This window comes from Flavobacterium sp. CS20 (assembly GCF_018080005.1).
Classification (GTDB): Bacteria; Bacteroidota; Bacteroidia; order Flavobacteriales; family Flavobacteriaceae; genus Psychroflexus.
The window spans coordinates 1,787,817-1,903,159 of record NZ_CP073015.1; the positions used below are offsets into that span (position 1 = coordinate 1,787,817).

The 115,343-nt window shown below is 32.8% G+C and carries 99 protein-coding genes, 1 tRNA gene and 12 pseudogenes (2 of these 112 cut by a window edge); 61 read left to right on the forward strand and 51 right to left on the reverse strand.

Features of this window, described 5'->3' with window-relative positions; genetic code table 11:
- The 3 genes and pseudogenes from IGB25_RS08475 to dgt all read right to left on the reverse strand — a co-directional run.
- Positions 1-623, reverse strand: partial view of an ATP-binding protein gene (locus tag IGB25_RS08475; protein ID WP_211064637.1) — the 5' portion only. Its footprint begins 502 nt before the window's first position; only the first 623 of its 1,125 coding nucleotides appear in the window; the start codon lies at positions 621-623; the stop codon falls past the left edge of the window.
- A gap of 106 nt (positions 624-729) precedes the next feature.
- Positions 730-1,434, reverse strand: coding sequence for a geranylgeranylglyceryl/heptaprenylglyceryl phosphate synthase (locus IGB25_RS08480; RefSeq protein WP_211064638.1), 705 nt, complete (start codon positions 1,432-1,434; stop codon positions 730-732).
- Positions 1,431-2,769 (reverse strand): annotated as a pseudogene (gene dgt / locus IGB25_RS08485) (dGTP triphosphohydrolase). The gene IGB25_RS08480 and the pseudogene dgt overlap by 4 nt, the downstream one beginning before the upstream one ends.
- 484 nt (positions 2,770-3,253) lie before the next feature.
- Here dgt and IGB25_RS08490 point away from each other — a divergent pair.
- A complete protein-coding gene (locus IGB25_RS08490) occupies positions 3,254-3,652 on the forward strand; it encodes a nuclear transport factor 2 family protein (protein ID WP_371815881.1) in 399 nt (132 codons plus the stop codon).
- Here IGB25_RS08490 and IGB25_RS08495 read toward each other — a convergent pair whose 3' ends face one another.
- The 7 genes and pseudogenes from IGB25_RS08495 to IGB25_RS08525 form a co-directional block, all read right to left on the reverse strand.
- Entirely contained in the window at positions 3,653-4,348 is a 696-nt protein-coding gene (locus IGB25_RS08495; RefSeq protein ID WP_211064639.1) for an ABC transporter ATP-binding protein, read from the reverse strand.
- Between the two features lie 6 nt (positions 4,349-4,354).
- Complete coding sequence (locus tag IGB25_RS08500; RefSeq protein WP_211064640.1) at positions 4,355-5,827, reverse strand: DUF5687 family protein; 1,473 nt, start codon at positions 5,825-5,827, stop codon at positions 4,355-4,357.
- A gap of 109 nt (positions 5,828-5,936) precedes the next feature.
- A complete protein-coding gene (locus tag IGB25_RS08505; RefSeq protein WP_211064641.1) occupies positions 5,937-6,212 on the reverse strand; it encodes a F0F1 ATP synthase subunit epsilon in 276 nt (91 codons plus the stop codon).
- Between the two features lie 69 nt (positions 6,213-6,281).
- Positions 6,282-7,793: a F0F1 ATP synthase subunit beta gene (atpD, locus tag IGB25_RS08510; protein ID WP_211064642.1), complete on the reverse strand. Its 1,512-nt coding sequence runs from the start codon at positions 7,791-7,793 to the stop codon at positions 6,282-6,284.
- Between the two features lie 109 nt (positions 7,794-7,902).
- A pseudogene (glmS, locus tag IGB25_RS08515) lies at positions 7,903-9,750 on the reverse strand (glutamine--fructose-6-phosphate transaminase (isomerizing)).
- Between the two features lie 25 nt (positions 9,751-9,775).
- Positions 9,776-11,362 (reverse strand): DUF4270 domain-containing protein, encoded by a 1,587-nt coding sequence (locus IGB25_RS08520; protein WP_211064643.1) that lies wholly within the window; start codon positions 11,360-11,362, stop codon positions 9,776-9,778.
- The gene (locus tag IGB25_RS08525) at positions 11,346-12,167 is read right to left on the reverse strand and encodes a glycogen/starch synthase (protein WP_211064644.1); all 822 of its coding nucleotides are present in this window, start codon (positions 12,165-12,167) and stop codon (positions 11,346-11,348) included. The genes IGB25_RS08520 and IGB25_RS08525 overlap by 17 nt, the downstream gene beginning before the upstream one ends.
- Positions 12,168-12,274: 107 nt before the next feature.
- Between IGB25_RS08525 and panC the strand changes: the two genes are divergently transcribed.
- The 10 genes and pseudogenes from panC (at position 12,275) to IGB25_RS08575 (ending at position 18,471) form a co-directional block, all read left to right on the forward strand.
- Positions 12,275-13,114: a pantoate--beta-alanine ligase gene (gene panC, locus IGB25_RS08530; protein ID WP_211064645.1), complete on the forward strand. Its 840-nt coding sequence runs from the start codon at positions 12,275-12,277 to the stop codon at positions 13,112-13,114.
- 5 nt (positions 13,115-13,119) lie between these two features.
- Positions 13,120-13,465 (forward strand): annotated as a pseudogene (panD, locus tag IGB25_RS08535) (aspartate 1-decarboxylase).
- A 3-nt stretch (positions 13,466-13,468) separates the two neighbouring features.
- A complete protein-coding gene (locus IGB25_RS08540; protein WP_211064646.1) occupies positions 13,469-14,233 on the forward strand; it encodes a lysylphosphatidylglycerol synthase transmembrane domain-containing protein in 765 nt (254 codons plus the stop codon).
- Positions 14,218-14,436 (forward strand): hypothetical protein, encoded by a 219-nt coding sequence (locus IGB25_RS08545; protein ID WP_211064647.1) that lies wholly within the window; start codon positions 14,218-14,220, stop codon positions 14,434-14,436. Before IGB25_RS08540 ends, IGB25_RS08545 begins: the two co-directional genes overlap by 16 nt.
- A gap of 22 nt (positions 14,437-14,458) precedes the next feature.
- The gene (locus tag IGB25_RS08550; protein ID WP_211064648.1) at positions 14,459-14,845 is read left to right on the forward strand and encodes an alpha/beta hydrolase-fold protein; all 387 of its coding nucleotides are present in this window, start codon (positions 14,459-14,461) and stop codon (positions 14,843-14,845) included.
- A gap of 15 nt (positions 14,846-14,860) precedes the next feature.
- Positions 14,861-15,562, forward strand: coding sequence for a hypothetical protein (locus IGB25_RS08555; RefSeq protein ID WP_211064649.1), 702 nt, complete (start codon positions 14,861-14,863; stop codon positions 15,560-15,562).
- 6 nt (positions 15,563-15,568) lie between these two features.
- Complete coding sequence (radA, locus tag IGB25_RS08560) at positions 15,569-16,933, forward strand: DNA repair protein RadA (RefSeq protein ID WP_211064650.1); 1,365 nt, start codon at positions 15,569-15,571, stop codon at positions 16,931-16,933.
- Between the two features lie 300 nt (positions 16,934-17,233).
- A pseudogene (locus tag IGB25_RS08565) lies at positions 17,234-17,962 on the forward strand (VIT family protein).
- Between the two features lie 15 nt (positions 17,963-17,977).
- Positions 17,978-18,169 carry a hypothetical protein gene (locus IGB25_RS08570; RefSeq protein WP_211064651.1) on the forward strand — a complete coding sequence of 64 codons (192 nt, stop codon included), beginning with the start codon at positions 17,978-17,980 and terminating at the stop codon, positions 18,167-18,169.
- 146 nt (positions 18,170-18,315) lie between these two features.
- On the forward strand, positions 18,316-18,471 hold the full coding sequence (locus IGB25_RS08575) for a hypothetical protein (RefSeq protein ID WP_211064652.1): 156 nt from the start codon (positions 18,316-18,318) through the stop codon (positions 18,469-18,471).
- A 59-nt stretch (positions 18,472-18,530) separates the two neighbouring features.
- Here IGB25_RS08575 and ruvC read toward each other — a convergent pair.
- A pseudogene (gene ruvC / locus IGB25_RS08580) lies at positions 18,531-19,081 on the reverse strand (crossover junction endodeoxyribonuclease RuvC).
- An 86-nt stretch (positions 19,082-19,167) separates the two neighbouring features.
- On the opposite strand from ruvC, the gene IGB25_RS08585 reads away from it, so the two are divergent.
- Positions 19,168-20,112, forward strand: coding sequence for a hypothetical protein (locus tag IGB25_RS08585; RefSeq protein WP_211064653.1), 945 nt, complete (start codon positions 19,168-19,170; stop codon positions 20,110-20,112).
- Positions 20,109-21,233: a glycosyltransferase gene (locus tag IGB25_RS08590; RefSeq protein WP_211064654.1), complete on the forward strand. Its 1,125-nt coding sequence runs from the start codon at positions 20,109-20,111 to the stop codon at positions 21,231-21,233. Before IGB25_RS08585 ends, IGB25_RS08590 begins: the two co-directional genes overlap by 4 nt.
- Here the strand turns inward: IGB25_RS08590 and IGB25_RS08595 are convergent.
- The 11 genes and pseudogenes from IGB25_RS08595 to IGB25_RS08650 form a co-directional block, all read right to left on the reverse strand.
- The gene (locus tag IGB25_RS08595; protein WP_211064655.1) at positions 21,230-21,679 is read right to left on the reverse strand and encodes a hypothetical protein; all 450 of its coding nucleotides are present in this window, start codon (positions 21,677-21,679) and stop codon (positions 21,230-21,232) included. The two genes, IGB25_RS08590 and IGB25_RS08595, sit on opposite strands and share 4 nt — an antisense overlap.
- Positions 21,680-21,763: 84 nt before the next feature.
- Positions 21,764-22,457: pseudogene (locus IGB25_RS15595) on the reverse strand (F0F1 ATP synthase subunit gamma).
- A gap of 15 nt (positions 22,458-22,472) precedes the next feature.
- Positions 22,473-24,054 (reverse strand): annotated as a pseudogene (gene atpA, locus IGB25_RS08610) (F0F1 ATP synthase subunit alpha).
- A 25-nt stretch (positions 24,055-24,079) separates the two neighbouring features.
- Positions 24,080-24,613, reverse strand: coding sequence for an ATP synthase F1 subunit delta (gene atpH / locus IGB25_RS08615; protein WP_211064658.1), 534 nt, complete (start codon positions 24,611-24,613; stop codon positions 24,080-24,082).
- Between the two features lie 13 nt (positions 24,614-24,626).
- Positions 24,627-25,127 carry a F0F1 ATP synthase subunit B gene (locus IGB25_RS08620; protein ID WP_211066886.1) on the reverse strand — a complete coding sequence of 167 codons (501 nt, stop codon included), beginning with the start codon at positions 25,125-25,127 and terminating at the stop codon, positions 24,627-24,629.
- A 72-nt stretch (positions 25,128-25,199) separates the two neighbouring features.
- Positions 25,200-25,391, reverse strand: coding sequence for an ATP synthase F0 subunit C (gene atpE, locus IGB25_RS08625; protein WP_211064659.1), 192 nt, complete (start codon positions 25,389-25,391; stop codon positions 25,200-25,202).
- Positions 25,392-25,435: 44 nt separating this feature from the next.
- Positions 25,436-26,539 carry a F0F1 ATP synthase subunit A gene (gene atpB, locus IGB25_RS08630; RefSeq protein ID WP_247653457.1) on the reverse strand — a complete coding sequence of 368 codons (1,104 nt, stop codon included), beginning with the start codon at positions 26,537-26,539 and terminating at the stop codon, positions 25,436-25,438.
- A 93-nt stretch (positions 26,540-26,632) separates the two neighbouring features.
- Positions 26,633-27,007, reverse strand: coding sequence for a hypothetical protein (locus IGB25_RS08635; protein WP_211064660.1), 375 nt, complete (start codon positions 27,005-27,007; stop codon positions 26,633-26,635).
- A gap of 4 nt (positions 27,008-27,011) precedes the next feature.
- Positions 27,012-27,248 (reverse strand): AtpZ/AtpI family protein, encoded by a 237-nt coding sequence (locus tag IGB25_RS08640; protein ID WP_211064661.1) that lies wholly within the window; start codon positions 27,246-27,248, stop codon positions 27,012-27,014.
- The gene (locus tag IGB25_RS08645; RefSeq protein WP_211064662.1) at positions 27,199-27,618 is read right to left on the reverse strand and encodes a polymer-forming cytoskeletal protein; all 420 of its coding nucleotides are present in this window, start codon (positions 27,616-27,618) and stop codon (positions 27,199-27,201) included. Before IGB25_RS08645 ends, IGB25_RS08640 begins: the two co-directional genes overlap by 50 nt.
- A gap of 4 nt (positions 27,619-27,622) precedes the next feature.
- Positions 27,623-30,223, reverse strand: coding sequence for a tetratricopeptide repeat protein (locus tag IGB25_RS08650; RefSeq protein WP_247653458.1), 2,601 nt, complete (start codon positions 30,221-30,223; stop codon positions 27,623-27,625).
- A 171-nt stretch (positions 30,224-30,394) separates the two neighbouring features.
- Between IGB25_RS08650 and IGB25_RS08655 the strand changes: the two genes are divergently transcribed.
- Positions 30,395-31,330, forward strand: a complete 936-nt coding sequence (locus tag IGB25_RS08655; protein ID WP_247653459.1) for a glycoside hydrolase 100 family protein — start codon at positions 30,395-30,397, stop codon at positions 31,328-31,330.
- 218 nt (positions 31,331-31,548) lie between these two features.
- Positions 31,549-32,484, forward strand: coding sequence for a carbohydrate kinase family protein (locus IGB25_RS08660; protein WP_211064663.1), 936 nt, complete (start codon positions 31,549-31,551; stop codon positions 32,482-32,484).
- Between the two features lie 337 nt (positions 32,485-32,821).
- On the opposite strand, the gene IGB25_RS08665 is transcribed toward IGB25_RS08660, so the two are convergent.
- Positions 32,822-32,903, reverse strand: a tRNA-Leu gene (locus IGB25_RS08665).
- Between the two features lie 60 nt (positions 32,904-32,963).
- Positions 32,964-33,401 (reverse strand): hypothetical protein, encoded by a 438-nt coding sequence (locus IGB25_RS08670; protein ID WP_247653461.1) that lies wholly within the window; start codon positions 33,399-33,401, stop codon positions 32,964-32,966.
- A 102-nt stretch (positions 33,402-33,503) separates the two neighbouring features.
- Between IGB25_RS08670 and greA the strand changes: the two are divergent.
- The 6 genes and pseudogenes from greA (at position 33,504) to IGB25_RS14910 (ending at position 39,829) form a co-directional block, all read left to right on the forward strand.
- Positions 33,504-33,979 (forward strand): annotated as a pseudogene (gene greA / locus IGB25_RS08675) (transcription elongation factor GreA).
- A 319-nt stretch (positions 33,980-34,298) separates the two neighbouring features.
- Positions 34,299-35,273, forward strand: coding sequence for a hypothetical protein (locus IGB25_RS08680; protein WP_211064664.1), 975 nt, complete (start codon positions 34,299-34,301; stop codon positions 35,271-35,273).
- A gap of 63 nt (positions 35,274-35,336) precedes the next feature.
- The gene (locus IGB25_RS08685; protein ID WP_211064665.1) at positions 35,337-36,230 is read left to right on the forward strand and encodes an LD-carboxypeptidase; all 894 of its coding nucleotides are present in this window, start codon (positions 35,337-35,339) and stop codon (positions 36,228-36,230) included.
- A 3-nt stretch (positions 36,231-36,233) separates the two neighbouring features.
- The gene (locus IGB25_RS08690; protein WP_211064666.1) at positions 36,234-36,593 is read left to right on the forward strand and encodes a YraN family protein; all 360 of its coding nucleotides are present in this window, start codon (positions 36,234-36,236) and stop codon (positions 36,591-36,593) included.
- Between the two features lie 505 nt (positions 36,594-37,098).
- The gene (locus tag IGB25_RS08695; protein WP_247653463.1) at positions 37,099-39,474 is read left to right on the forward strand and encodes a TonB-dependent receptor; all 2,376 of its coding nucleotides are present in this window, start codon (positions 37,099-37,101) and stop codon (positions 39,472-39,474) included.
- Complete coding sequence (locus IGB25_RS14910) at positions 39,461-39,829, forward strand: TonB-dependent receptor (protein ID WP_247653464.1); 369 nt, start codon at positions 39,461-39,463, stop codon at positions 39,827-39,829. Before IGB25_RS08695 ends, IGB25_RS14910 begins: the two co-directional genes overlap by 14 nt.
- Before the next feature lie 44 nt (positions 39,830-39,873).
- Here the strand turns inward: IGB25_RS14910 and IGB25_RS08700 are convergent, their stop codons facing one another.
- Positions 39,874-40,596, reverse strand: coding sequence for a lysophospholipid acyltransferase family protein (locus tag IGB25_RS08700; RefSeq protein ID WP_371815882.1), 723 nt, complete (start codon positions 40,594-40,596; stop codon positions 39,874-39,876).
- A gap of 98 nt (positions 40,597-40,694) precedes the next feature.
- Between IGB25_RS08700 and trpS the strand changes: the two genes are divergently transcribed.
- Positions 40,695-41,669, forward strand: coding sequence for a tryptophan--tRNA ligase (gene trpS, locus IGB25_RS08705; protein WP_211064668.1), 975 nt, complete (start codon positions 40,695-40,697; stop codon positions 41,667-41,669).
- Between the two features lie 64 nt (positions 41,670-41,733).
- Here the strand turns inward: trpS and IGB25_RS08710 are convergent, their stop codons facing one another.
- The 8 genes from IGB25_RS08710 to pyrH all read right to left on the reverse strand — a co-directional run bounded on the left by IGB25_RS08710 (position 41,734) and on the right by pyrH (position 51,725).
- On the reverse strand, positions 41,734-42,876 hold the full coding sequence (locus IGB25_RS08710) for a geranylgeranyl reductase family protein (protein WP_211064669.1): 1,143 nt from the start codon (positions 42,874-42,876) through the stop codon (positions 41,734-41,736).
- 35 nt (positions 42,877-42,911) lie between these two features.
- Positions 42,912-43,736: a thymidylate synthase gene (locus IGB25_RS08715; protein ID WP_211064670.1), complete on the reverse strand. Its 825-nt coding sequence runs from the start codon at positions 43,734-43,736 to the stop codon at positions 42,912-42,914.
- Positions 43,737-43,743: 7 nt separating this feature from the next.
- Entirely contained in the window at positions 43,744-44,373 is a 630-nt protein-coding gene (locus IGB25_RS08720) for a hypothetical protein (RefSeq protein ID WP_211064671.1), read from the reverse strand.
- A 2-nt stretch (positions 44,374-44,375) separates the two neighbouring features.
- On the reverse strand, positions 44,376-45,608 hold the full coding sequence (locus IGB25_RS08725; protein ID WP_211064672.1) for a DNA methyltransferase: 1,233 nt from the start codon (positions 45,606-45,608) through the stop codon (positions 44,376-44,378).
- A 31-nt stretch (positions 45,609-45,639) separates the two neighbouring features.
- Positions 45,640-48,018, reverse strand: a complete 2,379-nt coding sequence (locus tag IGB25_RS08730; RefSeq protein WP_211064673.1) for an RND family transporter — start codon at positions 48,016-48,018, stop codon at positions 45,640-45,642.
- A gap of 64 nt (positions 48,019-48,082) precedes the next feature.
- A complete protein-coding gene (locus IGB25_RS08735) occupies positions 48,083-50,374 on the reverse strand; it encodes a DUF5686 family protein (protein ID WP_211064674.1) in 2,292 nt (763 codons plus the stop codon).
- 69 nt (positions 50,375-50,443) lie between these two features.
- On the reverse strand, positions 50,444-50,998 hold the full coding sequence (frr, locus tag IGB25_RS08740) for a ribosome recycling factor (protein ID WP_211064675.1): 555 nt from the start codon (positions 50,996-50,998) through the stop codon (positions 50,444-50,446).
- Between the two features lie 19 nt (positions 50,999-51,017).
- Positions 51,018-51,725 (reverse strand): UMP kinase, encoded by a 708-nt coding sequence (pyrH, locus tag IGB25_RS08745; RefSeq protein ID WP_211064676.1) that lies wholly within the window; start codon positions 51,723-51,725, stop codon positions 51,018-51,020.
- Between the two features lie 273 nt (positions 51,726-51,998).
- Between pyrH and IGB25_RS08750 the strand changes: the two genes are divergently transcribed.
- The 4 genes from IGB25_RS08750 (at position 51,999) to IGB25_RS08765 (ending at position 54,592) form a co-directional block, all read left to right on the forward strand.
- Positions 51,999-52,232, forward strand: coding sequence for a helix-turn-helix domain-containing protein (locus IGB25_RS08750; RefSeq protein ID WP_211064677.1), 234 nt, complete (start codon positions 51,999-52,001; stop codon positions 52,230-52,232).
- The gene (locus tag IGB25_RS08755; RefSeq protein WP_211064678.1) at positions 52,207-52,530 is read left to right on the forward strand and encodes a HipA N-terminal domain-containing protein; all 324 of its coding nucleotides are present in this window, start codon (positions 52,207-52,209) and stop codon (positions 52,528-52,530) included. Before IGB25_RS08750 ends, IGB25_RS08755 begins: the two co-directional genes overlap by 26 nt.
- Positions 52,531-52,534: 4 nt before the next feature.
- Positions 52,535-53,521 (forward strand): type II toxin-antitoxin system HipA family toxin, encoded by a 987-nt coding sequence (locus tag IGB25_RS08760; protein WP_211064679.1) that lies wholly within the window; start codon positions 52,535-52,537, stop codon positions 53,519-53,521.
- 78 nt (positions 53,522-53,599) lie between these two features.
- Positions 53,600-54,592 carry a DUF1028 domain-containing protein gene (locus IGB25_RS08765; RefSeq protein WP_211064680.1) on the forward strand — a complete coding sequence of 331 codons (993 nt, stop codon included), beginning with the start codon at positions 53,600-53,602 and terminating at the stop codon, positions 54,590-54,592.
- Between the two features lie 273 nt (positions 54,593-54,865).
- Here the strand turns inward: IGB25_RS08765 and IGB25_RS15600 are convergent, their stop codons facing one another.
- Together IGB25_RS15600 and IGB25_RS08775 are read right to left on the reverse strand one after the other, a co-directional pair.
- On the reverse strand, positions 54,866-55,021 hold the full coding sequence (locus tag IGB25_RS15600; protein ID WP_211066890.1) for a type II toxin-antitoxin system HigB family toxin: 156 nt from the start codon (positions 55,019-55,021) through the stop codon (positions 54,866-54,868).
- A gap of 364 nt (positions 55,022-55,385) precedes the next feature.
- Positions 55,386-55,979, reverse strand: coding sequence for a TlpA disulfide reductase family protein (locus tag IGB25_RS08775; RefSeq protein WP_211064681.1), 594 nt, complete (start codon positions 55,977-55,979; stop codon positions 55,386-55,388).
- A gap of 196 nt (positions 55,980-56,175) precedes the next feature.
- Here IGB25_RS08775 and IGB25_RS08780 point away from each other — a divergent pair, with 196 nt between their 5' ends.
- The 6 genes from IGB25_RS08780 (at position 56,176) to IGB25_RS08800 (ending at position 63,338) form a co-directional block, all read left to right on the forward strand.
- Positions 56,176-58,872: a tetratricopeptide repeat protein gene (locus tag IGB25_RS08780; RefSeq protein WP_371815883.1), complete on the forward strand. Its 2,697-nt coding sequence runs from the start codon at positions 56,176-56,178 to the stop codon at positions 58,870-58,872.
- Positions 58,873-58,875: 3 nt separating this feature from the next.
- Positions 58,876-59,223 (forward strand): hypothetical protein, encoded by a 348-nt coding sequence (locus IGB25_RS15605; RefSeq protein ID WP_371815884.1) that lies wholly within the window; start codon positions 58,876-58,878, stop codon positions 59,221-59,223.
- A gap of 383 nt (positions 59,224-59,606) precedes the next feature.
- Positions 59,607-60,359: a hypothetical protein gene (locus tag IGB25_RS08785; RefSeq protein WP_211064682.1), complete on the forward strand. Its 753-nt coding sequence runs from the start codon at positions 59,607-59,609 to the stop codon at positions 60,357-60,359.
- Positions 60,360-60,865: 506 nt separating this feature from the next.
- Positions 60,866-61,612, forward strand: coding sequence for a permease (locus IGB25_RS08790; RefSeq protein WP_211064683.1), 747 nt, complete (start codon positions 60,866-60,868; stop codon positions 61,610-61,612).
- Positions 61,612-62,124 (forward strand): heavy metal-associated domain-containing protein, encoded by a 513-nt coding sequence (locus IGB25_RS08795; protein WP_211064684.1) that lies wholly within the window; start codon positions 61,612-61,614, stop codon positions 62,122-62,124. The genes IGB25_RS08790 and IGB25_RS08795 overlap by 1 nt, the downstream gene beginning before the upstream one ends.
- 173 nt (positions 62,125-62,297) lie before the next feature.
- Complete coding sequence (locus tag IGB25_RS08800) at positions 62,298-63,338, forward strand: Fic family protein (RefSeq protein WP_211064685.1); 1,041 nt, start codon at positions 62,298-62,300, stop codon at positions 63,336-63,338.
- 252 nt (positions 63,339-63,590) lie between these two features.
- Here the strand turns inward: IGB25_RS08800 and IGB25_RS08805 are convergent, their stop codons facing one another.
- From IGB25_RS08805 to IGB25_RS14920, 5 genes are all read right to left on the reverse strand, one after another.
- Positions 63,591-64,976, reverse strand: coding sequence for a dipeptidase (locus tag IGB25_RS08805; protein WP_211064686.1), 1,386 nt, complete (start codon positions 64,974-64,976; stop codon positions 63,591-63,593).
- A 113-nt stretch (positions 64,977-65,089) separates the two neighbouring features.
- On the reverse strand, positions 65,090-66,472 hold the full coding sequence (gene mptB / locus IGB25_RS08810; protein ID WP_211064687.1) for a polyprenol phosphomannose-dependent alpha 1,6 mannosyltransferase MptB: 1,383 nt from the start codon (positions 66,470-66,472) through the stop codon (positions 65,090-65,092).
- Positions 66,473-66,493: 21 nt separating this feature from the next.
- Positions 66,494-67,957 (reverse strand): cellulose synthase family protein, encoded by a 1,464-nt coding sequence (locus IGB25_RS08815; protein WP_211064688.1) that lies wholly within the window; start codon positions 67,955-67,957, stop codon positions 66,494-66,496.
- A gap of 128 nt (positions 67,958-68,085) precedes the next feature.
- On the reverse strand, positions 68,086-69,072 hold the full coding sequence (locus tag IGB25_RS14915) for a UDP-N-acetylglucosamine 4,6-dehydratase family protein (protein WP_247653465.1): 987 nt from the start codon (positions 69,070-69,072) through the stop codon (positions 68,086-68,088).
- 4 nt (positions 69,073-69,076) lie between these two features.
- The gene (locus IGB25_RS14920; protein ID WP_247653466.1) at positions 69,077-69,589 is read right to left on the reverse strand and encodes a nucleoside-diphosphate sugar epimerase/dehydratase; all 513 of its coding nucleotides are present in this window, start codon (positions 69,587-69,589) and stop codon (positions 69,077-69,079) included.
- Between the two features lie 503 nt (positions 69,590-70,092).
- Here IGB25_RS14920 and IGB25_RS08825 point away from each other — a divergent pair.
- From IGB25_RS08825 to IGB25_RS08835, 3 genes are all read left to right on the forward strand, one after another.
- Positions 70,093-70,860: a polysaccharide biosynthesis/export family protein gene (locus IGB25_RS08825; RefSeq protein WP_211064689.1), complete on the forward strand. Its 768-nt coding sequence runs from the start codon at positions 70,093-70,095 to the stop codon at positions 70,858-70,860.
- 22 nt (positions 70,861-70,882) lie between these two features.
- Positions 70,883-72,394 carry a Wzz/FepE/Etk N-terminal domain-containing protein gene (locus tag IGB25_RS08830; protein WP_211064690.1) on the forward strand — a complete coding sequence of 504 codons (1,512 nt, stop codon included), beginning with the start codon at positions 70,883-70,885 and terminating at the stop codon, positions 72,392-72,394.
- Between the two features lie 170 nt (positions 72,395-72,564).
- Positions 72,565-73,254 (forward strand): CpsD/CapB family tyrosine-protein kinase, encoded by a 690-nt coding sequence (locus IGB25_RS08835; RefSeq protein WP_211064691.1) that lies wholly within the window; start codon positions 72,565-72,567, stop codon positions 73,252-73,254.
- 1 nt (position 73,255) lies between these two features.
- Here the strand turns inward: IGB25_RS08835 and IGB25_RS08840 are convergent, their stop codons facing one another.
- Positions 73,256-74,218 carry a DUF4837 family protein gene (locus tag IGB25_RS08840; RefSeq protein WP_211064692.1) on the reverse strand — a complete coding sequence of 321 codons (963 nt, stop codon included), beginning with the start codon at positions 74,216-74,218 and terminating at the stop codon, positions 73,256-73,258.
- A 149-nt stretch (positions 74,219-74,367) separates the two neighbouring features.
- Between IGB25_RS08840 and IGB25_RS08845 the strand changes: the two genes are divergently transcribed.
- The 13 genes and pseudogenes from IGB25_RS08845 (at position 74,368) to pheS (ending at position 84,179) form a co-directional block, all read left to right on the forward strand.
- On the forward strand, positions 74,368-76,311 hold the full coding sequence (locus IGB25_RS08845; protein ID WP_371815885.1) for a proton-conducting transporter membrane subunit: 1,944 nt from the start codon (positions 74,368-74,370) through the stop codon (positions 76,309-76,311).
- Positions 76,245-76,673 (forward strand): hydrogen gas-evolving membrane-bound hydrogenase subunit E, encoded by a 429-nt coding sequence (mbhE, locus tag IGB25_RS15610; protein WP_371815886.1) that lies wholly within the window; start codon positions 76,245-76,247, stop codon positions 76,671-76,673. The genes IGB25_RS08845 and mbhE overlap by 67 nt, the downstream gene beginning before the upstream one ends.
- A gap of 6 nt (positions 76,674-76,679) precedes the next feature.
- On the forward strand, positions 76,680-77,093 hold the full coding sequence (locus IGB25_RS08850) for a Na+/H+ antiporter subunit B (protein ID WP_211064693.1): 414 nt from the start codon (positions 76,680-76,682) through the stop codon (positions 77,091-77,093).
- A gap of 3 nt (positions 77,094-77,096) precedes the next feature.
- Complete coding sequence (locus IGB25_RS08855; protein ID WP_211064694.1) at positions 77,097-77,450, forward strand: Na+/H+ antiporter subunit C; 354 nt, start codon at positions 77,097-77,099, stop codon at positions 77,448-77,450.
- A complete protein-coding gene (locus IGB25_RS08860; RefSeq protein ID WP_211064695.1) occupies positions 77,447-78,955 on the forward strand; it encodes a proton-conducting transporter membrane subunit in 1,509 nt (502 codons plus the stop codon). The genes IGB25_RS08855 and IGB25_RS08860 overlap by 4 nt, the downstream gene beginning before the upstream one ends.
- A 3-nt stretch (positions 78,956-78,958) precedes the next feature.
- The gene (locus IGB25_RS08865) at positions 78,959-79,435 is read left to right on the forward strand and encodes a Na+/H+ antiporter subunit E (protein WP_211064696.1); all 477 of its coding nucleotides are present in this window, start codon (positions 78,959-78,961) and stop codon (positions 79,433-79,435) included.
- Positions 79,432-79,707 carry a cation:proton antiporter gene (locus IGB25_RS08870; RefSeq protein ID WP_211064697.1) on the forward strand — a complete coding sequence of 92 codons (276 nt, stop codon included), beginning with the start codon at positions 79,432-79,434 and terminating at the stop codon, positions 79,705-79,707. Before IGB25_RS08865 ends, IGB25_RS08870 begins: the two co-directional genes overlap by 4 nt.
- Complete coding sequence (locus IGB25_RS15615; protein ID WP_371815887.1) at positions 79,700-79,870, forward strand: cation:proton antiporter; 171 nt, start codon at positions 79,700-79,702, stop codon at positions 79,868-79,870. The genes IGB25_RS08870 and IGB25_RS15615 overlap by 8 nt, the downstream gene beginning before the upstream one ends.
- Positions 79,848-79,907 (forward strand): annotated as a pseudogene (locus IGB25_RS15620) (hypothetical protein); the annotation flags it as partial. The gene IGB25_RS15615 and the pseudogene IGB25_RS15620, both read left to right, overlap by 23 nt.
- Positions 79,908-79,919: 12 nt before the next feature.
- Positions 79,920-80,093 (forward strand): hypothetical protein, encoded by a 174-nt coding sequence (locus IGB25_RS15625; RefSeq protein WP_371815992.1) that lies wholly within the window; start codon positions 79,920-79,922, stop codon positions 80,091-80,093.
- 6 nt (positions 80,094-80,099) lie between these two features.
- Complete coding sequence (locus tag IGB25_RS08880; RefSeq protein WP_211064698.1) at positions 80,100-82,541, forward strand: DUF5686 and carboxypeptidase-like regulatory domain-containing protein; 2,442 nt, start codon at positions 80,100-80,102, stop codon at positions 82,539-82,541.
- A gap of 208 nt (positions 82,542-82,749) precedes the next feature.
- Positions 82,750-83,106, forward strand: a pseudogene (locus tag IGB25_RS08885) (hypothetical protein).
- Between the two features lie 50 nt (positions 83,107-83,156).
- Positions 83,157-84,179 carry a phenylalanine--tRNA ligase subunit alpha gene (gene pheS / locus IGB25_RS08890; protein ID WP_211064699.1) on the forward strand — a complete coding sequence of 341 codons (1,023 nt, stop codon included), beginning with the start codon at positions 83,157-83,159 and terminating at the stop codon, positions 84,177-84,179.
- On the opposite strand, the gene IGB25_RS08895 is transcribed toward pheS, so the two are convergent.
- Complete coding sequence (locus IGB25_RS08895; RefSeq protein ID WP_211064700.1) at positions 84,176-84,727, reverse strand: DUF4136 domain-containing protein; 552 nt, start codon at positions 84,725-84,727, stop codon at positions 84,176-84,178. The two genes, pheS and IGB25_RS08895, sit on opposite strands and share 4 nt — an antisense overlap.
- A 285-nt stretch (positions 84,728-85,012) precedes the next feature.
- Positions 85,013-85,471 carry a hypothetical protein gene (locus tag IGB25_RS08900; RefSeq protein ID WP_211064701.1) on the reverse strand — a complete coding sequence of 153 codons (459 nt, stop codon included), beginning with the start codon at positions 85,469-85,471 and terminating at the stop codon, positions 85,013-85,015.
- Between the two features lie 169 nt (positions 85,472-85,640).
- On the opposite strand from IGB25_RS08900, the gene IGB25_RS08905 reads away from it, so the two are divergent.
- The 9 genes from IGB25_RS08905 (at position 85,641) to dcm (ending at position 100,222) form a co-directional block, all read left to right on the forward strand.
- Positions 85,641-88,727: an exodeoxyribonuclease V subunit beta gene (locus IGB25_RS08905; RefSeq protein WP_211064702.1), complete on the forward strand. Its 3,087-nt coding sequence runs from the start codon at positions 85,641-85,643 to the stop codon at positions 88,725-88,727.
- Positions 88,728-88,738: 11 nt separating this feature from the next.
- On the forward strand, positions 88,739-89,935 hold the full coding sequence (gene kbl / locus IGB25_RS08910) for a glycine C-acetyltransferase (protein WP_211064703.1): 1,197 nt from the start codon (positions 88,739-88,741) through the stop codon (positions 89,933-89,935).
- 90 nt (positions 89,936-90,025) lie between these two features.
- Positions 90,026-91,408, forward strand: a complete 1,383-nt coding sequence (locus IGB25_RS08915; protein WP_211064704.1) for an OmpA family protein — start codon at positions 90,026-90,028, stop codon at positions 91,406-91,408.
- Positions 91,409-91,471: 63 nt separating this feature from the next.
- Positions 91,472-94,168: a PD-(D/E)XK nuclease family protein gene (locus IGB25_RS08920; RefSeq protein WP_211064705.1), complete on the forward strand. Its 2,697-nt coding sequence runs from the start codon at positions 91,472-91,474 to the stop codon at positions 94,166-94,168.
- Complete coding sequence (recJ, locus tag IGB25_RS08925; RefSeq protein WP_211064706.1) at positions 94,165-95,874, forward strand: single-stranded-DNA-specific exonuclease RecJ; 1,710 nt, start codon at positions 94,165-94,167, stop codon at positions 95,872-95,874. Before IGB25_RS08920 ends, recJ begins: the two co-directional genes overlap by 4 nt.
- A gap of 39 nt (positions 95,875-95,913) precedes the next feature.
- Entirely contained in the window at positions 95,914-96,609 is a 696-nt protein-coding gene (locus IGB25_RS08930; RefSeq protein WP_211064707.1) for a LysE family translocator, read from the forward strand.
- A gap of 149 nt (positions 96,610-96,758) precedes the next feature.
- On the forward strand, positions 96,759-97,919 hold the full coding sequence (gene egtB / locus IGB25_RS08935; protein ID WP_211064708.1) for an ergothioneine biosynthesis protein EgtB: 1,161 nt from the start codon (positions 96,759-96,761) through the stop codon (positions 97,917-97,919).
- A gap of 21 nt (positions 97,920-97,940) precedes the next feature.
- Positions 97,941-98,897 carry an L-histidine N(alpha)-methyltransferase gene (locus tag IGB25_RS08940; protein WP_211064709.1) on the forward strand — a complete coding sequence of 319 codons (957 nt, stop codon included), beginning with the start codon at positions 97,941-97,943 and terminating at the stop codon, positions 98,895-98,897.
- 80 nt (positions 98,898-98,977) lie between these two features.
- Positions 98,978-100,222 (forward strand): DNA (cytosine-5-)-methyltransferase, encoded by a 1,245-nt coding sequence (gene dcm, locus IGB25_RS08945; RefSeq protein WP_211064710.1) that lies wholly within the window; start codon positions 98,978-98,980, stop codon positions 100,220-100,222.
- On the opposite strand, the gene IGB25_RS08950 is transcribed toward dcm, so the two are convergent.
- From IGB25_RS08950 to IGB25_RS08960, 3 genes are read right to left on the reverse strand one after another with little or no spacing between them, the layout of a single operon-like run.
- Entirely contained in the window at positions 100,198-100,959 is a 762-nt protein-coding gene (locus tag IGB25_RS08950) for an Eco47II family restriction endonuclease (RefSeq protein ID WP_211064711.1), read from the reverse strand. The genes dcm and IGB25_RS08950 overlap by 25 nt on opposite strands.
- Positions 100,960-100,997: 38 nt before the next feature.
- Complete coding sequence (locus IGB25_RS08955; protein ID WP_211064712.1) at positions 100,998-101,624, reverse strand: polysaccharide deacetylase family protein; 627 nt, start codon at positions 101,622-101,624, stop codon at positions 100,998-101,000.
- Entirely contained in the window at positions 101,621-104,911 is a 3,291-nt protein-coding gene (locus tag IGB25_RS08960) for a DUF2723 domain-containing protein (RefSeq protein WP_211064713.1), read from the reverse strand. Before IGB25_RS08960 ends, IGB25_RS08955 begins: the two co-directional genes overlap by 4 nt.
- A 453-nt stretch (positions 104,912-105,364) precedes the next feature.
- Between IGB25_RS08960 and IGB25_RS08965 the strand changes: the two are divergent.
- Both IGB25_RS08965 and IGB25_RS08970 read left to right on the forward strand, forming a co-directional pair.
- Positions 105,365-106,656 (forward strand): annotated as a pseudogene (locus IGB25_RS08965) (M16 family metallopeptidase).
- A 12-nt stretch (positions 106,657-106,668) separates the two neighbouring features.
- Positions 106,669-108,732, forward strand: a complete 2,064-nt coding sequence (locus tag IGB25_RS08970) for a pitrilysin family protein (RefSeq protein ID WP_211064714.1) — start codon at positions 106,669-106,671, stop codon at positions 108,730-108,732.
- 482 nt (positions 108,733-109,214) lie between these two features.
- Here the strand turns inward: IGB25_RS08970 and IGB25_RS08975 are convergent, their stop codons facing one another.
- The 3 genes from IGB25_RS08975 to IGB25_RS08985 form a co-directional block, all read right to left on the reverse strand.
- Entirely contained in the window at positions 109,215-110,324 is a 1,110-nt protein-coding gene (locus tag IGB25_RS08975; RefSeq protein ID WP_211064715.1) for a thioredoxin-like domain-containing protein, read from the reverse strand.
- 608 nt (positions 110,325-110,932) lie between these two features.
- A complete protein-coding gene (locus tag IGB25_RS08980) occupies positions 110,933-111,127 on the reverse strand; it encodes a hypothetical protein (protein ID WP_211064716.1) in 195 nt (64 codons plus the stop codon).
- Complete coding sequence (locus IGB25_RS08985) at positions 111,096-111,476, reverse strand: hypothetical protein (protein ID WP_211064717.1); 381 nt, start codon at positions 111,474-111,476, stop codon at positions 111,096-111,098. Before IGB25_RS08985 ends, IGB25_RS08980 begins: the two co-directional genes overlap by 32 nt.
- Before the next feature lie 143 nt (positions 111,477-111,619).
- On the opposite strand from IGB25_RS08985, the pseudogene metG reads away from it, so the two are divergent.
- Positions 111,620-113,682, forward strand: a pseudogene (metG, locus tag IGB25_RS08990) (methionine--tRNA ligase).
- Here metG and IGB25_RS08995 read toward each other — a convergent pair.
- Together IGB25_RS08995 and IGB25_RS09000 are read right to left on the reverse strand one after the other, a co-directional pair.
- On the reverse strand, positions 113,679-114,413 hold the full coding sequence (locus IGB25_RS08995; protein WP_211064718.1) for a 1-acyl-sn-glycerol-3-phosphate acyltransferase: 735 nt from the start codon (positions 114,411-114,413) through the stop codon (positions 113,679-113,681). The pseudogene metG and the gene IGB25_RS08995 overlap by 4 nt on opposite strands.
- A gap of 127 nt (positions 114,414-114,540) precedes the next feature.
- A complete protein-coding gene (locus IGB25_RS09000) occupies positions 114,541-114,951 on the reverse strand; it encodes a BrxA/BrxB family bacilliredoxin (protein WP_211064719.1) in 411 nt (136 codons plus the stop codon).
- Between the two features lie 198 nt (positions 114,952-115,149).
- Here IGB25_RS09000 and IGB25_RS09005 point away from each other — a divergent pair, with 198 nt between their 5' ends.
- A protein-coding gene (locus tag IGB25_RS09005) for an acetyl-CoA hydrolase/transferase family protein (protein ID WP_211064720.1) crosses the window boundary here: on the forward strand, positions 115,150-115,343 show its 5' portion. 1,084 nt of this gene lie beyond the right edge of the window; the window shows 194 of its 1,278 coding nt (coding positions 1-194); it begins with the start codon at positions 115,150-115,152; the stop codon falls past the right edge of the window.

The window sequence follows — 115,343 nt, forward strand, 5'->3', positions numbered from 1 at the left end:
ACCTGAAGTGCCAGAGCATTGACCAGTTTGTCTAAGACTTCAGGTTTTTTAACACCTCCATAAGCCAGAATATCTTTATATAAATAACTATTTACTAAATCCTTAAGAATTTGAATTTCTTCTCCTTGGTTATTTAAAACATCAGGATACATACCATAAACAAGCCTGTCTTCAAGTTGTTTTTCTGCGGATAAATAGCCGACTTGATCTTCAAATTCTTCCCAACTTATAGGCAGTAATTTGTATTCCCATTTTCTACCTGTAAGCGACTCATTAAATTCATCATAAATATAAAATGAAGAGGAGCCACTTATCCAAAGTTGAACATCTTGAAATTGATCTATAATAATTTTCGCAGTAAGTCCTATATTGTTTATTCTTTGAGCTTCATCTATAAATACAATCTTTTTATTTTTAAGCAAACTTCTTATTTGATCGGTATTTGGCGTATCTAACAGCGTTCTCGTAGCAGGGTCGTCACCATCAAAAAACAAAAAATCCTCATGACTAATCAATTCTTTTATCAGTGTCGTTTTACCTACTTGCCTTGGTCCAACTATAATGATTGCCTTGCCTCGGTTTAATTTAGTCTTGATGTTTTCTGCTATGGTGCGTTTTATCATTTTTAATTAAAAATAAAGATGTATTCAAAAGTAACAAAAATCACATAAAAACATAATATTATATGAATTAAATCACATAATATTATAATATTTTATGAAATTATGTTTAAATATCTTCAAAAACGGTTCCCATAACAACAACATCAGCTCCAGCTTTGTAAGCCATTTCTCGTTGTTTTTCAGTTTTGATGCCACCACCAACGATTATAGGAAGTTCGACTTTTGTCTTTACAGCTCTTATAATTTCTGGCTTGACTGGAAAGTTAGCACCACTACCAGCTTCAAGATAAATCAATCGTTTGCCCGTATATTGTGCGACAAGACAAGTATCTACGATTAAATCAATATCAGCTTGAGAAATAGCTTTGGTATTAGTGATACGTTCGGTTGTGCAGGTTTTTCCGCCATCTATCAAAATATATCCCGTCGGTATAATTTCAAGATTTGTATGCCTTAAATGTTTTACCGATTTGACTTGTTGATGTATCAAATATTCAGGATTGCTACCAGACATTAAACTCAAAAACAACAAAGCATCGGCATATCTTGTGATTTGATTGATATTTCCTGGAAAAAGAACAACAGGTAAAGGACTCAATTTTTTGATTTCTTTTACAACTTCTTCTGTTTTTCCACTTTCAACTTGACTGCCTCCAACAAAGATATAATCAGTGCATTCAGGAATAGTTTGAAGTAATTTTAAAATAGTATTGACTTCAGTTTTATCGGGATCGATTAAAATAGCAAATGATTTAAGATTAGCTATTTGCTTAGATTTTAAGTCTTTTAGTATGTCAACTGCTGAAATCATAGATTTTGTCCAGACAATTTTTTATATATTTCTAAAGCTTTGCTATCGCTCAAAGAAGCAATTTGGCTACACAATTCTATCAACCATTCTTCGGTTTGTAAATTTTCAAATTCAAAATCTTTTAAAAATGCTTTGATAATAACTTTGTCAAAATGATTAGCTCTGTGGGTTTTACTGTTTTCAACTGCTTGGCTAAAATGTTCTAAAATTTCAGTAATTACACGGTAGCCAACAGTTTCTTTTTCAAGTACTTCCTGACTTTGATAGATGTTGTTAACACTGATTTGAATAATATCTTCAATTTGTGCTTTGTAGGGCAAAAGTTCAATTAAAGGTTTGTCTAATTGACCAGCTCTAATGCGTTCTTCGTTTTGGATAAAAGCTTTAACTGCATCTTCAATCAATCGACCAATAGCTAAAGATCTTTAAATAGCTCACACGATTTTTAGTTGTTGACAATTTGTAATATTTGTCTTTATCGATACGTGTATTGATTAATTTTGAAAGATATTCTAAAGCAAATTCTTCAGGAATTAAACCGAGATTGATACCGTCTTCAAAATCGATAATCGTGTAACAAATATCATCAGCTGCTTCTACTAAATAAGCCAAAGGATGTCTGATAAAGTTAGCGTTTTTAGCATCTTTCAAGCCTAATTCATCAGCAACTTCATCAAACAATTTCTTTTCAGCTTTAAAAACGCCATATTTTTTACGCGAGACGTGTTTTGAAGTCTCCAAAGGAAATGAGGCTCTTGGGTATTTAGTAAACGTTCCTAAAGTAGCATAAGACAAACGTAAGCCACCAAAGCTACCGTGTTTGCTATCGGTCAAAAGCTTAAATCCGTTGGCATTACCTTCAAATTTTATCAAATCTTGGTAAGCCCAATCAGAGATTTCAGATTTAAAGCGTTGACCTTTGCCACGATCAAAAAAAGCACCGATGGCTTTTTCGCCTGAATGCCCAAAAGGTGGATTACCAATATCGTGTGCTAAAGCGACTACAGCAACAATAGCTCCAAAATCGTTAAAATGATGACCTAAAGTTGTTTGTAAATGCGGGTATTTTTTAATAATGGCTTTACCTGCTTGACGCCCCAGCGAGCGACCAACCACAGAAACTTCTAAACTATGTGTCAATCGCGTGTGAACAAAGTCGGTTTTAGATAATGGAATGACCTGTGTTTTGTCTTGCAAACTGCGGAAAGCCGAAGAAAAAATCACACGGTCATAATCTACTTCAAAGCCTAAACGGGTATCGTCTTGTTCTTTGCGTAAGCGTTTTGTGGTATCGCCTTGACGTTTGAGCGATAAAAGCTGTTCCCAATCTAACATTTTAATTATTTAGATTGCTAAAATACAGTTTTTGATGGATGTTTTGGGTATTGAAATTTGGAAAATAGATTTTAATAATAATCAAGAACTGCAAGTCCGAGCAATAGGGATAGATTATTAAATAGGTTTGTTTCGTGCCACGAAAGTTGATGATTTCAATAAGATTTTTACGAGCTTTTATTCGGTAGATGATACAATTGTTTGCAGGTTTTTCAAAGATTCTGTATGTACGAGAGACATTTAAAATAACTTTCACAGTTGACTTAAAAACTTGTATTATTAACTCTTTTTTTATCAACCTTTCTGCAAAGGATTAAAAACTTAGAAAATAAACTTTCCAATTATTAGAAATTGATTATTTTGAAAAAAATACTTATATGAAATCTTTAAAATCTTTTGCCATTGTTGTTGTGCTGTTTTTTTCACAGACACTATTTGCTCAAAATGAAGAAATTAAGCTAAAAGTTGACTATAAAATTAGTAAATGGCATCAAAAGCTGCCGCAGAAGCCGATTTAAAAACCTATCAAAATCTAATGACCGAAGATGCTGTTTTTATTGGCACCGACGCCACTGAATATTGGCAAGGTCAAGCATTTATTGATTTTGCTAAACCCTATTTTGACCGAGGTAAAGCTTGGACGTTTCACAAATTAGAACGCCATATTTATATTGGTAAATCAAAACAAACAGCTTGGTTTGACGAACTGCTCGATACACAAATGGGTATTTGCAGAGGTTCAGGGGTTTTGGTTCAGGTAGATGGAGAATGGAAAATTAAGCATTATGTTTTGTCTATCACTATTCCTAATGACAATGTTGATGAGGTCAAAGCTTTGAAAGATGAGTTTGACGAAAAGTTGATTGATATTTTAAAAAAATAACTACTGACTAAAATACTGCTCGAGCTCTTTTAAAGTAGCTTCATCAGTTTTGATGTCTTTTACCACTTCTCCTTTTTCTAAAACCACTATGCGTTTGCAAACATCGGTCACGTGCATTAAGTCGTGACTTGAAATGAGCACTGTGGTTTGTTGTTGTTGGGTCAATTCACTGAGTATTTTCTTTAAGCGGATTTGTGTTGTCGGGTCAAGGTTGGCAAAAGGTTCATCTAAAATAATCACTTCAGGATTGCCAATTAAAGCCGCAACAATGCCGACTTTCTTCTGGTTACCTTTAGATAAATCTCTTAAATATTTTTTTTGATTCAATATTTCATCGTGAAAGAAATCTTCAAAACCAGCGAGCAAATCATCAACTTCAGATTTTTCTACGCCTCTTAAATCGCCGATGAAATAGAAGTATTCTTCTGGTGTGAGATAGCCAATCAAAAAACTTTCATCTATAAAAGCTGAAGTATAAGGTTTCCAATCTTCACTTTGGCTCACTACAATATCGCCATTGGTAATTTGACCAGTTGTAGGTTTGATTAAATCAAGCAATAAACTAAACATTGTGGTTTTGCCCGCACCGTTATTGCCAACCAGCCCAAAGTTTTGTCCTTTGGGAATATTCAATTCCTCAACTTTTAAAACTTCTACGCCGTTGTAAGATTTACTGATATTTGAAATGTTAATCATAGTGTTTTATTTTTTTTCATCAAAAGCTGCTATGGTTTTATATTTCTGTTTTTGATAAAGCTTTTCGATAAGGTCTAAAAATTGATTTTGAAAAATTAATCCCAGTAAACCACTTAAAACCAAGGCGATAATACCCGCATCAAAACTGATAAATTTATATGGGATATAAAAAATGATGATTGGGGCTAAAATTTTAGGTAAGCTAATTAAGAGTTGCGTAACATTAAAACCATTAGTGTTTTGAAAAGCTTTGGCCTTGACGTTGAGTTCAACAGGCACGCGATTTAAAGCACCGCCATATAAGGTGATAAATGAATTTAACCCAATATTAAAGGAGGCGCCAGCTAAAATTAATTTGTATATATCCCAACCAAAATAAAGATATGGTAAACTTAATATGGTAGATACCACAACGGCAAATATCATCAAAACCAATTTTGATTTCAAATATTCTCGATACGGAATATTCTGACTCATCATTAACTTGTAGTATTCGCTATCCCAAGACGGCACTAACTGCCCGAATGTTAATAAAAAACCACCTGTTATAAACATTGACGCAAAGGCCAACATAGCCGGCAGATCTTTGTAAACATCCATGGTGAAAAAGAATAAGCCATAAAATAAAAAGAAAAAAGACGTCAGTAAAACTTGCTTAGGTCTGGCATTTCTGAGAATGAGTTTGATATCGTTTTTTAAGAAAGGAGCAATCTTGCCAAATTTATCTACAAATTTCAAGTCTAAAGCTTTGACTTTTTCGGCTTTTTTAGAAATAGCACCGTCAATGTAAAAGTGATTTAAATAGTATTGATAATTAGCATAAAACGCTAAAGCCATTAATAGAATAGGTAATAAAATCCAAATCGGTTGACTATACATGCCATAAAAAAAGATTTGTGCATAAGCTGTAATATCAAATATTTCGTAGCGTTGAAGTCCTATAAATGCTAAGACTAAACCGACGATTATAAAGAAATAGATGTTGGTTTTATTGATGAGATAAACGGTAAAATTATTGAGAAATATCAATGCTAAAACCCCAAAAAACCAAGCGGTAACGTATAATGGATGGTAACCTTTGACTATCAGAGTTATACTAAAAGGGATAAAAAATAATAAAGGCAAAATATTAAAAAAAGAAAGGATTGTTTTGCCCAGTAAAAACTGAACCACTTTTTTACGTTTGATAGGTATAATCAATAAAGGTTTGATATTGATGACGGGCATTTGTTGGATAAAATACCTAATCCCAAGATCAAATAAGAACCAGTAAATTAAATATTGATTTAAAGTTAAAAGCGGATCAACTTCTGGAATGACCTTTTGAAGTATAAAATAGCCTCCAACTCCAGCTAATATAGCCATACCAGCAAAGTATAAAATCCCCAGAATCATTAAAATCTTTATGGCAATGGCGACTTCAAAATAAGAAGACCTTCTAAATTGCTTCCATTGAAGAGACACAAATCGTTTAAACATATAAATGATTTATTGGTTAGTATTAAGCTTATAAAAATTGTTACAAGTTTAAACAAAAAATCCGATTCTAAACAGAACCAGATTTTTAAAAAAGTTATAAAGAATAAAGCTAATCTACCAAAACAATGACTTTATTGTCTTTGCATTCCACAACGCCACCTTTGATTTCAAAAGTTAATTTATCGTTAGTTTCTTCAAAAAATGATTTGACTTTGTCATTAATGTCAACTGTTTTGTCTAATTTAATTAAACCTTTGTCTAAAGTCGAGATGATTGGAGCGTGTTGATTTAAAATTTGAAATTCACCTGTTTTTCCTGGTAAAGTAACCGAATCAACATCTTGACTGATTAAAATTTGTTCTGGTGTAACGATTTCTAAATGCATAGTTTTTCAGTTTTCAGTTTTTAGTTTCCAGTGATTTAATGATCGCTCACTGTAAACTGCAGACTAATTTTAGTCTTCTTCAGCCAACATTTTTTCAGCAGCTTCAATCGCATCTTCAATGGTTCCTTTAAGGTTGAAAGCTGATTCAGGATATTTATCTAATTCGCCATCCATAATCATATTAAAACCTTTGATAGTATCTTTTATGTCAACTAAAACACCTGGCATACCAGTAAATTGTTCAGCCACGTGAAAAGGTTGAGATAAGAAACGCTGTATACGTCTTGCACGAGATACGGCAAGTTTATCTTCTTCAGATAATTCTTCCATACCGAGAATGGCAATAATGTCTTGCAATTCTTTGTAACGTTGAAGCAACTCTTTAACACGCTGAGCACATTTGTAGTGTTCTTCACCTAATATTTCAGCGGTTAAAATTCTGGAGGTAGAATCTAAAGGATCAACTGCAGGATAAATACCGAGTTCAGCAATTTTTCTAGAAAGAACAGTTGTAGCATCTAAGTGAGAGAAGGTCGTAGCTGGAGCAGGGTCAGTCAAGTCATCCGCTGGCACATAAACCGCTTGAACCGATGTGATAGAACCATTTTTTGTCGAAGTGATTCGTTCTTGCATCGCACCCATTTCAGTTGCTAAAGTAGGTTGATAACCCACTGCAGATGGCATACGACCTAACAAAGCCGATACCTCAGAACCCGCTTGTGTAAAACGGAAAATATTGTCAACAAAAAACAAGACGTCTTTACCTTGTCCATCACCAGCACCGTCTCTAAAATATTCTGCAATGGTCAAACCTGATAAGGCTACTCGAGCACGAGCTCCTGGTGGTTCGTTCATTTGTCCAAATACAAAAGTAGCTTTTGAATCTTTCAAAGCTTCTTTGTCAACTTTGGATAAATCCCAACCGCCGTTTTCCATAGATTCATTAAAATCATCACCATATTTAATAATACCAGACTCAAGCATCTCTCTGAGCAAGTCATTTCCTTCACGTGTTCTTTCTCCCACACCTGCAAATACAGATAAACCACCGTGACCTTTGGCAATATTGTTGATTAATTCTTGAATCAAAACTGTTTTACCAACACCAGCACCACCAAACAATCCTACTTTACCACCTTTGGCATAAGGTTCAATTAAGTCAATAACTTTAATTCCTGTAAACAAGACTTCAGTTGACACAGATAAGTCTTCAAAATCAGGAGCATCGCGGTGAATTGGTAAGCCGTTTTTGCCGTCTTTAGGTAGATTGTCCATGCCATCGATAGCATCGCCAGTAACGTTGAACAGTCTTCCAAAAATATCTTTACTGACAGGCATTTGAATTGGGTTGCCTGTAGCGATAACTTCTGTTCCTCTTGAAAGACCATCTGCGGTATCCATAGCGATAGATCTAACGATATTATCACCAATATGAGATTGAACTTCTAGCACAAGTGTGGAACCATCTTTACGTTTAATTTCTAAAGAATCGTAAATTTGTGGTAAATCTTTGCTGTTTTCGAAAGCCACATCAATCACAGGACCTATGATTTGTGCAATCTTACCTTTTGTTTGAGACATTAGCTATGGTTTTATTTTAAATTTTTGGTTTGCAAATATAGGGGTTTTATGTCAAAATAAATCGAAAAATTTTTAAATAAATTTAGACTTCAAATCCATAAAAATTCAACTATTCAACGGTAACCGATTTGGCTAAATTTCTAGGTTGGTCAACATTTTTTCCTAACATCACGGCGATGTGATATGAAAGTAATTGCAAAGGAATTGTAGTCAATAAAGGTGTAAAAGCTTCAAAAGTTTCTGGCACTTCAATGACGTGGTCTGCCATATTTTTAACAATGCTGTCTCCTTCGGTAACGATAGCAATAATTTTCCCTTTTCTTGATTTAATTTCTTGAATATTGCTGACCACTTTATCGTAGTGACCTTTTCGAGTTGCTATAACAACAACGGGCATTTCTTCGTCTATCAAAGCAATTGGCCCGTGTTTCATTTCGGCGACAGGATAACCTTCGGCGTGTATATATGAGATTTCTTTTAATTTTAAAGCACCTTCAAGAGCCACGGGAAAATTATAACCTCGACCGAGATAGAGGCAATTTTTAGCAAGTTTGTAATTGTCAGCTACTTTTATGATGTGATCGTTTTGTTTAAGTGCTATTTCTATTTTACCAGGGATAGATTCCATTTCATTTAGATATGAATGAAAATCAGAGTTAGAAATAGTTCCTTTGGCTTTGCCTAATTTAAGGGCTATTAAACTTAAAACTGTGATTTGTGTTGTAAAGGCTTTGGTTGATGCTACACCAATTTCTGAAGCAGCATGTGTGTATGCACCAGCGTGAGTTTCTCTTGAAATAGAAGACCCAACAACGTTGCATACCCCAAAAACAAATGCACCATTTTCTTTAGCCAATTTGATGGCGACCATAGTATCAGCAGTTTCTCCACTTTGAGAAATCGCTATCAAAATGTCGTTTTTATCGATAACAGGATTTCGGTATCTAAATTCTGATGCGTATTCAACTTCTACAGGAATTCTTGCAATATCTTCAAAAATATATTCAGCGACTAAACCTGCATGCCAAGATGTACCACAAGCTGCAATTATAATTCGGTTAGCGTTCAAAAATTTTTCTAAATAATCATCAACACCAGACATTTTTACAAAACCTTTTTTTGCCTGCATTCGACCTCTAAAGGTGTCTTTTATAGCTGTGGGCTGTTCGTATATTTCTTTGAGCATAAAATGGTCGTAACCACTTTTTTCGATTTGGTCTAAACTCATTTTGAGTTCAGTAATATATGGGTCAACTAATTTGTCATCTTTTATTTTTCTTATTTTGGGTTCTCTGCCTAGTCTTATCACGCCCATTTACCCGTCTTCAAGATAAATGGCTGATTTTGTGTATTCTATAAAAGGCGAAGCATCAGAGGCAATAAAGTATTCATCATCGCCTACACCAATAGCTAAAGGACTTCCTAATCTAGCAACCACAATTTCGTTTGGTTTTTCTTTATCAAAAACGGCTATTGCATAAGCACCAACAGTCTGATTTAAAGCAATTTGAACAGCTTTGCCTAACTTGACATCTTCTTTAGTCATCACTTCTTCAATAAGATTGACTAAAACTTCTGTGTCGGTTTCTGATTTGAAATTGTATCCTCTATTCTCTAATACTTTTTTTATAGCATCATAATTTTCTATTATTCCATTATGAATGATAGCTAATCGACCTGAGTTTGAAAGATGAGGATGAGAGTTAAGGTCGTTTGGTTTTCCATGAGTTGCCCACCTTGTGTGACCAATACCGACTTTACCTTTACTGAAGTGTTCTTTTTTGCATTTGAGATTTAGTTCGGCAACTTTTCCTTTGGTTTTGCAAATGTTTAAATTTTGACCGTCATAAAGAGCTATTCCAGCAGAATCATAGCCTCTATATTCAAGTCGTTGAAGACCTTTTAGTATAATCTCATAAGCATCTTGGTGTCCAATATATCCAACAATTCCACACATAATAATAGTTTAGGTTAGTTATTAATTAATTAGGTTCAGTATAATATATTTGAAGTTTTAATCTTTTCTCTTCATCTGCAGATAGATTGCCGTGAAATACGGTTCCTCTTGGCGTAGATATTGAGCTTTCAATATAGGTTTCAACTTGGTCGAGTTGACTGTCGCGTATGTCTAATATTCTAGCTTGATTTACATTTTGCGTAACAACAACTCCTATTTTGGTACTAGTAGAATCGTTGTTGATAATATTATTGATATGATTTGTAAGTCTTATTTTATAAAAAGCATTGCCATTTTCATCTTCTTGCAATGGACCTAAATGATTTAACCGCGAAATAAGAGGATTGTTACTTGCACTAGGGTCTAAACTATAGTCAACCAAAACTCTGTTATGGTCAGCATCAAAAACAAGTATCCTTTGGGGTTTATTAACTTGAGTATTTGCTAAATTTTCATTCACATAAAAAATTAAATTAGCTTCGTTAATCAACCAATTGTTTTGTCTTAACTGATCAATTTCATCTGCAACACCATTGCCGTCGTTATCAGGACCATTAAAAGGATCTACAATTGTTACTATACCTTGACCGCCTTTTACAAATAGATTTTCTTCACCGTTGATAGTGTCTTGTAAAGCTAAATCTATGGTGTTATCATTTTCGTAAAAGTTAATAATATTACCAGAAAAATTTAGATTAAATTTATTAAAGGTTTCTATTAATTCGTTGTTATTTTCAACTTCCAAACTTGGTGCTGGTCTTAAAGATTTGTAATACAATGTGATTTTTGCATCTTGATTGTTTAAATTGAGATTGATCATTGCACCGCCATTGGTATGTTGCTCAGTTTTGATGTAAAGTCCTCTCAAAAAGTTTTTAAAACTACTTTGGCTAACCAAATTAACCGTATTTTGATTGTTTAATATTTTTTCTTGAAAAAATTCATTTGGGAGTTTGATTCTTATTCTAGGCGAAACTCTAAGGGTATCAACATTTGTGGTGTCAATTTGGTCAAAGAGAATTTGAGTCTCAGTTAATTCTGAGGGTGTTATTTGTTCAGAAACTATTAATGGATTACTCTCTATATTGTTTTCAAACTCTGAAAATTGGTCTGAATAATAACGCTGAGGAGTTTCAAACTCTCCATTTTCACTAGGGTCAATATCATTCAAAAATTGATTAGATTCAAAAATAGAAATTTTGAAACTGCCATCTCCAAAAACAGAATCAAGCTGATAAGTATTTGTTTCTATCAGTGAACTGTATAGAGGTAATGTAAACACTACACTATCTAAAACTGGATCTTGACCAAAATCAGGGTTAGTGTTTTGAAGTTCTAATTGTGTTAAAATGCTAACTTCTGAGCTTCCAAAAACTGGATCTTGATAGTTTCCTAGAAGATAGTTATTTAAAGTATTAGACTGTACTGATAATATATTGTCACTATAAGTTGCTAAATTTTGTACGACATAGGGCTCTGGTAAATTCAAGCTATTAATAAAACCACTCCCTAAGGTGGTAAAATCATCTTCACAGGAGGTGAAAACGAATAAGACAAAAACAAGACCAATAGTAATTTTAATTTTCGTTTTCAGTTTAATCAATCTCTTCATTTAAAATATCTTTTAAGTAATAATCTTGATAGGCTTGAGTAAATTCTTCAATTGAGCGATAATTTAATACGGGTTTATCTTGACTTTTGATAAAATTTTGTATTTCATTAGATAATTCTTCAGCGCCAATTATAATACCATCTGAATAACTAATCGCTAATTTTATCAAATTATTATAATTTGGTGTTTTTAAAAATTCTACTTTATCAGCATCAATACCATCAAACATCACTTTTTTGATCATATTTTGGCTTAGTTGATTCTCAAAACTGTTATTATAAACTGAAGTAACAATTTTTGAAGTATTAAAAAGCGGTTCATTGCCATAATAATTTCTAAGATAAAGCGGAAGTAGTGATGCCATCCAACCATTAACATGAATGATATCTGGAGCCCAGTTCAGTTTTTTGACGGTTTCTATAACTCCTTTTGCAAAAAAAATAGCCCGTTCATCATTGTCTTCAAAAAGCTCAACTTCCTCATCGCTATACATCGCTTTGCGTTTAAAATAGTCTTCATTATCAATAAAATACACTTGCATTCGTTCCTTAGGTATAGAAGCAACTTTTATGATAAGTGGCATATCTAAATCATTAACCACCATATTAAGCCCTGACAATCTGATAACCTCGTGAAGTTGATGTCTTCTTTCGTTGATGTTGCCAAAACGTGGCATAAAAATTCGAGTTTGTCCTCCTACAGAATTTATCATTTTTGGAACTTCAAAAGACATGGTGGACATATCATTTTCTGGGAGATAAGGAACAACTTCTGATGAAACAAAAAGAACGCGTTTATCTTTCATAGAAACTTATTTAAATTCTTTTGGAGATTTTGAAAATGCAAATTTACAAAAATTTATGTGGATTAAGCTTAAAATGTTAGTTTTGCACTAAAATTAAATAGAGGTCTGTGCTTTTAAAGTCAAGTTTAGATATTCAAAAATCCATTGGTAAAGGGCAACCAAAAATGCTTGGTTTAGTTCCTACAATGGGAGCATTGCATGATGGTCATTTATCACTCATAAGCAAAGCAAAATCAGAGTGTGATATAACGGTAGTTTCTATATTTGTAAACCCCACACAATTCAACAATCCTAAAGATTTATCAAATTACCCTAGAAATCTTGAACAAGACGTGGAAGCTATAAAGCAACTTGGGCGTGATATTTTGATATATGCACCTGATGTTGATGATATTTACCCTAATGGCCCACAAACAGAAAATTTTGATTTTGGGATAATATCAAAATATATGGAAGGTCAATATAGACAAGGACACTTTCAAGGCGTAGGCACTGTTTTAAAAAAACTCTTTGAGTTGGTAAAACCTCATCGAGCTTATTTTGGAGAAAAAGATTACCAACAACTTGCTATAGTCAAAAAGTTAGTTCAAATCACTAACCAACCCGTTGATATTATCGGTTGTGAAACTTACCGCGAGCCTAATGGACTAGCTAAAAGCTCAAGAAATAAATTGTTGAGTAATGATGAAAAATCAGAAGCAAGTATCATTTTTAAATGCTTAAATCTAGCTAAAACTCATTTCAAAGAAAATTCGATTTCAGAAATCAAAAAAAAGGTTAAAAGTATTTTTAATCACAAAGAAAATTTTAAATTAGAATATTTTGAAATTGCTGATGAAGAGGATTTGATTCCAACTCAAGATTTCATTGAAACTAAAAAATATCGTGCATTCATTGCCGCATATTGTAATGAAGTTAGACTAATTGATAACATGCCCTTGAACTAAAAAAAATGCAAATTACAGTCGTAAAATCAAAAATACATCGTGTAAAAGTAACTGGTGCAGATTTAAATTATATCGGCAGTATAACCATTGACCAAGACTTAATGGATCTTGCAAATATTATTGATGGCGAAAAAATACAAGTTGTTAACAACTCAAATGGCGAAAGATTAGAAACTTATGCTATTCCGGGACTAAGAGGAAGTGGAGAAATAACGCTAAACGGTGCGGTAAAGAAAAGTATCAGCTGGCGATATTCTTATTTTGATGACTTATGCAAGCATGAGCGTTGATGAAGCAAAGAATTTTAGCCCGTCAATCATTTTCCCAGACGAAGACAATCTTTTAAAATAAATCATGGCAAAATCTCGTTTGGCAAAATGGCTTAAAATCATTATACCGTTAAGCCTAGGTGTGTTTTTTGTCTGGTATTCAATAGCAGACACTACTCCACTTGAAAGAAAGCTAATTTGGCAAAATATTAAAAATGCTAATTTATTCTGGGTTTTGATGTCTATCCTATTGGGTCTAATCTCGCACATAGTTAGAGCAAACCGATGGAAACTTTTACTTAAACCATTAAGAGATACACCTAAACTTTCAGTCTGTTTTTACACTGTTATGTTTGGTTATTTGGCCAACTTAGGCATTCCGCGTTCTGGCGAAGTTTTACGAGGTGCCAGTTATGCCAGTCTTAGCCCATTAAGCTTTGAACAAAGTTTTGGAACCATAATTACAGAAAGATTAATTGATTTTATAGTTCTGCTCATCATCATCGGGATTGCCTTGATATTTCAAACAGACCAACTGCTGAACTATTTAAACATCAGTGAAGTTAATCCATTAAATACTTTGATTTATTTAAGTATCTTGATAGCTACTATTGTTGTTTTTTATAGGCTTATCAAAACAACAAAAAACCGCATTATACTAAAACTAAAAGATTTTATCTATGGCTTTTTACAAGGGATAAAAACCGTTTTTAAGTTAAAACAAAAGTGGTCATTTATCGCACAAACTTTAATTATTTGGTTACTCTATATCGCGATGTTTTGGGTAATAAAATATGCCATAGTTGGCTCTGAAAATATTTCCATCGGTCTGCTTTGGTTGGCTTTATAGCTGGCACTTTTGCCATGTCGCTCACCAGCGGTGGCATAGGTTTGTATCCGCTTGCAATAGCATCAGTTTACAAATTATATGATGTTCCAGTAGATGTTGGTCAAGCCTTTGGTTGGGTGCTTTGGACTGCTCAAACACTGCTTGTGATTTTAGCTGGGTCTATTTCTGCATTACTTTTGACATTTGTCAGCAAAAAATCATAAATTAGTGGACAAATTTTTAGCTATGAAAAAAATAGTCCTTAGCCTAATTATAATCTTTCTGCAATCACAGTTTTGTAAAGCACAAATAGAATATATTGAAGTCAATTCAAAAATTTTAAAGAGCACAAGGCGACTCAAATTACAAATCCCGCGTAATTATGATTCTGATAACAAAAAAACATACCCTTTGATTTTTGTTTTTGATGGAGACTATCTTTTTGAACCCGTTGCTGGAATTGTAGATTATTTAAGCTATTGGGAAGAAATACCCGAAGCTTTTGTTGTAGGTATTAATCAAGTTGGTAGTCGAATGGATGATGGTAGATTTGACAAAAAAGAATTTCTTCCCATAGGCACTGGAGCACAATTTTTTGATTTTATACAGTTAGAAATTCTAAAGAAATATTAAAATATATGAGAGTTTATGAATTTCTTTTTGTTTTCAAACAAAATACAGTTTCAAGGTTTTATAAATTTAAGCCCAGATATACCTGATGCCTTAATTCCTTTTATCAAAGAACAATTAAAAAATTCTAAAGAAAAAATATGGTATAGCTTAACTACTGGTAGCAATGATTTGCCATTCCTAAAAGCTAAAACCGAGCAACTTAACGAAACCTTCAGCACTATAGAAAATGATTTGGTCTCAATAAGTTATAAATCTTTTGAAAATACTAACCACTACTCTCTTGTGCCTTATGGATTACCGTATAGTTTAAACAAAATTTTTGAACCTTACACCCCGATTGATGATGTTGAATTTAAAAAAAAATTATCTAAAGCTGAAAATCCCGTTACTTATCTTGAAGACAAATACGAATTGATAAACACCCTCTATGATGTAGAAAAACCAGTTAGAATAGCTGATATTATGAAAGTTTCTAAACTTATTGAAAAAAATGAAAATTGGGAATTATATCAAGACCTCAGTAAAATAGCAAAACGCAACCATCCAAATACTCTACTTTTTGATTATTTTTCTGGACGATATTTTCAAGAAATAGGAAAACCTAAAAAAGCCATTAAAGCCTATCAATCTGGTTATTCTTATCAAGAAGCTGGTGGCATTACCAAAGATATGTTACTTGACAAAGCTGATAAACTTAAAGAAATCTTTGGATATTAATTCATTATGGCTAAACCAAAAACAGTCTATTTCTGTCAAAATTGTGGTGCTCAACATCCCAAATGGCAAGGTCAATGCAATTCTTGCAAAGAATGGAATACATTAGTTGAAGAAGTTATCAGTAAGTCTCAAGATAAAACTTGGGAAGCATCAGGCACTTCAAGTCAAAACACAAAACAACCTAAAGCGTTTAAACTAAGCGAAATTAGTTTTGAAACAGAAGACAGAATTATTACCAAAGACGATGAGCTGAATAGAGTTCTTGGCGGTGGCATTGTAAAAGGCTCTTTAATATTACTCGGCGGTGAACCTGGTATTGGAAAAAGCACATTATTGCTTCAATTGTGTCTTCACCTATCAATAAAAAGCCTTTATGTTTCTGGAGAAGAAAGTAGCAAGCAAATCAAAATGCGTGCAGACCGTATTCAAAAAACAAATGATAATTGTTTTATACTGGCAGATACTTCCACACAACGCATTTTCAATCAAATTAAAAAAATTGAACCTGAGCTTGTCATCATCGACTCTATTCAAACCTTGCATACCGAAATGATTGAAAGCTCGCCAGGTAGTATTTCTCAGATTAGAGCTTGCACAGCAGAATTGATTAAATATGCTAAAGAAACCAATACACCTGTTTTGCTGATAGGTCATATCAACAAAGAAGGTCATCTTGCTGGACTAAAAATTCTTGAGCATATGGTAGATACGGTTTTGCAATTTGAAGGCGATCAAAATTTTATATACCGCATTATCAGAGTTCAAAAAAACAGATTTGGAGCCACGCACGAACTCGGTATTTATGAAATGCAAAGTGGCGGATTAAAGCAAATTTTAAACCCATCTAAAATTTTAATTTCCAACCAAGAACACGACTTAAGCGGTACTTCTGTTGTCGCAACCTTAGAAGGCATGCGACCATTAATGGTTGAGATTCAGGCTTTAGTTAGTTCGGCAGTTTACGGCACGCCACAGCGTTCATCTACGGGATATAATGCCAAACGACTGAATATGATTTTAGCCGTTTTAGAAAAACGTGCAGGCTTCAAGCTGGGTGCTAAAGATGTGTTTTTGAATATCACAGGCGGTATCAATATTGATGATCCCGCTATAGATTTGGCTGTCGTTGTAGCGATTTTGTCTTCAAGTCACGATATAGTGCTTAACCACCGTTTTTGTTTTGCAAGAGAAATCGGCTTAGCTGGCGAAGTCAGACCCGTGCCAAGATTAGAACAACGTATTGCTGAAGCAGATAAATTAGGCTTTGAAAAAATATTTATTTCTAACAGCACTAAAGTTTCAAATAAGAATTATCAACTTGAAATTGTCAAGCTAAAAAGTGTGGTTGATGTTGTAGAATATTTGTTTTGAAAATCTTTCTGAATTTCATAAGATTAGTTTTGTTTACTAATTTCTTTGTGTTTGTGAAATGTGCTAAAATTTCAAAACTCGGTTAGGGATTGAGGCATTTGTTGGAGCTCATGCCACGCCATAAGCGTGGTATAGCGACTGCCGAAAGCCCGGCTTGTGTGACCTTAGTCACGCAAGCAACCGCCAAAATATAGTTAAAGAAATTGAAATATTATTGATTGTAATTTCTTATCTTTGAGTTCTTGATAGAATTTAAGATTCTTTTTGAGTTAGGTATTAAGTTTTTAATATTAAATAATTTTGCAAAAACAAGGTAATAGAGCGGATTCGCTTAACGTTGATAACTATTTAGACAATCATTATATCAACCGTAGTAATTGGTTGAGGGTCGCTGTGCTTGGAGCTAATGATGGTATTATATCTGTTTCAAGTCTTGCTATTGGCGTAGCTTCAGACAAGTGTTGAGCAAGAGCCTATTATTATAGCTACTGTTGCTGGGCTTGTTGCTGGAGCTTTGTCGATGGCGGCTGGTGAATATGTTTCGGTTAGCTCACAAAAAGACACCGAAAAGGCAGACATTGAAAGAGAAGCTGTTGAACTGAATGAAATGCCCAAAGAAGAGCTCAATATGTTGGCTAAGATTTATGAAAATCGCGGATTAAAAAAAGAGACGGCTATGAAAGTCGCTATTGAGTTGACTGAAAAAGACGCGTTAGGCGCACATGTAAGAGATGAGTTAGGGATTAACGAAATCTCTGAAGCTAACCCTATTCAAGCGGCACTTGCTTCTGGTGCAGCATTTACATTTGGTGGGGTTTTGCCACTTTTAGTGGTTCTATTTGCTCCTTTAAAAGGTTTAGAATATTGGCTGTATGGTTTTACGATTATATTTTTAGCCATTCTTGGAGCAACTCTGCTAAAACAGGAGGTTCAAGTGTATCAAAATCTATATTGCGAATTACGATTTGGGGTACAATAGCTATGATTCTTTCTGCCTTAGTAGGCTATATATTTGGAGTTAATGTTTAATTAAAATAAATCATCATGAACGACGCACATTGGCATTTAGTAGTAAATCATTTACCAATTATTTTTCCTGTTGTGGGAATAATTGTATTGATCATGAGTTTGATTTCAAAATCAGAAGCTGTAAAACGAACATCTTATCTCATTTTTATTATAGCTGCACTTTCGAGTATTGTTGCAATGAATACAGGTGAAGTGCGGAAGATATAGTAGAGAAAATAAGTGGCGTTTCAGAAAATTACATTGAAACTCATGAAGAGAGTGCAGAAACTTTAGCCATTTTATCTTATGTCTTAGGTGGGTTTTCCCTTTTGGGTTTATGGGCAAGTTTTAAGAAAAAATCTGTTAATTCAATTTTGAGTATCATAACGCTGATATTTGCCTTTGTAGTCGTGTATTTTGGTAGTGAAACGGGAACTATCGGTGGTGAAATACAACATACCGAAATACGAAGTGATAGCTCCACATCTTCACCTGAAAACGGGACTTACTTAGAAGAAGATGACGATTAAAAGTAACCGCTAAACTCAGTTTGAGCTATGTTATAAGTTGTTGTCATAATTTACTGAAATCATGAAATTCGCTTTTCGTTATTCTTGACAAATGCAGACCAACCCGAATAGGATTTTGAGCCTTGAATTTTACCTTGATTATAAAAATGACAGACTGCAGTTGCAAGTCCATCGGTGGAGTCTAAATTTTTAGGCAAAGTTTTGATTTTGAGTAAGTTTTGTAGCATTCCAGCAACTTGCTCTTTACTGGCGTTACCATTGCCGGTAATGGCCATTTTTATTTTTTAGGCGAATATTCGGTGATGGGAATTTGGCGAGATAATCCAGCGACCATCGCTGTGCCTTGAGCGCGTCCGAGCTTGAGCATAGATTGCACGTTTTTACCAAAAAAAGGTGCTTCTATGGCAATATGATCAGGATGAAAAGTCTCTATCAACTCGATGGTTCGCTCAAAAATAAATCGCAATTTGCTGTAATGGTCGTTGTATTTTTTGAGGTTGAGCTCGTTGAGTTGTAGCAGTTCCATTTTTTTGTCTTGGATTTTAATTACACCAAAACCCATAATGGTTGTTCCAGGGTCAATCCCTAATATGATTTGTTCTTTGGGCAAAATATTTTATTTATATATCCTCAGTAATGCACGAATGTTTATGAGATTATTCGTGTATTCATGGCTATTTTTAGTTTAATTTGCGTATGCCAAAGATACAAGACAAAATGCGACAGAAACTGATTTTGTGCCTAAAATTTTTTGTAACGCTCACAGGTTTGATGTTTGTGATTTGGTCTATTCAATCTTCTGAAACCGAATTTAGCTTGTTGTCTGAACATTGGAAAACCCAGCCACAAAATATTGTTCAGGCTATCTTGATTTTGGTTGTAGGTTCAGTTCTAAATTGGTTTGGCGAAATTAAAAAATGGCAAAAATTAGTCGGACATATTTCATTTATCGAAGCTCTAAAGCAAAGCTTAATCGGTCACAGTCTATCGCTTTTTACACCAAACAAATGGGGCGAATACGGTGGAAAATGCTTGTTTTATGCTAAAGAACAAACTTCAAAAATCATCGCTCTGACTGGGCTTGGACATTTGAGCCAATTGATGATGACTTTGACATTTGGAAGCTTTGGGTTATTGTTGATTTACAACTCATTAGAAAGCTTTGAGATGTTGCAATTAAAATGGTCTTGGATGATTTTAACATCATTTCTTTTAATTGGCATTGCTTTGTGTTTTAAGGTTGTTAGGACAAAACTTTGGTCGATTTGGTTGCAGTTTAAAAATATAAAGTCAAAGAAAATCACAACGACTTTGCTTTGGAGTGGTTTTAGATATATGGTTTTTGCACATCAATTTTTATTTTTGCTGTGGTGTTTTGGTGTTGAAGTGAGTTATGTTTTGGGTTTAAGTTTGATAAGTTCGGTTTATATTTTGTCTTCAATTGTTCCAGTTCTATCCATAGGCGATGCGGTTGTTAAAGGAAGTATAGCTGTGGTTTTGATGTCGTTTGTTGGCGCTTCAGTTTCGACAGTTTTACTCACGGTATTTTTGATGTGGATAAGCAATGTGTTAATCCCTGCCAGTTTTGGTTATTTTTGGTTGTGGTCTTGGCAACCTAATTTTTTAAAAGCCAAAGCATGATCATCTTCAGTATCATTGTGGTTTTGATTTATTCGGCTGTTATGCTGTTTTACACTTCTAAATTTAAGTCTTTTTCAACTGAGGATACCAAATTTGTTAAGCCACAAACTTACTTTTCAATACTCATCCCTTTTAGAAATGAAGCCGAAAATTTACCTCAGCTTTTAAAAAGCTTAAGTGCGTTAAATTATCCAAAAAATCTTTTTAAAATTTATCTTGTTAACGATCATTCTGAAGATGATTCCAAAGCCATTTGTTTAAAATATATTGAAAAATTAGATTTAAAAAATACTTTGGTTTTAGATAATAAAAACTTAGCGACATCGCCCAAAAAAAGTGCAATACTCACCGCTTTAGAACAGATTAAATCAGGCTATGTGATCACGACGGATGCAGATTGTTTGTTGCCAGAACATTGGCTTTTACATTTTGACCATTGCATACAAAAAACAAAAGCTCAATTAATTGCTGGATCGGTTCGGATTGCAGAAGAAAATACATTTTGGCAAAAGTTTCAAGTTTTGGATTTGATGAGTTTGCAAGTGATTGGTTTAGGTAGTTTTAAAACTAAAAATGCACTGATGTGCAATGCAGCAAACTTAGCTTACAATGTCAAAACACTTAAAGAATTAAATGCTTTTGATCAACATCAACAACACATCAGTGGCGATGATATTTTTACGCTTCAAGCTTTTCAAAATGCAGGGAAAACCATAAAAGCATTGGTTCACCCAAATACTGTGGTATGGACAAAAGCTGAGCAAAATTTTAAAGATTTAACCCAACAACGCATTCGCTGGGCATCGAAAGCTAAACATTATCAAAACAATACTTTGATTGGATTAGGAGTTTTGGTGTTTTTAACCAATTTGATTTTGGTTGTAAGTTTGGGTTTTACTTTGGTCTTTGAAAGTTTTAGAAACTGGTTTTGGTTGTTGTGGGTTTTAAAATTAATCACAGATTTTATGGTTCTAAAAACAGGAAATCAGTTTTTTAAAACAAGCTTATGTGCTCGAGATTATTTATTATTATTGCTGGTTTATCCTTTTGTTAGCGTGTATTTCGCGGTTTTGTCTTTCGGAGGAAAATTCAATTGGAAAGATCGTCATTATAAAATTTAGTTGACTTTTAAAATGATTGGCAATTCAAATTTTACATTTACAGGAATACCACGTTTTTGTGCTGGATAGATTTGAGGTGCTTTTTCAAAAATACGTTGAAAAGTTTTGTTTAAATCCATTTTAGAATTGAGCAGATCTAATTGGATTTTTCCTGTTTTATTAATTTTTAAAAAAAGATGTAGTGTATCATTTTCAAGAAGTTCAACGTCTAAAGCATCTAAATAGGGTTTGAGCCATAGGTGTAGATGTTGTTCAAAACAAGATTGTTGAACTTCACGTGAAGCTGTTTCATCACAGGTTTTAAATAGTGGGAAGCGGTCAACTTCTTTAAAATTGATGGTTTTAAGCTCTTTTTGAGCAATATCCTCAGCATCTACTTTTTTAAAGTTGCTTTGTTTGCATGACCAAAACAAAGTGAGAATTAAAATATACACCAAAAATTTCATGGGCTAAAAATAAGCAATTAAACTTGCTTGACTAAATTCAATTTCCCATATGAAATACAAATTGTGATTTTATCAACTTAAAATTTAATCACTTAAAGCTTCAGCACCAGCAACAATTTCCAAAATTTCACTGGTAATTGCGACTTGTCGTGCTTTGTTGTAAGTTAATTTTAAACCATCTCTAAGCTCAGTGGCATTTTCTGTTGCTTTGTGCATAGCCGTCATACGTGCACCGTGTTCAGATGCAAAAGAATCTCTTAAGGCTTTATACAATTGAATATTCAAAGCTTTAGGCATCAACTCTCTGATGATTTCTTGTTTTTCAGGTTCAAAGATATAATCGAGTTGTTGTGGCTTTTCTTCTACGGTTTTTTGAGCAACAAGTGGCAAATAATCTTCTGCTTCTACAATTTGTGTTGCCGCATTTTTAAAACAGTTATAAACCAAAATCACTTTATCAAACTTTTTGTCTTCAAACTTTTTGTTTGAACCGAATTGTAAAAACAAAATCAAAAATTCCATCTTGATGGTGTTCTTTGAAAAATGTCGTAAGTTGAACCGAATTTTTAAGTATCATTAACCTTTTTACCAATATTGAGAACTTCTACGTCTTGATTATTATAGGTTTCTTTTTTAAGTTGATTAACTTTTTTAAATCATCAAAAATTTCTTGATGGTGTTCAAATTTTGCGACAGACACCATTTTCATGGCACTGGTGATCTGCATTGTAGAGCTTACAGAGCTGATTCGACTTCTAAGTTCTTTAAGGTTAGCCATAATGCTATCTTATAATTATGCGTTATATTTTGAGGCTATTTCTGCAGCAGACTTCTTCAAGTGCTTGCGTAGCTTCATCAGTTAACTTACCTGATTTTAAATCCTGCAAAGCATTTTGGTGCTTAGCGTTGAGGTAAGTCAAATAATCTTTTTCAAACTCTTTAACTTTGTCAATTGGAACATTTCTCAATAAGTTTTTAGTTCCAGCATAAACTACAGCAATTTGATCTTCAACTTTATAAGGATCTGATTCTGCTTGTTTTAGCAACTCCACGTTGCGTTGTCCTTTATCAATAGTTCTTTTGGTTGAGGCATCTAAATCTGAACCAAATTTAGCAAATGCTTCAAGTTCACGGTATTGGGCTTGGTCAAGTTTAAGTGTTCCAGCCACTTTTTTCATTGACTTGATTTGAGCCGAACCACCAACACGTGATACCGAAATACCCACATCAATTGCTGGACGAACGCCAGAGTTAAATAAATCAGAAGTTAAGAAAATCTGACCATCCGTAATTGAAATGACATTGGTTGGAATATAAGCTGAAACGTCGCCTGCTTGAGTTTCGATAATTGGTAATGCTGTTAATGAACCACCACCTTTGACTTTGTCTTTTAAGGGTTCTGGCAAGTCGTTCATTTGTTTGGCGATGGTATCGTCATTAATGATTTTTGCAGAACGCTCTAACAATCTTGAATGCAAATAGAAAACATCACCAGGATATGCTTCACGACCTGGCGGACGTCTTAAAAGTAATGAAACTTCACGATAAGCTACGGCTTGTTTAGACAAGTCATCGTAAATAATTAAAGCAGGGCGACCAGTGTCTCTAAAGTATTCGCCAATAGCCGCACCAGCAAGTGGAGCATAAACTTGCATAGCTGCTGGGTCTGAAGCGTTTGTCGCAATAATAGTTGTATAAGCTAAAGCACCGCGTTCTTCAAGTAAATTGGCAATTCCTGCAACAGTAGAAGCTTTTTGTCCTATGGCTACATAAATACAGTAAACAGGCTCACCAGCATCGTAAAATTCTTTTTGATTTAAAATGGTGTCAATACAAACCGATGTTTTACCCGTTTGACGGTCGCCAATAACCAACTCACGCTGTCCACGACCAACAGGCACCATAGCGTCAATAGATTTAATGCCAGTTTGTAAAGGTTCAGAAACAGGTTCTCTATAGATCACACCTGGTGCTTTACGCTCAATTGGCATTTGAAAAGTTTCGCCATCAATTGACCCTTTGCCATCAATAGGTTGACCTAAGGTATCAACAACACGACCAACAATGCCATCACCAACTTGGATAGAAGCAATTTTGTTGGTTCGCTTTACAACTTCACCTTCATTGATATGTGTAGATTTGCCAAAAATAACAACCCCAACATTATCTTCAGCAAGGTTAAGAACCATACCTTTAAGACCATTTTCAAATTCTACGAGTTCTCCATATTCAGCATTGGTCAAGCCATAAATATTAGCAATACCATCACCGACGTTTAAGACGGTTCCAACTTCGTCGAGAGAAGCTTTGGATTCAAATCCTGAGATTTGCTTTTTGATGATTGCTGAAATTTCAGCTGGATTAATTTCTGCCATAACTATTATGCGTTAAAATGTGATATTATGTTGTAAGTAAATTTCTTTTAAGTCTATTAAGTTTTCCTGATAAACTAGCGTCGTATTGTAAATCTTTAAGGTTTAAAATGAAACCGCCTATTAAATCTTCATCAACAGTAGTGCTAATTTGGGCTTCATCGCCTGTTATGTTTTTAATTTTTTGCTTCAAAGTCTCAATGATTTTGTCGTCTAATTTAATAGCAGAGCTAATATGGGTTTCTCTAATGTTGTGCAATTCATTATAAAGGCTCTTGTAAGATTGACATATCCATTTTAAATGGTCGAAACGATTGTTTTCTGCTAAAGTATCAAACAATTTATGCAAGATTTTATCTACATTTTTGAAAACCGCTTTAGCGATATCGCACTTGTCTTTGTTTTTAACCACAGGACTATTGAATATGCTTCTCAATTCAGAATTTTGGGTTATACTGTTTTGAATGAGTAACATATCCTCTAAGAGTTTGTCCATAGAGTTTCGTTCTTGAGCAAGATTTAAAATGGCTTTGGCATATCGTTTTGCAAGACGTTGTCCCATATAGAATGATTGATTAATTAAGCTTAACTTTTTCTAACTCTCTATCAACGAGTTTGTTTTGAGCTTTTTTATCTTTAAGTTCTTCTTTTAAAACCTTTTCAGCAATTTCAATAGAGTATTGAGCCACTTGTTGTCTCAACTCATCAATAGCGGCTTTCTTTTCATTTTGTATCGCGTTTTGTGCTTTAGCAATGATATCATCAGCTTTTTTTGCGGCTTCTTCGGCGGCTTCACTGATCATTTGGTTTTTCATTTGCTGAGCTTCCTTGAGCATAGCGTCACGCTCTTGACGAGCTTCTTGCTTCATTTTTTCATTATCAGCCTTGAGGCTTTGCATTTCCTTTTTGGCTTCTTCGGCAGAGTCAAGGGCTTTTTGGATGCCTTCTTCTCTTTTGTTTAAAGACTCAAGAATTGGTTTCCAAGCATATTTTTTTAATAGAAGTATTAAGACAACTAAGACAAGAATTTGCCAAAAGAACAGTCCAAACGAAAAATCTTCAACTAATTTCATGATGTATTATTTAATCTTTAAAAAATTTAAAAATTAAGCTTTACAGCCAACCGCCATAAAGCTTAATTGATTTGTTTACACTGCAAATAATGCAGCAAAAGCAACACCTTCCAAAAGTGCGACAATGATAATCATCGCTGTTTGAATTTTTCCGGTGGCTTCGGGTTGACGGGCTATAGCTTCCATAGCAGCACCACCGATCCTACCAAGACCAATACCTGCTCCAATGATTACTAAACCTGCACCTACCATTACTGGGATTTCCATAATTAAACTATTTAAAATTAAACTTCAATTCAAAAAAAAAAAACTTAAACTACTGGCACGTCTTCGCTGTGATTGTCGTGTTCTTCAACAGCCATACCGATATATAATGCACTTAATAATGTAAAAATATAAGCCTGTAAAAAGGCGACTAATAATTCAATGACTGATATCATAATGGTGAAACCAAAAAATACTGGTCCTGCAATCCAGTTTTGCATAATGACTATCAGACCTAATAAACTCATAATAACCACGTGACCTGCAGTCATATTGGCAAATAGACGTATCATCAGAGCAAAAGGCTTTGTAAACATGCCTAAAATTTCAATCGGGATCAATATAATTTTCATAGGAACAGGAACACCAGGCATCCAAAAGATATGTTTCCAATAATTTTTATTACCACTAAACTGAACAATAATGAAAGTTACCAAAGCTAAAGCAAAAGTTACTGCAATATTTCCAGTAACATTAAAACCAAACGGCGTCATACCCAATAGGTTTAATAACCAAATAAAAAAGAATACTGTTAAAAGAAAAGACATGTATTTTTTATACTTCGGACCAATGTTGGGCTTGGCAATATCGTCTCTGACATAAATCACTAAAGGCTCTAAAAACCGACCAATGCCTTTTGGAATTTGATTTTTTTGGTAAGATTTAGCAAGACTTGTAAACATCCAAAGCAATAAAGCCGAAGCTAATATCATACCTATTAAATTCTTAGTAATAGAAAAATCTAATGGCTTTTCGTTTTCTACAAAACCTTTTTCGTCATAAGTGATTGTTCCTTCTGCATCTGTTTTGTAAATTTTGCTGTGATATAATTTGTAATGTTGACCATTAATTTCAACTAATTCTTCGCCATGATGAAATTTTGAAGCAGAAAAAACATGTAATCCATTTTCTTTATCATAAATGATAACTGGTAGAGGAAACCCAAAATGTTTACCAGTTTCGCCATCAGAAAAAAAGGTAAAATAGTGCGAATCGTCTATATGATGTTCAATATAGGCATCTATTTCTTCTTCAGTATCAACCTGACCTCCGTGCTCTTGATCGGACTTTTTATCACTTGTTGCAAAACTTACCCATGAAGTCATCATAAATAAAAGCACAAAAGCTGTAAGACGAGATGTCATTTGCATGTAATATGGTTTTCCTAATTTGGGTGCAAAAGTAATCAAAAAAATAAATTTAAAATGAGATTTTACTCAAATTTTATTTTGAAGAAAATGGGCTTAAAATTTGGCTTTATTTAAGTAACTAACAAGCACTAAAATTTCTATAATCATACACAAAATATAAGGAATAAAAAACAGTAAAAAGTTATCTCGATTAACATCTATAGAATTGAGTTTTGTGTAAACTAAAAAAACAGTGATTTTTATAAATCCTAAACCCATAAAGATAAAACCAATATAGCGTTTTAGTATGTTTTTAAGCCATATTACAAGCAATACAAAAGGCACGGTAAACAACAAATTAAAAACATAAGTAAATTGAAGCCTCAAGTTTTCATCTTCGTCGGTCAAATTATTCTGAATGAGATATGCTGGAATAATAAGAAGAATGAGTAAACCAAAAAATCGAAAGAAGATAGATGAATTTTTCAATTGACTATGAGTCTAAATTTTTGACTTGTTTCAGCAACAAATATAAACTTGAAAAAACACCAAACAAAATTAAACCTAAGGTGAACCAAGCCGTTGAAGTTTGAAAATAAGCATCGAGTTTTTTACCAATATAAGCACAAACAAAAATGATCACACCCATTTGGATGCCAGCACCAGTAAGAGCTATCCATTTATTGGGTCGCTTTGGTTTTTTTGAGTTCTGCTGTTCCTTTTCGCTCATCATCAAGTGATTTTACATTACCTTTCATTTGGCAGGTTGCATTGAAAACAGCTCCGTTTTCTACCACAAGTTGGTCTGTGATGACATCACCTGAGATATGAGATGTGCTTTTAAGAGTTAAGCAAGAATTAACTTTTAAAGTCCCTGTGAATTTACCTTCAACATCTGCATTCTCACATACAACTTCGCCGTTAATTTGACCCGTTTCGCCTATAACGACTTTACCTTTAATATTAAGGTTACCTTCGAGTTCGCCTTCTATTCTAAAACTGCCTTCAGAAGTAATATCACCAGTTAAGGTTGTGCCTTGTGAGATTTTATTTTGCTCTTTAGAAAAGTCTGGTTTTTGGTTTTTTTTGTCTGAAAACATCTTTCTATTTGTTTAAATGGTTCAAATATTGATCAAGGTTTTTATAAATTTGGACTATACTATAATTTTCATCTGAGATGGCAAAGTAATTAAAATCTTTTGAAATTTTTCCTTCTTTGATTAAAATTTCTGCTAAACCTTGTGCTCCTAATAGACTATTTAGACCAGAAATAACTACAAAATTTTGTGAAGAAGTGTAAATTTCTTTGTTGATTCTAAAATCATATTCTAAATCTTCAAAGCTGGTTTTTAATTGTTTCAAAAAATCTTCAAGAACCTGATTATCATTAAAGTAATAAACTAATTTATAAGTTTCTTGGTCGGTATCTGGCTTAAACTTGTTTTGCGTAACTTTGCTTTTCAGTTCCCTGTATCGCTTTTGAGCAAATTTACCTTCATCTGATTGTGGGTAAGTTAAGGCTACATAATTTAAGGCTTCTTTATAAGCTTCTATACCATCAATTTTGGCTATTGCATAAGCTTTTAGCAATTCAAACTTAGGAGCTATGGGTCGGCCAACGAGTTGCTTTGTGTAAATGTCTGCTTGCTGAATTACATAATCATACTGTTGATTTTCGTATGCTTTGTAGAGATTTTTATATATATTTTGGGGATTATTTTCGCTGTCTTTAAATTTTTTAGGATTTAAAAGTAAGGTCGCATATTCGCTTTCAGGATATTCGTTTATTATTTTATTTTTCCATTTGTTTTTGGCGTCAGTATTTTGTTGTGCTTCCGCAATTAGGTAAAGATTGTAAATACTCGGCAAAATTAAGCGTTCTTCTGGATGGCTATCAAGTAAGTTTTCAAATTTATCTTTTGCTAACTGGTATTCTTTGAATTTTTCTTTATAAATCACGCCGAGTTGATAGTAGGCAAAATTACGATCTATCCAAAGGCTATCAATTATATTTTGGTCTGTTGGAATTTGTGAAATATAAGTTTCAGGCTGATATTTTGGATCGTTTTCAAAAGGATCTACATCTTCTTTATTTTCTTCTTCATTATTTTTGGTATTTCTTTTGCCACCATATTTCCAATTATCGTTTAGTTCAATATTGCCCCAAGTTTGTTTAAATTCGAGCAATCCTTTTTGAGCTTGATTGGTATCATAAAAATAAAAACTTGCATTGCCTGAAGAATTTTCTCTGTTGTTTGATGTATTGTTTCTATCAAGACCTAATTTGCTTTGATTTTTAACACTATTTCTTTTAAATGTAGGTGATGAACTGTTAAGAGCTTTTTGAGATGCTGATTGTTGTGCAAAAACACTTTGAGCTTCTTCTTTAAGGTTTTCTACATAATTATTAAAATAAGCAAGCTGTTCTTCTTTATTCATTTCAACCAACTTAATTATGCTATCTTTTTCGTTGGCAATACTTTCGTACTTTATAACATCGTCTAAGCTTTTTCTTTTTTTAGCAATAATTCTATACTCGCGTTTACTTTTATCTATATGGGTTAATGTGCTGTCGTAATAAGCTCCAGCGGTTTTATAATTATTTTGGTCAAAATAAATTTGTGCTAATCTTAAATAATCTCTTGAATATAAGTATTTGTCTTTTGGATTTCTTGCAAGCGATTTGTTGTAATAATCTATAGCTAAATCAATAGAATCTAAATCGTTATGGTATTCAGCATAATCGAAATAAATAAAATCTAAAAACGGTCTATTTTCTCGATTTTCCATCAATTCGTTGTATTGGCTTTTCATGTAAGCATAATCTACAGTATCCTGATTTATATTTTTAAGTCGCTCAAGCTTGGCGTGAATCATATAATCACGAGGCGATTTGCGGTTGAGATCAATCACTTTTTGATAGGTATAGTTGGCACTATCCATTTGATTGAGTTGGTCAAAAAGTTGAGCTTTTATGTATAGAAAACGTCCTTTTTTATGATTATCTTTTGTATAATAAATTGCTTTATTTAAAGGTTCAATGGCTTGATTATAATTATTGTTCAAAATATGAGCTTCGGCTAAAATGCTATTGAGGTGAGTTTGTTCTTCCTCGGTTAAATCAGAATATTCAGATTGAATTTTGAGGAGGTTTTGCAAAGCCAATTCGTAATAGTTAAGCCGCATATTGACTTTTTCTGTCCAAATTTTAGCATCTACAATACCACTACTTTCAGGATAATGGTTCAGGACATAACGAAAAGCATCTTTGGCTTGAATATAACGATGACTGTAGTAGCGAGCTTTGCCGAGAAGAATAAAAGCTTCATCAATTTGATAGTTATATTCTTCTCCAGCAATATACATGGAGTGTTTTTGAATAGCTTTAGTCGCTTTTTCTTCAGCTCTTTTAAAATCAGGATTTTTAGCTTCGTTTTGTTGAGTTTTGGTTTCAAAAATATCGGGAGTTGGTGGCTTTTCTTGCATGCGTTCTACAGGCAAAATGTCCCAATAATTTTCAGGATATTCGGTTTCAACAGTTTGAATCCCATCTTCAACTGCTAAATTGCCGTGATAAATGGTATTGTAATAGGTGTTCATCGCATGCCAATTGCGGTTGACAAACTTGTTCTTTTGTGTTGAACATGCAGAAACGAGCAATGCGAGAATTACTAAAGATAAAAAATTATTGATGTTAAATTTCAAATTCAAAAAAATTGACGTCAGTTGGATAACAAGTTATTATGTAAATTATTATAAAATCACTTGACAAAAATAGGGTTCTTTTTGGAAACAGAAGACAATTTAATTATTTGAAAAGAAATTTGCTATCAGGTATAAGTTGATTTTTGTAATTTTAATTTTTTAATCCACTTTATGAAACATGCTTATCAACAAGCCAAATCCCTTCTGCAAAAGGCTCAATCTTCAAACGGTTTTTTGGTCGCCGTTAATGAAATAGCCAATTATAAACGCATTTGGGCTAGAGATGGTGTCATTTGTGGTTTAGCTACTTTACTAGATGGCGATAAAGACTTGGTCAAAACAATGAAAGATACTTTAGAAACTCTAGCCAAACATCAGCATCAATTCGGGAATATTCCTTCTAATGTCAATGTAGAAACGGGAGAAGTTAGTTTTGGCGGTTTGGCGGGTCGTGTAGATACTTTAGCTTGGTTTGTTATTGGAGTTTGTCAGTATTCAGCTTTCACTGATGAGCGTTCTTTTTTTGACAAGATGAAACCTGGTATGCAAAAATGTTTTAAACTTATGCAAGCTTGGGAATTTAATCACAGCGATTTGATGTATGTGCCTAGAAGTGGCAATTGGGCTGATGAATATCCCACCGAAGGTTTTATTTTGTATGACCAACTCCTTAGAGTTTGGGCTATGAGATGTTATTTGCATTTTGAAAAAGATGATAATTTAGCACAAAAACATAAAGCTATTCTTGCTAAAATTCAATTAAACTACAAAAAGCAAGATGAAACGACAAATGTTTATCATCCTAAAGCTTATAAACAGCTCAAAAAACTAGATTATTGGGCAGTTAGCCTTGAGCCTGCGGGCTATCAAACCCAATTTGACGCTTTTGCTAATAGTTTGGCATTAATGCTTAATATTGGCAATGATGAATCTGATAAAAAACTACTAACCTATTGTCTAAATCTACAAAATCAGCTTAAACTAAATTTGCTTCCTGCTTTTTGGACCGTCATTACAGAAAAAGATAAAGATTGGAATTTGTTGACTAATAATTGTAAATACGAATTTAGAAACTATCCTTATCAATTTCATAACGGAGGCACATGACTTGTAATCAATGGATTTTATGGAATTGGATTATGTCTTCAAGGTAAACAAAAAGAAGCTAAAGATGTTTTGGAACAAATAAATTTGCTCAACGCTAAGTTCGATTGGGGGTTTTATGAAAATTTTGATTCTAAAACACAAGAGCCGAACGGTGTGAAATTTTGCACTTGGAGTGCAAGATCAACAATGATGCTTACTGAATTTTTAAATGGAAAACAATGGATTGGACTCAAAAACCTATAGACGTCATTTCCACTGGCGAAATTCTCATCGATATGATTGGGCAACAAATGGATTGCCCGTTATCTGAAACTATTGAATTTCAGCGTTTTGTAGGTGGTTCGCCTGCAAATGTAGCTTTTAATTTAAACACGTTAAAATCAAATGTTCATTTTATAGGCAGTATTGGTCAAGATGGTTTGGGTAAATATATTTTAAGTGAATTTAAATCTCATAATTTAGCGATTAAAGGATTAAATCAAAGTTCAAAATTACCCACTACTCTAATCTTAGTTTCAAAAACCAGCCAAACTCCAGATTTCATTCCTTACCGAGGAGCTGATACTCAGATAAATTCAAACATGTTTTCAAAAGAAATTCTCCAACAAACCAAAGTGTTTCATACCACTTGTTTTGCTTTATCTAAAAACCCCGCACAAAATTCAATTTTAAAAGCGACTAAAACAGCTAAAACATTAGGTGCTGAATTGAGTATAGATTTGAATTATGCGTCACAAATTTGGTCAGACAAAACAGAAGCTGAAGTTATTATAGGAGAATACCTTCACCTGAATCCTTTATTGAAAATAAGCGAAGATGATGTGAGTCGTCTTCTTGACGCGTCTTTGAGTCACCAAGAAATTTTTAATTACTTTCAAAGTAAACACGGTGTAAAACGCATTTACTTAACCCTAGGAAGTCAAGGTGTTAAATATTTAGATATACATGGCAAAATCAATCATCTTCCAGCACAACCTATCAAAGAGATCAAAGACGTTACAGGAGCTGGCGATGCTTTTTGGTCTGGGTTTTTATATGGGTTTACAAAAAAATTTGACCAAGAGCAATGTTTGAAAATGGCGTTAAAATTGTCTGCTATTAAACTTCAGCACGTTGGTGGGCTTTCTGAAAACTTGAATTTGTTTTTGGAGTAATATAAAGTTCATCTTTATTACCAATACTAAAGAAATGTTCTAAATCGCTTACATTGAATTGATCTTTTAAATTCTACTTGAGCAAAAGTTTATTAAAAGTTTATTTTAGAAAGATCAAAAAATCATATTGTCTTATTAAAACAAAATGGGTTAATATCCTACAAAATCGGGATGACTTCACTGAACTCGTGCCTCGCTCGGGATAAACATTTTGGCAGATGTTCAATACAGTACTTCACGTCTCTCAGAGTTATGAACAGATTTTCTTTTATAAAAAAAGCCTCTCAATAAAAAGAGAAGCTTTGTGATTTGCCCCACACTAAGCGGAGATAAAGTGTACGGGCGGAGAGACTCGAACTCTCACACCTCTCGGCACTAGATCCTAAGTCTAGCGTGTCTACCAATTCCACCACGCCCGCAAAATTTTTTGCAAATATAAATAATGTCTGTGATTAAAAAATCAAATTGAAACCAAATTTTTAGTTAAAAACTCGAATACTATCACCATTAGCATTAAGCTGATAATTCATCAAAGCAAAAGACAGACCATCGTCAAGGGGTTGACCTGTAATCAAACTATATGAATTTGGATTTTGACAAGTCGATACTGCAGATAAACCATCAATTTGAAGTCTAGTGCAGTTGCTAGGAATTTCATTGGGGTCAGAAGCATCCCAAGCTAAAAATCCGCTCCCGGTGTTCACTACAATAATACCATCATTTCCAATGCCTTGTCCACCAACATATACGGCATTGCCAGTAAAGTTAAGCGGACTAAATTGAGGTAAAGTTAAATTTAAAATAATATCAAACTGAACATTCAATAAGTTCGGATTATTTTGTCTAGCATTATCATCACTACAAGCCTGTAGTCCAACACAAGTGATAAAAATTGACAACATAAGTTTAAGATTCATAAAATTTAAGGTTTATTTTTTTAATATTCGCAAATTTACTACTTTTGTAAGTTCAATCCCGTTGTATTCGGGATTTTTGTTTTTCATATAAATATAACGCATATGAGTAAGATTTCGTATTATACTGAAGAAGGATTGAAAAAACTAAAGAAAGAGTTAGACCAACTCAGAGATGTTGAGCGACCAAAAGCTTCGCAAGCCATAGCTGATGCTAGGGATAAAGGCGACTTGAGTGAGAATGCAGAATATGATCTTGCTAAAGAAGCTCAAGGCATGCTTGAAATGCAAATCGCCAAATTAGAAGAAATCGTAGCCAACGCCCGTGTGATTGATGAATCTCAGCTTGACACCTCTAAAGTTTTGATTCATAGTAATGTAAAAATAAAAAACAAAGCCAATAACCAAACTTTGACCTACAAACTCGTAGCACAGAGTGAAGCTGATTTAAAATCTGGTAAAATATCTGTGGACTCCCCTATTGGTAAAGGTTTACTCGGTAAAAAGCTGGTGAAATTGCTAAAGTTACCGTCCCAAACGGAAAATTAGAATTTGAGATTTTAGAAGTTAGTAGAGATTAATTGCTTAACCCAGTTTGTGCTGAACGCTTTTTTTTATCTAAATCTTAAACCTGAGTAAAAAGAGAATTGGTTTCAAAATTTCTCTTTTTTAAAGCTTTTTCAAATGCTTCACGATGCGTTTTGATATCTTTTACGTCTAACATGCCAAAAATTTATGGTGTAAATTAATTGGCAAATTTAGTAAAAGCTTTGGTTACAATTGAAGATTAAATAGAAATTATACAAAGCATAATGTAATTCAACTTTTTATCAAATTTGATATTTTTATTTTAATAAATTTTAAATTAAATTAGCTAGCTAATTTGACAATCAATTAATTATGAAAACTATAATATACATTTTTAGCCTAATGTTTTCGTTTTGTTTATTCTTTAACTACTCGCATTCTTATTCGCAAAACTCCCATATCAATACCGAGGGTTTATATAATGCTGAATTTATAGATAATATATTTATTGGGCATTTTGAGGATCTCGAAAATAAAAATGATAATGAGTTTCAAATCATGTTTTTTGATGGCTATTTAAAAACCTATGGGGAACAATGTGATGCCTATTTGCCAAAAGATAAAGTTAAAATCATGAAACAAGTTTGTAAAACAGAGCGGGTAACAACAGATTACCTTGGCACAGAAACCAGTAGATATTGTATTGAGTGGAAATGGGAATGGACTGGCTTATATGCACGTAAAGATTTATATGAAGCTAAAATGAACTTACAAAATAAATTTAGTGATGACGCTTTAAGAAGTACACTAGAAAAAATGACTAACCCCAATGCTGTAGGTAACTCTGTTGACCTAATGCACAAAGCCAAAGCTTTAAATTATGATATGAGCCAGATATTAAAACTAAACCCTTGTGATAGCAAATCTCTAAGACGTTTCGAAGAAAATCTTATTGCCTTTTCTGAAAATAGAGAAGGTATAAGAATGAAAGAAGATAGTAAATATAAAAAAGTTAAAGATTTGGGCGGACCTACAGAGAAGCAAAACTTAACTCAACTCCTTAATGATTTGATTTATGACCAAGCCAAAACTTGGGCTGTAAATAAATATGTAAATAATAGCATATCAAATATATCAATTACCTCTAAAGACAACAAGGGTCGCCCTTCAGTTATTACAGCTTATTATAATTATTCAAGCTTTTTTGGCAAAAGTCAAGGTTGGGCGAGGATAGTTTTTGATAATGGTTTACCTAAGTGCATATACTTTCATGATTATCCAAATAACTGTAAAACTCCTAAAGCAAATATTGTCAACAACTATGCCCTAAATAAATACAAAATTTGAGATGAACTTGAAGCAATCATAAATAATTTCTTTTATCTTAGATAATTCATCCTATTAATATCTATGATAAAGCCAGAATTACTATCACTTAATGACAAAGTTGCTATAATTTGTACAGCAAGGGCTGTTGATGAAAATGATTTAAAATCTGCTCTAAATATTCTTAATTCTTGGCAACTTCAACCCATCTTAGGACAAAGTATTGGATTAAAGCATCATCAGTTTGGCGGAACCGATGATGAAAGAGCGGCTGACTTACAACAACAAATTAACAACCCTGAAATAAAAGCCATTTGGTGTGCTAAAGGCGGTTATGGTACAGCCAGAATTATTGACCAAATAGATTTTACGCCATTGCTTAAAAATCCCAAATGGATCATTGGCTATTCTGATGTTACGGCTTTGCATTTACATCTTCAAAATATAGGCCTCTGCAGTCTTCACGCTCAGATGCCAGTAGATATTGAAAATAAGTCTAAAAAAACTCATAAAAGTTTAAAGCAAAGCTTGTTTAAAAATCCTTTTAATATTTACTATAAATCAAAATTCAAATCTCAATCTGGTCAAGCCCAAGGTCAACTTATTGGTGGAAACTTATCGGTATTATACTCGGTTTTAGGCTCTGAATCTATAGCGAGTTTTAAAGATAAAATTTTATTTCTTGAAGATTTAGATGAATATCTCTATCACATAGATCGAATGATGTTGAGCTTGAGCAGGCAAGGTTTACTCAAGCAACTAAAAGGCCTTATCATAGGCGGAATGACTGATATGAATGACAACTCTACGCCTTTCGGAAAAACAGCTTATGAAATAATAGAGCATTACACAAAAGATTTGAAAATCCCAATAGCTTACAATTGCCCAGCCGGACATCAGTTTGAGAATATTGCATTAACTTTAGGGGCTAAAATAAATCTTAATGTAAAAAACAATAAAATCTCTATAGAATATTAACACATGGCAGAGCACAATCAACTTGGTAAAGCTGGCGAAAGTTTGGCTTTAAAACTTCTTAAAGATAAAGGCTATGAGATTTTAGCTAAAAACTACCGATTTCAAAAAGCCGAAGTTGACATTATTGCTCTAAAAAACGAAACTTTGGTAGCCGTAGAAGTCAAAACCAGAAGCACGCCAGAATTTGGCAATCCACAAGAGTTTGTAAAACCTGCTCAAATGAAACGCCTTGTTGAGGCTGTTGACCATTTTGTTAATGAAAGACATTTAGACTACGAAGTGAGGTTTGATATAATCGGAATTATTAAAAATAAACTCGGCACCAGAATTGAACACCTTGAAGATGCGTTTTTGCATTTTTAAATTGTGTTATTGTTTCCCCATAAGATGCAGATAGCAAATCTCAACATTAAAATTGCATAATAATTTTCCTATATTAACCTGAGTTCGATTTATTGAAAGCTGTAAATCAGATGATTATATCTTTTTGTAAGCAAATTTTGCCATTTCGAACGAAGAATGAGGAGAAATCTTATCCTACTGAGATGTCTCGTCGCTCATGCTTCGCTCTATCGAGATGACAAATGATTAAATATCTGTATTTTATATGAATATATTTTATTGGAATTTATATCGAACTCACGTTATATTAACTGAATGTAAAATCTATTTACATTCCTAACTTTAGTTTAAAACCTTAGATAAACTTAATCAAATACATAGGAATTCAAACTTTGAGCAATAACAATTGTTTAACCAATTTACTCTATTTTCATAAGCCTATCCTAACATTTTATTAAAAATGAGATAATTTTTTTCAGATATGTTTAGACTTCTTTTGTAATGAATTTAAAAAAACTTTCAAATCATGAAAAAATTATTACTCGGATTATTTTTACTCTGCGGAGTTGGTGCAATTGCACAAGGAACAATTACTGGAAAAGTAATAGACAATGGTTACAATCAACCGCTTGCAGGAGCAGATGTGTTGATTAAAGGAACTGAAATTGGCTCTATGACCGATTTTGATGGTAATTTTACTCTTACAACCGATTTAAATCAAGGTGTTATACTTATATCTTACGTTGGTTACGAAAGTAAAGAAATTGAATTTAATTTTTCTGATACACAAATAATTAATCTTGGTGAGATAAGGCTTAATCCAGGAAATCAATTAGACGAAATAGTATTAGTAGGAAGAGATGTCCTTGATGTGGCACTTGAACGCGAAACCCCAGTAGCTGTTTCTACGGTAAGATCAAGCTACATACAAGAAAAAATAGGAAATCAAGAATTTCCAGAAATTCTAGAACAAACCCCTTCTGTTTATGTTACTAAACAAGGCGGTGGTTTTGGAGATTCACGTATGACGGTTAGAGGATTTAATCAAGTCAATACTTCTGTAATTATCAACGGACAACCTGTAAATGATATGGAAAATGGTATTGTTTATTGGTCAAACTGGTTAGGCTTAGCAGATGTTGCTGCTGGTGTTCAAGTTCAACGTGGTTTAGGAGCAACTAACTTAGCTATACCTTCTGTAGGTGGTACTGTAAACATTGTGACCAAATCAACTGAAAAGCAAGCTGGTGGAAGAATTCAAACTTTAGTTGGTAATGATAGCTATTTAAAAACACTTGCGTCTTATAATACTGGTTTGGGTAAAAATGGCTGGGCAACAAGCTTACTAATCAGTCGCTGGGAAGGTGATGGTTATATTGATGGCACCAAAGGAGAAGGCTATACCTATTTTGGTTCTGTTGGCTACGCACCAGTAGATAGCGATCATGCTATAAACATAACCTTTACTGGTGCTGGACAATGGCATCACCAAAGAACTTCTATGATAAGCCTTAGAGATTACTTTAATTTTGGAGGCGATGACTTTAGAAAATTTAATATAGATTGGGGATATTTGAACGGCGAAGAATACTCATTCAGACGCAATTTTTACAATAAACCAATCGCTACTTTAAACTGGGATTGGGATATCAATGACAAACTATCTTTAGCCACAGCACTTTACGGCTCTTGGGGTCGTGGTGGTGGAACTGGTCCAAGAGGTAGAAATTTTGGTATTAATCCTTTTGGACAAGATTTAACCGCATTTATGCAGGATGGAAATACAGATTTTAGAACAAATGAAGGTATTATCGATTTTGATGCTGTTGTGGCTAATAACAAAGCTGGCACGCCTTATCAAGTACAAGGTTCGCCTTATGAAGGATTAATTTTAGGTTCAAATGGCTATAATGATAATGGCGTGAATAGCAATATTGCTATTAGAAGATCTTCAATGAACTCTCATAACTGGTACGGTGCTATTTCTAAATTAAAATATGAAACTGGTAATTGGACTATTGGAGCTGGAGTAGATTTAAGATATTACGAAGGGTTTCACTATAGAGTGGTTAACGATTTGTTAGGTTTGGACGGATATTTTAGCACAGGCAATCAAAATCTTAGCGAGGGTTTAATTATCACCGAAACTATTGATGCAAAACCATTTAAAGACACTGGTCTTAAATATGATAAAATTGATTATTACAACGTTGGTATAGTCAAATGGTCAGGTTTCAACGGAAAATTTGAATATAAAAAAGACAACAAATATTCGGCTATTATTCAATATGGTATTTCAAACCAAAACTATCAAAGAGAAGACTACTTTGATGAACCAAATAATATCATTAGCGATGACGAAAATAAATTAGGTGGTTACGTCAAAGGTGGTGCAAATTACAATATTGATGATGTGCATAATGTTTTCTTTAATGCTGGTTATATATCACGTCAACCATTTTTTGATGCTATTTTTCCAAACTTTGCAAATGAAGTAAATCAAGATGCTGAAAATGAAACTATCACGTCATTTGAAGTTGGTTATGGTTATACTACATCTGAATTAAAAATCAATTTAAACCTATACAACACTTTGTGGAGTGATAGATTTTTCACCACGAGTTTTGATTTCTTAAATGGTCAGTCTGGTACAGCTCAATTTTCAAATGTTGAACAATTGCACCAAGGTGTTGAATTAGAAGTTTTTTATAAACCCATCACAGATTTAATGGTGTCAGGTATGCTTTCAGTTGGTGATTGGAGATATAAAGATAATGTAGAATCAAGAGTATTTGATGAAAATAATAATTTTGTTCCTGAAGCCTCATCTACTTTGTATCTCGAGGATGTTAAAGTTGGTAATGCTGCTCAGACCACTCTTTGCTCTAATGGTAGATTATGAAATAACCAATGCTTTAGGTGTTGATGCTGGTTTGAGATATTTTGATAATTTATATGCAGATTTTGCACCAAATGACCAAGAATTTTTAAATCCAGATAACAAAGGTGCAGTTGAGCTTCCAAACTATACCGTAGTTGACGCTGGAATAGATTATCGCTTTTCATTTGACAAATCAGATTTATTTCTCAGATTAAACGTTAACAATATTTTTGATGAAGAATATATCTCTGAATCATTAACAAACATCCATACTGATAGTAATACTGAAAACACTTATCAAGGAGTAGATTATAGAAACTCTGTTAATTGGGGTTTTGGTACAACTTGGAATTTCTCTGTTAGCTATAATTTTTAAATAGATGAGTTAAGCCAATCTGTAACATATTGCTTTAAACCCTGTCAACTTTGGCAGGGTTTTTTGTTTTGAAGTTCTTTTAATATAGTTTGCCTAACCTTTTGATTAAGCAATCTTTTATCTTGAATACTAAATCCTTGTGTCTCTATAAACTCTAAAACTTTAGCACGTAAAACACCCGGTTTGCCACTAAAAAATTTATAAGAAAATTTAGCTTTATTATCATAAAAAACAATCGGTACAATGGGAATTTGATGATTGATAGCCAAGCGAAACGCACCATCTTTAAACCTGTCTAAAACAATAGACATATCATCTGGCACGCCACCTTCAGGAAAAATACAAACACTCAAGCCCTTTTCTAAACGCTCTTTTGCTTGTTGAAAAACCGCATGGCGACTTTTGCTATCTTGCCTATCAACCAAAATACAAGTGCGTTTATAAAAAAAACCAAACAATGGATATTTTGCTAATTCTTTTTTGCCAACAAACACAAAAGGATTTTTAGAAACATACAACATCATCATAATATCTATCATACTAGTGTGATTTGATACCAATAAATAACTTTTGTCTTTTTCCATTGTCTCTAAAAACTGAACTTTGGGTACAAAACCCATTCCAAATAAATTGATAACCGCCCATGTCTTTGCTACTTTAAAAAAGAATCCATACCATTCTTCCCTTAAAGTTGAAATCAATAAAAAAGGAAAGAGAATAATAATACTAAAAAGCATCAGCACATAAAACCAAATGCGCCAAAACAATCTCAATATGTTAAACAAAATTTTCATCAAGTCCAAAATTACATAAATCCTTAGATACAGATAAACAAAAGATTTATCTTTGAAAAAAATTGATTTTTATGTCACGTATTTTAACTGGAATACAAAGTACAGGAACTCCACATCTCGGCAATCTTCTCGGGGCAATTTTACCTGCCATTGAAATGGCAAACAACCCTAAAAATGACTCTTTTTTATTTATAGCCGATTTACATTCGCTCACCCAAATAAAAGATGCCAAAACTCTAAAAAATAATACTTTACACACCGCAAGAACTTGGTTGGCTTTTGGTCTTAACCCAGAAAAAACAGTGTTTTACAGACAAAGCCAAGTGGCACAAGTTACTGAATTGACTTGGTATCTCAACTGTTTTTTTCCCTATCAACGCTTGACTTTAGCCCACTCTTTTAAAGACAAATCAGATCGGCTTGAAGATGTCAATTCTGGGTTGTTTACCTATCCTATGTTGATGGTCGCTGATATTTTGCTATATGATGCCGATATTGTTCCCGTTGGTAAAGACCAATTGCAACACATTGAAATGACGAGAGACGTCGCACAGCGTTTTCATGCTAAACTTGGTGAAACATTTGTATTACCTCAGCCCAAAATACAAAAAAACACTCAACTCATTATTGGAACAGATGGCGAAAAAATGAGTAAATCAAAACAAAATATCATCAATATTTTTGACAATGATAAAAAGCTTCGCAAAACCATTATGAGTATTAAAACGGACAGCACACCATTAGAAGAACCTAAAGATCCTGATACTTGTATTGTTTTTAATCTCTATAAATGCATTGCTTCAGATGATAAAATCTCTGAAATGAAAGCCAATTATCTTAACGGCGGTTTTGGATACGGTCATGCAAAGACAGCTTTGTTTGAAGAAATTAAAGACAGATTTAAAACCGAAAGAGAAACCTTTCAACATTTAATCCAAAATCCAGAGAAAATTGAAGAAACCTTACAAGCAGGTGAAGCAAAAGCTAGAGTTGTAGCAAACGAAGTTTTAGCTCGTGTGAGACAAAAATTAGGTTATCAATCATAAGAAAAACAGCTATTTTAGAAACGATTAGTGCAAACTTCTTAAATTTTGTAAAACCCCTATAAAACTAAAACACAATCTTTTTCAAGCGTTTCTGAATACTCTTTTTATAATCATGCGGATAAGTGCGTTCGCCCATAAAAACATCGGTCATGGCGTCAGCGAGATGTTGACCAAATTGTTTAAGCATTAAATTTCTGAGGGTTTTATTTTCATAAAATAATTTAGCCAACTTTACGCCTGTTTTTAATTCTAGAAGTAGTTTTTCATCGAGTTTGTCATGGTAGTTCTTCTCTGCTTGTCTTAGGTCTAAATTGCTTTCTGCAATAGCCTTAGCAACAATTTTACCACTGTAAATAGCATTGGAAATCCCTTCTGCAGTAACAGGATCGGCAAAACCAGCAAGATCACCAATGAGAAAAACATTTTGCTTGACAAATCCATCTTTTCGAGGGCTAATAGGGATAATAAAACCGTGAGCAGAAGACGAGATAATGTTTTTGATACCAATAAAATCAACATACTGATGGTAATTTTCACGGAGTTTTGGATTCTTTTTGGTTTTCATAAAATTACCCACACCAACCGATAAGTGATTTTTTTTAGGAAAACACCAACCATAACCTAAAGGTACAACATCAATATCAAATCGTGCAGAATGAGATAAACGCTCAAAATCTTCATCACTGACTTCTAATTCATATTCAAGTGCTGGACACATCATACGGGTTTCTTGCCAGTTAGATAGTTTAGCGGTTGGGCTTAACGCCCCATCTCTTGCAACGACAAACTTGGCTTGAATTTCTTTAGTTGAGGTTTTTAATGTTGCAATTTCACCACATTTCAATTCTTTTAAAGCTTCAGTTTGTAATAGTTCAACTCCAAATTCTTGAGCTTTTTTTACTATGAGGTGATCAAAGGAATCCCGCATAATCATCGTAATAATTGGCTTGTCTCTTTTGGTTTTAAAACTAAGATTCTTACCAGCAAAGGCTATGTCAATATCAACAAATTCTCTTTCTACGACTTCAGAGATGTCAAAAGGCAGATTTTTACGACCCCGAAACACAAAACCACCACCACAAGTTTTGTAGCGGGGTAAAGTTTCCTTTTCAATAATAATGGTTTTCAAACCTAATTTTGCAGCGTGAAAAGCAGCAAGACTCGCTCCAGATGGACCACTACCTATGACTGCAACATCATATCTCATGTTATAAAATTTGCAGATAAATTTAAATATAAATTTTAAACAGCAACTTTTCCTTTAATATGCGGATGTGGATTATAGTTTATCAACTCAAAATCTTCAAATGTAAAATCAAAAATAGAGTTTACCTCTGGATTGATTTTCATCTCTGGCAATGGTCTAAAATCTCTTGAAAGTTGCAACTTGACTTGCTCAAAATGGTTTTGATAAATATGGGCATCGCCAAAAGTATGTATAAAATCGCCGTAACCTAAATCGCAAACCTGTGCAATCATCATAGTTAAAAGTGCATAAGACGCGATATTAAAAGGCACGCCAAGAAAAATATCAGCACTGCGTTGATAAAGTTGGCAAGACAATTTTCTTTCGGCTACATAAAATTGAAAAAATGCATGACATGGCGGTAAAGCGGCTTTGCCATTAGCTACGTTGTCTGCAAAGCTTTTTGATGTATCAGGCAAAACACTCGGATTCCAAGCTGAAACTATCATCCGGCGGCTGTTAGGATTGTTATTAATGCTTTGGATAACTTCTGAAAGTTGATCGATGCTTTCGCTATTCCAGTTGCGCCATTGATGACCGTAAACTGGGTATAAATCTCCGTTTTCATCAGCCCATTCGTTCCAAATTCGCACGCCATTGTCTTGAAGATACTTAATATTGGTATCGCCTTTGATAAACCACAATAATTCGTGAATTATGGACTTTAAATGGATTTTTTTAGTGGTCACTAAAGGAAAACCTTCGTTTAAATTGAAACGCATTTGATAGCCAAAAACACTTCTTGTGCCTGTGCCAGTTCGGTCTCCTTTGTCAGTGCCGTTTTCTAAAACGTGTTTAATCAAGTCGTGATATTGTTTCATACTAATATTATCTTTCAGCCAATATTAAATCTTTAGAATACAAGGTTCTATTTGATGCATTAAACTCATACTTTATTTTTAATTTTAAGTTATATAAGTCTAATATTTTCCAGCTTTTAGCAAAAAATTTTTCATTTTCTTTAATAATTTCAAATGAAATACCAAAATGATGAGCAAGTTCTGTAATCTTTGGATTATTGGATGGTGATAGGCAAAATGATCTTTGAGATGTATTCAAATTATTGATATTGTAAGTTTTGCACTCTAAATAATTTAACCTCTCATTATCATCATAAAAGGATATATCAGGATAACCCGTAGATTGTTTTATTCCACTCTGCGTAATTGGAGTATCAGCTTGATAGCCAATTTTTATAAGAGCTTCTTTAACAAAAGGTTCAATTTTATTTCCTACTTCATTTGCTCTGTTACTATCAATACCTATTTTATTTACCATTTCTAACACTAAATCAGCAACTTTAACAAGGTTTACTAACAAGATTTTATCATTTTTGTCCTCATGATTGAATTTTTTTACTTTATAGCCTGTTATGCTTTCAACAACAGGACTAAATTCAACTTCATCCAAGGGTTTTAACATTTCGGTTATAGGTTTTTTTAATTCAATCGAAGCCATATTTATTTTTTAAAAATTACTACACGATTAGAATTAGTACCTTTAGAGTTATTGTCAACGCCCCAAATGTTTGCGGTTTTAGTAAAAACCTGTTCGTTTATTAATATACAAACGGGTCTGAAATTCGCTTTTATGCCGAGAGGAACGACGTATTCATCTAATCTTATCTTTCCATTTCTAATTTCTCCAACTTCAAAAGCAACATGACCTCCAGGTTTTGTAATTCTGTAAAGTTCATGAAAAACATTTTGCATTTTATCACACCAATCTTCAATTTTTTTAGACATGGTAATCTTTCTCTCAACTTCATTATAGTCAATACCATTAAACCAAGCTCGCATCCAATTGTCTTTTGCATATTGTATAACATCCAAAAATGGTGGTGAAGTTACTGTTAAAGATACTTTATTTTCTGGTATTTCGTAAGTTTGAGAAGCATCTTTATTTAAAAAAACTGCTTTTTTGGAAGCTAAATTAAGATTTTGTATTTGATGTTGGTTTAAATCTCTAAGCAAAGATTTTGATTTTTTTAGAATGATTTGTTTAGCATTCCTATAATCTGGTGTTTGTTGTTTTTTATCATTTATTTTTATTTGTCTTTCTCTTGAAACAGCCTGATTTGGTGGCATGGTATAAACTGAAAAGAAACCTTTAGAATGCCCAGTCAATCGGTTGGCAGCAACCATCCTGATCCATTTATCATATTTATTTAAAGTTTGTTGGCTTTCTTTTTCTAAAATAAAAGCTCTTAAATTACACAATTCTTTAAGAGTTTTTTCATGAAAGAACATGTCTAAATCATAGTTAGTGTCTATGTCTTTCTCGAAATCTATTTTGTTTAAATACATCTCAAGCTCCTGAAGATTAGGTATTTGCAATCTTGATTCTGTAAAAATTTGACTTAAAGGATTAACATCATTACCTATTATGTTTCTTCCCAGTAAAGCGGCTTCAATTGCAGTGGTTCCTCGTCCTAAAAATGGGTCATAAACAAAATCACCTTTATAGGTTAAGTTTTCAATAAAAAACTTGGGCAGTTGAGGTTTAAAACACGCTCTGTAGGACACTTCATGTATGCTATTAGCTTGTCTTTGTTTGGCTGTCCAAAACTCGTTTGTATATTTTTTAATAGGTATTCCGTCAATATAAATTGTAGAACAAATAGTTTTGGTTTCATCTTCAAATAAATCAAATGACTTTTTTAACTGAAAATTTTCTACAATTTCTGTAAACATAATTCTGATTTACTTCAAATTTAATAAAATTTCAATCTTCTTCACTTTCTATCACATTAATATGTGGCTCTTTCAATGTTTCCTTGTTGGCAATATTGCGTTCTAAAGACAAGAGTAAAGAAGGCAAAAGCAATAAATTAGAAAGCATAGCAAACAACAAAGTAGCCGAGACTAAGCCACCTAAAGCAACAGTGCCACCAAAACTGCTTATCATAAACACCGAAAATCCAAAATACAGAACAATTGAAGTATAAAACATACTCACTGTGGTTTCTCTGAGTGCTGAATAAACCGAGCGTTTAATTTTCCAATTTCTGGCTTTGAGTTCTTGTCGATATTTAGCGAGAAAATGTATAGTGTCATCTACGCTTATTCCAAAAGCAATACTAAATACCAAAATCGTAGAAGGTTTGATTGGAATATTAAGAAATCCCATCATTCCTGCCGTCATTAAAAGTGGTAAAATATTTGGAATAAGTGAGATTAAAATCATTCTAAACGATCTAAACATCCAAGCCATAAATATGGCGATAAGCAAAACTGCAAGCGACAAAGACACGACAAGATTTTTCACCAAATAGTCTGTGCCTTTCTGAAAAGTTAAAGCTTTACCTGTCATACTGACGTTGTAGCGATCTTCTGGAAATATTTTTTGGATTTTGGGATAGATTTGGGCTTCGATTTGTTCCATCCTATCGGTGCCAATATCTTTCATAAACACTGTCAACCGTGCATATTGACCAGTAGAATCAACATAAGCGTTGAGATTGCCGTTTGATTGAAAGTTTTTAAAATATGGCAACATAAAATTTTGCTCTTGTCGTGTTGGCAATTGGTAATATTTAGGTTTGCCGTTATAAAAAGCCTGTTTAGCGTATTTAGCTATATTGACTACAGATAGCGATTTTGACAATTCAGGAAATTCTTCTAAAGCTTGTCCTAATCGGTCTATGCGTTTTAAGGTTGAAAGTTTAGAAACGCCGTTTTCTCGCTTTGTATCAATTAAAAATTCTAAAGGCATGATACCGTTGAACTCTTGTTCAAAAAAACGGACGTCTTTTATAAATTCAGCTTTTTGTGGCATATCTTCAAGCAAGCTTCCCGAAACTTTTATAAAATAAATACCTATAAAACTCATTATCATAAACCCAATTGCTGTAAAGTAAATCGTAATGCGTCTATGACGCACCATAAACTCTATCCAATTGACAAATCCTTCTATCCATTTTTTACCCAAATGTTTAAGATGTTTGTCTTTTGGCGGTGCCATATAACTATAAATAATTGGGATGATCAGCAAACTCAAAATAAAAATAGATATGATATTGATAGATGCAACTACGCCAAATTCTTTTAGCAATTCACTCTGTGTAAAAATAAAAGTAGCAAAACCCGAAGCTGTGGTCACGTTGGTCATCAAAGTGGCATTTCCAATTTTAGCAATGACGCGTTGAAGCGATTTGGCTTGGTTGCCGTGTCGCTTGATTTCTTGTTGGTATTTATTGATGAGAAATATACAATTGGGTATGCCAATCACAATAATTAATGGCGGAATAATGGCGGTTAACACTGTGATTTCATAACGCATTAAACCAATAAATCCAAACGCCCAAATCACACCGATGATGACCGTTAACATTGAAATGAAAGTGGCTCGAAACGAACGAAAGAAAAAATAAAAAATAAAAGAAGTGACCAAAAGTGTCGCTATGACAAACCACTTGATCTCATCAACTATATTTTGAGCGTTAAGAGTTCGCACATAAGGCATACCAGACACATAAACTTTGATATCAGTGTTTTCTGAAAAATTTTTTATTAACGGCACAAATTTCTCAAGCACAAAATCTTTTCTGATTTTAGTGTTTACGATAGAGTCTTCAAGATAAACCGCGGTTTGAATAGTCTTCGTCTTTGAATTATACACCAAACCTTCATAAAATGGCAATGAGTCAAATACAAAATGTTTAAAATCATCTAAGTTTTCTTTAGTGTAATTTTTAGTTTTAAGAATTTTTTGAAACTCAAATCTTTTCGGTTCAGAAAACTTTTTAAGATTTTGAAGATCTGTGATATCAATCACACTCTTAATTTCACTAAACTGCCTAATGGTGTCAGAAAGTTGATCCCATTCTTTGAATTTTTTTGGCGTGAACAGTGCTGAGTCTTGAGTGGCAATAACAATAATGTTGCCTTCATCTCCAAATTTTTCTAAAAAAGATTGGTATTCAAGATTCATCGGATGCTTATCGGGTAGCAAATTGGCTTCAGTAAAAGAAAAGCCAATGTATTTCCACTGAGTAATCAAAAAGGCAGAAACGCCGATTATCAAAGTAATAAACACAATTCTGTTACGAAGAATTGTCCCAGCTATGGTATTCCAAAACCCAAAACTAAAAAGTTTTTGCATCTGCTTGAAAGCTTAAAAAATGACAAAGGTATAAAACCAAAAATATTAAATGGCAAGACATCAATTAAAGCTTTAGATTAAATGTAAATTTAAAAGCAATATTATCATCAAAGTTTGGCAAATGGTATGCACCATAACGGTAAGCAAAGCTCAAACCAAAGCCCCAAAATATTTTATTGAGCTCTATGCCAGCTTCTGAATATCCTTTGTCTAAAGTGTTAAAATCTACACCGAGATGTTTCTCTTGGTTGCTAAAATCACCTATGGCGTGTCTTGAAATCAAAACCATTTCAGGTCTGAAAGTATCGGATATTTTAAAAGGTGCTAAAGTATGTTTGATGTGTAAACTAGCCAAACGTGTGCTAAAAAATTCGCTAAAAAACATGGTTTCAAAACTCTTAACACCTGCTACAGAAAACCGACCTAAAATTTTGTCATCGTTAGGTGCATTTGGATAAGCGTGAAAAGAATGCGTAAGTGGCACATCACCAAAGGCATAATTTCCTTCTAAGACAAATTCTGTGTAGCTATTGTTTAAATGCTCATAAATGTATTGACCTTTTAAATTGAGTTTGGTAAAACTTAAATCGCCACCAAAAGTGTTACCAAAATACTGTTCTACTTGTCCTGAAATAACAGGATATTGTTCTTTGACATTGATGAAGTTGTTATCAAATTTTAAAAATCGACTTCGTGGCGACCATCTTAAACTCACCATTGCTCGAGTCAAATCATAAGATTGTATAGCAATATTGCCATTAAGAAAGGCATAGTTTTCTGTTTGAAAAATTCTATCGTATGCAATTTTAAATTCAGATAATAGTTTTGGACTTAATCGTCTTTGAAGACTTAATGAAGTGGTTTTTTCCTTGTAGAAAAAAATGATGTTAACTAATCTCGGTTCAAACAAAGAATACACGCGTTCATCAGTAAGATAAATATTGCTACCTACTTCTCTCACATCATCTGTGTATTCAGCATTTAGCCATGTATTGGTATCTCTGTCAAGCAAAAAACCTGTATTGATACCAAATTTAATTTTCTTGTCTTTTGTGCCGTAAGCGACATAGCCACCAACTCTAAATTGGTCTGAAAATTCTTCGTTAGTCAAACCACCAATACCTAAACGCAAACCTTCAAAATTATTAATCTTAATCAATGTTTTTAAGTCGGTTTTCCATTTAAAAATCGGAAAAAAACCATCATTAACATTTTCGAGTTTTTTAATTCTCGAAATGGTATTTTGGCGTTTTAATGTTTGAGCAGTACCTTTAAAAAACAGACTGTCTTTTGGAGTTAAAGGTAATTTTCTGTGTGATTCCCAATATTGTGTATCGCGTTTGTGAGCGTTGTCTTCTACCAGAATATCATAATTTTCGGTATCCAGCTCGTCAGGCTCAAAATTATAGTTATAAAATATAGATTTTGAAAAAAGCTGATTGTTTTGATCGTCTTTGGCAATGCTTCGGCTATGAAGCGTTCCTATATCAACATTAGTTCCAAAAAGACTCACAGATTTGCCACCTTCTCCTGGTGTCATTTCAACCAATATTTCTTGAGTTAACCAAAGGTTTTTGGCAGAGTTTTTTTGAAAATTTTGATGTAAATTCAATTTTATTTCATCGTTTTTATTGACGTAAATTTTTGATAAAGCGTAATTATTGTCAATCTGCATCACGCCTTGTAAAAGCCGATCCGTATTGTTGAGTTTCGGACTAAATTTGATGTAATAAAATTTTTCAGTTTTATGGATCAATTCATAACGATAAGCTCTCAAATTATCAGGATGTAAAGGCGAAGCATAATCAATTTCAAAAATGACATAATCTTTGTCATACCAATTGATATCGTGCATTCTATGACTTAATATTTTAAGCACAGGCTTGTCAAAACCTTGATTTTTTTGAGCTATAATGCGTTCTCTGATTTTATGCTGGTCGATTAAAAATTCTGAAGTGCGTTCAGAAAACAAATTTTCATTGGATGTCGAATTTCGAATACTATCTCTTTTAATCAAAGTGCGGTTGTAGCGTTTAAATGCTATTTTGTCTAAACTTTTGAAAGGATTGTTGGTGCTGTCATTTTCAAAAACTTCAGCAATAATCTGGTCAGCGTTGTTTTGATTGACTTCTGATTTTTGTAAAGTAACTTGCAATTGAAAGTGCTCTAATGTTCTAGGTTGATAACCCAAAGCATAAATCTTCAAATTTTTAGGTTGTTTATCAAAACTCAATTGCCCCAAAGGATTTGAAAACACAACCGTATCTGATGTGATAGCAACTGCAAAAGCAACGGGTTCAGCATTTTGATTGACTAAATTGACAGAAACGGTTTCTTGTGCTATAAGCTTAGACAACAAACAGCATTGCAATAATATCGCAAACACTAATCTAACATACAAGAGCAAATATGATTTAAGACGATTTTATACCGTCATTATTTCCTTTTCTTTGGCTTCAAAGATTTGGTCAATTTTTTGAATAAAGTTATCCGTAATTTTTTGAATTTCATCTTCGGCATCTTTCATCTCGTCTTCAGATATATCAATGCCTTTCAATTCGTGAAGTGCATTTCTACGGTCATTTCTCACACCAATTTTAGCTTCTTCGGCTTCTGCTTTGGCTTGTTTAGACAGTTGTTTACGGCGTTCTTCGGTTAATGGCGGCACGTTGATGATCACATTGTCTCCATTGTTCATCGGGTTAAAACCTAAATTGGCGTTCATAATTCCTTTTTCAATTTCTTGAATAAGAGATTTCTCAAAAGGTTGAATAGACAATGTCCTTGCATCTGGCGTGTTGATGTTGCTCACTTGATTAAGCGGTGTCATTGTGCCGTAATATTCAACCATCACCGTTGATAGCATAGTTGGATTTGCTTTTCCAGCTCTAATGTTTTGCAACTGTTTCTTTAAGTGAGTTATGGATTTTTCCATATCTTCTTTTGTAGAATCTAATATAAAGTCTAAATCTTCGTTCATAATTTAATTTTTAATAAATTTATAAATTGACTTTTGTGCCTATTTTTTCACCGGAAACGACTTTAAGCAAATTTCCTTTTATATTCATATCAAATACAATAATGGGCAATTCGTTTTCTTGACTTAAGGTAAAAGCAGTGGTATCCATCACTTTTAATCCCTTTCTAAGCACATCATCAAAAGTGATGAAGTCAAATTTTGTTGCCGCTTTATCTTTTTCTGGGTCTGCTGTATAAATACCGTCAACGCGAGTGCCTTTCAAAATAACGTCTGCTTCAATTTCAATCGCTCTTAAAACGGCAAGAGAATCTGTTGTAAAATAAGGATTACCTGTACCACCACCAAAAATAACTACACGGCCTTTTTCTAAATGTCGCATTGCTTTTCTTCGAATAAAAGGCTCAGCGACTTCGTTAATTTTTATAGCCGACTGTAAACGGGTTTGTATGCCGTGGTCTTCACAAGCACTTTGCAAAGCCAAGCCATTGATAACCGTAGCCAACATTCCCATATGGTCGCCCTGAACGCGATCCATACCTTTGCTGGCACCAGCAATTCCTCTGAAAATATTGCCACCACCAATAACAATTGCCACTTCAATTCCTTTATCAACTGCACTTTTTATTTCTTTAGCATATTCTGCCAGTCTTTCAGGGTCTATTCCATATTGACGATTTCCCATCAATGCTTCGCCAGAGAGTTTTAAGAGTATTCGTTTGTAAGGCATAAATTCATATCTTGGGTTGCAAATATAGATAATTACAGTTTAGGTTTTTAACTTATGGCTTGCTTTTGTGTCTTAAAAACATTTAAATTTTCTAAGGCTTTTGACATAAAATAATTTTTGGATTAATTTTTTTCAAGAATAATTCACTTTAAGAAGTAAAATTTTAGAGTGATAAATGTTTAAATTGACATTTTATTTAAATGTGCAATAAAAGGCTCTTTTTATAGTTTATGTTAAATATTTTTGTATTTTTACGAATAATAGAGCAATATTATGCACTTTGAAGAATTAATTAAAACTGTAAAAAAACGTAGAGAAAATCTGAAGGTTAACCAAGATCATTTGGCGAAACTTTCTGGAGTTGGTTTAAGAACAATTAAACAATTTGAAAGTGGAAAAGGTAATCCTACTTTACTGACCATTCAAAAATTAGCTGATGTCTTGGGTTTAGAAATTTGTTTAAAAGTCAAAACTAATATAGATGAGAAAGGCAAGAATACTTTATAAAAATCAGCACACTGGTATGTTGACTCAACACGACGATGATTCTTTTACTTTCAGGTATGATGATTTATGGTTGAATGATAAGACAAAACCAGCTATTAGTTTAACATTACCAAAAACTCAACAAGAATATCACTCAGAATTTTTGTTTCCATTTTTTTATAATATGTTGCCAGAAGGTTCTAACAAGCAAGTGGTTTGTAAGTTGAACAGATTAGACTTGAACGATTATTTTGGTTTGTTGCTTACAACAGCAAAAAACGATACTATTGGTGCAATAAAAGTTATTAAAACAGACTAATTCTATGATTTTAAAAGACATCAAATACTGTCCTGGCACATTAGCTAAAGGTCATGGCACATATAGCCGGAAGTGCCTGAAAAAAGTATTTAATGGAAAAAAAGTCAATCATATATTAGCTTACGACTCACCGGCTTCAAATCCCAATTCGGATCAATTATTTGACGATAACCGCAAACGTATTTCCATTTCTGGTGTGCAAGAGAAGTTTTCTGTATTGCTTGATAAAAACAAACTCAGATTAACTCAAGAAGGAGAGCAAGGTGAGTATATTCTCAAACCTATCCCGAGCGTTGGAAAAAAAACTGAATCTATGCCTGCTAACGAGCATTTAACAATGCAAATTGCAAGACAAGCTTATGGAATTGATGTTGCTGAAAATGCTCTAATATTTTTCAGAAACGGCTCTCCTGCTTACATTACAAAAAGATTTGATTTGAAAGATGACGGCTCTAAAATAGCCCAAGAAGATTTTGCTTCACTTGCTGGAAGAACTCCACAAACTCACGGTGAACATTATAAATATTTAGGTAATTACTTTGAATTATTTCAGCTTTTAAAAAAATATGTTCCTGCTTACTTTACCGAAGCTCCAAAGCTTTTGAAACTTCTAATGTTCAATTATTTATTTTCAAACGGTGATGCCCATTTTAAAAATTTTTCACTTGTTGAAACTGCATTTGGTGATTTTAAATTAAGTCCTGCGTATGATTTATTAAATAGTAAGATACATATTGATGATAATGATTTTGCTTTAGAGGATGGACTTTTACCAAAAAAAATAGCACAAGGTAAAGTAAGCTTTCAATTTAAAGTCCTTTCAGAAAAAGCAGAGATAAATGAAAAAGTTTATAACGATATATTGAATACAATGTTAAACCAAACTCATATAGTAGAAAGATTAACTTTTTCTTCTTTTATGGATAAAAAAACTCAACTAAATTATTTTCAATCGTATCAAACTCGACTAAAGAAACTTAAAAATGAGTAATGTCTAAAAAACGAAAAATATAAATGTTATAAATAAATAAAACTCTGTCACTTATATATTTAAAAAAAATCATAAAAAATGAAAAACATAATTATTTTGAGTTTATCTTTAATTATCAACTCACTTTACGCACAAAAGCAAGTTTATAAAGATCAATTTGCACACACGTTTTCAATCATTGCTAAGGATGAAAAAACTGGAGAAATGGGCGTTGCCGTCCAAAGTCACTGGTTTTCAGTCGGAACAGTTGTAGCCTGGGCAAAATCGGGTGTTGGTGCTGTGGCAACGCAATCTTTTGTCAATCCGTCTTATGGGCCAAACGGACTTCAATTGATGCAAGAAGGCTTATCTGCTGAAGAAGCTTTAGAAAAACTCATCAAAATGGATCAAGGCGAAGCTTTTCGGCAAGTAGCTTTTGTTGATAAAAATGGTAATACTGCGACTCATACTGGCGAAAAATGTGTTGAATCTGCAAGTCATATTTCTCACCAAAATTTTTCGGTTCAAGCCAATATGATGCTTAACGACAAAGTTGTGCCAGCTATGCAATATGCATTTATGAAACACGATGATTTGCCTTTGGCTGAACGATTGGTTGAAGTTTTAAAAGTCGCTCAAAAAGCCGGTGGCGACATTCGCGGAAAACAATCTGCGACTCTACTTGTGGTTGGTCCAGAGCTTGTTGAACATAAAAATCCTTGGGAAGATAAATTGGTAGATTTACGGGTTGACGATCATAAAAATCCCATAAAAGAATTAGAACGCCTGCTCAAAGTCAAACGCGGTTATGACTGGATGAATAAAGGCGATCTCGCCATAGAAGATGATGATATTGAAGTCGCACTTGAAGCTTATTCTAAAGCTGAAGAACTGCTGAAAGGTAATATTGAAGTTACTTATTGGAAAGCCATTTCACTTTGGAATGCTGGTGAAAAAGAAAAAGCTGTTCCTATTTTAAAACGTATTTTTAAAGAAGATAAAAACTGGAAAACCTTAACCTATCGCCTGATAGATTCAGAAATCATCAGTGCGTCTGAAGAAGAATTAGATAAATATTTTAGTTATGAATAATACTTTTAAGCTTTACGTTACAACTTTAGCTTTAGTTGTGTTTCAAAATCTTAGTATTCAGGAATTAAGCATTTAAGTCTTGTGCTTGACAACAACCTGAATTTATAAAATTTAAAGCTGAAAGTTATACGGATGAGTATAAACGGATTTTAGAATTGTTTGAGGAGAATTTGAGAAATTGAGAAAACTTTGTTCAAGAGTTTAAACCCAATTAGTTTGTAGAAAATAAAAAGTTGCTAAATAGTAACTTTTGTTACATATATGCATTAAATTTTAGGAAAAAACATACCTATTATTTCCTACATAATCAACACCATTAAAAGTATTTCTGATAACACTTAAATTTTTCCAGCTACTTGAATTTGTTGTATGATACCAATAATTTAAGGGAGTTTCTACATCAGCGTGTTTCTTTGCAAATTCCTGTATTCATTTATAGGTAATTATGTGCATTCATTAATTGTCTTACAAACAAATATAAAGCATAATATTGTGTTACAAAATTATATTTTGAATATTGTAATTTTTTAAATAACGTGAGCTCGATTTATTGAAGGCTGTAAATTATATGATTACATCTTTTTGTTGCAAATTTTGTCATTGGTAACGAAGAATGAGAAGAAATCTCATCCTACTGAGATGTCTCATCGCTCATGCTTCGCTCTATCGACATGACAAATGATTAAATATCTGTATTTTATTGGAATTTAAATTGAACTCACGTTAAATAAGTATATAAGAATTTTGAAGCAATGGTTTCGTCTTTCAAACTCTTTGTATTTTTCTATCAAAATTATTTCAACATATTTTGTATTATTTGGTGAATATCTTCATCATTCCATTTGGCAGTACCATTTGCTTTAGCTACGATTTCGCCATTAGGATGAATAAGATAGGTACTTGGTATAGCATCGTTATTTAAAGGTTTTGGTAATTGAGATTGTTGAATAAAAACCGGTAAATCATAATTTTTAGAAGATATAAATTTGCTTAAAACCTTTTGTGATTCTTGAGAGACAAAATAAAAATCAACATCATCTTCAAAAGTTTTATGCAACTCATTAAAATCGGGCATTTCCGCTAAACACGGTGCACACCAAGTAGCCCAAAAGTTAATTAAAATAGGTTTATGTCGCGATTGCTTTAAATTTACTGATTGTCCGTCTAAATCTTTTAGAACCAAGTTATAATTTGATAAACGTTCACGATTTTCAGTTGCAATCAAGCTTGGCGAGGAACTAAATAGTGATGCTAGTTGAGACTGTATAAATATTCGACTGCTCGGAATAATAAAGAGCAACACAACAGCAAAAAAGAAAATATTTGACCATTGTTTTTTAAGAAAGGTTTTTATATCAAAAGGTTGAGAAGATTTAGATTTACTCATATATTTAAATTTGAAATTAAGTCAATGAAATTTATACAAACTTACAGCATTTCTAAATATTAGAGAGCTTTTAAATAGCAGTCTGTTTGTTATTTATTTCAACTACACTATTATTTATCCATTTTAAATATCTTATCTTAGCCTTATAATTTTACATAACTTAAATCGTTTAAATACTATATCGAAATCAAAATTTATGACGCGTTATATTTCATTTTTCTTAATAATTTTAGGTTTAAATACTTTGCAAGCCCAGCAATCTGTTGGTCATACCAGTGTTTTAACGACTTACCAACAAGCTTTACAATTATATCAGAACCATCAGTATCAAGCCGCTCAAGCTTTATTTAAAAAAGTTAAGCACGAAGCTGAAAGTCAGGAGATAAAAACCAATTCGACCTATTATCTCGCCAACACAGCAATTCGGCTTAACGAACCCAACGCACAACAACAAATTGAAGATTTTGTAAAAGATTATCCTACAAGTCCCAAACGCAATCAAGCCTATCTCGATGTTGCTCAGTATTATTTCAATTTTGGGGATTATAACCGTGCAAAACCTTGGTTTCAAAAGGTGAATACATCTGGTTTTAGCTATAATCAAAAAGAACAATATCAATTTCAATATGGCTATACTTTATTTAAAACCAACAATTATAAATCAGCTAAATCATATTTTGAAAACTTAAGAACTTCTGCCAAATATGGTGCTGATGCCAAATATTACATCGGTTATATGGCTTATCAAGAAGATCGCTATGACGAAGCAACTGAGCTTTTTGAAGAAGCCAAGCAACAAGGCTCTCAACGAGAATTGTCATATTTTATGAGTGATATGAATTTTAAATTGGGCAATTTTGAAAAAGCCATTGAGCTGGGTTTAGAAAAACTGCCAAAATCTAATCGTCAAGAGCAATCTCAACTCAACAAAATTATCGGCGAAAGTTATTTCAACTTAAAGCAATACGATAAAGCCTTACCATACTTAAAAGAATATCAAGGTCAACGTGGCAAATGGAATAATACAGATTACTATCAACTTGGCTATGCGTATTACAAACAAGGTCAATTTGACAAAGCCATTTCAGAATTCAACAAAATTATTGATGGTGAAAATGCCGTAGCACAAAATGCATATTATCATTTAGCACAATCTTATATTAAAACAGGCAAAAAAACCCAAGCACTCAATGCTTTTAAAAATGCGATGGAAATGGATTTTGACAGAACCATCCAAAAAGATGCATTTCTAAACTACGCCAAACTCAGTTATGACATTGGCAACAGCTATGAAAGCGTGCCTGTGGTGCTAAACAGATTTTTAGAAACATACCCAGATTCAGAAGAATCACAAACAATCAAAAGTTTATTAATCGATTCTTATCTCACTTCAAAAAATTATAAAGAAGCCATTGAATTACTTGAAAATAGCAAGCAATACGAAGACAAAATCATCTGGCAGAAAGCTAACTATTACTACGCTATTGAGTTTTTTAGAGCTAACGAATACCAAAAAGCATTAGAATATTTTAACCAAAGCTTATCTCAACCTTTGGACAAAAAAATCACAGCCAAGGCGACATATTGGAAAGCTGAAACCAACTACAATTTAGGTCAATTTGAAGAAGCACTTATTGGTTTTAAAGCCTTTGAAACTCTACCTGATGCAAGACAAGTTGATGAATTCAAACAAGTAGATTACGACATTGCCTATGCTTATTTTAAAACAAAAGCTTATGAGCAAGCCAAATCTCATTTTAAAACAGCCGTTTTAGATTTAAAAAATCAAGACAAATTATTTGATGCTTATGTAAGGTTGGGCGATACCTATTTTGTGACCAACGACTATTGGTCGGCTATGGAAAACTATAACAAGGCTCTAAAAATGCCAGGTTATAACAAAGATTACGTCGCCTACCAAAAAGCTATAAGCTACGGTTTTGTTGATAAAAATGAAACAAAAATAAAGGCTTTAGAAGATTATGTTACTCAATTTAAGTCTTCTGTTTATCTCGATGATGCCTATTATCAACTCGGCAATACTTATATCGCTGAAAACAATAATGCAAAGGGACTTCAAGCCTATCAAAGCTTGATGAATGCAAGACCCCAAAGTCCATTTGTGCCAAAAGCTTTATCTAAAATTGGCTTGACCTATTATAACACTAATCAAAATAAAAACGCCTTAGGCACGCTTAAAAAATTAGTAGCTGATTATCCTGCAACAGATGAAGCTAGACAGGCGGTGCAAACTGTCCGGTTGATTTATATTGACCAGCAACAGCCTGAAGCTTACGCCAATTGGGTAAAAGGTTTAGACTTTGTCAATGTAACCGATGCCGAAATAGACGACACCACATACGAAGTCGCAGAAAACAAATTTATCAACAACAAACCAGAAGCCGCTATCAAAGGTTTTGAGAATTATTTACAGCAATTCCCAAAAGGAATTCATGCTTTAAAAGCCCATTTTTACTTGGCTCAACTGTATTATAATAAAAATGAATTTGAAAACAGTTTACCGCATTATCAATTTGTAGCCGAAGCATCAAAATCAGAATTTTTAGAAGAAGCTTTACGTAAATTGTCACAGATTTATCTTGAAAATCAAAATTATCAAGACGCTATAACTTATCTCAGTCAATTAGAAACCGAAGCTAATTTTACAGAGAATAAAATCTTTGCACAGACCAATTTAATGAAAGCCCACTACGAACTTGAAAATTATCAAAAAACACTCGACTATGCTGAAGACGTTCTGAAAATTGAGAGCGTTGACGATCAAATAAAAAGTGATGCGTATATTTTTACAGCCCGTTCAGCCATAGCTATTGATGACGAAGAAAGAGCAAAAACAGCTTATCAAAATGTCGAAAAAGTCGCTGATGACTAACGTATGGCAGAAGCTTTGTATTATAAAGCTTATTTTTTAAATCAATCTGGCGACTTTGAGCAATCTAATCAAGTTATTCAAAATCAATTAGCCAAAAATTATTCGCGTTATAGAGAATTTGGCGTCAAGGCTTTAGTGATTATGGCTAAAAATTATTATGCCTTAGGTGATGCTTTTCAAGCCAATTATATTTTAGAATCAGTGGTTAAAAACTATACGGATAAATATCCTAAAGTTGCCGAAGAAGCCCAAAAAGAATTAAATATTTTAAAGGCTAAAGAAGCTAAAACTAACGCTTCTGTAGATAAAACTGAAACGCAACGTGTGAAACAAGATAGTTTAAAAAACTAAAATTGATTTTTTTTGATAAAACTCATCCTCAAAAAAATTTTACTTTTAATGATAGGCATTTAGATTAAAAAATCAACATAAACTCGATTTAAGTCTTCAATTATAAAAAGCCGTCAAACTGAGTGGTTTTTCGAAGTAAAACGGAGAATACCAAAGTTTCGGAAGTATCGAAATTAGGGTTTGGACTGAAAATATAAGCCTTATCCATTAGTTTTTAGATAAAAATCATTTTGACTAAATTAAATTTTATTGTTAGAACTCACATTAATTGATTAAGTTAATACCAAGGAGAAATAAGTGAAAAATGATATTACGGAAAATTATTGATAATTTTTTAATAAACTGAATATCAGAAATATATTTTGAATTTAGTCTGATTTAAAATGAAAATCAAAATAGATATTAAATATCTCTTAATACTGACAACTGTATTTATTCTGTTTACAGTAATTGGAACTATAAGTCACGAATATGGTCATATTGCTGTGGCTAAAATACTTGGATATGAAACAAAACTTCATCATGCGAGTATGAACTATTATCCTAAAGGTTACTTAGATGATCCAGATTTTAAAGCTCTAAAATCCATTAAAGAAAATTATATCAATACTGAATATGAGGATTTGCCTAAAGAGGTTAAAGAAAAAGTAAAAAAATACAGTCAGAGATTACAGAAGCGTTATGTGAATGAGATATCAAATAGTAGTCTCTATATAAGCATCGGTGGTCCTATGCAGACAATCTTTACGGGAATTATTGGGTTAATCGTTTTAATCCTTCGTAGAAAATCTATTCTTCTTAACGGTTTTAAAATTCTTGATTGGATTGCTGTTTTTCTTGGACTTTTTTGGTTAAGAGAAATATTTAACCTTGTTACTTCAATTGGCGAAGAAATAATCTCTCCTAATGGAAATTGGTTTGGTGGAGATGAATACTATATCTCAAAAGAATTACATCTTTGGTCAGGAACAATACCAATAATTTTAGGTTTGCTCGGACTGATAGTATCCGTTTACATCGTATTTATAATTGTTCCTAAAAAATTAAGACTGACTTTTATTTTAAGTGGACTGCTCGGCGGAATAACAGGTTATATATTATGGATAAACACAATCGGTATGAAAATATTACCTTAACCAATTTAAAAACGTTCCATAATATCAAATATAAATCACTTTTTTTAGATACTTAAAGTAAAAGGAGATGAATACAACAAAGCTGAGCACTAAACTCAAAAGATAGGTATAAAATTCCCAACTTTTTATAGCCAAAAACCCATAACTCAAACAAACTAAAGTTAATCGATATAGATTAAGCATTATCAAAAAAGTATTTTAAACCAATTTGAATGAATAATATCGTCAATATAAAAAAAATACGATACCGACATACCAACCTACGGCAGAATGGTATGTTAAGGAGCATTTATACGAGATTTAAAATAACATTCGTTATTAAAAGAAAAGGTCAATTAGAGTGCTTTTCTCAACCAAAAAGCTAGTTTTTAATACAAAATTACTATCAAGATTTCATTCAAACCAAATCATTTTAAGTCAATCGAACTCAGGTGATCTGACTTACTCAGGATTTTTTAAAATTATATTAGTAAACTATCGAATACATATTTCGTATTTTTGTGCTTATGCAATATATAGAAATTTTCTTTCAAACCTTATGGGAGTTAACCTTAGAAATGTCGCCCTATTTGCTTTTAGGCTTTCTAATTGCAGGTTTGCTCAATGGTTTATTTTCAAAAGCTTGGCTTGAACGTCAATTGGGTCAGCGTGGTTGGACGTCTTCCATAAAAGCGACATTGTTTGGCGTGCCTTTGCCTTTATGCTCATGTGGCGTAATTCCAACAGGCGTTTCGCTGTATAAAAAAGGAGCCTCAAAAGGTGCAACAACTTCATTTTTGATTTCCACACCACAAACAGGAATAGATAGCATCCTCGTAACCTATGCCTTAATGGGTTGGGCTTACGCTATTGTAAGACCCATAATCGCCTTTATTACTGGGATTTTTGGCGGATATTTTGTCGATAATTTTGATAAAGTTACAGTCAATACTAAAGAAACAACATCAAGTATAGAAAATGTTACAAAACCCTCAAAGCAACATTGGTTTGACCGCATTTTCAAATATGCATTTGGAACCTTTTTGCAAGACATTTCACGTTGGCTGATTATCGGTTTGGTTTTAGCAAGCATCATCAGTATGTTGGTGCCAGAACAATTTTTTGAACAAGGTATTCTATCAGAACCCATCATAGCAATGCTTATTGTTTTGGTAGCTAGCGTTCCACTTTATGTCTGTGCAACAGCCAGCGTGCCAATTGCCGCCGTTTTGTTGATGAAAGGCATTTCGCCAGGTCTGCTATTGTGTTTTTAATGGCTGGTCCAGCAACCAACATCGCCACATTTACGGTCATTTGGAACGCCATTGGCAAGCGTATGACACTCATTTATCTGGCCAGTATTATAGGCGGAGCAATGTTTTTTGGCATCATTATCGATTACGTTATACCAACCTCTTGGTTACAATATTTTAGTGTCACAGAAGTTGTGAGTCAAAACCATCATTTGCTACCACATTGGTTAAGTTTTGGCTCAGCTGTGATTTTGACCTTGCTTATTTTAAACGCCGAAATCAGAAAATTAATTCCCAAAAAATCAAAACCCATGAAAAATACCAACTCACCTCAAAACACCTACAATATCAAAGGAATGACCTGTAATCACTGCGTTGCCAATGTCAACAAGCACCTTTCAGAAGCCGATCAAGTTGAAGATGTCGATGTGGATTTGTCTTCTGGTCGCGTGAAAATTCAAGGCAACATTTCTGATGATCAAGTCAAAGCCATTGTTGAAGATATCGGCTATGAATATGCAGGGAAAGTTTAGTTATATATAAAAAACTTCAAATCTCCTATGAGTTTTTGGTGTTATATAACATTTTGACTACGACGTTTTTTAAAAAAAAGAACTTTATTATAGCTCATTTTAAACAAAAATACAAATCAAAATCTGCTCAATATGAGCTTAATATAGTATATTTGTGAGCTTAAAGTATCAATATGTTAAATCAAAGATATCAACAAGTTATTGATTACATTAGAAATAATGCAGGAAGTTCTTCTAAGGATATTTTTGAGAACTCAGCTATTTCAGTGAGTTACGCTACATTAAAGCGAACTTTGAAAAAATTAATTTCTAAAGAATATATAGTTTCAAAAGGTCAAGGTAAAGGAACAAAATATTTTCTTTCACCATCATTTGAACTTATTCAACCTATTGATATTGATAAATATTACGAAAACGAAATTGATGAAAGACAAATCAAATCAACCTTTAACTTTGAGTTAGTTAATCAAACTTTGATTAAAAACAGTGTATTCACTGAAAATGAATTAAACAAGCTCAAAATATTGCAAAAAGAATACGAAAATAACATCAAAGACCTCAACCCAGCCACTTACCAAAAAGAATTAGAAAGACTTGCCATTGATTTGAGTTGGAAATCTTCTCAAATTGAGGGAAACACTTACTCGTTATTAGAAACTGAACGACTTTTAAAGGAAAAACATACGGCATCAGGAAAAACAAAAGAAGAAGCTATAATGCTTCTCAACCATAAAGAAGCACTCGATTTCATTATCGAAAACAAGGACTATTTAACTCCAATAACGGTATCAAAAATAGAAGACATACATAGAGTGCTAACTAAAGATCTTGGAGTTGAAAAGAATTTGAGAAAGAGACGTGTTGGTATTTCAGGAACTAATTATAGACCACTTGACAACGAATTTCAGATTCTTGAAGCCCTTAAAGTCGCTTGTAAAATAATTAACAACAAAGATTGTGTTTTTGAAAAAGCTTTACTTGCTCTTGTTCTCATTTCTTATATTCAGCCGTTTATGGACGGTAACAAACGAACCTCAAGAATTGTAAGCAATGCCATTTTATTAAACTACAACCACTGCCCTATATCATTTAGAACGGTAGAATCAATAGCTTATAAAAAAGCAATGTTATTATTTTATGAACAAAATAATATTTCTAATTTCAAAAATATTTTTATTGAACAATTTGAATTTGCAGTTAAAACTTACTTTTAAAATAACAAATTGAATTAGGCTTACCACGCCTGTAGCACGGTCGGGCTATCCACTATATTTTTTTGGGGCTTACCAAGTCTCCGTAAGCTTTTTGAGATTACCGCTTTTTGGTGACACTCTAAAAAAGCAACTTCGCTAAGGCAAGACCAAAAAAAGATGCCGTTCCTATCCCTAAGCTAAACTTAGACCTCACAGGTTTTCCGCCAAAGGCGGACAGGTAACACCTGTGAGGTCTAAAATAGGCGATAACTTTTAAGCTTTCAACGCCGTAAAATGCTTGTAAAAATGTGGAATAGTTTCAATGCCTTTTAAAAAATTCCAAATGCCAAAATGCTCGTTAGGAGAATGAATAGCATCACTGTCTAAACCAAAACCCATTAGAATAGTTTTAGAATTAAATACATTTTCAAATAAAGATACAATTGGGATGCTACCACCACTACGTAACGGAATAGCCGATTTGCCAAACGTATCTTGAAACGCCTTATCAGCAGCTTGATATTCTATACTATCGATTGGGGTGACGTAACCTTGACCACCGTGATGTGGTTTCACTTTTACATTGACGCTTTTTGGTGCGATAGACTCAAAATGTTTTTGAAATAATTCTGTGATTTCTCTCCAGTCTTGATTGGGGACAAGTCGCATTGAGATTTTAGCAAAGGCTTTACTTGGAATAACCGTTTTTGCACCTTCACCAATATAACCACCCCAAATACCATTAACATCTAAAGTCGGTCTGATGGAATTACGCTCGTTGGTAACATAGCCTTTTTCGCCGTGAACATCGCCAATACCAATTGATGTTTTATAGTGTTCTAAATCAAATGGCGCTTCAGCCATTTTTTCGCGTTCTTCTTGACTCAATTCTTCAACTTTGTCATAAAATCCAGGAACCGTGATGCGGTTGTTTTCATCTTGAAGAGACGCAATCATTTGGGTTAAAATATTAATCGGGTTAGCCACAGCACCACCGTATAAGCCTGAATGCAAGTCGCGATTTGGTCCTGTAACTTCCACTTCTACATAGCTCAAACCTCTTAAACCTGTTGTTATTGATGGATAATTTTTACTAATCATTCCCGTATCAGAAACCAAAATCACATCGTTGGCCAGCATTGCGTTATGTTCATTGATAAAATCTTCGAGATGTTCGCTACCGACTTCTTCTTCGCCTTCTATCATAAATTTGACGTTGCAAGGCAAAGCATTTTCTGCCATCATCAGTTCAAAAGCTTTGACGTGCATATACATTTGACCCTTGTCATCGCAAGCACCGCGGGCAAAAATAGCACCATCGGGATGAATGTCTGTTTTTTTAATCACAGGTTCAAACGGTGGCGAATCCCATAAATCTAAAGGGTCTGGTGGTTGCACATCGTAATGGCTATAAACCAAAACCGTAGGCAATTGAGCATCGATTATTTTTTGACCAAACACCACGGCGTGACCATTTGTAGGAAAAATCTTCACCTCATCACAGCCAGCGGATTCCAATTGGTTAGCTACCATTTGAGCCGCCTCTTGCATAGATGTTTTATAAGATGAATCTGCACTGATAGACGGAATTTTTAATAAATCTATAAGTTCGTTGATAAAACGATTTTGGTGTTTTTCGACGTAGGTTTTGGTGTTCATTGTTTTAGTTTTTTAGTTTCTGGTTTTTCCGAATCGCTATGCTTCTCGGGATCTTTGACTTGATTGTTAAATGATTTTTTTTAAAACTTAAAGATACAGAATTTAAAGTTTTTTTAAGCTTCTAATTTAGGTGTATTAGCATTTCGTTTTGATGAAATTTCAAATAGCATATAAGCAACAAGAATAGCATATTGAAGTGTTAGCAAGCCCATAGATTCGGTAACTTCAGTAGTTTTGTATGCAAAATAACTCAAAAAGACCAAAAAAGACCATAGGTAAACAAACGAATATTTGGTAAAAACGCTTAGAGCAAGTGGAAACAAAATATACCACGGATGTACTGTGGTTGAAAGTAGAAAGTAAACTGTCAACATCCACATAAAGGTTTCAAGCATTTTAGCAGGTTTTGATTGTTGTTTATAAATGATTAACACAAAAATTAAAACACTCACAATCGGCATAATCCAACCATAAGTCTGAATAATATTCCAACCTACTAACTGATAGCCTATCCATCTTACTAAATAAAAAATACTCGCATTAAATTCAAACTTACCAAACCATAAACCAATAGTCTCTAAAAAGTTATTAAAGAATTTGTCTTCATAAAAAAAAGCAAACTGCATGACGAGAAATACAATTGTAAAAAAAACAAAATAAACTATTTTTTTAATGGCTTTTAAGGGTTTAAATTTTTTAGAATAATACTTTAATAGGATAGGTAAAAACACAAGACTAAGCAATTTTGTAGAAATGGATAAGCTTAAAAACAAAGCACTTAAAATAGTTTTGTGTTTCAAAAAATAATAGAAAGCTATCAAAAAAAAGGAAATCATAACCCCTTCTAAGTGTAAATTTCCTGTGATTTCTATAATGCACAAAGGATTTAATATATACCAAAATAATTTTCTAGGATCGAGTTTAAATCTTTGCAACAATTTGCTTGCATATTTTATAAATAGTAGGTCAAAGCTGATTAAAACTAACCGGATTGAAATTATAAATCCTAATATTGAACTTTTAGCAAACCAAGCACAAACGGCATAGATATATTGACTTAAAGGCGGATAATTAGAAAAGTGACCAGCATTTAACTCGCCCATACCTTGGCGAAGAATATCAGCTTGATTTATGTGTTCTATACGATTTGTTGAAAAATAATAAAGCACATTTTCTACATAAGGATTGATGCCTTGTAGAGTTAATTGACCGTCCCAAAAAAATCTAAAAAAATCCTGAGATAAATTGGGTATAGAAAACAAAAATATGAGTCTATAAATAATTGATAGAAAAAAAAGTTGCTCAAATTTTAATTGACTTTTTGCGATTAAAATATAGCTAATAAAAAACAAAAGTGCAACTAAAACAACAAGCTGATAAAACTCTGATCTTACCAAAAAATATGAAATATAGCCATAAGCAAAACAACCCAATAATGCGTATATCAAAACATTATGTTTATAAATAAAAGTTGAATTACTCAATTTAAATTGCATCAGCTTGTTTTTTAAAAAGTTTTAAGCTAATGATTTTAATGACACAAAACCAAAACCAAAGAAAAGCATTAAATGAAATATAATAAGTCCAAAATCTTGCGTATAAAAAGCACTAAAAATGGCAAAACCAAAATATACACATAGAATAAACTCAATAAAAACGCTATATGGTGGCTCCCTATTAATGTAAATATTGTTTTTCCAAGAGTTTTTAACTTTATTAATATTAAATTTTGGAGTGCGTATAAATGAAGATTTTTTTCCAAAATGACCCTCTAAAACAGCAAGTGTATTGTGTAGAGAAAAACCCATAGCTATTGAAAAAAACACAATAAACATATAGAAGAATTTAAAAAAATTTTTAATTCCACCACCGTGTATTCTGGTAAAGGATTGCCAGTAGCAAGAAAAAAATATGACTGTACTTACTGCAAAAAATGCCAAGATATGAAAAACCCAATACAACTCTGGTTGATTTTTTTTGATATACAAAACAGGAACACTTAACAAAGCCGTTAAAAGCACAATGATAAACATACTTGAATTCAATAAATGCAAAATACCATGGAATTTAGTATGCTTTGAAATGGATTTTTCTTTGAGTAATCTCCATTTAAATTTTTTAAAATTTTCAGCTGCACCTTTGTTCCACCTAAATTGTTGAGACCTTCTTGCACTCATAATTATAGGTAATTCTGCAGGTGTTTCTACTTCTTCTAAGTATTTAAATTTCCAATTTTTTAATTGGGCTCTGTAACTTAAATCTAAATCTTCTGTCAGGGTATCGCCTTGCCAATTGCCAGCATCAATAATACATTCTTTTCTCCACACGCCAGCTGTTCCATTAAAGTTGATAAAATGTTGTCCAAAATTTCGTCCTACTTGTTCTAAAATAAAGTGAAAATCAAGTGCAAAAGCTTGAATTTTAGTCAAAAGAGAATAGTTTCTATTGATGTGGCTCCAGCGGGTTTGAACCACACCAATCTTTTCATCTTTAAAATAAGGTAAAGTTTTTAGCGACCAGTCTTTTTTAGGCATAAAATCAGAGTCGAATACCGCAATATATTGACCTTTAGCTATTTTAAGCCCTTCTTTTAATGCCCCAGCTTTAAAGCCTTCTCTCTTTTCTCTTTTTATGTGATGGATAAGCAAACCTTGTTTTTGTAGTGCTTTTACTTTTTGAGCTGTTGTTTCAACAGATTGATCTGTAGAATCATCTAAAACTTGAATTTCAAGCTTGTGTTTTGGGTAATCTAATTTTGAAATATTATCAAGCAGTCTATCAACGACATAAAGTTCATTGTATAGTGGCAACTGGACAGTTACAAATGGAATTTCATCTTGATTTCTAAAATCAAATTTTGGAGCGGTAGAAATGTTCTTTTTAGCTTTAAGATAATTTATCAATAGATTGAGTTGAGCCAAACTATATATAAATATCACAAAGAGACAAAACGCATAAAGACCTATAACAAAATAGTTCATATTCAAAAGTCTTTAAAACTTGATTAAATTAAGTTTGCAAAGGTATGACTTTAATAAAAATTGTAAGCTATACATTGTTAAAACATAAGCTAAGTCGTATAATAGATGGTTAAGATTACAATTTATTTTCAGGAAATTTCTTCAGCACTTTCTTTAAGTTGCTCTAACAAAGTTTTGCTTTGAAATTCTGGCACCAACATTTTTAAAGCTTTAAGACTTTTGTTTTGATTGTTGTTTTTAATAAACTCATCTAAGTCGTCGAGAAGTTTAATTTTACTATTGTCAAAATCATAAGTTGCTTTGGCAATCATAATTTTTTGGTGATGTGTAGGTTGGGTATTTTCTTTGTCAGCCAAAAGTTCTTCATAGAGTTTTTCACCTGGTCTTAAGCCTGTAAATTCTATTGGAATATCAATATTAGGTATAAATCCTGATAATCTTATCATGTTATGGGCAAGGTCAAGAATTTTTACAGGTTTTCCCATATCAAAAACAAATATTTCTCCACCTTTGCCCATTCCCCCAGCTTCTAATACCAGTTGACAGGCTTCATCAATGGTCATAAAATATCTTGTAATCTCTGGATGAGTTACGGTTACTGGACCATTATGCTCTATTTGTCTTTTAAAATGAGGAATTACCGAGCCATTAGAACCCAAAACATTACCAAAACGGGTCATTATAAAAGTGGTTTGGTTAGAAGCTTTTCTCGAAATAGATTGAACGTAAATTTCTGCACATCGTTTAGAAGCTCCCATAATATTTGTAGGGTTTACAGCTTTATCCGTAGAGACAAACACAAACCTATCAACTTTGAATTTGTGAGATAAATTGACCAAGTTTTTAGTTCCTCTAAAGTTAACATCTAAAGCTTCAATCGGATTGCATTCCATCATAGGAACGTGTTTGTATGCGGCACCGTGAAAAACAATATCTGGCAAAAATGTTTCAAAAATATATTCTAGTCTTTTAAGATTGGTAACATCAGCTATAATTTTTTCATAAGCTATATTGGGATAGTCTTTGTCCATACATAATCCTATAAAGTGTAAAGGCGTTTCGGCTTGATCTAACAAAATAATTTTTTTTGGATTAAAGCCTGTCAGTTGTTTCACAATATCACTTCCTATTGAGCCTCTTTGCTCCTGTAACTAGAATTGTTTTATTATTGTATATTTTATGAAGTTTTGTCTTGTTGAGTTTTATAGGATTGCGTTGAAGTAAGTCTTCTAATTTTACTTTTTTAATATTTGATAAAATCGAGGCTTCATCCCAGTTTTCTATCTCAGGTAGTTTGTATATACTAAAGTTTTTATTGAGTAGCGTGCTTAAGATTTCAGAATTGTTTTGGGATAGCCATTTTAATTTTTCACTATTAATAACAATTGTGTTTCTATTATTAGATGCTTCAATTTCATTGATATTTAAAATTGGAAGGTCTAAAATTCTTTTCTTTTTAAGTTTTTTACTATCAGAAATAAATCCTGCTAATTTATATTCTGTTTGCGAATCACTATTGATACTTTCAGCAATAGCAACATCTGTTAAATTTACACCTAATATATAAACATATTTATTAGTACTGTTTTTGTGTATGGCTTGAAATATTTGTTTGACGGTTATCCTATACAAAAACAAAAAACTAAAGGCTATAAACCCATATATAATTGCCCCAGAGTTAGGAAATATCCTGTTTTGACCAATCCTATCACAAATAAAATTTAGAGCAAAAATTGAAACGACTGTAAATAGTATAGATTGTATTTGTTTAAAAGCATCTTTTAAAGTGGTATATCTAACAATTCCTAGATATGATTTAAAAATCAGGATAGAGAAAAACTGAATAAAAAATATTAATACAAAACGAAAAATATAGTATTTTTCTAAATAAGTATGCCCGACTGTAGAGTCTATGAGGATGAATGCAAAAAATAAAGCAATTAAACAGAGAGATACATCAATAAATAAAATAAAACTTCTTGGGAGATGATACCTAGATAGTTTTTTTACTTTTGAAAATATTAACTTTTTAAGTTTGAGGACTAATATCAAAATGTAAAGCTAAGAAAGATTGGTTATTGAACAAAGTTAAAAAAAAATATCCAATTATAGACAAAAAAATTATCTTTGCCACTATGAAAAAAATTATTGCTAGTTTTATTTGTAGCATATTACTAATCAGTTGTGCTAACAAAAAGGATATTATATACTATCAAGATATTGACAAAACCGAGTTGCAAAACATATCTCAAATTAAGCCAAAAATTTATATCCAAGTTGGCGATATCCTGAATATAGATTTAAAAACGCTTAACCAAGAAAGTTTAATCCCTTTTTTAAAAAACGCCAACGCCAACCAAAGTACTGGTAGTCAGCAACTGCATTTATTAAAAATAAAAGGATATTTAGTAGATGAAAATGGCTACATATATTTGCCTGTAATAGATAAAGTGAAGGTTGATGGTCTTACTACTAGAGAAGCAGAAAAACTCCTAAAAAACAAACTTTCTAATTATCTCAAAGACCCATTTGTTTCAATAAGAATAATTAATTTTAAATTTACAGTCAGTGGCGAAGTTAATAAGCCTGGAACCTATGAAATTTCAGAACCAAATTTCACATTACTCCAAGCCCTGAATATGGCTGGCGATCTTAATATTAGAGGGAGAAGAGATAATATCATGATTATTCGGAGCGAAGCTGACAAAAGAATTACCAAAAGAATTGATTTAACAAAATCAGACTGGATGAATTCGCCCTTTTACTTTATAAAACAAAACGACGTTATTTATGTAGAGCCTAATAATCCACAAGTAAAAACAGCTGGTTTTATTGGAAATGTAGGTGTCTTGACATCAGTGGCGTCTATAGTTTTGTCGGCTATAGTTATAATAACTCGTTAAATTCAACAAAACTAACCATTTAATGAATAATGAAAACAATATATCAGATTCAAGTTTTGATAACGAAAGCCTGAAAAAAGAAGTAATCAAATACTTAAGGTATTGGAGGTGGATTGTACTCTGCCTGATATTGTCCATAAGTATTTGTGTGATTTATGTTAAATATTCATCTAAAATATACCAAACCAATGCTAAGATAAAAATTCTTAAGAAAAAAGACAGCGGTTTAGACTTATCGGGATTAGTAGGCAGTTCGCCACTTTTTGACATGAGCAAAATAAATCTTGAAAATGAAATTCAAATCCTAAAATCAAGACGTATTACAGAAAAGGTAATAGATAATCTTAATCTTACCACCTATTGTTATATCAGTCAAAAGTTTAAAGATGAAGAAATCTTTGGTGATCAAATACCATTTAAAGTCAATTGGCTCAATTCTGAAACACTCAACCTGCGTGAAAACCCAATTGATGTTTTTGTGTTTAAAAGTTTGGACGAACAATCTTTTAATATAAGCATGTTGGATAAGTCTTACAATAAAAACTTTAACTATGGAGAAGAAATAAATATTGACGGCTACAATTTTGCACTTCACAAAAACCCTACCTATAAAAAAGATGAAAAAGAAGGTGAAAACAAAATTTATTTCACTTACATAAAAAAACAAAACATTATAAGTCAGCTGTTGCAACAGATAAAAGTTGAACCTGTTGGAGAAAGAAGTGAAGTTTTAGAAATAAAAATATCTGGACAAAACACTTTAAAAAACGAAGCTATTCTTGATGATTTGATACAAAAATTTAATAACGATGGCATCAATGATGACAAAGATATTGCATTGAGGACAGAAGAATTTATTACCGAAAGATTGAAAGTTTTAGTCAATGAGCTTGATACGGTTGAGACAAATCTTGTTGATTACAAATCAGACAATAATATTGCTGACTTAGATTCTGGTGCCGAATTCGTTTTTCAATCATTTTCAGTCGCAGACCAGAATAATGCTAAGCTTCAAAATCAAATTGAAATTGCCAAGTATATAAAAAACGATATAAACTCTAAATCTAAATACACATTATTACCAGCTAATGTTGGCTTAGAAAACGACAATACCAATGCTCTAATCAATAAATACAATGAGTTAATTCAAGAGAGAAATAAGCTACTCACCTCATCAACATCACAAAGCCCTTTATTGATTGTGTTATCTGAAGAGTTAGATTCGTTGTTTAAAAACATCAATACATCATTAGATAATTATGTAAAAAGTTTAGAAATTAGCATAAAAAATATCTCAAACAGAGAGCAAAAATTCAGTAACACCATTGGTGCTATACCTGAAAACGAAAAAATGATTCGTTCCATAGAAAGGCAACAAATTGTAAAAGAACGACTCTATATTTTTCTGCTACAAAAAAAAGAAGAAGTCGCTCTATCTGCGACAATCACTGCACCTACAGCAAAAGTAGTAGATTATGCACATTCCGACTTAATCCCTATAAGTCCAAAATCTAAAATAATTTATCTAGTATAATCATTGGTCTTTCTGTTCCTATAGGCTTTCTTTACCTTAAGTTTTTATTAGACACCAGGATTTCAAATAAATCTCAAGTTGAAAATCAACTCAAACTTCCAATAATAGGCGAAATACCTCTTAACAAAAAATATAAAGAAAAAATAATAACACTTTCAGATAAGTCAGATGTGGCAGAAGCTTTCCGTATTTTAAGAACCAACATCAACTATTTATTACAAGGTCAAAAGCCTAAAAATACAGCTGCAGTAATTTTTACAACTTCAAGCACAAAAGGAGAAGGCAAAACATTTACTGCCATAAACACAGCTTCTATTTTAGCTAATAATAACAAAAAAATCTTGCTTATAGGATGTGATTTAAGAAATCCTCAACTCCATAACTATCTCAAAATTGATAAAAATACCCTAGGATTAACAAACTATTTAGTCAACCCAGATTTAGATCATAAAGAGATTATTTTAAATACTGATAATAAAATAAATTTTGACACTATACTTTCTGGAGAAATACCTCCAAACCCAGCTGAATTGCTAAGCAATGGACGATTTCAAGATTTGATTCACAATGTTGAAACAGAATATGATTATATTGTTATTGATACTGCTCCAACATTACTTGTTACCGATACTCAAACCATATCTCATATAGCTGATATTACTATATATTTAGTAAGAACAGGTTACACTGAGCTTAAAATTCTTAATCATATTAAAGAATTGAAAAAGATGAAAAAACTGAAAAATTTATCATTGGTTATTAATGGTATTAGGGATGACAAAAGCTATGACTACAATTATGGCTATGGTTATGGATATTCAGAAAATACTAATTCCAAGAAAAAATGGTATCAGTTTTAGATTAAAACTTTAGAGACTTTGCTATAGCTTCAATCTCAAAAATATTGTTTCTTTTTTCTGCTGTTGGTTTATATACAATCCCTTCTATTACAACAAATCTATCATTTGCTTCATCTCTAATAGCATAATTGAGAAATGGACCGCCCATAAAAGCACCTTTCACAACCCAAGTGCCACGTGTTTCGTAAGCAAATTTTCCATCTATTTTGGTTTCATAGAGATAAGGCATATAAGCTTCTTCAGTAATCATATAGGTGTCTGGTCTTGGTCCAGGAACATTGGCTTTGCCTATTGAATCTCTTATTTTAACAATATTAGAAATAACAGAATTGTCGTTTTCAATCCTTGAAATAGGAATTTGATAAATAAAAATTTCCATACTTCCTCTATCTATCTCTTTTCTTAGCCATACAAAATCGTCATTACTTTCTTTAGCATATCTATAAGCCGTAGGAAATTTTATAGAAACACCTAAACTCTTTTGTATCTCAGTGTCTTTATCTAAAGATTTGTTTATCCGTCTCCATTTCTCCTCTATCTCAGTTTTATTTATAGAATTTAAAATTTTTTCTTGATTGTTCTTAAAAATATCTACAAGTTCATTTTTATTTTTACCCTTAATAAAGACACCGAGTTGTGGTCTTGCAAAGCTATCTTTTACAAAAGTGATATTATTTTGCTTTGCTAATTCAAATTTCAAAAAAGTTCTATTTTTCTTTGCAAAGCCAGTAAATGCATTTGTAGGAATGTGTCTAAGCTTATACAAAGGCTCCTTTTGTGGCAATCCTTCAGCATCTTTTGCCATCACATTTCTGATTTCTTCACCAAGTTGACCATCCCATAATTGATTTTCTGAAACAATGTTGACCAAATTAAGATTACCCGATGAGTCAGCTATATAAACGCCTTTACCGTTGTCGCAAGCCATTAATGATAAAACCATTAAAAAAAGAAGTCGTTTCATGATTGTTATTTTTTAACAAATTTATAATCTAAAATCGTTCCAAAGCTTATCAAAACTAATATATTTTTGAATGTTTTTAAAAAAGAGTATTTGTTTAAGTCTTATTTTCTTTTAAAAATACTTATATATTTGTAATCAAAGATTACCTTATGCTTTTAATAGTCTGTCTTGGCTTTTTGCTATCAATAGCAATGATTTTTATAAATAAATTTATAAAAGGTCGATGGGCTTGGCTTACAACACTTATTCCGCTATCGACATTCATTTATTTTAGTCGATTTATAGATGATATCTCTGAGGGTCAAGTCATAAAAATATCATACAACTGGATTCCAGCTTTCAAGGTTGATTTGAGTTTTATGCTTGATGGCTTATCATTACTATTTGTATTGATGATTTCTGGCATAGGGACTTTGGTGTTTTGGTACACGTCATCGTATTTAAAAGGTCATCAGTATTTAGACCGATTTTATGCCTATCTCGGTATTTTTATGTCTGCAATGTTGGGATTGGTGCTTTCTGACAATCTAATTACTATGTTTATTTTTTGGGAATTAACCAGCATTAGCTCGTTTTTTCTCATTGGTTTTAGCAACGAAAGCAAAAGTTGTAGAAAATCTGCTTTATTAGCCTTAGGCATCACTGGTGTTGGTGGTTTATTTTTGTTGGCAGTTGCTGTTATTTTGGGTCAAGTTACCTCAACTTATACCATTTCAGAAATGCTCTCTATGAGTAATGAAATTGCCATGAGTAGCGACTATGCATTCATTGTGATTTTAATTTTTCTTGCGACTTTTACTAAATCGGCTCAGTTTCCTTTTCATTTTTGGTTACCAGGAGCCATGCAAGCACCTACGCCAGTTTCTACCTATCTTCACTCGGCAACAATGGTAAAAGCTGGTATTTATCTTATATTAAGGTTCAGCCCTATTTTAGGAGAAACTTCTCTGTGGAATACAACATTGATTACTGTTGGTGCTATAACTATGTTATATTCCGCTATACAAATGTTGTTTAGAACAGATTTAAAAGCCATATTAGCCTATTCAACCATTTGTGCTTTAGGAATTCTGACCTTTTTGACAGGTTTAGGAAGTTACGAAGCTTTAGTTGCCGCTATGGTATTTATTGTGGTTCACGCTTTGTATAAAGCTTCTTTGTTTTTAATTACAGGAATAATAGACCACGAAACTGGCACAAGAGATATCACAAAACTTTCGGGCTTAAAACACGGCTTAATGCCAATTGCCGTTGCTGGATTTATTGCCGCTTTGATCAGTGGAGGCGTAATTCCTACGCTTGGATTTGTAGGAAAAGATTTGATTTATGAATCTACTTTACATTTTAAAAACAATGCTTGGTTGCTTACTATCATTGCTATTGTGACAAACATATTGCTATTTTACGGTGGATTTTTAGTTGGGGTCAAACCCTTTTTAGGGCAAAAACCAAACACGCTTCCACATCTTCACATGCCAAGTATTCGCTTATGGCTACCGCCAATGCTTATGGTTGTTCTCGGCTTGATTTTTGGCTTTGCTCCGTTTTTACTTGGCGACAGTTTGATTATGCCTGGAGCTGAAATTTTAAGTCGTGGCGAAAGTGGTTTGCATCTTAAATTATGGCACGGGTTTAACACAATATTTTGGCTATCAACACTAACTATTGCATTGGGTTTTATACTTTTCTTGATATTAAAACCTTCGTATAAACTCAAGGCTTTATCTGAAAAATTTGAGTTCTTATCGCCAAAATCAATATCTGATTATGTGGTTACTATTTTTAAAATCATTTCAAAATATTGGACGATGTTGTTTCAAAATGGATATTTAAGACATTATGTGGCAACTTATGTAACTTTTATAATTGTATTGGTCGGGTTTCTTTTACTGAAAGACCCTGTTTTAAGAATAGACTATAACTCGCTTGCTGATTTAACGGTTTATGAAATTGTTATCATCATAATCATGTTGTTATCAACTCTATTCATAGTCTTTACACCATCAAGATTAGCCGCTGTTCTGCTATGGGAATTACGGGGTTTTCTTTTTGTCTGCTCTACTTGTTTTACAGTGCACCAGATTTGGCGATGACACAATTTTCAGTAGATACCTTAACAGTTATTTTATTTGTTTTGGTGTTGTATAAACTTCCTAAGTATCTTAAATTTTCAAAAAATTATTTGCGTGTTGAGCATGGTATCTTATCCGCCATTTTTGGAGGGATGATTACGTTTTTGATTTTAAAAGTAATCAGTGAGCCTAAAAATTCAGAAATCAGTAATTTTTATGCTGAGAATTCTTATGTTTTAGCTAAAGGAAAAAACGTTGTAAATGTTATATTAGTTGATTTTAGAGGCAGTGATACTTTGATAGAAATCACCGTTCTAATTGTAGCGGCTATTGGTGTTTTTGGATTAACAAAATTAAGATTAAAAAGTCGTGACAAAAAATAGAATAATATGAAAACACTTATACTTAAAACAGCTTCAGATATACTTTTACCCGTATTATTATTGTTTTCGGTTTTCATTTTACTTCGCGGGCATTATTTACCTGGTGGTGGTTTTGTTGGTGGTTTAATTGTCGCCATTGCGTTTGTTTTAGATGCTTTTGCAAATGGACTTAAAAACACGCGTAAAATAATAAGAATCCACCCAGGATTTCTGATGCCTTTAGGCTTATTGATTTCCTTTTTAAGTGCGACTTCGCCAGTTATTTTTCAGGATTTACCTATAATGACTGGTCTTTGGGCTTCTGGACATATTCCTGTCATCGGTAAAATAGGCTCTGCTCTATTTTTTGACACAGGCGTATATTTTGTTGTTGTAGGTGTCTCGCTTACGATTATATTCACCATATCTGAAAATGCTTAACCTATGGAAATACTATTAGCCATAATGACTGGAGTGCTTTACGCCGCTGGCACTTATATGATTTTGAGACGAAGTATTGTCAAACTCATCATTGGTGTCATACTTTTTGGCAATGGCGTAAATTTATTGATATTTCTTTTGGGTAGAATTACCAAAGGGAAACCACCTATAATTGCACCAGAATTAAAACATTTTGCCGATTTATATGCAGACCCTATTCCACAAGCTTTAATATTAACTTCAATTGTGATCAGTTTTGGCTTACAGGCTTTTGCGATTATTTTGGTTAAACGAGCCTATAAAGTTTTAAAAACCGATGACCTTGACATGCTAAACACCTTAGACGAAGATTCATGAGCGAAAACATCATAACATATCCACTATTAGTTCATTTGTTTTTTAGCATCGTGCTGATGTTTTTTTGGAGCAAAGTGAAAGTTCAAAAAATAGTAACTATCATTGGAAATTTTATAGCTTTTGGTGTGGCTATAGCAGTATTTGTTTTTACATGGCAAAACGGCACTCACGTGGTTAATGCTGGAAATTGGGATGCCCCTTATGGTATCGTTTTTGTTGGCGATATGCTGTCTGCAACATTAATTTTGCTTACAGCTATTGCAGGTTTAACGGTTTCTATTTTTTCAACAGTTTCTATCATCAATGCCAGATTGAGATTTGGTTTTTTCAGTGTTTATCACTTTTTGCTTCTCGGTTTAAATGGTGCATTTTTAACAGGTGATCTGTTTAACCTTTATGTGTGGTTTGAAATTATCATTATCAGCTCATTTGTTTTAATCAGTATTGGTGGCGAAAAAAATCAATTAGAAGGTGCCGTAAAATATTTTACACTCAACTTTTTTGGGTCGCTTATCTTTTTAACAGGTCTAGGCGTGATATATGGACTTGTAGGCACTTTAAATATGGCCGATATTGCTGTAAAAATACAAAGCGTAAATAATCAAATTATAGTAGATGTCTGTGCTATTTTATTTTTAACAGCTTTTGCTATAAAATCTGCAGTTTTCCCGCTTAACTTTTGGTTGCCAGCATCTTATCATACGCCACCATCTGCTGTGTCTGCTATTTTTGCTGGACTTTTGACTAAAGTTGGGGTTTATGCTTTGATACGGATGATGACGTTGATTTTTCCACACGATCCTTTTTTGATGAACCTTTTGATGGTACTTGCTGTATTGACCATTTTAAGTGGTGCATTTGGTGCTATTATCCAAAATAATATCAGAAAAGTGTTTTCATTTCTTATCATTTGCCATATCGGTTTTATGATTGGTGGATTAGGCATTTTTAATGTCATGGCTTTAACGGGTGTAATTTTTTATCTCATTCACGACATTATAGTAAAAACCAATTTATTTATGATAGGTGGACTAATATATCGTCTTAAAGCTACCACAAATATGAAAAAGATTGGCGGTTTGTATAAAAGTTACCCCAAACTAAGTTTATTGATGATTATCGTGTTGTTTTCTTTAGTTGGAGTTCCACCATTATCTGGGTTTTGGCTAAAAATTTCTTTGTTTTTAAGTAGCTACAACACTGGAAATTATTGGTATTTGGGAGCATTAATTTTAGGAAGCCTTATCACCCTTTTGGTTGTAGCAAAAATTTGGGCTGAAGCCTTTTGGAAAAATCAACCCGAGTTTAAAGCCAGTAAACGATTTATCTTTTTTGATAAATTGTATCCTATACAGAAATGGCAATTTGTAATGCCTATTGTTATTTTAGCTATATTTTCTTTGTATATTGGCTTTGGTGCAGAACATATACAGGCTTTATCTGAAAGAATAGCAGAAGATTTATATAACTCACAAAATTATATCGATGCGGTTTTAAAACCTTAAGTTATGAGATCACAATTTTTATCCAACATATTATTGATGCTGATTTGGGTCTTTTTGACTGGAACTTATAACACCTATAATTTTTCGTTTGGATTTGTTATTGGGTTTTTGATAATTTGGTTAATCGGCTCAAGTGTAGGCGAAACTAAATATGTCAAAATATTGCCTCGCATTATAGCATTTTTCTTTTATTTTGTTTATGAATTGGTTTTGGCTAACCTTGAAGTGGCTTACGAAGTGATGACACCACATCTTTACGTAACCCCAGGAATTATCAAAATCCCCTTAGATGTTGAAACCAATCTTGAGATTTCATTCTTGGCTAACCTTATCACACTGACACCAGGAACTTTGAGCTTAGATGTCTCTGATGACAGAAAAGTTTTATACGTACATTCTATGTATGTTAAGGATAAAGATGAATTTATACATCATATCAAAAATGGATTTGAAAGACGAATTTTATTAATAACGCGATGAGTTTAAACGATTTTTTATATTATATTATTTTACCAATACTATCAGTGTCCATAGTGCTGGTTTTTATTCGTTTCCTCAAAGGACCAAGTATTGTCGATAGGATTATAGCTTTAGACCTTACCGTAACAATTGGTATTGGAATCATTTCTGTTTACAGCATCATCAACAATCAACCTAATTTTTTAGACATTGCCTTAATTTTAGCTTTAATTTCCTTTTTGAGTACAGTGGCTTTTACATATTATTTAGAAAAAAGAGACAAAAATGAGTGAGTGGTTAATTATTATTTTTTCAAGTTTAGGAACACTTTTTGCCCTTCTTGCAGCAATAGGGCTCATCAGAATGCCTGATACGTTTTTAAGAATATCGGTAAACACCAAAGCGGCAACTCTTGGCGTGGGATTGCTCATTGGTGCAGCTGACTATTTTTTTTAATGATATAGCTATATCTACACGTGTTTTAGCTATTATAATTTTTATCTTTTTGACTGCACCCATTGGTGGTCATTTGCTTGGCAGAACTGGATATTTTACTGGAAACAAACTTTGCGATCAAACACATATTGACGATTTGAAAGATCAATACAATAAAAAAACCCACAAATTGAGTAGTGAAGATCAAAAATTGTCTGAAGAAAAAGACACACCACATAAATAAACCTTAATGAAACAATCATTTATAACATTCATGTTTGTTTTATTTTCAGCCCCCAACCTACAAGGTCAATATCAAATTAATGGAAAAGTTGTAGATGCTGAAACCAAAGAGAGTTTAGCATTTGCCAACCTTACTTTCAATAATAGCAAGACGCGTGGCGTTATTACAGATATTGATGGTAAGTTTTTTTATAAAAGTGACAAACCGATAAAAAGCATTGAAATATCCTATTTAGGTTATGAAACTTTAAAACTAAAACCTGATGCCTTTCAAGATATAGTCATTGCCTTAAAACCTACTTTAGAAAATTTAGATGAAGTGGTTATTACAAATACAGAAAACCCAGCCTTACGCATTATAAGGCAAGTTATGACCAACAAGGAACTTAATAACCCCTTAAAAAAAGGTGGCTTCAGTTATACCTCTTACAACAAGAGCATAGTTGATGTAGAAGGAAGACAAAAAAAATCAGACTCATTAAGGCAAGTCTTTTTAAACCAAATTAAAAAAGGCGAATTAGATCCCGAAAATGACACATTAAACGGATTTGAAAAAACATTGATTAGAGAAGGTAATTTTAATATTATGCTGTTTGAATCTGTAACAAAACGTAAATTTCTACCACCAGATTTAAGTGAAGAAACCGTAGTTGCTACAAGAGTTTCTGGTTTCAAAAACCCTTATTTTACTGTGTTAGCCACAGAATTGCAACCCTTTGGCTTTTACCAAGACAACATCAATCTAATGGATTTACATTTCTTAAATCCTATTGCTAAAGGAAGTTTAAAACACTATGATTATACATTAAAAGATAAAATATTGAGAGATAATGACACCATTTTTAATATTTCATTTCAACCAAAACCTGGTGCAAACATAGATGGTTTGAAAGGTTTTATGTATATCAATTCCGACGGTTATGCCATTCAAAATGTTGTTACAGAACCTTATGATAAGCTGATTACTCATTTAAAAATTCAACAAAAATATAAACATGTAGAAGATAAAACTTGGTTTCCTGAGCAACTTAACTTTGAATTTACAACCCAACAAGGTGTTTTTATTAATAGCAAAACTTATATAAAAGATATTAAATTTTTAGATAGTTTAAGCCCAAAAGACTTCGATGAAGTTCAATTAAAATATGAGGAAAATGCTCCAAGTCGAAATGAAGAATTTTGGAATCAATATAGAATTGATAGCCTAAGCCAAATTGATAAAACCACTTACAAAGTTATTGATAGCATTGGAGAACGCTTAAAATCAGATAAAATATTAGATGTTGCCACGGCTTTGGTAGATGGCTATATTCCTTGGGGAAAATTTAATATTCCCTATAATAGATTTTTTGGTTATAACCGATATGAAGGCTTTAGACTTGGTGCAGGCTTAGAAACCAATAAAAAACTCTTTAAAAACTTTATACTTGGTGGTTATACCGCCTATGGATTTAAAGATAATGAATGGAAATTTGGTGGAAAAGCACGCTATAATATTGACAAATCAAAAGATATGTTTTTGCAATTCAATTACAACAATGATTTAAGAGAAATTGGTAGGTCAACTCTTAACAATCAAAATTTCTCTAGTGCTGAAGATTTAAGAGACATTATAGCTTTTACTATGGATATGGTAGAACATTATCAACTTGAATTTGGCAGGAGAGATTTTAAATATTTAACCTGGCATATAGCTTTAAGAAATGAATGGATAAGACCAAAATACGATTATACATTTGTAAACAATTCAAACAACATCACCAACTTTAGAAATTCAGAAGCCATTCTCAATTTAAGGTATGCATTTCGTGAACGACTTGTAGAAACGCCTCAAAAACGCATAAGTCTAGGCACAAATTATCCTGTTGTCAACATGAGATACACAAATGGCTTTGATTCATTTTTAAACGGTGATTTTAATTATCAAAAAATAGAAGTAAGCCTTTCTCAAAGTTTTTTTATACGAAACTTAGGTCAAACTCACTACCACATTCAAGCAGGTTACATAGATAGCAATATTCCCTTAGGGCTTTTGTTTACAAATGAAGGGAGTAATGACAACGACATCCCAATTGTGATGCCTGATACCTTTCAAACTATGCTACCTTATGAGTTTCTTTCTGACCGTTATGTGAATTTATTTCTGACTCACGATTTAGGAAGTTTACTGTTTAAAACCAAAACATTTAACCCTGGCTTGGTTATTCATCACAATATGAGCTGGGGCAATATAGATAATCCACAATCTCATATTTGGAATTTTAAAACTAAAGATAAAATTTTTATAGAATCTGGTTTAGAAGTTACCAAATTGATAAAACTTAACTATTTTGATACTTTTTATCTCGGAATAGGTGCTGGCGGTTTTTATCGCTATGGGCATTATAGTTTTGACAAAGCAAGTGATAACTTTGTATTTAAAATGAACATAACTTTCACATTAAACTAAATATTGAAACAGTATTATGCTCTACTATTATACAGAATGTTATTTTAAAAAACATTTATGCAACATTTTAAATAATATTCGGTATTACTCTCAACAGTTCTAAAAAAGTAAAGAACAGATTAGAATTTGTTTGTATAGTTTCAATATAAAAGCAGAAATCACTACTAATTTTATTAGTTCTTTAAATAAACCTTATTAAATCTATAAAATGGCAAGAGACGAGAAACTGAAATCACAATGGGAAGAGTTGACAAAAAAATTATCAACCCAATTTGTAGAAGGTGACGAATTGGATTTGGATGCTATTATATATTTAATCGGTGTTCAAGAAAAAGGAGATGTACACACCAAATACAAAAAAGACGACAAAATCAATTTGATGCATATCGCCATTTGTAGGTTATTAGAACCTTATGGCTATTACGAGTTTGACTTTGTCGATGAAGACGGTTGACCACATTATAAAGTTTTAGAACAACTGCCACCACTCAAAGCTGGCGAACAAAGCATTTTGATGAAAGAAGCTATTGTGCAATATTTTGTAGAAAAAAATTATATCGACTAAGCTTGAACAATTATAATTGTAAATTTGCAATCTTGAAAATTTGAATTATTATGATAGAGGAGTTAAAATCTCACTTGAAAACCGTAGAGAATTTTGTAGCAGACAACCTTGATGATGTAGAAGCTTTTAGAATTAAATACTTAGGCAAAAAAGGCATTTTAAATCAATATTTTGCTGAGTTTAAATCTGTTCCTGCAGAGGATAAAAAAATATTTGGTCAGACTATCAATCAGCTCAAGCAAGCGACAACGCAAAAAGTAGAACAACTCAAGGCTGAACTCTCAAAAGTAAATGACGAAAAAAGCCTTTATGGCGATTTAACTCGACCCGCTGAACCTAGTGAAATTGGGTCTCGTCACCCTATCTCTATTGTCAAAAATCAAATTATAGAAGTGTTTTCAAATATCGGTTTTAATGTGTCTGAAGGTCCAGAAATAGAAGATGATTGGCACAACTTTACAGCACTCAATTTGCCTGAACATCATCCTGCGAGAGATATGCAAGACACATTTTTTATACAACAAAACCCTGAGGATTTGTTGTTAAGAACACATACATCTAGCGTCCAAGTTCGTTATATGGAAAACACCAAACCGCCAATTCGCACTATTTCACCTGGACGTGTATTCAGAAATGAAGATATCTCGGCACGCTCTCATTGCATTTTTCATCAAGTAGAAGGTTTGTATATTGACAAAGGCGTGTCTTTTAAAGACCTTAAGCAAACTTTAATTTACTTCACTACACAACTATTTGGCAAATCAAAAATCAGGTTTCGTCCATCGTATTTTCCATTTACAGAACCCAGTGCGGAAGTCGATATTTATTGGGGTTTAGAAACCGAAACAGACTACAGAATCACAAAAGGCACAGGTTGGCTTGAGATTATGGGTTGCGGTATGGTTGACCCAAATGTGCTTAAAAATTGTAAAATAGATCCTAATGAATACACGGGTTTTGCATTCGGTATGGGCATTGAACGCATAGCAATGCTACTTTATCAAATTGGTGATATCCGTATGTTTTACGAAAATGATTTGCGATTTTTAAAACAATTTAAATCGACGTTTTAAATTTTATTTTTCTTCCTTTTAGATGTTTTGGGTTCAGGCGGATATTTTTCCAAAGCTTTTTGAACCATCATACCAAAAAAAGCTTGCCTTTCTCTGGGATTTTGATTGGGTTTAACCCGAGTTTCAACAACAGCTTGCCAAAACAATTCTTTATTTAGAGCATCTACAAACTCGATTGTCAAGGCTATCATATCTTTGGAGGTGTTGATAGGAATGCCTCCTGAAACACCACCGCCTACTCTACCGCCACCGCCACCTATGCCAACGCCAATACTACTTTGGCTGTTGATCGCGTAAATTTCTGCATAAAAATTCACATTAAAATCTGGAATGGTTTCTTTAGCATAACCTTTTTGAGGCAACAAAGAATCTATAGCTTCTATGACACGTTTTTCGTCTAATTCGCTCAAACCTGTGTTTTCAGATAAAAAATAATTATATGTTTTGTAGCTTTTTAAATCTGCATCTTTATCATAATCCATAAAAACTTTGGTCGATGAGCAAGACACCAACAAAGCTAAAAATCCTAAAACAAATATCTTTTTCATATTTTTATTTCAAATTTAAGTAATTATTTGGCAAATCGTAAATACTTGTGATTTGTGTTTTGAAATTTTACATAATTATAACGCTTGTAAAAACGGAATAATAAATAATATTACAGAATTTTTAATTTATTTATGGAATCAAGTAAAGCTTGACGAAACTTAATTGTATTGCTCAAAAACGGTGAAAGCTTAACTGCATTTTTAACAAAAAAAAGCTACCAACGGAATACCTTTAGATATTGTTTATGAATAATTTGTCAATAGATTTCTATAATTTTATAAGAGCTAAGATTCTTTTTCTATTAAGGCATTTGCATTCTCAATAGCCTCAGAAATATGTTTTTTCAAGTTTTTTGCTTCTATATTATACTTTTCTAAAGCCTTTAACCTAAGCTGTAAACTATCAACATTTTTTGTTTGAATACCTTGATTAATTTCGGTTTTACTAAATTCATCACCAAAAGATTTCATCCATTTCATCATACTTTCATGGCTGTCTTGAAGCTTTTGCATTGCAGATTCGATTTGTGCTCTATTTGTGCTATCTATTTGGTTTTCAAGTTGATTGAGTAATTGATTAATGTCACTCATCTTTGGCATAACTTGGTCGTGTATGGCTATGGTTTGTTCCATTTTTTTGTTAAACTCTTGAGCTTCTTTAGGTTGATGCTCTTTACAGCTAAAAATAAAACAAATTATAAATACTGATAATAAGACTTGAGGTTTCATATTTTTATTTTTCACAAATTTAATTTAATTCTCTTATCAAAAAATGAGTTTTAATGATAAAATTTAAAAAATCACATAAACCCATTTTGATGATAGCTTGTCAGTTCAAAAATATATTTATTTTTTTATATAAATGATTTACCAATTCATAAAGAATATTTAAATTAGAACTCAAAACATTTAATTGAAAACTTCAGATTTCTTTATTTACGATGCTTCTGCAGGCTCAGGTAAAACTTACAGAATAACATGTGAATATTTATGCAAACTTTTTAAACAAGATGAAGTTTTTACCTTTCAAAACATCTTGGCTATTACCTTTACAAACAAAGTCGCTGCTGAGATGAAAGAACGAATTATCGGAGCTTTGATTTATTTTTCTAAACTTGACTCAAAAGAACCTCATCAAAGTTTACTGCACGATGTGATTTCTGAAACGCATTTATCTAAAAGTGACATTCAGAAAAAAAGTTTACGAATTTTAAAATATCTTATTCCCAATTATGCCAACTTTGAAGTTTCTACTATTGACAGTTTCAATCATAGAATCATCAGAACTTTTGCACAAGATTTGAATTTGAATCAAAATTTTGATGTTGACTTAGATGTCCAACCTTATATTGAACAAGCTGTTAAAAATTTGATTGAAGATGTGGGCAAAGATGAGCAACTTACTGAATGGTTGGTAGAATTTGTCCATTATAAAATTAATCAAAACAAAAGTGGAGACATCAGTTTTGACCTTAAAAAATATGCAGAATTAGTATTAAATGAAAACAATTACACCGCACTAAATCAACTCCAAAAATATGACCTAAAAGATTTAAAAGCCCAAAAAAATAAACTCGTCAGTCAGCTTCAAGATAGCGAGCAACACTTAAAAGATATAGCTAAATGTTTTTTTCAACTCATAGAAAATCATAATGTTAATGCAAGTGATTTTAAAGGAAATTATATTTCAAATTATTTTAAAAAACTATCAAATGGTGAAGTTATTTCTCAGTTTAAATCAAAATGGCATAATATTAAAGAAACCGAACTTTACAATAAAAATACTTCAGCTTCAACAAAGGAGAAAATAGATAGTTTTAGACCAGAAATCGAAGACTTATTTTTACGTTCAAAAGACTTATGCATAAAACACACTTTAACTGAAAGAATTTTAAAATCATTTGTGCCTTTGTCAATGATAAGTCAGGTCAATCTTCATATCGAACAAATCAAAGCAGAAAATGGTATTTTATTTGTCAATGATTTTAACCGCATCATTAGCAAACATATAAAAAAACAACCTGCACCATTTATTTATGAAAGGTTAGGTGAAAAATTTAAAGATTTTTTTATTGACGAATTTCAAGACACTTCTACTCTGCAATGGCAAAACCTAATTCCACTTATAGATAATGCTTTGGCTTCATCACACAACAAAGACCAATTCGGAAGTCTATATTTGGTGGGCGATGTTAAACAATCTATTTATGAATGGCGTGGCGGAGATCCAAAACAGTTTTTGAATTTATCCTTATCACAATCCAATCCTTTTCATATTAAACCCCAAAAAAAAGTTTTAAAAGACAATTGGAGAAGTGCGAAAACAATTGTAGAATTTAACAACGATTTTTTTTATCATGCCGCTGATTTTCTCACAGATTCAAACCATAAACACTTGTATAAAAATGCAAAACAAACCGCCCAAAAAAACATTGATGGCTATGTTGATATTCAATTCTTACCCAAACAAGACAACAAGGATTTAGAAAATGAAAACCGTATCAATATCCTCCAGCAAATCATCACTTCTGTAAAAAACCAAGGTTATAACTTAAGTGACATCTGTATTTTGGTAAGAAAAAAGAAATTTGGCACTCAAATAGCCGAAGCGTTTAATGCTTTAGAAAACCCGATCAATGTTATCTCACAAGAATCTCTTCTTATAGCATCAGACGCTAAAGTTCAACTACTCACACAGTTTTTAAATTTTTTAGAAAACCCCGATCAAAACACAAGTATTGATTTTGCAATGTGTTGGATAAAACACATCAATGTAAATCCTGAGTTGCATCATCACATTTTATCAAACACTAAAAATCTTAAAAAAACAGATATATTAAAATATTTAAAAACTTTTGAACTAGATTTTAACCAAAACATCTATGATAGTTTATCATTATACGACAAAGCCGAATATGTATTGAGGACGCTTTATTTAGAAAAACACACCAACGCCTATCTCCAGTTTTTTTTGGATGAAATTTTTGACTTTTCAAAAAAACAATCAAAAAATATGGGAGATTTTCTAAACTATTGGGACGACCAAAAAACCCGTAAAAGCATCTCTACTTCAGAAACCTCTGATGCGGTAAAAATTATGACCATCCATAAAAGCAAAGGATTACAATTCCCCATAGTAATATACGCTCATGCCAATTTCACCTTAGCCGATTTGACCAAAACCGAAGATTGGATTCATCTCGATGAAGAAGCCTATGGCGTACCGTATGTATATGAAAATATTTCTGAAAGCATCAAAGATTTAAGTCCATCTTATAACCTTGCCTATCAAGAAAATATCCGAAAAGAAGAACTTAGCAACATAAACACGGCTTATGTATGTATGACAAGAGCAATAGAACAACTTTACATTTTGTGCGAACCAATTAAAGGCAAAAACACATCTTTTAAAGACATCCTTTGTAGCTTTTTAAAACAGCAACAATTATTTAAAGAAGATCAAAACCAATATACTTTTGGAAAAATTATTTCTAAAACAGAAGCCCTTGAAGAAAAACCAAACAATTTAAAAATACATAAATTCCACTCCTACAAAGCACAAGATTTTTACCAAGAATTGTTAGCTGAAAATATTTTAGACAAAAACAAGTCTAAAGCAATTGCCTTTGGTCAAGATATTCATGATGTATTACAAAATATAAATTATGCGTCTGATATAAACAATTTGAAAATTGAAAATAAAACCATAAACTTAATCAAACAATTAACCGAACATAATCAGCTTAAAAAATATTACAAAAAACCCTGGTCAATTTATAACGAATCTGAAATAGCATTCAACGGATTGCTTTTCAGACCCGATAGAATATGCATAAATCAAAATAAGGCTGTGATTATAGACTACAAAACAGGTAAAGAAGAAACATCGCATCTACAACAATTAACAAATTATAAAAACGCAGTAGAAGCCTTAGGTTTCAATGTAGAAGAAGCTATTTTGGTGTATCTTAGCAAAGATTTTTATATCAAAACACTCTAAAATAAATATTTATGTTTTCAAATCAACTCAAAACCCAGCTACAAAACGAAATTTCAAGTATAAAAGAAGAAGGTCTTTTTAAAACCGAGCGTATCATAACCTACTTACAAGGTGCAGAGATAACTTTAGATACAGGAAAAAAAGTTCTAAACTTTTGTGCCAACAACTATTTAGGTTTGTCCTCACATCCAGAAGTTATTCAAGCGGCTAAAGAAACTTTAGACACTCATGGATTTGGTATGTCAAGCGTTAGATTTATTTGCGGAACACAAGATATACACAAAAAGCTTGAACATACCATCGCCGATTTTTATAATACAGAAGATACTATACTTTACGCCGCATGTTTTGATGCTAATGGTGGTGTTTTTGAACCCTTATTAACCAAAGAAGACGCAATCATTTCAGACTCGCTTAATCATGCCTCAATAATTGACGGTGTTAGGTTATGCAAAGCGACACGCTATCGTTATGCTAATGGTGATATGAAAGATTTAGAAAAGCAATTACAAGAAGCTGATAAAAACGGAGCCAGACACAAACTCATTGTTACCGACGGTGTTTTTTCTATGGATGGCATTGTGGCTCCATTAGATAAAATATGCGACTTAGCCGATAAATACGAAGCTTTAGTTATGATTGACGAATGCCATGCTACTGGCTTTATAGGTCAAAATGGTATTGGGACTCCTGAACTAAAAGATGTTTTAGGTCGAGTAGATATCATCACAGGAACATTAGGAAAAGCTCTTGGTGGTGCAATGGGTGGCTACACCACAGGTCAAAAAGATTTAATAGAACTATTAAGACAACGATCAAGACCTTATTTGTTCTCAAATTCATTAGCACCTTCTATTGTAGGTGCTTCTATCAAAGTATTTGAATTGCTCAAACGCGATAATAGTTTAAGAGACAAACTCGAAGAAAACACGAACTATTTTAAAGAAAAAATTAAAAAAGCAGGTTTTGATATAATAAATGGAGATTCAGCAATTGTTCCTGTAATGTTGTATGATGCCAAATTAGCACAACAAATGGCATCAGACTTACTTGATGAAGGCATATATGTAATTGGTTTCTTTTACCCTGTAGTCCCTAAAGGTAAAGCAAGAATAAGAGTGCAACTTTCAGCTGCACATGACAAAAAACATATCGACTCTGCGATTGATGCCTTTAAAAAGGTTGGACACAAACTAAAGCTAATATAATTTTTTAAAGAAAAAAAATATTATTATGTTTGTTAATAAGTTATAATAAATTAAATTTGCCCTTTTGAATAGTAACTAAACTCAAATAAAATGAAACATTTAAGCAAATTAGCATTCCTTCTAATATTATTTTTTGGAATGACCTCAGTACAAGCACAAGATGAAAATAATCCATGGGCTGTATTTATCGGTATTAACGCAGTAGATTTTTTCCCAACCGGTTCAGATGTAGTAACTCCAGATGGAATTGTATCCTCACCAGATTTTGGTGACGATTTATTCTTTAAAGAAGAAAATTGGAATTATGTTACTGCAGTATCAAGTATAGGTGTTACTCGATACATAGGAGAAGGTTTTAGTTTTGAAGCCTCTGCCTCTTATAATAGAATTGATAGACTAGGAGAAGTCGATACCGATGATTTAAGTTGGGTTAATCTTGACGGTACCATACAATATAATTTCAAAAACCTCATTAACGGTGCTAATTGGTTTGATCCATTTCTCGGTGTTGGTGGTGGTTATTACTGGTTAGACGAACAAGGTGCTGGCACATTTAACGCTAACTTGGGTATCAATTTTTGGCTTACTGATCAATTTGCTATCACCATTGATACTAACTACAAAACCGCATTTGAAGATAGTGATTTAGATTATTTCCAACATAGAGCAGGTGTTAAGTTCGCTTTTGGAGGTAAAGATACTGATGGCGATGGCGTTTATGATAAAAATGATGAATGTATAGACACTCCAGGCTTAGAAGAATTCAATGGTTGCCCTGACTCGGATAGTGATGGCATCCCTGATAAAGACGATTCATGTCCTGATACTCCTGGTCTTCCAGAATTTAATGGTTGTGCAGATACCGACGGTGATGGCATTGACGACACTAAAGATGAATGCCCTAACGAAGCTGGTTCAGAAGCCATGAACGGTTGCCCAGATTCTGACAACGACGGTATAGCCAACAAAGATGATGATTGTCCTAATGAAGCTGGACCATCTGCAAACGGTGGATGTCCTTGGCCAGATAGTGATGGCGATGGTGTTCTTGACAAAGATGACCAATGTCCTAATGTTGCTGGAATCATGACTAATTATGGTTGCCCTGAAGTAACAGAAGAAGTACAAAATGAACTTAATAATTATGCTAAAACTATCAACTTTGATACTGGAAAATCATCTATCTCTAAAGATTCTGAAGAAGCTCTAACAGCAATTTTAGCTATCTTAGAAGAATATCCTAACGCTAAATTTACAGTTGAAGGACACACTGACAGTGTTGGTTCTGCTAAAAATAATAAAAAACTTTCTGAAGCACGTGCACTTTCAGTTAAAGAATACTTAGTGAATAATGGTGTTGAAGAATTTAGACTATCATCTAAAGGTTACGGTGAAGAAAAACCTATTGCCTCTAATAATACCAGAAGTGGTAGAGCTAAAAACAGAAGAGTTGAAATCAACTTAGTAAAATAATTATTATTTAATATTTTTTTGAAAACCGTCTCGATTAACGAGACGGTTTTTTTATTTTTAAAAATGAAAAATACTTTCCTAAACGATTTTGTAAAATTCTATTTTAAAAACACCAAAGAACGCCTTAATGATGAACTCATCATTATGCCTAGTAAACGATCAGTCGTTGCTCTTAAACAGGCATTTATCAGTAATAAAAAGGCTGTTAGTATTCCAAAAATTATTGATATTGTAAGCTTTATCGAACAAACTTCAGATCTAAAAATTTTAAATCATCAAGAATCCATTTTAGAGTTTTATGACATCTATGCCAATCTTAAAAACAAATCCTTAAAAACTGATACTTTTGAAAATTTTTATGCTTGGGCTTCTGTGATAATAAGCGATTTTAATGAATTAGACCGAAATTTAGTCGATACCACCAAATTTTTTGAACACCATAAAGCCTTAAAAACCTTAAACTATTTTGGAGTTGAAAAAACTAAATTAATACAATCTTATATTGCTTTTTGGGAAAGTTTGCCACATTATTATAATTCATTTAAATCTCATCTCCTTAAATCTAACCAAGCATATCAAGGTCTAGCTTATCGCAAATGTTTTGAAAATATTTCAGCATTTATATCCAAAAATAATCAACCCATCACATTTTTAGGATTCAATGCTTTAAATAAAGCCGAAGAGCAAATTTTTGAATATTGTCTTAAAAACACGCCCACCAAAATAATTTGGGATATTGATCAATCTTTTCTTGATGAAAAACAACATCCGTCTAATACATTTATTAGTAATTATCAAAAAAAATGGGTGAAGTATAAAAATAAACTTATAGTTTTTAAATCAAATCACTTCTCACAACCAAAAGACATTAATGTGCTGTCTTCACCCAAACATATCGGTCAAGCTAAAATTGTTTCTGCTATTCTCAACAACTTAGATGAAAATGAAATAGAAAACACCGCCATAGTTTTGAATGATGAAGATTTGTTAAATCCCATTTTGAACAGCATCCCAAAATCAATTAAAAATGTGAATATCACAATGGGATTTCCTTTGTCTAAATCTGCCTTATCAAGTTTTTTTAACACCATAGTGAGTCATCAAAATCATTCTGCAAAAAATATTAGCTATCAGCATTTAAAAAACATACTCAACCATCCTATTTTTAATCAAACCACTTATGATGATAGGTTTAAGATATTAAGTCAATTTGAAAAACAAAATCTAATCAACATCGATGTTGATGAGCTATTAAGTTTGAATATTCAAAACAACGAAATAAAACTTCTTTTAAAAAATTTAAAAAAATACAACAACCCTCAACTTTTTACAAAAAACATACTAAAATTTATAGATGAAATATTTTCTCGTCAAGAACATGCAGCAAAAACAGAGTTTGTGGACTATCAAAATTTGTTTTTGAAATTACAATCTATACTTGAAAGCTTTACTGACTTAAATTTTGCATCCTTTACTCTGCTTTTTCAAAATTTAGAACAATCTGAAAAACTAAACTTTAAAGGCTCAAAATCTAAAGGCTTGCAAATTATGGGAATGTTAGAATCAAGATTGTTAGACTTTGATAACGTCATCCTAACTTCTGTGAATGAAGGTATTTTACCAGCTGGTAAAACCGACAACAGCTATATTACATACAATCTAAAAAAACAATACAACTTACCAACTCATACTGAAAAAGACGCTATTTATGCTTATCATTTTTTTCGATTAATGCAACGATCAAAAAAATGTTATTTGATATACGACAATGACCAATCGGGTTTTAATAAAGGCGAAAAAAGCCGATTTATAAACTATTTACAGATTTTTAAATCACCAAATCATAGATTTACTGAAAATCAGTATTCACTTTCTACAAAACTACAACAAAAAGAACCCCTTGAAATTTATAAAACACCAGAAATAATATTGAAACTCAATGAAATCTGTGAAAATGGTCTTTCTCCAACAGCTTTGACGACTTACGTTTTAAATCCGATATTGTTTTACAAACAATACGTTCTATGCGTTAAAGAAATTGACCAAATCGATGAAGTGATAAATCCTAAAGATTTCGGAACTGTTATACATCGATGCATAGAAACATTTTATAAAACACCAAACTCAACACTTTCTGAAGATCTTTTGAATGAGATATCAAAAAAAATTCCTGAAATATTAACTTTAAACTTCACAAAAATCTATGCTAAAAATGCCCATCATTCTGGACAAAATCTTATACAATTTGAAACTGCTAAAGCTTATTTAAATAGATTTATCAGCAAAGAAAAACAAGACATAAAAAAAAATACAATTAAAATCATAGAAATTGAAAAATCTATTGAAACACTATTTTATACTGATCATCACCGTGTTAAGCTCAAAGGACAAATAGATCGTATTGATATATGTGATGACACCTTGCGTATTATAGATTTAAAAACTGGTAATGTAAAACCTAGCGATTTAAAATTTAATGATTTTAACCAACTCATTTCAGACTATGATTATGCTAAAGCATTTCAAATTTTGTTTTATACTTTAGTTTATTCTAAAAACTTTGATGTTGAAATTATGAAAGCTGGAATAATCAGTTTTAAAAATTTAAACCAATGGTTTATGCCTCTAACCTATGATGGCAAAAATTCAATTGACCAAACAATATTAGATGAATTTGAAAACTATTTAGCTCAACTTATCGATGAAATATTAAATCCTAATATTCCTTTTAAAGAAAAAGATGTTAATTTTGAGTCATGATTTGGACACCCAAAACAACACCTAATACTACAGAAGTTAATGCCCTTGTTGAAGGCTTAAAGGTTTCAAGGTCTATTGCAACTTTATTAGCCCAAAGAGGTATCACAAATTTTGAGGAAGCTAAAGCTTTTTTTAGACCAGATTTATCTCAATTGCACAATCCTTTTTTAATGAAAGGCATGGAAAATGCCGTTAATAGAATAAATCAAGCTTTTCAAAACAAAGAAAACATCCTTGTTTATGGCGATTATGACGTTGATGGCACCACTAGTGTAGCTTTGGTTTATAGTTATTTAAAACCTTTTCATAACCAAACTAATGCTTACATTCCAGATCGCTACAAAGAAGGCTACGGTCTTTCTATAGCTGGTATTGATTATGCAAAATCAAAAAACATTAGCTTGATCATTTGCTTAGATTGTGGCATAAAAGCCATAGAAAAAGTGGATTATGCCAATTCTCTCGGTATTGATATCATTATTTGTGATCACCATAGACCAGGTCAAAACATTCCTAAAGCTATAGCTGTTTTAGACCCCAAACAAAACGATTGCCATTATCCATTTGATGAACTTTGTGGCTGTGGCATTGGATTCAAATTAATTCAAGCTTTACATCAAAACGCAAACAAAAATTTTAAAGATTTAATACCATATTTGGATTTAGTAGCAACAGCTATTGGGTCAGATATTGTTCCTATCACTGGCGAAAACAGAATCTTGGCTTATCACGGTCTTCAAGTTTTAAATAAAAACCCAAGACCTGGCTTTAAAGCAATTATGAACATTGCCAAAAAAGATGAGTTGACTATTACAGATGTCGTTTTTATCATAGGTCCGCGTATCAATCTTGCAGGCAGAATGGAACACGGTTTACACGCTGTAAATTTGTTGACAGAAACCGATTTGGTAGAAGCTCAAGAAAAGGCGAAAACCATTAATGATTATAACTTAGAACGACGCTATACTGACAAAACTATCACTGAAGAAGCCTTAGAACAAATTAAATACTTAAAAGAAGAAGACCGAAAAACTACAGTGGTTTATCACGAGTCTTGGCATAAAGGTGTGATAGGCATTGTAGCCTCTCGACTTACCGAAACCTATTACAGACCAACTTTAGTCTTTACAAAAAGTGGCGACTATTTATCAGCTTCTGCAAGATCTGTTTATGGTTTTGATATTTACAACGCACTCGAAGCCAGCTCAGAATTTATAGAACAATTTGGAGGACATAAATACGCCGCAGGTCTAACCATAAAAGAAGAAAACTACAAAATCTTTAAGCAAAAATTTAACGACGTGGTTTCAGAGCAAATTGAAGATCATCAACTTATCAAGCGACTGGTCTATGATATTGAACTTGATTTAAAAGATATTACCCCAAAATTTTTTAGAATTATCAAACAATTTGCACCATTTGGTCCAGGAAATATGAAACCTGTTTTTAGATTTAATGGTTTACAAGATACTGGTTTTGCAAAAGCTGTTGGAAAAGAAAAGGAACATCTAAAATGTAAATTGTTTAAAAACAAAAACCCTTTTAAAATTGATGGTATAGGTTTTAATTTAGGACAAAAATTAAAATATTTAAATCAAAAATCAAAAGTTGATGTACTCGCAACAATAGATGAAAATGAGTGGAATAATCAAATAAGTTTACAGCTCAAAATCAAAGATTTAAAACCACATACCCAAAATGCTTAATCAAAAATCAGTAATTTCGTTTTAGAAAAAGTTTGATTTATGCTTGAAGATATTTTTTCAGCCATTCCCTTAGGATTATTTTTAGCATTTATGCTTGGTCCTGTTTTTTTTGTGTTATTAGAAACCGGCGCAATAAAAGGTTTTAGGGCGACTTTATCTTTTGATATTGGCGTATTGATAGCCGATGCTTTCTTTCTAATCATAGCTTATTTTGGCACCAATCCTTTACTAAACAGACTAAAAGACGACCCAGCACTTTACATTTTTGGCGGAACGGTTTTGCTGACCTATGGCATCATCACATTTATAAAAATTAGACGCACAACAATAACACCTGCAACTTTTGAATTCCAAAAGCTCAAAAACAGCGACTATATTCACATTGCAGTCAAAGGATTTTTGCTCAATTTTATCAATATTGGGGTTTTAGGGTTTTGGCTTGGCTTAATCATTATTTTTGGACCAAGTCTTGATATGCGACCCTTTAGATTGATCACGTTTTTTTCTACAATTTTGATAACTTACTTAGTCGTTGATATTTTTAAAATTTTACTGGCTAAAACTTTAAAACACAAACTCACACCAACTCGAATTGCAGTTTCTAAAAAAATTATAAGTATCCTTATTATTACTTTTGGGGTTATTCTTGTTTTAAGAGGCATCGTCCCAAAGCAAGTTTCAATAATAGAGCAAGAAGTAGAAGACAGAATTCATATAGAAACAGATTCTTTATAAAAGCAAATTTAGATAAAAGTAACTTAATCTATTGTTTCTATCAGTTTATGGTAGATACTTTCGTATTAGTTGTAGTATTTTTGTTATTTTAGTTTTAATTTAAAACCTTATCAAACTTTTAAAATTTATTTGCAGTTAATAGTTTTTTTATGACAATTCATCAACGCCTAAATTTTTTCATAAAAACCCGACAACACACCGAAAAAATCTGTAAACCTTTAAAAACAGAAGATTACGTTGTGCAAACCGTCGTTGATGTCTCGCCACCAAAATGGCATCTCGGCCATACCACTTGGTTTTTTGAAGAGTTTGTTTTAAAAACTCATCTTAATAATTATCAAATATTTCACCACGATTTTGCCTTTGTTTTTAATTCTTACTACGAAAGTGTAGGCGATAAAGTGATGAGAACCAACCGTGGTAATCTTTCCAGACCAAGTGTTGATAAAATCTATGACTATCGTAAATATGTCAACAAACATATGCAGCAATTGCTCGATTCACCTATTGATGATGAGTTGTGGAAAGTTATAGAAATTGGCATTCATCACGAAAAACAACATCAAGAACTCTTACTGACCGATATTAAATATATCCTTGGTCATAACCCGTTGTTTCCTGTTTATGACGAAACATTTAAAGAATTAAAAATTGAAACACAAAACCAAAACTGGATTGACATCAAAGAAGGTTTGTATGAAATTGGTCATAATAGCGACAGTTTTTGTTATGATAATGAGTTGGGGCGACACCAAGTTTATCTTGAAGATTTTAAAATCAGTAATCGTTTGGTGACCAATGCAGAATATTTAGAATTTATTGAAGATGGTGGCTACGATCAAGTTTTGCTTTGGCATGCCGAAGCTTGGGACTGGCTTCAACAAAACGATATTGCATCTCCAAAATATTGGCATTTCATCGATGGACAATGGATGAGATACAGTTTATCTGGATTACAAAAACTTAATTTGAAAGAACCATTAAGCCATATTTCTTACTACGAAGCATTCGCCTTTGCACAATGGAAAGCTATGCGTTTACCAACTGAGTTTGAATGGGAAGTTGCCCAAGCTCACTTTGATTGGGGACAAGCTTGGGAATGGACAGAAAGTGCTTATCTGCCTTATCCTAAATACCAAAAAGCAGAAGGTGCTTTGGGCGAATATAATGGCAAATTTATGGTCAACCAAAAAGTGCTGAGAGGAAAATCTATTGCAACACCACCACAACATAGCAGGTCAAGCTATCGCAATTTTTTTCACCCGCAACTCAGATGGCAGTTTAATGCTGTGAGGTTAGTAAAATCATAACGACACAAGGTAAAAATTTATATGAAAAAGATACAAACGCAATTTGAAAAAGACGTCATCAAAGGTTTAACAGATTACCCGAAACATTTACCGTCAAAATATATTTATGACCAACGTGGCGATAAGCTATTTCAAGAGATCATGGCGATGCCAGAATATTATCTCACCAACTGCGAGTTTGATATACTGAGTTTACATAAAACTGAAATTTGCGAAGCTTTTTCTCACGACAAAGGCTTCGACCTCATCGAACTCGGAGCTGGAGATGGCAAAAAAACCAAAATTCTTTTAAAAGAATTGGTAGCCAAAAATTATGATTTTGATTATCTCCCTATCGATATCAGTCAAAATGTGTTAGACGAATTGACTGCGACTCTAAAACACGAAATTCCAGAAGCCAAAGTTCAAGCCAAACAAGGAACTTATTTTGATGTGCTCTCTGAATTAGACCAATACCGCGACCGTAAAAAAGTGATTTTATTTCTCGGCTCTAATATTGGCAATTTGTTGCATAAAGATGCTATTGAATTTTTAAAAAAAATACAAGAGAATATGCACGATGATGATGTTTTATTTATGGGATTTGATCAAAAAAAACACCCGCAAACTATTCTGAATGCCTATAATGACGATACAAAAATCACCGAACAATTCAATAAAAACATTCTAAGGCGTATCAATCGTGAGTTTGATGCCAACTTTGATTTAGATCAATTTATGCAATGGGAAACTTATAACCCAGAAACAGGAACGGCTTTAAGCTATTTGGTCAGCTTAAAAGAACAATTTGTCAATATCAACAATCTCGACTTAAATATTAAGTTTGACGCTTGGGAAAGTATTCACGTTGAAATTTCACAAAAATACGACGATGCCGTTGTAGAATGGCTATCCGCACAATCTGGCTTAAAACCCATAAAAACTTTTTTAGACCAAAAAGGTTATTACAAAAACTATATTTTTAAGGCAACGAAATAGGGGGATAATTTATTTTTAAAAAACCCCAAAAAATATATTTAAAAGATTAAATTTGTAACCATTGTATAAGCTTTAATAAGATGGTTATAAAAGATTATTATTCACTTAATGAAACTGCTAAAATTGTTGGTAAAAGTAAAACCACATTAAGACGTTGGGATAAAGAAGGTATTCTTAACGCAGTTAGAGAGCCAGTTTCCAATTATAGAATGTATAAAAAAACAGATGTCCAAAACCTTCTCGGACAACTGTTTGATGAAATTGAAAACGAAACTGTTTCAAACTACACTGAAGCTGATAATCAATACAAAGTTTTAGAATTATTTGCTGGCGCTGGTGGTTTGGCTTTAGGACTTGAAAGAGCGGGTTTAAAGTGTGCGACTTTAAATGAAATCGACAAATGGGCTTGTCAAACCCTTAGGCAAAACAGACCAAGTTGGGAAGTCTATGAAGGTGATATTAAAAACTACGGTTTTGATGATTTAAAAAACAAAATAGACGTGGTTACAGGTGGTTTTCCTTGTCAAGCTTTTAGCTATGCAGGGAAAAAATTAGGACTTAAAGATGCAAGAGGAACTTTGTTTTATGAATTTGCAAGAATTGTCAATAATCTTAAACCAGCCATTTGTATAGGCGAAAATGTTCGGGGACTTTTAAGTCACGACAAAGGCAATACACTTCAGGGTATGATATCTATTTTAGACGAAATCGGATATAATGTTGTTCCTGTTCAAGTTTTAAAAGCTGTTCAATATCGAGTGCCTCAAAAACGAGAAAGGTTAATTATGGTTGGTATAAGAAAAGATATTGATGTTGAATACAGATATCCTAAACCACATCATAAAACGTATACACTAAAAGATGCCTTAAAAAAAAGCGACTTATTTAGCTGTGACGTTCCAAAATCTGACGGAGCAAAATATCCCGAGCACAAGAAAAAAGTATTAGACTTAATTCCACCAAAAGGTTACTGGAGAGATTTGCCCTTAGATTTGCAAAAGTCGTATATGGGTAAAAGTTTTTATCTTGGTGGTGGCAAAACAGGAATGGCAAGGAGAATAGGTTGGGATGAACCGTCATTAACCTTGACTTGTTGTCCTGCCCAGAAACAAACAGAAAGATGTCATCCAGATGAAACCAGACCTTTTACGGTTAGAGAATACGCTCGAATTCAAACTTTTCCAGATCAATGGGAATTTGCAGGCTCTACTGCTCAACAATATAAACAAATCGGAAATGCCGTTCCAGTCAATCTTGCGGAAGAATTAGGATATACTATTATTAAGTTTTTGAATACATACTATAAATCATTAAAACCTGAATAGTATCCATAATTTTCTGATGTTATTTGGTTTAATATTGAACGTTTAGATATTTTAATGTCATTTTCAATTTCTTCTAATGCAGAGTTTTCTGATTGCGTTTCTTTTGATTTTAAATGATTTAAATAGTCATCAATAGCTATAGGTAAAATTTTATATAAGTCAAAAAATGCCGTTTTGTTACCAGTTAATAATTCATAAAATTGATCTCCAGAAATTTTATAAACTCTACTATGGCTATATTCTTTTCCGTTAATGTCACCTTTCCAATGCTCATTAAAACTACTTTTAGCTAAAATTTGAACCCAATAACATTTTGCCTTTTTATAGTCATCTGCATATCTGGATAATTTTTGAAATAAAGCTTCAGACGAACTACTATTCATTGTGTTGTGTTTATTTTTGATGTCAGCAAAAAGTGTATTATCTTTTGCTTTTATATCAAATCCACTTAGTTTGCCAAGCTCATATCCCTTTATACCACTAAGTATATTTTCGTGAAAAGTACCAATCGAATTATTAATAGATTTATCAATTTGTCTTAAAATTTCATTTTCAATAAGGGTTTTCTCATTAAGTTTATTGAACTTACTATCAAAAGTTAATTTGATGGTATCAATTTTATTGTTGTAGAATTTCTTTTTTGTAACTTTTTTCTTTGCTTTTAAATATGAATGATGCAACTCTTTGATACAATAAAACAAGTGTTCATCTGAAATAAAATCAACATAGTTTTGCATAAGTAAATTTTTAAGTATTTAAATTTAATCAAACTTTTCTATAATTTCCCAAACCCAAACCCATTTTCTAAAAGGGTTTCAATAGCTTTTGACAACACCTTTTGCAAAGTGTCAAAAGCTTTGATGTTGTCGTGGCAAACTATAATACTGCCAGAAGTGGTGTTGTTGATGATGTTATCATATACTTTTTGGTGGGGCAATTTAGAACTATAATCTTTACTCAAAACAGACCACATTATCACATCATAGTCCAAGTTGAGAACGGCTTTTGATTGTGCCGATGTCATTTTACCATAAGGCGGTCGAAATAAAGACGTGTTGACCCCAAATTCATTGATGATCTTTTGAGTATTTTGGATGTTATCAAGATATTTTTCTGTCGTGGTTTTCCAACCTTTTAGATGGTTGTAAGTATGATTTCCAATACTGTGATTTTGTTTTAAAATTTCTTTGAAAATCTCAGGGTGTTTATCAATATTTTCTCCTACACAAAAAAACGTGGCTGGAATTTGATATTGTTTTAAAACATCCAAAACCCAAGGTGTAACTTCGGGAATTGGTCCATCATCAAAAGTTAAATAAATACGTTTTTCAGTATTGGGTTTTTCCCAAATATAATTATTAAAATAGCGACTTACTAAAGCCGGTGTTTTAGCAGGTATCATTCCGGTTGTTCAGGTATTGTATCTGTTTGAGAAGAATCTCCCGAGTTTAAAAGTTTATTCATCAAATCTTCTTTAGACGGCGTTTCTTCAAGTTGATTGCCATAATCAAAAAGTTCTAAATACGAATTAAAGGTTTCAGCTTCTTTTTGCATCATTTCATCGTCTTGAACGTAAATCAACATATCCACTAACGAACGGTAACGCTGTATTTCGGTTGAAATCTCTTCAGCCAATTGACTTTGTCTATCATAGTTTAGGCTACTAAAATACCTGAGTTTTTCTTGATATTTTTTGGCGACATCTTGCCATATAGCTCTGGCTTTTTCAGTCTTATCTATTTTGTAATAAACTTCAATAATCGGATTGAGTAATGTGTAATATCCAAAGTATTTTACAGGCATTTTTTCCATAGCCAAATCCAGAACATTTTCAGCTTTTTCATATTTCTTCTCTTTAGCTAATGAATCTGCCAATCTTGCCATATTACTTCGGTAAGTAATCGAGTTTCTTCGGGTTTCGGTATCGTAATAAATATTGTCTTTGCCACTATTTTTCCAATCCCAATTCATTACGATGTCATACATTTTTTCAGTATCAATTCTACCCATATCCACATCGGTTTTAGGGTTGAAATCGGTTTTTATCGGGACAAGTTTATAGCAAACGCCATCGAGTTGCAAGTAATCTTTCATCCAAAGAAAATCCGCACTGTCATAACTTCCACCAGTGAAATAAATAGGGCGTTTCCATTCTGTATTTGCCAAAACATCAAGCATCAATAATCGATGTTTATAAACCAACGAACCTGGAATTTTTATCACAATTTCATCAACAATCTTATCAAGATCTTTAGCTTTGACAATTCCAGAATTTATTGCATTTTTTTTGTTGACAGGAATTCTGATGTGTTTAGTAGGAAAGGTATTCACCCATTGACCGCTTTGTAATTCAGCTTTGGTGCGTTTATCATCTAATTTTATAAATTTTATCCAAGTATCAATATCTAAAGTATCGGGATAATTTTTATTTTCATTAAACCAAACAGCTTCATTGGTGCCATAGCTGTAGTCTTCGTGTTCCAAATAGGTTTTTAGTGGATCGCTTTTGTAAGCTTTTCGTCGCATTTGGTCAATATACCAATCCGTGGCAAAAAGTTGCGTATTCACCACGCGAACATCGGTGCGGTAACCCAAAATCTCTTGAGCAAACCACAGTGCAAAAGTATCATTATCTCCAATGGTAAATAAAATGGCGTTTTCGTCAACCGAATCCAGATATTTTTTAGCCATCGTCAAAGCTGAATAGCGGTTAGAACGGTCGTGGTCATCCCAATTTTCACTCGCCATCAGCACAGGTGCGACCAAAAGACAAACCACACTGACTAAAGGCACAAGAATTTTAGATGACAAATATTGCCTAAAACTATCGTAAATGCTAAATACGCCAAAGCCAATCCACATACAATACACATAAAACGAGCCCACCAAAGCATAATCGCGCTCACGTGGTTCAAACGGACGTTCATTGAGATAAATTTTTAAAGCAATACTTGTAAACAAAAAGAAAACCAGTAATATCCAAAACGACTTTTTATCTTTTTGATAATGGAACAATAAACCAATAATTCCTAAAATCAATGGTAAAAAGAAATACGTATTTCTCGCTTTATTGGTTTTCATATCAGTGGTCAATTCATCTTGATTGCCCAATCGCCATTCGTCAATAAAATTGATACCACTGATCCAATTGCCATTCAAATCTGTGCCTTGACCTTGAATATCGTTTTGTCGGCCAGCAAAATTCCACATAAAATACCGCCAATACATATACATAAATTGGTGCTCAATCATATATGAAAAGTTAGCAAACGCCGATGGTTTTTCAACATCGAGATACGGAGCAAAATCTTTTAAAAAAGAAATATAACCTTCAGCGCCAATTTTACCATCATCATAATCCTTTCTGAATTGATTTACAATTTGCGTCAATTCTTCACTGCCTTGATAATCGGGTTTTATGGTAAACTCAATAGGACCCGTATAAGCTAAGTAATTTTTAGCATGTTCAAAACTCCACATCCTTGGCAAAAAAGTTTTATGCTTGCTGTTCGGGTTTTGTTTTGCGTTTTTATAATCATTTACAATCACATATTTGCCAAGTTCCTCATCTCGCTCATACTTAGGTTCTTCATCAGAATAAGGGTTGTCTGGGTCAAGTCCAGCAAACATATCTGTAAATTGTGGTCCGTAAAACAATTTCACCTCAGGATATTGATCCCGATTATAGTAAGCCAAAAGCGCTTGTGCACTACTCGGATTGTTTTCGTTGATGGTCGTACCCGCATTGGCACGTATAGGCAACATAATCCAACTTGAGAAACCTATGAAAATAAACAGAATACTCAACACCACTGAATTAATCACTGGATAACCTTTTTGCCGCGTAAATTTTAAAGCAAAAATGAAAAAAGCAATGACCACCAAACCAGCTATGACAGTCCCAGAGTGAAAAGGCAAGCCAACAGTATTCACAAAAAACAACTCAGATTTAGCAAAAAATGTCAAACTATAAGGCAGTAGAAACTTAAATATAAACATCAAAGCCCCTAAGATAATCAGACTTGACACCACAAAGTTTTTAATCGTAATAGTTTTTGTGTTTTTAAAATAATACATATATCCAATCGCAGGAATAGTCAGCAATCCCATAAAATGCACCCCAAAAGACAAACCGACAATAAAGCTGATCAAAATCAACCAACGGTTGCCACGCGGTTTGTGCATATCGCGTTCCCAAAGCAAACCCACATAAAACAGAATAGACATAATGCACGACGCCATAGCATACACTTCGGCTTCAACTGAATTAAACCAAAAACTATCAGAAAAAGTTAAGCTCAAAGCCCCAATAAACGCGACACTCAAAACCATAATTTGTCTGCTCACAGTAGCATTTTCTAAGTCAGGATATATTTTTCTAAACAACAAAACCACACTCCAAAACATAAACAACACCGCAAAAGCCGCCGAAAGTCCAGACATAAAGTTAATCATCAATGCAATTTGAGATGCTTCAGGTGCGAAGATAGAAAACACTGCACCCAACATTTGATAAAGCGGTGCACCTGGCGGATGACCCACCTGCAATTTTGAAGAGGTTGCTATATATTCACCCGCATCCCAAAAGCTCAAAGTCGGTTCAAGCGTCATCGAATAAGTTACCAATGCTATGGCAAAAGCCAACCAAGCTACAATTTTATTCCATTTACTAAAATTAAATCCACTCATCTATCTCTGATTGATTTGAAGTTGCTAAAATAATAATTTTAAAACCTTGACCCATAAATTTATAGGATATTCCAAAATATACTTTGGCAAGCTTGTAAGTCTTTAGGGCTGGTAGCTGGGTTATCCGCTATATTCTCGCACAATGTGAGAGATGCCACTACTCTTGTGTTGATAAATATTTTATTTATTGAATTTCATCAGAAACCCCTGCTTGAACCCAACACAAAAGGCAAAACTTAAATTTTAAAAATTCACAAAACCCTAACGATTAAAGCAGAAAAACAATAAACTTCAAATGATAAAATTTCTTTAAAATTTGCTCGTATAAGCCATTTCAAAACCTTTTTGATAAATTATGATTTATAATTGTAACAAATTTGTATTTTTAACACTTATACAATAATGAATCTAAAATTAATCAAAATGAAAAAACAAGTAATCATCAGTATGTTGATGAGTCTATTTGTCGCCGTTAGTTTTGCACAAAAAATAGACTACGAAACTTATCAACTCTCAAATGGTCTTGATGTTATTTTGCATCAAGATAATTCTGCCCCAGTTGTCACCGTTGGTGTGATGTATCACGTTGGTGCCAAAGACGAATCACCAGGCAGAACTGGTTTCGCTCACTTTTTTGAGCATTTACTATTTGAAGGTACCAAAAACATTGAAAGAGGAAAATGGTTTGACATTGTCTCTGCCAATGGCGGAAGAAACAACGCCAATACCACGCAAGACAGAACTTACTACTACGAAACTCTCCCTTCAAATGCCTTAGAACTTGGCTTATGGATGGAATCTGAACGTATGCTTCATCCCGTAATTAATCAAGTTGGGGTCGATACTCAAAATGAAGTGGTCAAAGAAGAAAAAAGAACCCGTATTGACAATGCACCTTACGGCAAAATTGCCTACTCAACTGGTGTTAACAAACACTTATTCAAAAAACACCCTTACAAAAATTCCGTGATAGGAACGATGGATGATTTGGATGCCGCCAAACTTGAAGAATTTAAAGCTTTCTTTGACAAATATTATGACTCAAATAATGCAACTCTTGTTGTTGCTGGTGATATCAAAATTGGCGAAACCATTAAATTGATCAAAAATTATTTTGGAACCATCCCTTCAAAACCAGAAATTGAACGTGTCAATATTAAAGAAGACCCTATTCAACATAAAATTGAAGTTACTGAATATGATAGTAACATTCAAATCCCTTTAAAAGCATTTGTTTACAGAACACCTTCTATGAAAGATAGAGATGCTTATGTTTTAGATATGATATCACAACTACTTTCTGGAGGCAAAACTTCAAGACTCTATAAAAGAATGGTCGATGATGACAAAATTGCTCTTCAAGTTTTAGCTTTTGCTCGATCTATGGAAGATTACGGCACCTATCTAATTGCAGATTACCAATGGGCGACAATTCTTTAGATAAATTGACCACGGTTATGGATGAAGAAATAGAAAAACTAAAAACCGAATTGATTTCAGAAAGAGAACTCGAAAAATTACAAAACACTTTTGAAAACAGATTTGTAAGCTCAAACAGCTCGGTTCAAGGTATTGCAAGATCATTAGCCACATATCACACCCTTTATGGCGATGCGAGTTTGATTAACAATGAAATTGATATCTACAAAAGTATAACCAGAGAAGAAATCAAAGAAGTAGCCAACAAATATCTTCAAGAAGACAAACGTTTAGAAATAGACTATTTACCAGAAAACGACAATTAAAAATATATAATTATGAAATTCAAATTTAGCTACCTATTGCTATTATGTTTTGTAACAACAGGTCTTGTTGCACAAATAGATAGAACCCAAATGCCAAAACCAGGTCCAGCACCTGAAATCAATCTTGGCGAACCAGATACATTTGAAATGAGTAACGGTCTTGAAGTTTTGGTTGTAGAAGACCATAAACTGCCAAGGGTTTCTGTAAGATTGGTCATTGATAACAAACCACACCGTGTTGAAAAACCTGGAGTTGAAGACTTAACTTCTGCTTTGCTTGGTACAGGAACCAAAAACTTAAGCAAAGATGAATACAACGAAGAAATAGAATTTCTCGGGGCTAATGTAAGTTTGGGAGCAGAATATGCCTATGCTAGCTCGCTCAAAAAATACTTCCCACGTGTGTTTGAATTGATGGCAGATGGAGCTTTAAACCCTGTTTTTACACAAGAAGAATTTGACTCTGAAAAAAATAAACTCATCGAAAGTTTAAAAGCCAATGCCAAAAATGTGGGTGCAATTGCCAGTCGTGTAAGCTCAGTTTTAGCTTACTCAACAAATCACCCATACGGGCAATATACAACTGAAGAAAGTGTTGAAAAAATAACATTACAAGATGTTCAGAACTACTATCAAAACTATTTTGTTCCAGGAAATGCATACATGGCATTTGTTGGTGATATAAATAAAAAAGAAGCAAAAAAGTTAGTCAATAAATATTTTAAAAATTGGAAAGCAGAAACAGCACCAGAATTTTCTTTGCCACAACCAAGAAAAGCACAATTCAGACAAATTGATTTTGTCAATATGCCTAATGCCGTGCAAAGTGAAATCATCGCTCAAAACACAGTTGATTTAAAAATGTCAGATAAGGACTATTTTCCTGTTTTGGTGGCTAATCAAATTTTGGGTGGCGACTTTGGCAGTTATCTAAACATGAATTTAAGAGAAGATAAAGGTTATACTTATGGTGCAAGATCAAGTATTGGTGCAGACCGTTATGCCTCTCGTTTTAGGGCTTCAGTTAGTGTAAGAAACGAAGTAACAGATTCTGCTGTGGTTGAAATCCTCAAGGAAATTAAACGCATCAGAACAGAACTTGTTGATGCTCAAAAACTTGAAGATACTAAGAAAAAATTTGCTGGTAACTTTGTTTTAAAACTTGAGCAACCTTCAACGGTAGCTAATTATGCTTTAAACATAAGAACAGAAAAACTTCCTGAAGATTTTTATAAAACCTATTTGCAAAAAATCAATGCAGTTACTAAAGAAGATATCAAACGTGTGGCGACAAAATATTTTGATATCGATCATTTGCAAATTGTCGTTGCAGGTAAAGGCTCAGAAGTTGTTGAAAATCTTGAAAAAATTAAGTTTGAAGGTAAAACTGTTCCAGTATTGTATTACGACAAATACGGTAACAAAATCGATAAGCCTGAATTTAATAAACCGTTGCCAAAAGGCGTAACTGTTCAAACTGTATTTGACGATTATATCAAAGCTATTGGTGGTAAACAGAAAGTTAAAGCGATTGATAATTTGACAATGAAAGGAACTATGTCTGCTGGACCACAAACCTTAAACATAGAAATGGTGTCAACTGCCAAAGATCAAGTCTATTTTGAGCTTGGAATGTCAGGTATGGTAATGAGCAAAATGGTGATTAATGGTGATAGAGGATACAATGCAGGTCAAGGTCAAAAGAAAGATATGACTCCTGAAGAAGTCAAAGAAAATTTAAAGACTTCAAGTTTGTTTCCAGAACTCAAAGCTCCAAACAACTTAGAACTTATAGGAATTGAATCTACCGATAACGGTGATGCTTATGTAGTTAAAATTTCTGATAAAACTAAAACGTATTATAGTGTAAAAACAGGTTTAAAAATAAAAGATGTTTCAGTTGAAGAGCAAATGGGGCAAACTTTTGAGTCAACGGTTAAATACCAAGACTACAAGCCAGTTGAAGGCGTCCTAATTCCACATAGTATGACACAATCTGTAGGGCCACAAAACTTTGATATCAAATTTACTGAAATCAAGGTTAATCAAGACATTCCTGAATCTAAATTTCAATAAACAATTTCTTAGCTTAATTGTAAAAACCTCGCCAAACTTTTGGTGGGGTTTTTTGTTTTTTCAAAGGTCTAAACATGGATGTATTCGTCTTAGCTTTAAGAGTGAAAATAAGCTTATCAGAATAATAATGATGGCCTGTATTTTGAGTTGACAAAAATGCAGTCAGACAATCCAACACAACTTGGAGTGAAAGCAATACAATTTTACTTGCTTTAGCCATTACAGTTTTTTGAAAACTACTTCGATAACCTATCGTCTATCTACTGCTGACATAAATAACATGAGTTTGATTTAAGTAACTAATTAAATAAAACCGTCAAATTGAGTAATTTTTCGGAGTAAAACGAAGAATCCTGAAATTTGTCAAGAGTATCGAAATTAGGCTATATGATGAAAATACAAGTGTTATTCTTTATCTTTGAGATTAAAAAAGTCATTATATGTTATTAGTCGAACCAAAGTTAAGTTAAAAGTTGAAATTATTATTCTTCACCTAAAATTTCATCAACTTTTTGTCTAAGGACATTTCCTCTTAAGTTTTTGGCAACAATCACGCCATTTTCATCAATTAAAAACGTGGCAGGAATAGACCTTACGCCCCATTCTTTAGCGATAGGCTCATTCCAATATTTGAGGTTTGAAATATGATACCAATCCATTTTATCATCCTTAATTGCCTTTTCCCAACTACTTTTGTTTTTATCTAAAGACACGCTTATAATAGAGAAACCTTTGTCCTTGTAATCATTGTAAACACTCACAACATTTGGGTTTTCCATACGACAAGGTTTACACCAAGACGCCCAAAAATCAATTAAAGTAAGTTTGCCCATAGCGTCTTTTAAAGATAAAACATCGCCACCTGGTGTTGGAGCTTCAAACATTTCAACTTTGGCACCAATATCAGTTTTAGACATTTTAGCAATATTTTCCGCCAGAAGTTTACCTAATGTATGATCTTTTACCTCGTCAGAAAAACTATTGTAAATAGATTTAATGTCTGAATTTGGTAATTTTTTACTCGACATTAAATCTGATAAAGCCAAAGCGACCACTATTGAATTTGGATTTGATTCTGCCATTTTTTTTCTAAAAGCAATGTCTTGGTCTTGAAGAAGCTTTTGTTTTTTTCTTAAGCTATTTAAAGTTTCACGGTCTTGATTCATCATGGCTTTACGCATATCTTGACCTAATTTATTCATAGCATTGGCTGAAGCTTTCAATGTATCCATATAAGTCATTAAAAGTTCATTGTGCTTTCCACCCATGATTTTTGAGCTTCTTAGGCTATCTTTATACAAAACAGCCTCGATTGATTCGTCTTCATTTACAAAAAATAAATTGCTGTTAACGCCTTCTATCGTAAACATGTTGAGTTGTTGTGGCTCTCCTTCTTCTAAATCTAAAGAAAATTGACCGTTCATCACTTCTACAGTATCCACAGGCACAGGTTGATTGTTTTCTCCTAATTTAGAAAAATATACTTTTGTGCTATCCTTAACACCATCTATCTGAGCTGTAAAATCTGCTTTTTTACTTTGACAGGCAACAACCATAAGTATTGAAAATACACTTAAAACTAATCCTTTCATATTCTAAAAATTTTATTACAAAAATAAATAATGAAAAATATAAAACTGACTTAATCTTATAATATATTGTTAATTTGTAGTTTAACTCTATGAAACTACTCCCAAAAATTTGATTAATTTTAAAACTATTTTTTTAGAAACAAGAAGAAAATTCACATCAGAATCCAAAGTAAAAATAGCCATTGAAACTTTAAAAAAATCGAGATTTTATCGTAACTATCAAATGTTTTATATTCATGCTAATCAAATCTGCTGACTTCCACAAATTAACAACCAAAATTAAAAAGAGTAGAGATTTGCCTATGCTCATCTGTTAATATCAATATTTTTTTTAATTTTTCTTAGGTGTTGTAATATCAATTCCAAAGATGCTATGTGTGATTTCAATTACTTTTTCAGGCGATAAGTCTGATTTCTTTTCTTTCAGCTGTCTTTCTAACTCTTTGTTCACCTTATATGCTATAAAATTCAAGCAGACATGAATCTCTATTCTTCATTGCTTGTAATGATAGATAGGTCTTGTTTTTAGGTCAGTTTTTGTGATTCTAAAGGTGGCAAGCAGGTTTTATAAGGAATGTTTATGAGATATTCAAAATAAACATTCGGTATTAGTTAGCAGTGATTAAACTGCCTTTATAATAACCGCTGATCTCACGACCTAAATTGTCAACTCCAGAAAATTCTATTTCGTATTCTGGGCTGTTGCTGATGACTTGAAGATTTCCTTCAACCAAAAAAGGAGGTTCATCGATTTCAGTCTCTGAACTGATGTCAATGTTTTCTAATATAGCAAAGATACTCAAAGGTTTGTCCTGTGATTTCAGAAAAATCTACTAAGGGATATTCGCCTTCTACTAAATCTTGATTCGAGTCGGTAAAAAGATCAAAATTAATCAAATTGACTATGTTGTTTTCTGGTACTGGTTGACCATTCACTATAACAATGTTAGTATCAACTAAGGTAATACCAAAATTGGTTAGATTGTTAAAAGTGCCAAAATTTTCAATAACACCAGCTTTAAGTTCAAGCTCTGTGTTGCCAATTTTTAAAAAGTTATTGTTTTCTACAACATTGACATCATCGTCGCTAGAGCAAGAAAAATTTACTAAAGTTAAAACGAGACACATTAAAAGTAAATTGATTTTTTTCATGATTAGATCGATTATAATTTAATTTCAATTTTACAACAAATAATCAACATAAATCGATGTTAGGTTATAATATTTCTTTAGTCAGATTAAGATTGTGTAATTTTGCGTTTTTTCAATCAGTTTTAATATAACTTCTATGCGATATGAAAGATTTTAAACGCTATACCATTACAGCAGCTTTACCTTATACCAACCACTCTATTCACATTGGGCATTTGGCTGGTGTTTATGTTCCAGCAGATATTTACGCTCGTTATTTAAGATTACAAAATAAAGATGTGCTTTTTGTCTGCGGTAGCGATGAACACGGCGTACCGATTACTATTAAAGCCAAAAAAGAAGGCGTTTCACCACAAGATATCGTGGATCGATATCACAATATGATCAAGTCTTCTTTTAAAGAGTTTGGTATTGCCTTTGACCATTATGGCAGAACAACATCCAAAACGCATCAAAAAACTGCTTCTGATTTTTTTATGACTTTATACGATAATGATAAATTTATAGAACAAACCACCGAGCAACTTTATGACAAAGAAGCTCAACAGTTTTTAGCTGATAGATTTGTAATCGGCACTTGTCCCAAATGTGGTCACGAAGAAGCTTACGGCGATCAATGTGAAAAATGCGGTATTTCCTTAATGCTACAGATTTAATCAACCCAAAATCTACTATCACAAAAAACAAACCCACGCTTAAAACAACCAAGCATTGGTTTCTACCACTTGACCAATACAGTGACTTCTTAAAACAGTGGATTATAAAAGAGCATAAAAAAGACTGGAAACCCAATGTTTACGGTCAATGCAAATCGTGGATTGATGAAGGATTACGCCCAAGAGCTGTAACACGCGATTTAGATTGGGGTATTTCTGTGCCATTAAAAGATGCTGAAGGCAAAGTGCTTTATGTTTGGTTTGACGCCCCAATAGGATATATTTCATTTACAAAAGACTGGGTAAAACAAGTTGGTAAAAACTGGGAAGATTATTGGAAAAATAAAGACACCAAGTTGGTCCATTTTATAGGAAAAGACAATATTGTATTTCACTGCATTATCTTTCCGTGTATGCTTAAAGCTGAAGGCAGTTTTAAGTTGCCAGATAATGTACCTGCTAACGAATTTCTCAATCTTGAAGGACAAAAACTATCCACATCAAAAAACTGGGCGGTTTGGTTGCACAAATATTTAGAAGATTTTCCAAACCAACAAGATGTGTTGCGTTATGTTTTAACTGCCAATGCTCCAGAAACTAAAGACAATGATTTTACATGGAAGGACTTTCAAGCCAGAAACAACAACGAACTCGTGGCTATTTATGGAAATTTTATCAACCGTGTAGCTGTTTTAACCCATAAATATTACGGCGGAAAAGTGCCACTTGCAAATGATTTACAACCCATAGACCAAGAAACACTTGAAGAGATTAAAAAATTTCCTAAAAAAATTGGAGAGTCTATTGAAAAATACCGCTTTAGAGAAGCTCAGCAAAAATTGATGGAATTGGCTCGATTGGGCAACAAATATTTAGCTGATGAAGAACCTTGGAAGCATTTTAAAACCAACCCCAAACGGACTCAAAACATCATGTTTGTTGCTTTGCAAATCTCAACGGCTTTAGCTGTGCTAAGTGAACCTTTTTTACCACATACTTCTGAAAAATTAAGCCGTATGTTAAGACTAAATTCATTAGCTATTGATCTCAATTGGTCAAATATTGCCAAACACAAAGTTTTACTTCCTGTTGACCATTATATAGAAAAAGCTGAATTGTTGTTTTCTAAAATTGAAGACCAACAGGTTCAATTTCAATTAGATAAATTAAAACAAAGTAAGATTGATAACAATACGGCTAAAGTAGAATTGACACCACAAAAAAAGCAAATCACATTTGACGATTTTAGCAAATTAGACATTAGAACTGGAAAAATTATCGACGCCAAAAAAATGCCTAAAACTAAAAAGCTCATGGTTTTAAAAGTTGATATCGGTTTAGAACAAAGAACTATTGTTTCAGGTATAGCTGAATACTTTAAAGCTGAAGAAATAATTGGCAAACAAGTAAGTGTTGTCATCAACCTTAAGCCCATTAAATTGAGAGGAACACTTAGCGAAGGTATGATATTAATGACCGAAAATAAAAAAGGTGAATTAGTATTTATAAACCCAGATGTTGAAACCCCGTGTGGAAAAACAATAGCTTAATTGTCAATTTCTGATTGTATAGACTTTAAAGCATGGTTGTAACAAGTGTTAAAATCATTTTGAGAAACATCAATAGGTTGGTGAACTTTAAATAAAATTTTTACCCCAATAGGCAGTGGAAACATGCCATATTGCTGAAGTTGCCATGAGTTTTTAATACTTACTGGAATCAAAATAGCATCTGGACAGTTTTCGATTAAGGTTTTTAACCCATTTTCTGAAAAACGCTTAAGCTGACCATCACGACTTCGTGTGCCTTCAGGAAAAATAACTCCTGAATGCTTGTTTTTGCTGAGATACTGACCAAAGTTTTTAATGGCTTTTACGGCTTTTTCACTATCTTTTCTATCAATTAAAACCGATCCACCGTGCCGTAAATTATAAGAAACTGATGGAATGCCTTTGCCGAGTTCTTTTTTGCTGATAAATTTTGGATGAATTTTTCTTAAATACCAAATCAATGGCGGAATATCATACATACTTTGGTGGTTAGCCACGATGATATGTGGCTTATCTTTGTCTAACTTATAGGTATTATCAAAGCTAATGCGAGTTCCAAGCAAGTTTAGACATCGCATAATAAAAAAATTAAGCCAATCTACACAGATCTTATGAGCTTGATAGCCAAAACCGCGATGTGCAATAAACTGAAGCCCATGAAAAACAACCAAAACCAAACCAAAAGCCAAGTAAAAAATGATTGAAAGTGGATAGGATAAAATTTTTTTCATAAGATATAAACTGACTTGGTGATTTTGTGTGATATAAAAAAATCCTCTGCAAAGGCAAAGGATTTAATTTTTAAAAACGATGTTTATAAATAAAACGTTGTGATTTTGCAAGTTTGCAAAAGTCATATTAGCAATGCTCATCAAAAGTCGCTTTAAGGTTATCGGCTATCATTTCTGCAGGACGACCTTCAATATGGTGACGCTCAAGCATGTGAACCAATTCACCATCTTTAAACAAAGCAATAGAAGGTGAGCTCGGCGGAAATGGCACCATATATGAACGGGCTTTGTCTGTTGCTTCGGTATCAACACCAGCAAAAACCGTATAAAGATTTTCTGGTGTTTTATCATGGTCAACAGCCATTTTTGCACCTGGTCTAGCATTGGCTTCCGCACAACCACAAACTGAATTAACCAAGACTAAAGCCGTACCGTCTTGAGTTAGTGCATTATCTACATCTTGGGCTGACAATAGCTCTTTAAAGCCTACTGTTGTCAACTCATCTTTCATGGGTTTTACTAATTCTGGTGGATACATAATTTCAAATTTTAATGCAAATATACAAATTAAGACTGTGATAAGTTAAGACTTTTGGATAGGAAAAAGGTTAAAAAACACAAAATATAGTGTAAAAAAATCAGAAAATTAAAAACACTTAATTCTCCTAAGAATATTGTTGATACTATATTTAATGTATCATAAGTTATATACATTTGTAAATCAAATTAAGCAATTATGTCCATCAAATATTGTTCTGCAGAAGAAGCTGTCAATCTCATAAAATCTAATCAACGTATTTTTTTTCAAGGTGTCGCCATGACACCAAAAATTCTCATCGATGCATTATGTCAACGTTACAAAGAAATAGATGGTATAGAAATTATACAAATGCACACCGAAGGCGAAGCTAAATATACAGAAGATCCTTA

Bases quoted from the DNA above. Each gene is read 5' to 3' on its own strand.
- IGB25_RS08480 (WP_211064638.1), bottom strand. From the start codon at position 1,434: ATGATTTCAGCAGTTGACATACTAAAAGACTTAAAATCTAAGCAAATA.
- IGB25_RS08490 (WP_371815881.1), top strand. From the start codon at position 3,254: ATGGCATCAAAAGCTGCCGCAGAAGCCGATTTAAAAACCTATCAAAAT.
- IGB25_RS08495 (WP_211064639.1), bottom strand. From the start codon at position 4,348: ATGATTAACATTTCAAATATCAGTAAATCTTACAACGGCGTAGAAGTT.
- IGB25_RS08500 (WP_211064640.1), bottom strand. From the start codon at position 5,827: ATGTTTAAACGATTTGTGTCTCTTCAATGGAAGCAATTTAGAAGGTCT.
- IGB25_RS08505 (WP_211064641.1), bottom strand. From the start codon at position 6,212: ATGCATTTAGAAATCGTTACACCAGAACAAATTTTAATCAGTCAAGAT.
- atpD (WP_211064642.1), bottom strand. From the start codon at position 7,793: ATGTCTCAAACAAAAGGTAAGATTGCACAAATCATAGGTCCTGTGATT.
- IGB25_RS08520 (WP_211064643.1), bottom strand. From the start codon at position 11,362: ATGAAGAGATTGATTAAACTGAAAACGAAAATTAAAATTACTATTGGT.
- IGB25_RS08525 (WP_211064644.1), bottom strand. From the start codon at position 12,167: ATGAAAGATAAACGCGTTCTTTTTGTTTCATCAGAAGTTGTTCCTTAT.
- IGB25_RS08540 (WP_211064646.1), top strand. From the start codon at position 13,469: ATGGCAAAATCTCGTTTGGCAAAATGGCTTAAAATCATTATACCGTTA.
- IGB25_RS08550 (WP_211064648.1), top strand. From the start codon at position 14,459: ATGAAAAAAATAGTCCTTAGCCTAATTATAATCTTTCTGCAATCACAG.
- IGB25_RS08555 (WP_211064649.1), top strand. From the start codon at position 14,861: ATGAATTTCTTTTTGTTTTCAAACAAAATACAGTTTCAAGGTTTTATA.
- radA (WP_211064650.1), top strand. From the start codon at position 15,569: ATGGCTAAACCAAAAACAGTCTATTTCTGTCAAAATTGTGGTGCTCAA.
- IGB25_RS08570 (WP_211064651.1), top strand. From the start codon at position 17,978: ATGAACGACGCACATTGGCATTTAGTAGTAAATCATTTACCAATTATT.
- IGB25_RS08585 (WP_211064653.1), top strand. From the start codon at position 19,168: ATGCCAAAGATACAAGACAAAATGCGACAGAAACTGATTTTGTGCCTA.
- IGB25_RS08590 (WP_211064654.1), top strand. From the start codon at position 20,109: ATGATCATCTTCAGTATCATTGTGGTTTTGATTTATTCGGCTGTTATG.
- IGB25_RS08595 (WP_211064655.1), bottom strand. From the start codon at position 21,679: ATGAAATTTTTGGTGTATATTTTAATTCTCACTTTGTTTTGGTCATGC.
- atpH (WP_211064658.1), bottom strand. From the start codon at position 24,613: ATGGGACAACGTCTTGCAAAACGATATGCCAAAGCCATTTTAAATCTT.
- atpE (WP_211064659.1), bottom strand. From the start codon at position 25,391: ATGGAAATCCCAGTAATGGTAGGTGCAGGTTTAGTAATCATTGGAGCA.
- atpB (WP_247653457.1), bottom strand. From the start codon at position 26,539: ATGCAAATGACATCTCGTCTTACAGCTTTTGTGCTTTTATTTATGATG.
- IGB25_RS08640 (WP_211064661.1), bottom strand. From the start codon at position 27,248: ATGAGCGAAAAGGAACAGCAGAACTCAAAAAAACCAAAGCGACCCAAT.
- IGB25_RS08645 (WP_211064662.1), bottom strand. From the start codon at position 27,618: ATGTTTTCAGACAAAAAAAACCAAAAACCAGACTTTTCTAAAGAGCAA.
- IGB25_RS08655 (WP_247653459.1), top strand. From the start codon at position 30,395: ATGAAACATGCTTATCAACAAGCCAAATCCCTTCTGCAAAAGGCTCAA.
- IGB25_RS08660 (WP_211064663.1), top strand. From the start codon at position 31,549: ATGGATTGGACTCAAAAACCTATAGACGTCATTTCCACTGGCGAAATT.
- IGB25_RS08670 (WP_247653461.1), bottom strand. From the start codon at position 33,401: ATGAATCTTAAACTTATGTTGTCAATTTTTATCACTTGTGTTGGACTA.
- IGB25_RS08680 (WP_211064664.1), top strand. From the start codon at position 34,299: ATGAAAACTATAATATACATTTTTAGCCTAATGTTTTCGTTTTGTTTA.
- IGB25_RS08685 (WP_211064665.1), top strand. From the start codon at position 35,337: ATGATAAAGCCAGAATTACTATCACTTAATGACAAAGTTGCTATAATT.
- IGB25_RS08690 (WP_211064666.1), top strand. From the start codon at position 36,234: ATGGCAGAGCACAATCAACTTGGTAAAGCTGGCGAAAGTTTGGCTTTA.
- IGB25_RS08695 (WP_247653463.1), top strand. From the start codon at position 37,099: ATGAAAAAATTATTACTCGGATTATTTTTACTCTGCGGAGTTGGTGCA.
- IGB25_RS14910 (WP_247653464.1), top strand. From the start codon at position 39,461: ATGGTAGATTATGAAATAACCAATGCTTTAGGTGTTGATGCTGGTTTG.
- trpS (WP_211064668.1), top strand. From the start codon at position 40,695: ATGTCACGTATTTTAACTGGAATACAAAGTACAGGAACTCCACATCTC.
- IGB25_RS08710 (WP_211064669.1), bottom strand. From the start codon at position 42,876: ATGAGATATGATGTTGCAGTCATAGGTAGTGGTCCATCTGGAGCGAGT.
- IGB25_RS08715 (WP_211064670.1), bottom strand. From the start codon at position 43,736: ATGAAACAATATCACGACTTGATTAAACACGTTTTAGAAAACGGCACT.
- IGB25_RS08720 (WP_211064671.1), bottom strand. From the start codon at position 44,373: ATGGCTTCGATTGAATTAAAAAAACCTATAACCGAAATGTTAAAACCC.
- IGB25_RS08725 (WP_211064672.1), bottom strand. From the start codon at position 45,608: ATGTTTACAGAAATTGTAGAAAATTTTCAGTTAAAAAAGTCATTTGAT.
- IGB25_RS08730 (WP_211064673.1), bottom strand. From the start codon at position 48,018: ATGCAAAAACTTTTTAGTTTTGGGTTTTGGAATACCATAGCTGGGACA.
- frr (WP_211064675.1), bottom strand. From the start codon at position 50,998: ATGAACGAAGATTTAGACTTTATATTAGATTCTACAAAAGAAGATATG.
- pyrH (WP_211064676.1), bottom strand. From the start codon at position 51,725: ATGCCTTACAAACGAATACTCTTAAAACTCTCTGGCGAAGCATTGATG.
- IGB25_RS08750 (WP_211064677.1), top strand. From the start codon at position 51,999: ATGCACTTTGAAGAATTAATTAAAACTGTAAAAAAACGTAGAGAAAAT.
- IGB25_RS08755 (WP_211064678.1), top strand. From the start codon at position 52,207: ATGAGAAAGGCAAGAATACTTTATAAAAATCAGCACACTGGTATGTTG.
- IGB25_RS08760 (WP_211064679.1), top strand. From the start codon at position 52,535: ATGATTTTAAAAGACATCAAATACTGTCCTGGCACATTAGCTAAAGGT.
- IGB25_RS08765 (WP_211064680.1), top strand. From the start codon at position 53,600: ATGAAAAACATAATTATTTTGAGTTTATCTTTAATTATCAACTCACTT.
- IGB25_RS08775 (WP_211064681.1), bottom strand. From the start codon at position 55,979: ATGAGTAAATCTAAATCTTCTCAACCTTTTGATATAAAAACCTTTCTT.
- IGB25_RS08780 (WP_371815883.1), top strand. From the start codon at position 56,176: ATGACGCGTTATATTTCATTTTTCTTAATAATTTTAGGTTTAAATACT.
- IGB25_RS15605 (WP_371815884.1), top strand. From the start codon at position 58,876: ATGGCAGAAGCTTTGTATTATAAAGCTTATTTTTTAAATCAATCTGGC.
- IGB25_RS08785 (WP_211064682.1), top strand. From the start codon at position 59,607: ATGAAAATCAAAATAGATATTAAATATCTCTTAATACTGACAACTGTA.
- IGB25_RS08790 (WP_211064683.1), top strand. From the start codon at position 60,866: ATGCAATATATAGAAATTTTCTTTCAAACCTTATGGGAGTTAACCTTA.
- IGB25_RS08795 (WP_211064684.1), top strand. From the start codon at position 61,612: ATGGCTGGTCCAGCAACCAACATCGCCACATTTACGGTCATTTGGAAC.
- IGB25_RS08800 (WP_211064685.1), top strand. From the start codon at position 62,298: ATGTTAAATCAAAGATATCAACAAGTTATTGATTACATTAGAAATAAT.
- IGB25_RS08805 (WP_211064686.1), bottom strand. From the start codon at position 64,976: ATGAACACCAAAACCTACGTCGAAAAACACCAAAATCGTTTTATCAAC.
- mptB (WP_211064687.1), bottom strand. From the start codon at position 66,472: ATGCAATTTAAATTGAGTAATTCAACTTTTATTTATAAACATAATGTT.
- IGB25_RS08815 (WP_211064688.1), bottom strand. From the start codon at position 67,957: ATGAACTATTTTGTTATAGGTCTTTATGCGTTTTGTCTCTTTGTGATA.
- IGB25_RS08825 (WP_211064689.1), top strand. From the start codon at position 70,093: ATGAAAAAAATTATTGCTAGTTTTATTTGTAGCATATTACTAATCAGT.
- IGB25_RS08830 (WP_211064690.1), top strand. From the start codon at position 70,883: ATGAATAATGAAAACAATATATCAGATTCAAGTTTTGATAACGAAAGC.
- IGB25_RS08840 (WP_211064692.1), bottom strand. From the start codon at position 74,218: ATGAAACGACTTCTTTTTTTAATGGTTTTATCATTAATGGCTTGCGAC.
- IGB25_RS08845 (WP_371815885.1), top strand. From the start codon at position 74,368: ATGCTTTTAATAGTCTGTCTTGGCTTTTTGCTATCAATAGCAATGATT.
- mbhE (WP_371815886.1), top strand. From the start codon at position 76,245: ATGGGAATTACGGGGTTTTCTTTTTGTCTGCTCTACTTGTTTTACAGT.
- IGB25_RS08850 (WP_211064693.1), top strand. From the start codon at position 76,680: ATGAAAACACTTATACTTAAAACAGCTTCAGATATACTTTTACCCGTA.
- IGB25_RS08855 (WP_211064694.1), top strand. From the start codon at position 77,097: ATGGAAATACTATTAGCCATAATGACTGGAGTGCTTTACGCCGCTGGC.
- IGB25_RS08860 (WP_211064695.1), top strand. From the start codon at position 77,447: ATGAGCGAAAACATCATAACATATCCACTATTAGTTCATTTGTTTTTT.
- IGB25_RS08865 (WP_211064696.1), top strand. From the start codon at position 78,959: ATGAGATCACAATTTTTATCCAACATATTATTGATGCTGATTTGGGTC.
- IGB25_RS08870 (WP_211064697.1), top strand. From the start codon at position 79,432: ATGAGTTTAAACGATTTTTTATATTATATTATTTTACCAATACTATCA.
- IGB25_RS15615 (WP_371815887.1), top strand. From the start codon at position 79,700: ATGAGTGAGTGGTTAATTATTATTTTTTCAAGTTTAGGAACACTTTTT.
- IGB25_RS08880 (WP_211064698.1), top strand. From the start codon at position 80,100: ATGAAACAATCATTTATAACATTCATGTTTGTTTTATTTTCAGCCCCC.
- pheS (WP_211064699.1), top strand. From the start codon at position 83,157: ATGATAGAGGAGTTAAAATCTCACTTGAAAACCGTAGAGAATTTTGTA.
- IGB25_RS08895 (WP_211064700.1), bottom strand. From the start codon at position 84,727: ATGAAAAAGATATTTGTTTTAGGATTTTTAGCTTTGTTGGTGTCTTGC.
- kbl (WP_211064703.1), top strand. From the start codon at position 88,739: ATGTTTTCAAATCAACTCAAAACCCAGCTACAAAACGAAATTTCAAGT.
- IGB25_RS08915 (WP_211064704.1), top strand. From the start codon at position 90,026: ATGAAACATTTAAGCAAATTAGCATTCCTTCTAATATTATTTTTTGGA.
- IGB25_RS08920 (WP_211064705.1), top strand. From the start codon at position 91,472: ATGAAAAATACTTTCCTAAACGATTTTGTAAAATTCTATTTTAAAAAC.
- recJ (WP_211064706.1), top strand. From the start codon at position 94,165: ATGATTTGGACACCCAAAACAACACCTAATACTACAGAAGTTAATGCC.
- IGB25_RS08930 (WP_211064707.1), top strand. From the start codon at position 95,914: ATGCTTGAAGATATTTTTTCAGCCATTCCCTTAGGATTATTTTTAGCA.
- egtB (WP_211064708.1), top strand. From the start codon at position 96,759: ATGACAATTCATCAACGCCTAAATTTTTTCATAAAAACCCGACAACAC.
- IGB25_RS08940 (WP_211064709.1), top strand. From the start codon at position 97,941: ATGAAAAAGATACAAACGCAATTTGAAAAAGACGTCATCAAAGGTTTA.
- dcm (WP_211064710.1), top strand. From the start codon at position 98,978: ATGGTTATAAAAGATTATTATTCACTTAATGAAACTGCTAAAATTGTT.
- IGB25_RS08950 (WP_211064711.1), bottom strand. From the start codon at position 100,959: ATGCAAAACTATGTTGATTTTATTTCAGATGAACACTTGTTTTATTGT.
- IGB25_RS08955 (WP_211064712.1), bottom strand. From the start codon at position 101,624: ATGATACCTGCTAAAACACCGGCTTTAGTAAGTCGCTATTTTAATAAT.
- IGB25_RS08960 (WP_211064713.1), bottom strand. From the start codon at position 104,911: ATGAGTGGATTTAATTTTAGTAAATGGAATAAAATTGTAGCTTGGTTG.
- IGB25_RS08970 (WP_211064714.1), top strand. From the start codon at position 106,669: ATGAAATTCAAATTTAGCTACCTATTGCTATTATGTTTTGTAACAACA.
- IGB25_RS08975 (WP_211064715.1), bottom strand. From the start codon at position 110,324: ATGAAAGGATTAGTTTTAAGTGTATTTTCAATACTTATGGTTGTTGCC.
- IGB25_RS08985 (WP_211064717.1), bottom strand. From the start codon at position 111,476: ATGAAAAAAATCAATTTACTTTTAATGTGTCTCGTTTTAACTTTAGTA.
- IGB25_RS08995 (WP_211064718.1), bottom strand. From the start codon at position 114,413: ATGAAAAAAATTTTATCCTATCCACTTTCAATCATTTTTTACTTGGCT.
- IGB25_RS09000 (WP_211064719.1), bottom strand. From the start codon at position 114,951: ATGTATCCACCAGAATTAGTAAAACCCATGAAAGATGAGTTGACAACA.